Below are 109,910 nucleotides of genomic sequence, written 5' to 3'. Positions count from 1 at the left end.
TTCATACATAATAAGTGTCTACAAAATAGGTGGCTATTCAAGTTAGTAACTACTCTACTTAAGCCTTAAGAAAGCTAGTCTGTATATAACCAACGGACGAATTTACCATCTTCATCATAGAGTTTATGAGCTAATGCGTAAGGGCAATGTATCAAGAAATACCACCCTAGATAGTTATTTTTTTGATCCATTTGATGGATAGCAAAACTACCAATCCAAACTTGTTGTAGCTGTTCAATTTGTTCTTGTGGGCTTCCAAGCAGTAACTCTCCATCTCTAGATGGATCTTCACCATTCAAATTATGAAATAAGGAAATATCACCACTTTCTAACAGGATTTTTAGAACTTTGAAGAAGGATACATCTTGTCCATATTCGAGCTTAACCTTTGGATCTATTTCTTTAAGAAAGTTACCACACAAATAAAATAAATCATCTAAACCTTCCTTAAACTCATATTCATGAAAGGTTTTAAGGATTAACTCCAATTGCTTCATTAAAATGGATGCTCCAAAATATTTAAAAATTAAGAATTTCTAAAATTAACATAATACACGTTATACGAAATTCTATTTTTTATTTCATATAAATCATAAATTTATACCGATGTAAAAAGCCCAATCATCACCGATTGGGCTTTTTGAATGATTTATCACGTTCCACGATTAATGCTTAACCAATGTTCCACGTTTTTAATTAGGCATATTCAACAGTACGCTCAGCCATCAATAATGAAAAAACAAAAAATGTTTCTTGCATCACTCCGCAGCTTCATTGGTTACACGTAAAACCTCTTCCATCGTGGTTTTACCCGCCAAAACTTTACGCAGACCATCATCACGGATTGAACTCGCATCACGGCGCGCATAATTTTCCAATTCATATTCTGCAGCATTGCCATGAATTAAACGGCGCATTTGCTCATCTACAGGCACAATTTCATATATTGCGGTACGGCCAGAAAAACCAATATGTGAACAGTGATCACAGCCCTTTGGCTCAGGCAATTTCAAATCAGCTTCCTGACCCACCGTTTTAAATACTTCTTTTTCAAAAGCATCCGCTTCACGCCACGTATGACAATGCGGGCACAACGTCCGTACCAAACGCTGCGCGATTACCCCAATGAGCGAACTGGCTAAAAGGAAAGGCTCAATCCCCATATCTTTGAGACGGGTTACGGCGCCAATGGCAGTATTGGTATGCAGTGTCGACAGCACCAAATGACCTGTAAGCGAAGCTTGAACGGCAATTTCAGCCGTTTCCAAATCACGGATCTCCCCCACCATCACTACATCAGGGTCTTGGCGCAGCATCGCTTTTAATGCGCGGGCAAATGTCATATCTACTTTGGTATTGACTTGCGTTTGCCCAATGCCTTCCAATTGATATTCAATTGGGTCTTCGGCAGTCAAAATATTTTTAGAGCCGTCATTTAAATCAGAAAGCGCCGCATATAAGGTCGTAGTTTTACCTGAACCCGTTGGACCCGTCACCAAAATAATGCCGTGCGGACGGTGTACCAGCTGCGTTAAACGCGCATAGTCATTTTGCATTAAGCCCAAGTGGCTCATATTCAAACGCCCAGCCTGTTTATCTAACAGACGCATTACCACGCGCTCACCATAAGATGACGGCAAGGTCGATACACGGACATCCACTTCACGGCCGGCCAAGCGCAGTGAAATACGGCCATCTTGCGGAATACGTTTTTCTGCAATATCCAATTTTGCCATGACTTTAATACGCGAAACCAAAAGCGGTGCAAGTTCACGGCGCGGCTGCACAATTTCACGCAGCTGACCATCCACACGCAGGCGTACAGAAAGTTTCTTTTCAAACGATTCAATATGAATATCCGATGCGCTGACACGGATGGCTTCGGACAATAAGGCATTAATCAGACGCACAATAGGGGCATCATCTTCTTGATCCATCAAGTCTTCAGCTTCAGGGACTGAATCGGCAAGGCTGAGTAAATCAGGATGATCTTCCAAACCTGCCGCCACTTGCTGTGATTCGCCAGTATCGCCAGCAAAACTTGAACTGAGCAGCTGATTAAATTCTTGCTCTGTGCATAATTGGTATTGGGCCGAATGGCCTAAATAACGCCTTGCCTCCTGCAATGCCAGCAGCGGCGTGCTTTCACGGCGTACAATAAATGCCTGTTCACCCTCATAACGAAGTAAAACGCCATGACGCTTAGCAAAACTATATGGTATTTGTAATTGTTTAAGTACTTGCATCAATGTTTTTTATGATGAATAAAATTATTTTGAGTGTACTCTAAGCATATGACAGCGTGAAGTCTGTTTTTTCAGCTTTTATCGATATAGGAAATCAAACCATTGTCTTTAGTAAGTGATGTACTGGAAACAGAAACACCCAAAATGAAATGGTGGGGTGAACAGCACTTTGATTTGAACCGCCCAAAGTCGTGGCAGTTCGGCTCACTGCTGTTCCGCTTAAGCCGAGGCCTGCAAGAATGGCGTATGGAATACCACCGTCCTGCGGTGCAATATGACTATGAACAGCAGTGGCATGCCATTGATGATCCTGAGTTTTCATTTCCATCGCCTGTGCATATTGAACGCTATATGTTTAAAAACACACATGAAGACATTCAAATTATGCCGCGTTTAGCAGACCGCTCAGTGGTGATCCGCCCCGTTGACCCGATTTATATTCCGGCAGGACAGCGCGGTACACTGTATATCAGTACGCCTCTATGGGTCGCAGGCTTTGTCAGCGGTCAAAAAGAGCCGCTGTTTGATATACCGGTGATTCTGCCTAAAGATACTTGGTTTGGCCCAAACCACCGTACTGGCGAAATTTGTTATGCCACAGCAGTAGACGGCAGAACAGATTTGCATCAGCTCAAAATCCGCGCTTTTCGTGCTGTCACTCCTATTGAGTTTCATAACACCAGCCATGAACAGCTGCGCTTTGACCGTATGAATGTGCCCGTGCCCGCTTTGCCGTTATTTTATAGTGAAAGCACAGGCAGGCTCTGGACTTCACAAATTAAAGTGCTGCATGAAGGTATTGACCGCCCGCCGCGCATCCGTATTGAAAACCGGACACCGCCGCAAGCGGGTGAAGTCATCTATGTGCATCCGCCGCGTGTACCTGCAGGTGCATTATTTAATATGTTTGAATCACTGTTCTAAGGGGAAATAATGCCGAACAACAGTATTTCCGCAGAAGTGACCAACAGCCTGACAGGTATTTTTAAAAACATTAATACCGATAGGCTGACTGAAATCGCTGTTGCAATCATTTTAGCAATCATCGGCTTTTTAATTGCGCGCTTTATATCAAATGCCTTTATCCGCACCATCGGCTCACGCTTTAACGAGCATCAACGCTTGGTTTGGCGGCGGGGTATTTTTTATTTTATTTTCATGATTTTTGTCATGGCAAGCTTGAAAGAAGCAGGGTTTAAACTCAGCGTCTTTTTAGGCGCGGCAGGTATTTTAACCGTAGCGCTGGGCTTTGCATCTCAGACATCGGCATCCAACCTGATCAGCGGTATCTTCCTTATTGGCGAAGGTTCATTTGAAATCGGCGATACCATTCAAATCACCCTGATCCGCGGCCATACTATTGAAGGCGAAGTGATCTCGATTGACCTGCTTTCTGTTAAGCTGCTGACTCAAGATAATGTCTATGTGCGGCTGCCCAATGAACAGCTGATCCGGGCGCCCGTGCATAACCTGTCAAAATTTCCGATACGGCGTATTCCTATTACGCTGGCGATTAATTTTCATGAGGACATTATCAAAGTCCGTGAAGTGCTGCTGGATGTTGCGCAAAAATATCCATTGGTCTTAGCTGATCCTAAACCTGCAGTCACGGTAACGGCTTTCCGTGAATCATCCATTGAGCTGCTGTTTGCAGTTTGGTGCCAGCAGGAAAACTTCTTAAAAGTACGCGATGAAATGCAAGAACGTATTCGTAACGGTTTTGTCGATAATCAAATTGAAATTCCTGTACCGAAGATGGGCTTTGTAGACCGCCCTGCTCAATCGCCATTGCAAAATGAAGAGCTAGATCAGTATGCCAACGCGCAAGCGCTGAAACGTGAACCAAATTTAAAATAAAACGAGTGAATAACTTGCGCATAAAAAGCCCGCTTTATACAGCGGGCTTTTTTTTACTTGTCTAAGATGCCATCTTCACCTTCTGGCATAGGCGCAATATAAGCGATAACCAGCATGACAAAACCTGCACCCAAAAACGAAATCACTCGCGTGAGGGTCCCGATATGCGATAAATCAAACAGTATCAATTTCAAGGTCACTAAAACTAAAATACTGCCGCCAAAAATCCAGAGTGAACGCAAATGACGTTTGGCCGCCAAGAGCATGCAAACAAAAGCCAAGCTCACCCAAAGCAGCGTAAAGCTGAGCTGTACTGCAGCATTGTCCCAAATTTGCCATTCGTTATAAGGCGTTCCGAAATAAACATGCAGCGCCCGCAGTACAATGTAGCTGCTGAGCCACAACAGCCCCAGCACCATCAAAATCGCGCCCATACTGCGCTCAAGCCCAGCCTTCATCTGTACATTCAGCATCCAGATCAATCCAGCCAGCATGGCGATACTGACGGCATCAAATGGATTCAGCACAGGCAGCACATAGCCTATAAATGCCTGCTGGCTGAAAATTTGCGAACAGATGATCCATAGCAGCATCAGCACTAAAGTACTTCTGGCCTGCCACAGCATTTTCCAGCCGCTCTGCTCTGGCTGTTTATAGCACCAGTATGCAAACAGCAGCGGTAAGATTACTGTGCTGATATACGGCATTGACGCAATGAGCGTCGCACTGGCAATGGCTAAGCTGGACATAGCACCCAAGCTGACCCATTCTTTTTCCTCTTTGACACCCAGCACCGGCCTTAACCACAGCACAAACAGCATCAGACCTAAAATACCCATCCCGATTCGGTCCGACAAATGTATCCACTGAACTATGCCGTCACGGCTGAAATCCAGCAGCATATACAGCGCTGTGCCGTACAGCGGCAGCAAGCCAATCCATTTTGGCAGCAGCCATGACCATTCAGCTTTCCGAAAGATCAGCCACTCATTGCTCAACACATACAGCGCAGCAATGCAAAGTAAGCAATACATCACTTGGCTTTGACCGTCGATCACATCCAGCAGCTGCACAAACAGCACCATGGTCACTGTCAGCATTTGCAGACAGAAAAAAATAACTGCAGCGGCGCTCAGCTGCTGACGGAGCTGCGGACAGCTGTTTGCCAGCACTACTGTTGCTCCATAGCTGATGCACAGCACCCAATATACAGGGCTAGGAAATACATTCAGTATGCTGAAATAGTACAGTGCAGAACAGCCTGCCATGGTCAGCAGCCCCATGCCGACATAACGGCTAATGGCTGACCGCCTATATAAAGCATAGATAAAGATCACAGCGCCTTCCACTGCCCAGCCTGCCGCGCTCCATTCTTTTTGCAGCAAAATTGGCGGAATGAAAGCCATGAAAATCAGCATCAGGCTTAAGTAGCTTTGTGAAATTATGCCAATAGATTGATTGCGTTTTGACAGTCCATACAGCACTGCAAATAGCCCAGCAAAACTCAGGCTGAAAGCCGCTTGCCGTAACGATTCATCAAAATACATCCAATATAAAAATATATAACTGACAATCGGCGCACCAAAGATCAGCGCCACATCTAAAATTGGCTTGAGCTGAAAATGGCTGAGATTGTCTTTGGCTAGCAGCTGGCTGAAACGAAAACCCAGCCAAATAAAGATGGCTGCATGCGCATAGATCAGCAGCGTTAAAGCAGCGCGCTCTTCTTCACTGCCGCGGTAAACGGCGTATGAGCCGCCCGCCAGCACTGTCATTAAAAATGCAATTTGATTTAAGAATTTCCATGGCCGCAGTGTGCTCAGCACCGTAACAGCTGCATTCACCGCCAAATAATAGGCCATGAATTCAACAGCAGTCGCATTGCGTACAGGCAAGGTAAATGGCGCAATATAAGCGATGAACATCGCCATTAACGCCAGTTCTATACTTTGCTGTTTTAAGCTCAGCCAAATGGCCACCGCCAAAATTAAGCCAAAGCACAGACTTGCCGCAGCCAAGCTAGGCAGCACCTGATTGTAATAGGCAAAAAATAGTGTCAGCGACAGGCTAGCCAGCCCCAAGCCTTCAAGCGCCAATGCAAAACCGCGGTTTTTCTGCTGCAGTGAATAGCCCAGTACCGTCACCGCTATACTGACCGCAGCGACCAGCAGCAGCTTAAATACCAGACTGAGCTGCCAATGTTCAGTAGCAAAACGCAGCAGCAGCACAATCCCAATAACTAAAACTGCAATTGCAGCTTTGAGCACTGGATTACCTTTAAACAGCCACAGTTTCAGCTGATCGATTAACCCAATTTCTGCAGCCGGCTCTGCAGCAGTTACAGCGGCTATAGACTGATCTGTACGGGCCAACTCTGGCGCAGCATAGTGCTGCAGGTGATATTGCAAAGAAAATAACTGCCGCTCCAGCCTTTTCAGTCCGCGCAGAAAAAAGAAGATCCATGCACTCAGCCCTAAAGCAGTTAAAAAACCCACCCCGCCAATACTGCCGATTAATGCAATGATGGACGAAATATATAAAGGCGCTTTAGAACTCGGCTGCAGCTGGACACCTGCTTGCTGCGCGAGTAAATCTGCCGGTTTTTGCAAATCATCGACATAATGCATCACACTGATGGCAAATACTGCACCGCACAAATAACTGACAATTTTTAAATCTGTAAACCATAAGCCTGTGCCTGCAATAATCAGCGTCAGCAGCCACATCATTCGAATTTCATTCTGCCCTTTCAGCATACCTGCTTCGCTCTTTTCTTTTGAACTGATCATACCCCAGCTGACACTGCATAATCTTTATGTTTATCAGATATTCGGTAAGCTCCTGAAAACATCAAGCTTCAGCGCGGACTGAAAAAATCACGTACAATGAAAAGGTTTTTAGGATGAGGAAAGTTTCGATGCCGCCATTTGTCTTGGTCGATGGGTCTTATTTTTTATTTCGCGCGTTTCACGCAGTACCCCCTTTAACCACGTCAACAGGTCTGCACACCAATGCAGTCCGCGGTGCGATTTCGGCTATTCAAAAATTGATGCGCCGTATACAGCCGACGCATATGGCCGTGATTTTTGACACGCCAGAGCCGACTTTCCGTCATGAACTGTCACCCATTTATAAAGGTGACCGTCCGAGCATGCCAGCTGAACTGGCTGAACAAATTCCTTATCTGCATGCACTGATCCGCGCATTGGGTATTCCGCTGCACATGCTGCCGGGCGCTGAAGCCGATGACATCATTGGCACATTGGCAAAACGCGCTGAAGCTGCCGGTCATCAGGTGCTAATCTCGACCGGCGACAAAGACATGGCGCAGCTGGTCACAGACAAAGTAACACTGGAAGACAGCTTTAAAGAAAAGCCATTGGATGTTAACGGCGTCTTTGAAAAATTCGGCGTATGGCCAAATCAAATCATTGACTACCTGACCCTTATGGGCGATGCCTCCGACGGCATTATGGGGGTTCCGGGTGTCGGCGCAAAAACCGCGGCTAAACTGCTGACTGAATATGGCTCAATTGGCGGCATTTTAGAAAATGTCGATAAAATTAAAGGCAAAGTCGGTCAAAACATCAAAGACAGCGTAGAAGGCATTGCGCTGGATCACCAGCTGGCAAGTATCGTTTGCGACCTCGACATGGGCCTTGAATATGAAGACCTGAAACTGACTGATCCAAATGTCGAACAGCTGCGCAGCTTATATACAGAATTAGAATTCCGTAATCAGCTGCAGTCACTGGATCATCCAAATAATCCGAACAATGCTGTATACAAACAAAGTACTAAAGCTGCGGTTCAAGCGCCTGAAGCGGCGCCTGCCGGCATTGAAACAGAAGATCAGGCCACCCTTACCAGTACAGACGATGTTTTAGGTGAAGCGGCTTATCATACGGTACTGAACCAAGCAGACTGGGATGCTTTATTGAAGCGCCTGAATACAGAAAAACGTTTTGCATTTGATACAGAAACCACAAGTTTAGATTACCGCGTTGCGCAAATTGTCGGCTTCTCGGTTGCTTTTGATGGCAAAGATGCTTATTACGTACCTGTCGCACACGATTATGAAGGCGCACCGCAGCAGCTTGACCGTGACACGGTTCTAACCCAGATTAAACCGATTTTAGAAGATGCTTCCGTACAGAAGATTGGCCATCACCTCAAATATGATGCGCATGTGCTGGAAAATCACGGTATTGAACTGAAAGGCTGGTACTTTGACACCATGCTGGCGTCATATGTACTGAACTCTGTCGCCACCCGTCACGGCATGGACGATGTTGCACGTTTATATCTCAGCCATTTAACCACCACTTATGAACAAGTTGCGGGTAAAGGCGCGAAGCAAAAAACCTTCAATCAGATTGAACTTGAAACTGCCGCCCACTATGCGGCTGAAGATGCGCACGTCACTTACCGTCTATATGAAGTATTAGATGCAAAACTGCAAAAGCATCCTGAACTCATCAATATTCTGCACAATGTAGAAATGCCCGTGACGCGTGTACTGACCATGATGGAAGAAAACGGCATTGAGCTGAATTTAGAATTCCTTGATCAGTTAAGTGTTGAATTTGCAAACACCATGCAAGATTTGGAAAATCAAATTACCGAGCTTGCAGGACAGTCATTTAATGTCAGCTCACCGAAGCAAGTCGGTGAAATCCTATTTGAAAAATTAGGCTTAAAAGGCGGTAAGAAAACCTCGACGGGACAATACAGCACCAGCGAAAGCGTACTGGAAAAAATCGAGCATCCAATTACCGACTTGATTTTAGAATACCGCGGCCTGTCTAAGCTGAAAAGCACTTACACTGACGGCCTGCTGAAACAAGCCAACAATGATACGCACCGTGTACACACCAGCTACCATCAGGCGCTGACTGCAACTGGCCGCTTATCATCAACCGATCCGAACTTGCAAAACATACCTGTACGTGAAGATATTGGCCGTCAAATCCGTAAAGCCTTTGTTGCCCCTAAAGGCCGTGTGCTGCTGGCAGCCGATTACTCGCAAATTGAACTGCGTTTAATGGCGCATTTTTCACAAGACCATGCTTTGGCAGATGCCTTCAATAATGGTCAAGACGTACACCGCCGTACAGCTGCTGAAGTGCTTGGCATTCCATTAGATGACGTGACCAGCAATCAGCGCCGCCAAGCCAAAGCCGTTAACTTCGGCCTGCTTTACGGCATGTCTGAATTTGGTTTAACGCGTCAGCTGGGCTTCAGCCGTGAAGAGTCCCGCAGCTATATCGCGAAATATTTCCAGCGCTACCCTGGTGTTCTTGACTATATGGAACGTACCCGCCAAGTTGCCCGCGAACAAGGCTTTGTTGAAACCATTTTAGGCCGCCGTCTGTACACGCCAGATATCATGGCCAGCAATAAAATGGTTAAGCAAGGTGCAGAACGCGCTGCTATTAATGCGCCGCTGCAAGGCTCAGCTGCCGACATCATTAAAATGGCGATGATTGAAGTAGAAAAAATGCTGCCAAAAGATCAAGCCAAAATGCTTCTGCAAGTGCACGATGAATTGGTCTTTGAAGTCGATGAAGCGATTGCTGATGAATTAGCCGTGAAATTGGCCGAGGTGATGCAGTCTGTACTGAAAATCTCTGTTCCGCTGGTGGTTGAAGTCGGTAAAGGCTTGAACTGGGATGAAGCGCATTAAGAGCTTGCATCTAATAAGAGTGTTCCCTCTCCTTATAGGAGAGATTCTCTACCAAAATAAACACACACTGTGACAAATATTCAGCCATAAAAAAGGACTCAATCGAGTCCTTTTTATGGCTTTGAGCGTACTGAACTTATAAGCCAGTCAACAGCACAATCGCCACTTCTTTCATAATCATTTCGACAATAATTAACGCCAAAATAGCCATAATTGGAGAAAGATCAATCATGCCCATATTCGGCATAATACGGCGGAACGGCGCAAGCAAAGGCTCTGCCAGCTCTTGAACCACTTCGATATAAGGCGAACGTGACTGCGTAAACATCACTACCCAGCTCAAAATAATGGTCGCAAAAATTAAATAGCGGCAGAAACGGATCAAGTCCTGAATCATCGTCACAAACGTGATAATCAGCAGGTGTACTGGACTGCTGAGCGATGCGCCAGACAAATGCATTAAACCGAACATTTTTAAAATGTAGAGAATAATCAGCAGCACCAATGCAGCCGTATTTACTCTGCCCTTTCCAACTGTGGGAAAAATACGGCTGAACATATCAACAATTTTAGTGGCTTTTGCAGTCGACAATACAACTGGGTTGTATGGACTAACCGCTGCCAGCTGCATTAAAAATCTGAAAAATACGAGCAAAATTGCGACGTTAATGATAATGCCAAAAATTAGCGCAGAATTTGCACCCATACTTGAACGTTCCTAAATTAAATTACTTAATACTGTCACTGAGTTCTTGCGCTAACTGCTGGCTGCGTTTTTGCGCAGCAGCCAAAGCCGCTTGAATGTTTTGTGAAATATGCGCGTGATCAAAAACTTCAATCGCAGCCTGTGTCGTGCCATTTGGCGAAGTGACATTTTTACGCAGCTCACTTGGGCTATAAGGGCTGGTAATCGCCATTTGCGCAGCGCCAAGCGCCGTCTGCAAAGTTAAATCCATCGCCACTTTTTCATCTAAGCCCAGATTTTTACCCGCACGGATCATGCTTTCCATCATATAGAAGAAGTAAGCAGGGCCAGAACCGGATACAGCGGTCACAGCATCAATTTGCGACTCAGTGTTTACCCAAATCGTTAAGCCCGTAGAACCTAAAACTTGGCTTGCAAGCTCACGGTCTGCCGCCGCTACATCCGCATTTGCATACAAGCCATGCGCGCCGGTCTGCACCAATGCAGGTGTATTCGGCATCACGCGGACAATGCGGTTTGTCCCTAACAAGCCTGCAATGGTTTGAATTTCTGCGCCAGCCACAATTGAAATCACCAGTTTGTCATCCAGCAAACCTTTCAGCGGTTTTAATACTTGAGCCAAAACCTGCGGTTTTACAGCAAATAGAACGATGTCTGCATCACGGATCGCGGCCGCGTTATCATCCGTCACATTCACTTCTTTTTCGGCTAAAAGCTCACGGACTTTTTCCACAGGATCTGCAACAGTTACCCGTGTAGGCGGCAAGCCGCGAGTCACTAACCCGCCAATCAAAGCTTGCGCCATGTTGCCGCCGCCAATAAAAGTAATATTGCTGTTCAATACTGCGCTCATGATTCCAATCCGCTTGTGCTGTTTTTCACTGAAAAATTTAATGCTGGCTGCCAGCCTTGCGCCACACAATAGGGTGACTCAGCAAGCCAAAAGCCTTTAGGCGTAAAAACACCTAGCATAACATTATCTATGCTTAATATTTGAATTGTATGACGCTGCCAAGGAAAAATTTGTGCCTGCTGTATTGCTTTTTTTAGAGGCCAAGTTCCTACACGCCCATGCAAGTGAATTTTTTCACCGCCTCGCCGTGTACTTAACTTCAACTCTTTCTCCAGCAGCGTATAAGACAGTCCCATGCTGTCAGCCATTTGCTGAATAACAAAATCACCCGCTAAAAGATGCAATGTCTGATGCGACGCCAAATTCCGCAGCTGTATTTGATTTGCCTGTACAGTCTGCTGCGCCTGCAAATACTCCGCTTTTGGCAAACGGTGAAGCTGCTCAGCAAACCGTACATAATAGTTTCCATTCCAATGCAAGGCAGCCTGCGCATCTGCTTTGGCCTCTATGACTTCATGAACGATACGCTGCACCATGTCAAATGAAGGACGGTACTGACTCTGCCCTTTCATCCAGTGCGATAACAGCTGACGGCGTCTAGGCTGCGACAATTTAGCCAATTCATGCAGCTGAATACATTCAAATGTTCCACATGAAACCATGTCCTGCGCCAGCACATCAGATAAAATATCTTCAGCATCCTGCATGAGATAACTGGTGCGGCTGATTGCCTGCTGCATTTTAGGATAGCGCGACTGCAGTACTGGCCACAGCGTTTCTCTGCACCACGCCCGGTCATATTGGGTATCTTGATTGGTGGGATCTTCGATATTCTGGATATGCAAATCTGCCGCCCATTGGCAAATTTGTTCACGGCTGATATCTAACAGCGGACGCCAAATTGTGACATGCTCACGCTGATCGACCGCCTGCATGGCCGCTAAACCATGAATGCCAGCACCAGATAAAAGGCGCAATATGAGGGTTTCTGCCTGATCCTGCTGATGATGGGCCAATACAAGAACTTCATTGCCTGCTAAATGCTGCTGATAAGCCTGATACCGCGCATTGCGCGCCTGATCTTCTAAATTGCCTGCTGCAACATGGACTGGCTGAATAATGCATGGAATATTGCGCAGCTGGCACTGCTCTGAAACAAATGCCCCCCAAGCCGCGCTGCCCGCCTGAAGCTGATGATCAATATAAATTGCACGGATTTTTTCAGGACACAGCACAGACATTAAATGCAGCAGAAGCATGGAATCCATGCCGCCGCTGCATCCAATTAAAAATTGAGTCTGTGCTGAGAAAGACTGGAGCTGACTTAAGAAGCCAGTCCTAAATTGCTGCTGCCAAACTTCATTAAACGTTGATAACGCGCTTCGCATCGTTCATTTGCATCCAGTGAATGCAGTTCTTCCAGCGCTTCTTTCAGAACCGCTTTCAGATTTTGCATAACCTGCTCAGGCTGCAAGTGTGCGCCTTCGCCTTCATCTACCACATATTCCACAATACCAATTTGCTTCAGTTTTTCTGCAGTTAAAGCCAATGCCTCACTTGCCTGCTCCGCCTTTTCTGCTGTTTTCCATAAAATAGATGCACAGCCTTCTGGCGAAATCACTGAATAAATACTGTGAGACAGCATTGCTACACGGTCTGCCACACCAATGCCTAAAGCGCCGCCTGAACCGCCTTCACCCAATACCGTTGCAATAACAGGCACTTTTAGACTCGACATTTGCGCAAGGCTGGTCGCAATGGCTTCAGCTTGGCCGCGTTCTTCTGCGCCCACACCCGGGTATGCGCCCATAGTATCAATAAAAGTAAATACCGGCAGGCCAAAACGCTCAGCCATTGACATTAAACGCTGCGCTTTACGGTAGCCTTCCGGGTTACTCATACCGAAATTGTGTTGCAATTTCTCACGTGTACTGCGTCCGCGGTGCTGACCAATCACCATCACTGGCTGACCATCTAAACGCGCTAATCCGCCAAGCATTGCTCCATCATCACCAAATAAACGGTCACCGTGCAGTGCGTCAAATTCAGTAAAAATTTCACTTACATAATCCAAAAATTGCGGACGCTCAGGATGACGTGCAATTTGAACTGTTTTCCAAGCTTTTGATTGAGCTGCTTTATTTTTCATAGGTCGACCATTATCCCTAAATTAACCAGATCTGTTAATCGATAAATTGTTCCGACTGAATATTCAATTCAATATCCCAATGCTTAAACTGCGCCTGCTCATCATGCAGGTCAGCAACAAGCAATGGCCATTGTTTGGCATCACCAGAAACGCTTAGCTGCCATTGTTGCGCATTGAGTGCGGTCAATTCAATGGCAGGAAGCATCTCATCACTGCGGCTGTGATTCAGTAAAACGGCTAAACGCAGCAGCAGGCATAAATGCGCCAATTTACTGCCGCCGACCTTTGAAACATCTACACGGGTGTCACTGCGCAGCTTTCTGCGGTGATGGGCCACAAGATGCGATAAGTAGTTTTGATCAATTTGAGAAAAGCCCGGTATATCTGAATGCTGCAGCAAATAAGCGCCATGACGGTGATAGCCGCTATGGCTGATCGCTAAGCCGATTTCATGCAAATAAGCTGCGCGGCGCAGTAAATCACTGTCATCCATGCTTAAATCCAGCTTTTCAGCAACACCGTCAAACAGCTGCTGCGCTGTCGCAACAACACGTTCTGCCTGTTTTGCATCGGCATTATAACGGCCCATCAAGGCATGCACAGAACGGTCACGGATGTCTTCATGCTGGAAACGGCCCAGCAAATCGTACATCACGCCCTCTCGTAAAGCGCCATCCGAATATACTAACTTTTCCAGTTTCAGCACTTCAAAAACTGCAAATAAAATCGCAATACCAGCTGGCAAAACTGCTCGGCGGTCTTCTTTTAGACCATCAAATTCCATTTCAGAAACATGCTTATGCTTCAGCAATTTATCTTTGAGCTTTTCTAAGCCTTCACGGGTCAATTCTTCTTTGTCATTGCTCCAGCCCATATTCACTGTAATCTGGCGGCAAGCCTTAATCGTGCCGCTTGAGCCCACTACAGTATCCCAGCCTGCTTCTCTATAAGTATTCGCAATACCCGAAATTTCTTTACGGGCGGCATTCACCGCTTTATCAAAGCTTTTAAGATTAATTTCACCGTCTTGGAAATACGCCTTAGTAAAAGCAACACAGCCCATTTGTACAGATTCAGTATGGATGGGCTCAAAAGCTTCACCAATAATCAGTTCTGTTGAACCGCCGCCAATATCAATTACTAAGCGGCGTCCGCTGTTTTCCATGGTGTGTGACACACCTAAGTAGATCAGACGGGCTTCTTCACGGCCTGCAATAATCTCTATCGGCTTCGGTAAAATTTCTGCAGCTTTTTGTATAAATTCATGTCCATTTTTCGCTTGGCGCAAAGCATTGGTCGCTACAATACGTAAACGCTTCGGCTGTACAGAACCCAAACGTCCGACAAACCGCGCTAAACATGCCAAACCGCGCTGCTGCGCGGCTTCTGTCAAGTTTCGGTTTTCATCTAAACCTGCCGCCAGCTGTACTTTTTCTGACATTGAAGCAACTTTTTTAACTTCGCCATGATCCACACGCGCAATCGCCAAATGGAAGCTGTTTGAGCCCATATCAATAGCAGCAAGCAATTCTTCATCAATCAAAAAATCAGACATGATTTCAAATAAACCTATACAGAATTGTGCCTAGAGTAATTCACAACCATGCAATTTAAAAGCCATTTATATACATACGGCAAAAGTCATTTATTTTTCCGCCAAATGTGACAATTGCATGACACGATTAGCCCCATCGTGAGCGCCAATTGGACAAAAACGCAATATTCACCGAAAATTTGCCAAACCCTCTACATTGTTAAAGTTGGCTATGTAATACTAATAATTATAGAGTCACCTTTAAAAAATTATTCTGGAGCAAAATCCATGTCAGGCAATATCGTAAACACAACTGATGAAAACTTCGAAGCAGACGTACTGAACTCTGACGTACCTGTGCTTGTAGACTTTTGGGCTGGCTGGTGCGCACCATGTAAAGCAATTGCTCCTGTACTTGAAGTACTTTCAGCTGAATACGAAGGCAAAGTAAAAATCGTTAAAGTTGATGTCACTGCTTGTGAAGCGACTGCTGTGAACTACAACATCCGCAACATTCCTGCACTGTTAATGTTCAAAAATGGCGAAGTTGTAGGCACTCAAGTCGGCGCAGCGCCAAAATCTAAATTGGCTGCATTCATTGAAGAAAATATCTAAACTTTAAACGCAGCAGCGAAATTTAAAAAATACGCTATTTTGAATAGCGTATTTTTTTTGCTGATAAATTGACAAAAATCTGATTCTCTCTTATATTGCTTTCTCAAGAAATAAAAGGATTGAAATCCTCTCCGTTTCTTACAAGACACAACACATAAGATGCCGCTCGGCAACAGAAATTGTTTTTCACATTTCTCTTCTAACAATGAAATCAGACCACTGAATTGTGATTGTGCAAGTTCAATTGCTTTCGTTTTTATTGTATCCCTGCGGCCAAATGTTGCTCCCCTTCTAACCTGTACCTCAGAATTATAGATTCTATCTGACCACCTATGAATTTAACCGAACTCAAGAAAAAACCGATTGGCGAACTCATCAAGATTGCCGAGTTTATGGGCCTCGAAGGTATGGCCCGTAACCGTAAGCAAGACATTATTTTTGCCATCTTAAAGCGCCATGCAATGAACGGCGAAGAGATCTTTGGTGATGGCGTTTTGGAAATTTTGTCAGATGGCTTCGGTTTCTTACGCTCTGCAGCCGGCTCATATTTAGCAGGCCCTGACGACATCTATGTCAGCCCTTCTCAAATCCGCCGCTTCAACTTGCGTACAGGTGACACCATTACTGGCACAATCCGTCCGCCAAAAGAAGGTGAACGTTATTTTGCGCTATTAAAAGTCAATCAAATCAATTACGACACGCCTGAAAACTCACGCAATAAAATCTTGTTCGAAAACTTAACACCTCTATTCCCAACTGAACAGCTGGTGATGGAGTTAGGCAACGGCACAACTGAAGATTTAACTGCGCGTGTTGTAGACTTGGTTGCGCCAATTGGTAAAGGCCAGCGTTCAATTATCGTTGCGCCGCCAAAAGCAGGTAAAACCATGCTTTTGCAAAATATTGCGCAATCCATTGTCCGCAATAACCCAGAATGCTTCCTCATCGTGCTTCTTATTGACGAACGTCCTGAAGAGGTAACTGAGATGGAACGTACAGTACGCGGTGAAGTGATTGCGTCTACATTCGATGAATCGCCAGCCCGTCACGTCCAAGTTGCTGAAATGGTAATTGAAAAAGCAAAACGTTTGGTTGAACATAAAAAAGACGTGGTAATTCTGCTTGACTCGATTACACGTTTAGCCCGCGCTTACAATACCGTTGTGCCTTCTTCAGGCAAAGTGCTTACAGGCGGTGTCGATGCTCATGCGCTTGAACGTCCAAAACGCTTCTTCGGCGCTGCGCGTAACATTGAAGAAGGCGGCTCTTTGACCATTATTTCGACTGCCCTAATTGAAACAGGCAGCAAAATGGATGAAGTGATTTACGAAGAATTCAAAGGCACAGGCAACCAAGAAATCACGCTTGACCGCCGTATTGCTGAAAAACGCGTCTTCCCTGCAATGAACATTAAGAAATCTGGCACCCGCCGTGAAGAGCGCTTAATGTCTGAAGACAATTTGCGTAAAGTATGGATTCTGCGCAAACTGCTGCACACTCAAGATGAGCTTGCAGCAATGGAATTCTTGCTTGACCGCATGAAAGAAACCAAAACCAATGATGATTTCTTTGATCAAATGAAGCGTAAAGCGACCAACTGATTTTAAAGCAATAACAAAAAGGCCATCTATAACGATGGCCTTTTTGTTTTGGTTGACTTTGTTTACACAAATAAACATTTAGCCAAGCATTTTGTAAACTTATTTTCAAGTAAATGATTATAAATATTTTTTTACTAAAAACCCTATTGTTTTTAGGAGGTTATTAAGTATTTCTCCAATATATTTCTTTCTTATGATTGTTATTTTCTGTTAAAAAAAGCCATTTTTTAACCAATTATTCGTGTTTTTTCAGCATTAGACAGTAGCATTTCAAAATACTCAGTGATAGCATATTCGCATACCAGTTACACTGCTCTGCGTTGTTCATACCTAACAAAAATTAGGCGTAATAAAAGCAAATAACAGTGCTAACTAAGGTTTTTTTTAATCTCATATTTAGAGAGTGATGCCATGTTATTCAAAAAAATCGCTATTGCTGCTGCAGTTGCTACTACTCTAGCTTTCGTTGGCTGTGCTAAAAAAACTGAAGAAGCTCCTGCTGCTGCTGCTTCTGAAGCTGTAGCTGCTGCTTCTGAAGCTTCTGCTGCTGCTGACGCTGCTGCTGTTGAAGCTTCTGCTGCTGCTTCTGAAGCTGCTGTTGCTGCTTCTGAAGCTGCTGCTACTTCTGAAGCTGCTGCTTCTGAAGCTGCTGCTCAATAATCTAACCGATTATTTAGTACAGTACAAAAAGAGAGCCTTTGGCTCTCTTTTTTTATTGCCTAAAATTTAAGACCACCCTGCCGCACACAATTAACAATAACAATCTGACAGCCTTTACAGCCAAGTCCCACGATTCTATAGACAATAAAAAACCCACCTGCAGCAACACTGCAAATGGGCTTCCGTATTTAAATCAGCAGATTAGTCTTCAATCTGCTCATTACCCACACGCTGACGGAATTTTTGTCCTGCGCGGAAAGTAACAACACGGCGGGCAGAAATCGGAATCTCTTCACCCGTTTTAGGGTTACGGCCTGGACGCTGGCGTTTATCACGCAGCTCAAAGTTGCCGAAACCCGATAACTTAACCTGTTCCCCAGAGATCAGCGCTTGGCTAATCTCATCGAAGAATAATTCGACCATTTGTTTTGCTTCACGACGGTTTAAACTCGTGAGCTCACTTAAATGATCAGCCATTTCTGCTTTTGTTAATGCTGTCATGAAGCCCTCAATGTCGCCTGATAAGTGTTTTCCAACACTTGGAGAATGTTATCCATACCGGATTTGATTTCAGCATCTTCCAAGGTGCGCGCTGGATGCTGCCAAAGCAGTGCAAATGCCAATGAGCGTTTGCCTTCTTCTACACCTTGACCAGTGTACACATCAAACAACCAAGTTGAGTCTAGAAGCTCTCCACCCGTTTTTTCGATAAGCTGCTGAATTTCGCTAACATTAATCTTATCACTAATTAAAAGCGCAATATCACGTCTAACCGATGGAAAACGTGATAATTCTGTAAAATTAGATACATAAGTTTGCAAAACAGCCGATTGATCAAGCTCAGCGACCCAAGTCGTGCTCAAGTCAAGCTCATCTTCTAAAGATGGATGCAAACGGCCCATATAACCAATAGACTGGCCATTCAGTAAAATTTCAGCAGACTGGCCAGGGTGCAGCCAAACACGTTCAGAACGCACAAATTCAACGTTTAAACGCGCAGCAGCTAAAACTTGTTCTACATCGCCCTTGAAGTCAAAGAAATCAACTGGCGCAGCTTTGCCATGCCATGATTCAGCAGAGCGTGAACCTGTCGCAATCATGGCAAACGTAGGAATTTGTTTCAGATCATGAATAGAGGCAGCGTCTTGATAATCAAAACGTAAGCCTAATTCATAAAAACGTACACGGCTTTGCTGGCGGTTCACATTATATTGCACGCAAGGAATCAAGCTTGAAAGCAGTGTCGAACGCATGACTGCCAAATCACTAGAAATTGGATTCGCCAATGCAAGCGGGTTTACCGCTGGATTCAATTGTTTTTCAAGTTTCAAATCTGCAAAGCTGAAGCTGATGGCTTCTTGATAGCCTAGCGCAACAACTGTTTGACGCAATTGTGCAATTTCAAATTGATCTTGATATTTCGCAAGCTTAGCTTCAATTTTCGGCAAGCTGATTTGAATATTGTCGTAGCCGTGAATACGCGCTACTTCTTCAATCAAGTCTTGGTAAATTGCCATATCATAGCGGTGAGATGGCGGAACCACTGACCATTGACCTTCCGCTTTAACCGTTACATCACAGCCTAAACGTGTTAATGCATCTGCAATGAATGCACCGTCAACGCGATAGCCCAACAATTGATCAACTTGCGCTTGTTCCAGCTCAATTACTTCACGTGTCGGCAGCAAATCTGCCTGTTCAGCTACGGTAATCGGACCAAACTCACCGCCTGCAAGCTCAGCAATCAACTGAGAAGCACGGTGCATTGCAACCATTGGCAATTCAAAGTCGACACCGCGTTCATAACGCTGAGATGCATCCGTGTGCAAACCGAAACTGCGTGCACGGCCAGCAATTGCAAGCGGTGCAAAGAATGCTGATTCTAAGAAAATTTCTTTGGTTTCATCAGTAACAGATGAAGACAAGCCGCCCATGATGCCTGCAATTGCCAATGCTTTTTCATCATCAGCAATCACCATCACTTTTTCATTCAGTTCTATTTCTTGCTCATTCAGCAATACTAATTTTTCATTCGCAGCAGCCTGACGCACATGTACTGCACCTTGAACCTTTCCGCCATCAAAAGCATGCAAAGGCTGACCCAATTCCATCAATACATAGTTCGTGATGTCAACCAAGATACTGTGCTGACGAATGCCTGAACGAGCAAGTGCGCGCTCCATCCACTCAGGTGTAGGCGCTTTGGTATTGACATTCTTAATCACACGGCCTAGATAGCGCGGGCAGCCTTCGGTTGAAATAACAACTTTTTTCTCATCAGAAATTGTTGCTGCAACTTCCTTAACTTCTGGTGCAACCGCTGTCATTTGGTTGATTACAGCAACTTCACGCGCAATACCGCGGATACTGAAACAGTCACCGCGGTTTGGCGTGATGCTGATATCAAGCACGTTGTCATCAAGTTCTAGATATTCACGAATATCTACACCGACAGGAGCATCAGCAGGAAGCTCTAAAAGACCATCAATTTTGTCTTCTAAATCAATCTCTGAAGCACCGCAAAGCATACCTTGTGATTCAATACCGCGCAGCTTGCCTTTCTTAATTTTGAAATCACCCGGCAATACTGCACCGATGGTTGCAACAGGCGCTTTCATGCCTGCACGCACGTTTGGCGCACCGCATACGATTTGCAATGGCTCGCCTGAACCAATGTTTACCGTCGTAACACGTAAACGGTCTGCATCTGGATGCTGCTCTACAGTCAGAACTTCACCAACAACCACGCCAGTAAATGCTTTTGCCGCAGGAGACAAATCATCAATTTCTAAACCCAGCATGGTCAGCTGGTCAGATAAAGTATTGCTATCAATGGCCGGGTTAACCCATGTACGCAGCCAATTTTCGCTAATTTTCATACATTCAATTCCTTAATCTCCCCTAACCCCTCTTTAAAAAGAGGGGAAACACATCCACCTTAGATTTAGGCGGGAAAGCCCCCCTTTTACAAAGGGGGATTTAGGGGGATTTCAATAATATTCAAATAACTGTTTAAATTCGTTTAAGCAAATTGGCGTAAGAAACGCACATCATTTTGATAGAACATACGCAAGTCATTAATGCCATAACGCAGCATTGCAAAACGCTCTACACCTAAACCAAATGCAAAGCCTTTGTATTTGTCTGGATCAATACCCGCAGAACGAAGTACGTTTGGATGCACCATACCGCAGCCCAAAACTTCTAACCATTTGCCGCGCTCATCCATAATATCCACTTCAGCGCTTGGCTCTGTGAATGGGAAATAAGATGGGCGGAAACGCACTTTTAAATCTTTCTCAAAGAATTCATTTAAAAGATTGACAAGCAAGCCTTTTAACTCAGCAAAGCTTGTATTTTCAGCAACGTATAAACCTTCAATTTGGTGGAACATTGGTGAATGCGTTTGGTCTGAGTCACAGCGGTAAACTCGGCCAGGACAGACAATGCGGATTGGCGGCTGCTGTGTTTCCATAGTACGGATCTGCACACCCGAAGTGTGCGTACGAAGCAAATGATTCACATCAAAATAGAATGTGTCATGCATTGCACGTGCTGGGTGGTGACCCGGAATATTCAGCGCTTCAAAGTTGTGATAGTCATCTTCAACTTCTGGACCAGTTGCCACAGAGAAACCAGCTTTGGTAAAGAACTGGCAAATACGCTCTTGAACCTGAGTTACAGGGTGGATACTGCCCACTGCCTGACCGCGGCCCGGCAAAGTAATATCAATCGTTTCGCTAGCCAGTTTTTGTTCTAATGCAGCTTTGTGCAGTTCTGCCTGACGCTCAGTCAAAGCGCCTGTGATTGCTTCACGCACAGCATGAATTTGGGCGCCAAAAACTTTACGTTCTTCTGGGTCCATTTTACCCAGCGACTTCGATTGTTCCGCGAGCTGGCTTTTTTTACCCGTAAATTGCACTCGAACTTGATCAAGTGCAGCTAGGTCTTGAGCTGCTGCAATGGCAGCGAGCGCTTCAGTGGTCAGGGCTTCCAGTGACATAGTAACTCTCAAAGCAACAATTTAAAAATTTATAAAACCCCGTATTCTACCAGTTTTTAAGCAAAAGGATGAAGCGCATTCACTGCTAAAATTGCAATAGCATCCAGAATTAAAAAAAGTATAAGATAAGCGCATTATCAAAGAGATCACACAACAATGGCACTCGATCAAATTTGGAAACAGCAGCTGACTTTAGTCACTTATGGCAATGAATTTCTTGCACAGGATTTAAGCTTTCAGCGCTGGGTAAAACACGCCATTTTTGACCAGCATGCCTTTGCATTCCGTGATCTGCTCAGCCAGCATTTGCTTGCACAGCATTTTCAAATCTGGCTGGAAGGTTTAAAAAGACAAGGCGTGCAACGTATCAGCCTGCACAATTCCAGCATTTTAAATGAAGAACAAAACCCAAACAGCAATGTCGAATTGCTGCCTTATGCGCACTTTATTGTCAGCCATGAAGCCAACAAAAAACAGGCTTGGATTTTTGGCAAAGAATTGGCTGAGTGGTATAAGGCCGATAATGACTATGAAGCGCCAGCTGGCCAGCAGCTGAATTTGCGCCTTGAAACCTTATGGCGCTTTGAATTAAATTCAAAGCTAAGCAAACGCATTGAAGCTGATTTGCAGCAGCCGAATTGGGATGACATTCAGATTTATACAGACAACGAGCTCTTTGACAGCAAATTCGCTGCAGGTTTTGAAGAACCAGAAGATATCGGCATGCCTTATTATGGAAAAGCGCCTGATGCCAGCAGTTTAGATCTGCCTCAGCAGTCACTGCTTCCAACAGATTATGCTGCAGACTATGCGCATAAAACCTTCTATCGCCTAGATGCATTAAGCAGTTTTATTCAAGCCAAAATTCAGCACCCTTATAATGCTGAAGGTGAAGTGCTCAGCCCAGAAGAGCAGCTGAATATCCGCCATTTTTCGCAGAAAATTGATGAGCTGAGCGCCAAATTTATTGTCAAAGCAGCCAACCATTACAAAACAGCACGCCTAAGCGCAGCAATCGCGCCTTCACCTTTGGATAATGATGCACCTGCACAACAGGCAGCGAACAAAGCATATTCAAAACCGTCAGCAGACAGCAACAGTAAAACCGGCGTATTTGCGCTGATTATGGTGACCATTGTGATCTGTATTTGCGCTTATTATTTTGGCTTATAAATACTGCATTTTGTTATAAAAAAAGCATCCATAGGATGCTTTTTTTAGTTTTATTATGCGGTAATTAAATAATTAAAAGGCCGTATTTTCAGCTGTACTTTGTGTTCATTTGCATGCTGATTGATATAGTGATTCACCGAAACTACTTCTCCTTCCAGCTGAGCATCTGCACCGTACATAATTTTCACAGACTCGCCTTTACGCGGAATCATCTGCAGTTCAATTGTAATGCTGCCTTGCCCCATACCTGTAATTTCTGCCAACATATTTTTATCCTGATGTCTTGATTTTCTTATTATTAAGCAGGCAGATGAGCATAGATTAAAGCAGTTTTATGTAACTCTGGTTTTTCAGATAGTCTGGCGCATCGCTGCCGATACACATCAAATTTGCTCTAAAAATTGATTCACTTGCTTTTGACTGGTTAAACGAATCCATTTTAAATGCTGATACTCAGGCGCTGTCATCATCTCAAAATATTTTTGACGGTTTTTAGCATGTGTTTTCACCATCCACCAAATAATCGAATCTTGACCAAACATCTGTTTCAAACTTTCCTGATTATTTGAGCTTGGCCACAAATTCTGTTTGTGCCATGCCCGATGAAAAGCGCGCTTCACAGAACGGTAAAAATTGACCGGGAACGGTAAATCCAGCCAAATCACTGTATCAATTTCGGCCCACTTCACAGGAATACTCCGTGTGTAGTTGCCGTCAATAACATAACCATGTTGAGCTTGAGCAATTTCGGCTTCAATTTTGGCGAAAAAAATCTCATCAGGACATTCCTGCCAGTCATCCAGCCAAAATAAATTATCCAGCTCGATATAATGCAGCTCCAGCCTCTTTGCCAATGCTCTGGAAAAAGTGGATTTCCCAGTAGCGGAAGTGCCAACAACATTAATCTTATTCATCATAATCCAAATCCTCTTCATCTACATTGATAAAGTCAGGCAATGGCGTCACCTTAAATTGAACCGCTTGAATTTTTTTATGGCCCTGCAACTTCGCTTTTGCTATTCGATGCATACCATCCATGACACGCCCTTTCGCACATAAAATAACAGGATAACTTAAATCAGCGGCCTCTATCAGCTGAATATGTTCAATGATTTGCTGTGTTGTCGGGGATGAATCTGGAAACCAATAAGCTTCTTCCAGCTCTTGAATCTGATTTAACTCAAGCTCTTGAACGGGAAAATTTTGACTGAGCTGAACAAGATGATGTACATCCCAAATGTACGTGCCTTTTGCCGCCTGCCGAAAATGGTATTGTTTGCGCATAGCACTTTACCCAGAATTTGAGAACACGTTATCATAGACCTATAATTCTAAAAGTATTAAAAACAATGAAAGATAATTATTTTAATTTTATTATTGGGTTACAGCATAGTGCGCAACACTATTTCGATGAGAATAGCTTTTATTTCCATAACATCAGCCATGACTGGTGTAAGGTTGCTAATAATATTTTTATGGTTCGGGACTTTGAAACCAATGAATTAATTTACGATTCACCTGAGCATTTAATCACTGATTTATTGAGCCAAGGGATTCGAACGAGCCAACTCATCCCCTTTAGACAAATATTTTCTCATCTTTCGGCAGATTTTAAACAATATCATTTCGCGACTGATGATTATCCGCTCGCAGTTTTCTTAGGGCAAAATCATAGCTTTGCATTACTCAAAATAAATCACGAAAAAGTCAAGCCACTTTCTATCTCTTATGATCCACGCGATTTTAGTGGATTTCCATCAAGCCAAAACTATGATAAATACCTGCTTTTTACTTTGATTAAACTCGATCAGAAACAATTACAAACAATCACTCAATTTAATTTACCTTTAAATTGGCAAACTTATTATGAACAACTCTCATCAGAAGTCTTAAATCCCCCTTTCAACTTCAAAAAGGATTTAAGTCTTACACTGGTCAATAACCTATCACTGCACCATGATTCTTATGATTACGACTTTCTAAAACATCCCTCTACAGAGCTTAATCTGGCTTTTGCGCTCATCAATAAAATTGAAAGCACACAAGATGAAATCGACACTGAAATATCAAGATATCTACAAGACCGTTCATCCAATTCAAGTTATATCAACGAACATTATTCACAAATCAATGATTACCAAGATCTATTAAATGAAGCATTAGTAAAACTCATTTCTCACACTGCAAATGATTATGAAAATGCCTATATCGATGAGCAATTTAAACCCATTTCAAAATTAACGATTCAAAGTAAAGTGACTCAAGAAAATCTAAATAATGAAACCGAAAATCTAAATGATCGTAAAGAACAGACAATGTCGCCACTCCCATCATTTTTATACTTAATCGTTTTTTTAGCGATCACTATAGGCTTGCTTTATGGCGTATTTTGGCTGGTTTCACATTATGAATTCGCTAAATTTACAGTGATGGCAATTTTAATTTTATTTTTCCTTGCACTCTTTGCACGAAAATGAATTTCAAATAAAAAACTGACAATAAAAAAGACCGCTAAAAGCGGTCTTTTTTAAATCATCCAGAGATGATTAAGCAGCTAATGCGCCTTTAGCTTTTTCAGCTAAAGCAGCAAATGCAACTGCGTCATGCATAGCGATGTCAGCAAGTACGCGACGGTCGATGATCACTTGAGCTTTTTTCAAGCCAGAAATCATACGGCTGTAAGACAAACCGTTTTGACGAGCACCAGCGTTGATACGCGCAATCCATAGAGCACGGAATTGACGTTTCTTTTGACGACGGTCACGGTAAGCGTATTGACCTGCTTTGATTACCGCTTGGAACGCTACGCGATATACGCGTGAACGAGCGCCGTAGTAACCTTTAGCACGAGCAAGAATTTTTTTATGACGGCGATGAGCCTGTACACCACGTTTTACACGAGCCATTTATAATCTCCTTAGATGTATGGGCACATAGCACGAACAGCTGCAACGTCACTCACGTGAACCATTACACAGCCGCGCAATTGACGGATACGTTTAGCAGATTTTTTGGTCAAAATGTGGCGTTTGAACGCTTGTTTACGCTTGAAACCGTTTGCAGTCGCTTTGAAACGTTTAGCTGCACCACGGCGAGTTTTTAACTTAGCCATAACAACCTCTTTAAGCACCTGTTCGGCACGCTCGCACCATTGCGACAACGACCTGCAGGTAAGGGAGCGAATATTCTAAAGCATCTTTGATCAAAACAAAAGCGCCATTGGTAATTAAAATACGCTGCCAAAAGCTTTAGCCTTATTATCTATAAGGTTTGCAAGATGAAATGAATAAGCTGCCGCGCATAGCACCTCTATACTTTGAGCACTTTTGCACTCAGATTAGACCCATGACTCCCGCTATAGAGGCATTTACAGCCTTGCGCTACCGCGACTTCTCCATTGTTACGCTGAACCAGTTCTGCTTAACCTAGGCAATTTTAATTCAAGAAATTATCGTGGCTTATTCACTGTCTCAAATTACCAAAGATCCGCTGACACTCGGCTTAACCAGCCTTGCTGAAGCAATTCCATTTATTTGCCTATCGCTTTGGGGCGGCTATTTTGCAGACCGCTTTAATAAGCAAACCATTATGAAAATATGCTTATTTTTTGCGGTGCCTATGCCGCTGATTTTATGCTGGCTTTTTCACACTTACGGTCAGGCAAAAATTGATGTCAGCATACTCAGCTGGGTCAAAACCAAAGACTTATTTACGGTAGATATCAATAAAGGCGGAGAAAAATAAGCGCTATTTTAAATTTAGACTTGCCAGTATTTCCAATTCAGGAAATACTGCGCTTCAATATTGACCGATACTGCTCTTCGAGCACATACAGCCCTTAACTTATGAAAAAAATACTGTGCTTATCTGTTTTGATGAGCTTGCCGCTAAGCGCCGCTTACAGCGCTCCATCTAAAAAAGTTCATCAGCTGCCTGCGCAAACCATTGATGTTGTTCCTGCACATTTGACTACGCGCTTGCAATGGTCTGAATTTCCGCAGCCGAATTATTCAAAAGACGACTTAAAAGGCAAAAACCGCGCAGCAATTATCCGCGTATTTGCAGATGCAGAGGGTGAGGTTCAGGAAGCAACTGTAGAAGAAAGTACAGGTTTAAAAAACTTAGATCAGATCTTACTGCGCGCAGTAGAAAAAGCTGAGGTGAAACCGCATCTGCAAGACGGCAAAGCAGTCGCGCAAATTGGCTATCAGGCTTTTAATCTCAAACTCAGCAATGCAGAAAAAGCATGTGAATACAGCTTTGACTCAAAAATCTGGCAAGCGCAGCAGCAAGCTAAAAAAACGGCATTTAAGTATCAATCGCAGCCAGCCTTGGATTTAAACTCAGAACAGTTAAACGGTCATAACCGCCAAGTAAAATTCAGCTTTAAAGCGGATAAAAAAGGCAACGTTAAAAAAGTCAAAATTAAGCAAGGTTCAGGCATTTATGCACTGGATCAACATATCGTACAAAGCGTTATGGACAGTAAAATTTCGGTAAAACGCACAGCCAGCACCTTATGGATGTATAAAAAATCCAGCTTTAAAGATGAAATTCAATTTAAGTTAAATGCTTGCCAAAAGTAAGCGAAATAAAAAAGGCGAGCCATCATGGTTCGCCTTTTTATTGCCTGCTGTATCAAAAAATATGGATAAAAATTAGATATACACAGAGGTAGCGGCCAATTTTAGCCACAGAGACCAGCAGCAAAAAACGCCAAAATCTTTCTTTCAGCAGGCCAGCAATGAGCGTAATAGGATCGCCGATGATTGGTATCCAGCTCAGCAATAAAGACCAATAACCGTACTTTTGGTAAAACCCTTGCGCCTGCAGCATTTTAGCTTCTGAGACAGGAAACCATTTTTTGTTCTTATAATGTTCTATTTTCAGGCCCAGCCACCAGTTCACACATGAACCTAAAACATTTCCAATACTGGCCGCAGCAATCAGCGCCAATATGCTATAGCTGCTTTGCGAAAGCAGCCCCAGCAGCACCGCTTCCGACTGAAGCGGCAGCAGTGTAGCCGCGCCAAATGCAGATAAAAACAGTAAAAATAATGCCATGCCCATGATGCCTGCTCGGCCTGCTTAAAGACCCAGCTGTTTTTTCGTTTTACGGTATTCTAAAGTTGACCATACGGCCATCACCGCAATAACGAAGCCTCTAGACCAAGTATAACGCGATGAAACAGGCTGAATTGCTTCACGCAGCAGAGCTTGATCTGCAGTATGCATGCCATTTGCCAAATTTTGAATATGCACAGCTTCTGCAATAAACAGCATCAAACACAGCACAATGCCGGCAATAATCGCAAAATAAACCCGAGGATTGTTTTCCACAATGCGGGTCAAGTTTAAGAAAAATGCTTTCATAAATTTATCCAATAAAAAACCACCGCAGATTGGGTGGTTTTCATTTTTAGTTAGCTTCATCTTAACACAAAAGGCTTCGGCTGCAATTTAGACCCGAATGGCTAATGCCTTTTGCACCGCTGGACGTGCTGTTAAACGCTCAACATACTCTTTGACATAAGGGTAGTCTTCCAGCTGAATTTGCTGCCACTCATGCCGCAGTATCCATGGCAAAATAGCCATATCTGCAATGGAATATTCACCAGCCACATACTTTTGCCCGATCAGCTGCTTATTCAACACGCCGTACAAACGTTTGGTCTCGGCGACATAACGGTCAATAGCATAGGGAATTTTTTCCGCTGCAAAACGACCAAAATGATGATTCTGCCCGAGCATCGGTCCTAAACCGCCCATCTGCCACATCAGCCATTGCTCGACTTCAACGCGTTCAAACTCATTTTCAGGATAAAATAGCCCCGTTTTACGGCCTAAGTACTGCAAAATAGCGCCAGATTCGAAAATTGAAATCGCCTCACCGCGCGGGCCGTTCTGATCCACAATGGCTGGAATTTTATTGTTTGGGGATATTTTCAAAAAGTCTGGCTGAAACTGGTCATTTTCCAAAATATTAATCGGGAAAATCTGATATTCGAGCCCCATTTCCTCTAAAGCAATGGTAATTTTATGTCCATTGGGCGTTCCCCAATAATACAAATCTATCATGTAAAAATCCTGCTGCTTTTCTCGTTTTAGTTTACATTGTCGAGTTTTCATACTGTTTATAGCATGCTTTGAATGAAGAAACATTAAGTTGAACTGAAATTAGAATCTTAAAACAAGCACAGCAGACTTTACATTTATCAATCAATTATCAAATAAAGAGAATGAATTTTTTTAAATTTTTTCTTGAATTTTTTTAAGCGATACAGATATAAAAAGTACAGCAATAATTGGTTGATATTGCTGAGAATCCAACCAATGCCTACATGGGCGCAAAGGTTGCTTATTTATATCACTTTGCTGAATGTAGGAGGTTTTATCAATGAGTAATTTAAGCTTAACTCCATTATTCTGCCGCAGTATTGGCTTTGATCGTTTAAACGATTTATTTGATCATGCGCTGCTCAGTGAAACACAACATTACCCAGCATATAACATTGAAAAAACAGGTGATCATAATTACCGGATTATTGTTTCTGCAGCGGGTTTTAAGCAAGATGAATTAAGTATTCATTTAGAGAATCAAGTTCTGAGCATTTCTGGCAAGCATGCTGATCAGACCGAAGATGATACAGCCGAGTACTTGCATAAAGGCATTGCCCGCCGCTCATTTAAGCTTTCATTACGCTTAGATGAACATATTGAAGTCCAGCATGCTCATTTTGAAAATGGCTTGCTGACTATTCAGCTGCAGCGTATTGTCCCTGAAGAGAAAATGCCTCGCAAAATTCCAATTGGTCAGAAGCTATTAACAGATGAACATTCTATAAAATAATGAATCACTTAGAATAAAGCCACAGTTAAAAGCCCTTTGCTGATCAATGGCTTTTAACACAATGGGCATAAAAAAAGCACTGCATAGGCAGTGCTTTTTTTAAGATCAATGGATCATTACTTTTTCTTTTTAGGACCAAGCAACATACCCATTTGACGGCCTTCCATTTTCGGTGATTGCTCAACTACACCAATTTCAGCCACATCTGCTTCAACTTTTTGAAGTTGAGCCAAGCCAAGCTGCTGGTGCGCCATTTCACGGCCGCGGAAACGAAGGGTAATTTTTACCTTGTTGCCTTCTTCAAGGAACTTAGTGATTGCACGTAATTTTACGTTGTAATCACCAACATCAGTACCAGGGCGTAGCTTGATTTCTTTCACCTGTACTTGATGCTGTTTTTTCTTCGCTTCTTTCTGCTTTTGCTTTAGATCAAACAAATGCTTGTTGAAGTCCATGATTTTACAAACAGGCGGCTCAGCGTTTGCTACGATCTCAACAAGATCAAGCTCAACACTTTCAGCAGCGCGCAATGCGTCTGCCAAGCTAACAATACCTTTTTGCTCACCATTTTCGTCTACAAGACGGACTTCTTTTGCACGAATTTCATCATTCAAAGCAGGACGGTTTGATTTGCTACCGCCCTGTTGATTACGGTCAGGCTGTTTAATCGCTGTTACTCCACAATGTACCGGCCGCGTTCGGCAACGGCTGCTTTTACTAAGTCAACGAAAGCGTCGATTGACATAGTACCCAAATTTTTTCCTGAGCGGGTACGCACATTCACTGTACCTTCCTCAACTTCACGGTCACCAAGAACCAATAAGTAAGGAATACGCTCTAAAGTACGTTCACGAATCTTAAAGCCGATTTTCTCATTTCTCAAGTCTGAAATCGCGCGGATACCGCTTTCTTTAAGTTTAGCGACGACTGACTCACATGCTTCTGCCTGTGAATCGGTAATGTTCATCACACATGCTTGAATTGGAGACAGCCAAGGCGGCATGAAACCAGCATAGTGTTCAATAAGTATACCAATAAAACGTTCAAAACTGCCAAGAATTGCACGATGAAGCATGACGGGCTGATCGCGGTCATTGTCTTCAGTCACATATGAAGCATCAAGACGTTCTGGCAAGTTGAAGTCGCATTGAATTGTACCACACTGCCATACTCGACCTAAGCAGTCTTTCAAAGAGAATTCAATTTTTGGACCGTAGAATGCACCCTCACCCGGCTGCAGTTCCCATTCAAGACCAGCAGCATCTAAAGCATCGGCCAAAGATTTTTCTGCCATGTCCCAAAGTTTGTCATCACCCACACGTTTTTCTGGACGTGTCGACAATTTCATTTGCACTTCTTCAAAGCCAAAGTCTTTATACACATCTAAAGTCAGTTTAATAAAGTCTGCAACTTCAGTTCCAATCTGCTCTTTGGTACAGAAAATGTGCGCATCATCTTGGGTAAAGCCGCGTACACGCATAATGCCGTGCAATGAACCCGATGGTTCGTTACGGTGACATGAACCAAATTCAGCAAGACGTACCGGAAGATCACGATACGATTTTAAACCTTGGTTGAATACTTGCACGTGACATGGGCAGTTCATTGGCTTCACCGCATAGTTGCGGTTTTCAGAATGCGTTGTGAACATGTTGTCTGCATAGTTGGCAGCATGTCCAGATTTTTCCCAAAGCGTGAAATCCACTACTTGCGGGGTACGGATTTCTTCATAACCATTGTCTTGCTGCACTTTGCGCATGTATTGCTCAAGCACTTGGTAAATGGTCCAGCCGTTTGGATGCCAGAACACCATACCCGGCGCTTCTTCTTGCATATGGAACAAATCTAAAGCTTTACCGATTTTACGGTGGTCACGCTTTTCAGCTTCTTCAATACGTTTGATATACGCAGCTAGCTGTTTTTTGTCGGCCCAAGCTGTACCGTAAATACGCTGCAATTGTTCGTTTTTCGCATCACCGCGCCAGTAAGCGCCTGACATTTTAGTCAATTTAAATGCTTTTAAGAATTTTGTATTTGGTACGTGCGGACCACGGCACATATCCAAATAGTCTTGATGGTAGTACAAGCCCATTTGCGTTTCTTCAGGCATGTCTGCAATCAAGCGTAATTTGTAGTCTTCGCCGCGTGCTGTGAATTCTGCAATCACTTCGTCACGCGGGGTCATTTTTTTGATGACATCATAATCTTGATCGATGAGCTTTTTCATACGCTCTTCGATGGCAGCCATATCTTCAGGTGTAAATGGCTTCGCGCTGAAGATGTCGTAATAAAAACCATCTTCAATGACAGGGCCAATGACCATCTTTGCTTCAGGGAACAATTGCTTAACCGCATGCCCCACTAAGTGAGCACAAGAGTGACGAATAATTTCAACACCTTCGTCATCTTTAGGCGTGATAATTTGCAGGCTTGCATCTTCTGTAATTAAATCAGAAGCATCAACTAATTTACCGTTTACCTTTCCGGCAACAGTATTTTTAGCAAGACCAGGACCGATGCTCAGCGCAACGTCCATCACAGATACGGCTTGATCAAATTGTTTTTGATCGCCATTGGGCAAAGTGATAATTGGCATAAAAAATCCTTAAGGAGTGATGCCCCGTACAATGGAGCATGTCACCGCGAGATTATGATCGGGGCAAAACCCAAAAGATAAAAACGGTGGATAAATAAAAATCGCTTAGAATTTTACACAGGTCACACGTTTTAATAAACCTTTAATGCCTGCGAAGTTGATTTTTCTGTCTTCATTTACAAGACTGCCTGTCATTCGCCAAGATTTCAGCGGCAAAGCTCTATATGCTGTGCAAACAACAATACTGAATTTTGGCTTATGTATATCAAGCCTCATCTAACTTTATAAACGTTCATACCCACTGAAATCATCATGCAGGCAGGTATTATACAAGCTCATAAACTTCCCCCTTGCTCTTCTTTAGATCCGCTTAAACCCGCATATGCTTTAGCTGCCAATGTCGATCTTGTCGTATTGCGTCTTGAAGACGGCGAAACAGAACAAGTGATTGTTATGTATGGACGCTGTCAGCACCGCAGCGCACTGATGGCCGATGCGCATATTCTGGATGATAAAATTGGTCTGCGGCCTTCATGGCTCGCACTATATTTATAAAACAGGCATTAATCCGCGCTATATCAATAAAAATTTAAAGCATGGATTGAAGATAATTATGTCTGTGTTGATATCGAAGAAATTACAGCATGGGAAAGAAAAAACCCGCAGGAATATGACCGCAGCAGCTATCAAGGCTTATATGCTGACTCACAAAGCGCGCCAGAAGAACCGCACAACAAATTCATTTTAGAGCTTGCCCGCAATGGCCCGAGCACATTTGGCCATTGCGGCCCCACTGCTGCCATGGGTGCGCCTTTTGACAAATTGCCAAAAAGAGGGCGCAAACAGCGCTCTTTTTATTCTCGAAATGTCGGATAGGCCCTTAGCTGTCCTTTGTCATACAGCCAAAGCTGAGCAAATTGCGGAATGATAGACTCACTTTGGCTGGGCTGTATGAAAACATAATCATCTGCTGCAATACGGCTGTGCTTTGGCAGCTGCAGCATTTCCTGATTGGAACTGCGGCCATATAAAACATGCGGTTTAGCTCCTGCAGGATAGACACATACACCGCGCCAATAGCCGCCGTAAATAAAAACTGCTTTTTGCTGCATCAAAGGTGCAAGCCAATCCAGCTCAGGCAGCTGTACCTGTTCTATCACTTTTAAAACGGGAGCTGCAATCCATAAAGCAGACTGCTGATCAGCCAGACTGTCGATTGCAAAATCATGCGGCTTCAACAGCATTGAACCTAAGGTCAAATCATTGCATACCGTTTCATCCAAGTGTGCCAGCAATGTCGGACTGCCTGCGCCATTCAGTGTCAGCTCGTGCAAATCCATCTCAGGAAAAACATCCGCAACAGCTTGAATAAATTGCTGATAGCGCTGCTGAGACTGCTGATAAATTTTATCTGCGCAGAAGAACGGTTTCGGCATTTTTTGCACATGCGCATCATACCCCATCAAACCGCTTAGCTTAAACTGCTGCGGATGCAGCCGGATAAATGCTAATGCGGCCTTAAACGGATCTGCTTCTGCAAAACCTCCGCGGCGCATTCCAATATTAATTTCTAAATTGATCCGCAGCTGCAATTGATGCTGCTGCGCAAATGCCAAATATTGCTCAAGACGCGCTGTGCTATCAATTAACCATTGTACTTTCGGCACATATTGCAGCGCAGCTGCATCCAAAGACTTCAGCGCCTGTATGGGCATCGGCTTGCCAAATAAAATATCCGCCGCTGGAAAAAGCGCAAACACCTCCTGCAAATGCGGCATATGGAACAGCATAAAAGCCTGTGTATCTAAACCTTGCGCAGCACGATGCAATAACTCAGCACATGCCAATGATTTAACTGCTAAACGCGGCTTTAGACCTTTAGGCCAATGCTGTTTCAGCCAATCAAAATTCGCCTCAAACCGCTGCACATCTATCACCAGCTGCGGCATACCATTACCCTGCTGTTTCAGCGCTTGATTTAAATTCTGAAAATATGCTTCCTGCATGTTCAATCCACTTATTTTACTTTGAATAACCCTTCTAAATATGGGTTTAACCATTTATCTGCAGGGTCTAATTGCTGACGCAGCTGCATAAATTCATCCCATTTCGGATACAGCTCACGCAATTCAGCGGCCTGCAAAGAATGCAGTTTCCCCCAATGCGGACGTGCGCCATATTTCCAGAAAATAGGCTCTGCAAGATTAAATACCGTCCGATAATCCTGTTTATAAAACTGATGTACAGAAATAGAAACTGAATCCTGCTGATAAAACGGACTGAGCCAAATATCATCTCCTCGAACATATCTGAATTCGATTGGAAAAAACATCGGGACACGCGCTTTTTTTAAACAGTGCATTAACTCTTCCCAGCAGGCCAAACCCTGATTTATGGGCAGCTGATATTCCATTTCATTAAAACGGGTTTCACGCACAGCAGGAAAAATACGGCTGGACCAATCTACAGCTGCAGAAGGCTGAACAAATACGCTGACCAGTCTCTGCAGCCATGGATTTAACACTGGACATAAGCGGGTCAGTTCAGCGCAAAATTTCAATAAAACATCTTCATCCAGCCATGCTGCTGGCTTGGGCTGCATTGGCTCATCTGTTTCATCTAAAGTTTTTAAAATAACCTGCGGCGAATGTATAAACGACCAAAACTCAATATGCCGATGTTTCAATTTCCACTGATCCAGATGTTCTGTCAGCTCATCCATAGAACAAAGGCGGATATGTTCTTTTAAGCGGTACATCGGACGGCATTGCATTTTTATTTTTGTCATAATGCCCAGACTGCCCAAACTGATACGGCCTGCCTGATACAGCTCAGCATTTTGCTCAGCGTCACACCACACTGCATCTCCATCTGCAGTGACCAATTCAAAACCTGCCACATTGGCAGATAGGCAGCTTAAACCTGCACCTGTGCCATGAGTCCCTGTAGCAACAGCGCCAGCTAGACTTTGCTGATCAATATCACCTTGATTAATCAGCGCCTGATTAAAGGCAGAAAGCTTTTCACCTGCAGCGTACAGCCGAGTGCCTGCATAAATTGTACTTTGACACAGCGCAGCGTCATGTTCAGCAATGCCGCGAAAATGGTCTAAATTGATTAAAACATCATTGGTTTGAGCTAAAGCGCTGAAAGAATGCCCTGCCCCCGCTGTCCGTATTTTAGGATACATGCGTACTGCGGATTGCAGCGCATCTAAGCTGCTGGGCTGGATAATTTTAGGAGACGCCTTTTGTGAGCCTGACCAGTTCGACCAATGCTCATGCTGCAGGTTTATCATTGTTATTCCTTGGACAGACATTCATGCATGTTCTGGGCCTGTCCGCACTATTGTTATTGTTGTTGGGTTAGGCGAATTTCTTTCTTTTATGGCGCAGATCACATCCGCTGTCAATGCATGAAACGCAAACTAATTTATATTATATTGTAAAAAGTGTGATGATATTCCTCTTTATTGTTCTGTTGATCGGATTTATTTTTACTGTATTTCGATCCCCCGTTTTTTCATTTACAGCAAAAACTTATCCCAATAGCAGCCTCTCGGCCTCAGCTTTTGAAGCGTATTTTTTTATCAAGCATCGAAAATAAAATCTTCCGCTATTTTTCATCAAGAAATTCCCAGTGCATGAACTGGTATTTACCTTCAATCAGCAGCACAATGAGCATCTCATTTAGAGTAAATACTCGACTAAAGAATAAATGAAAATCTGCCTTATCCTGCTTATTGTATAAGCAGGAAATTATAATAAATACTCATGGAGTTTAGACATGGTCAGCCCGTATGATGAATTACCGCGCACACCTGCAAATTTTGTCGCTTTATCGCCACTGCGTTATTTAGAGCGTGCAGCCTATATCTATCCTGACCAAGATGCCATTATTCATGGTTCACGCCATATCAGCTGGCGTCAAACCTATCAGCGCTGCCGCCAGTTTGCGCATCAGCTGCAGCAGCTGGGCATCAAAAAAAATGACACCGTCTCTGTCCTGCTGCCGAATATCCCTGCAATGGTTGAAGCGCATTTTGCCGTACCCATGGCTGGTGCTGTCTTAAATACGCTCAATACCCGCTTAGATGCCAAAACCATTGCATTCATGCTGGAACATGCCGAAACAAAAGTACTGCTGGTTGACCCTGAGTTTACTGCTGTGGCGCAAGAGGCACTGGCGCTGATTGATCAAGAAATTTATATCATTGACGTTGCTGATGCTGAATATGACGGCGTGAGCGCCGCTATTGGCCAAATAGAGTACGAGGACTGGCTGGCGCAAGGCGATGATCAATTCGAATGGAGTCTCCCAGGAGATGAGTGGGACGCCATCAGCTTAAGCTATACCTCAGGCACTACAGGCAATCCCAAAGGCGTGGTCTATCATCACCGCGGCGCATACATTAATGCAGCCAGCAATATTATTGCCTGCGGCATGAAACCGCGCGCCATGTACTTATGGACACTGCCTTTATTTCACTGCAACGGCTGGTGTTTTGCATGGACGATGGCAGCCAATGGCGGCACCAATATCTGCTTGCGTAAAATCGACCCAGAACTGATTTTTAAATTGATCGCAGCGCATAAAGTCGATTATTTCTGCGGTGCGCCAATTGTGCTTTCTATGCTGATCAATACACCTGAAGAACAAAAAACACAGTTTGACCATCGTGTTGAAGTGATGGTTGCGGGCGCTGCGCCGCCAGCAGCTATTATTGAAGGCATGCGCAATATCGGCATCAATGTCACGCATGTCTACGGCTTAACAGAAACCTATGGCCCTTCTGCACTGTGCGCATCACAAGCCGGCTGGTCTGAGCTGTCAATTCAAGAACAAGCGCAGCTGCACTCCCGCCAAGGTGTGCCTTACCCGCTGCAAGACGGTATGAAAGTGCTGGACCCTGAAACTATGCTGCCAGTGAAAAATGATGGCCAAACCATGGGCGAAATCATGTTCCGCGGCAACATTGTGATGAAAGGCTACTTAAAAAATCCGGAAGCAACCGCAGAAGCCTTTGCTGGCGGCTGGTTCCATACTGGAGACTTAGCCGTCTGCCAGCCTGACGGCTATGCAAAAATTACCGACCGCTCTAAAGATGTAATCATTTCCGGCGGTGAAAATATTTCTTCACTTGAAGTAGAAGAAGTGCTTTACCAGCACCCAGCTGTCATGACTGCAGCTGTAGTCGCCAAGCCTGATCCGCGCTGGCAGGAAGTCCCTTGCGCATTTATTGAATTAAAAGCAGGCAAACAGGCCACACCAGAAGAAATTATTGAATTCTGCAAACAGCATCTTGCGCGCTTCAAAGTACCCAAGGATGTGGTCATTACTGAAATTCCTAAAACATCGACTGGCAAGCTGCAAAAGTTTGTATTGCGTGACTGGGCCAAAGAGCGTTCTGCTGGCGAATTCAGCTGAACCAGCGCTGTGCAGGCATAAAAAAACGGCTCATAAGAGCCGTTTTTTTATGCACAATCAATTGTCTGAAATCAGCGCAACCTGCTGTACATAGTTGAAAAGTTTCAGCTTAGATGCAGCGATTTCCTCTTCAGTCGCCTGTTTTGCAATATCACGGTGGATACGTAAAACCAGCTGGCGTAAAGTATGGCGTTCAGTTGCATTGTAGGTCTTGGTAAAATCATTGATGACAGGATCGCCATCTTTAATAATACGCTCTACCCAGCGATTCAGCTGTGCTGTTTTCTTTAAACCTTGCTTAGGTGTCAGATACGATAAGATCACGCTCTCATTTTCATTGCGAAGCAATTTGCCCACCCGCTGAAATTGGCGGCGGCGCGCTTCGTGTGAAGTAATGCTTTGCGCATCAAGCAAAGCATCGATCAAGCGTTCTTCCACTGGAAGATTTTTAATCTGCTTAGGACTCAAAGTTGCAAGCTGTTCACCTAAAGCAGCCATACGCTGTACGGCTTTCTTTTGTTCGGTCTTACTTGCACGTCCTTCTAGAGACTCAAAGTCTTCTTCAGTATAGCTGGATGGTCGGCGTGCCACGATTAATCTGCCTCGTAAAATTTTGCTGCGAATAATGCTTGAATCTCAGACAAAGCTTTTTCTTCATCTGCGCCATCAACCACTAGACGTAAAGTTGTGCCCTTGCCAGCACCGAGCATGAGCAAAGACATGATATTTTTTGCATCCACCAACTTATCACCCTTGCCAATCTGAATTGATGAGCGGAACTTCGTGGTGACTTCAATCAGTTTGCCGGATGCACGCGCATGTAAACCTAGTTTGTTAATTACGTCAACAGTTGTGTCTATCATGACCAGTGCTTCATTTCTCTGTGGAGGACTTGAACAGACCATTTTGCCTCAAGGGCCTTTTTTAGTCTATCTACAATATAAACAGATCTATGCTGACCGCCAGTACAGCCTATCGAAACCGTCATATAATGACGGTGCCCTTCAGCAAAAGCTGGCAGCCATTTCTCTAAAAAGCCGTAAATATCCTGAAACATTTCACTGGCTTGAGGTGTGCTTTCCAAAAATTTCTGCACAGGCACATCCAGCCCGGAATATTGTCTTAATTCTAAATCCCAATGCGGATTTGGCAAATGCCTGACATCAAAAACATAGTCTGCATCCAGCGGAATACCGTGCTTAAAACCAAAAGACTGTAAAATAACAATTAAGTTATCCGCCTGTCCTAGCTTTGAAAGCAGCACATGCTTCAAGTCATGCACACTTTTATCGGTCGTATCAATATGTACTGTTGCGCGCATTTGAATCGGCAGCAGCAAATTTTTTTCTTCCTGAATACACTCATTTAAGCTTTTAAAACGTGCAGATAAAGGATGCGGGCGGCGTGAAGCGCTAAACCGGGCTATCAATTCCTGATCACGGGTAGTCAGATAGATAATATCAACTGTACCGTGGCTCTGCAGCTGCTGGAATACTTGATCAAATTCCTGCAAATCAGCCCGGGTACTGCGGACATCTACCCCTAAAGCCAACAGCTCAAGATTATTTTCACGGTCCAGCTTTTCAACAATTTCAGGCAGCAGCGCGAGCGGCAAATTATCAATACAGTAATAACCTAAATCTTCAAGCACCTGCAATGCAGATGACTTGCCTGATCCTGACTGCCCTGTAACGATTAATATGCGTTTCATCGTATTTGCTGCCCTTTCATCTATTAAGACTCAGAAAATTTAATCTGCAAATTATCAATTAAGCGGGTTGCACCCAATTTTGCGGCAATGAACAGCACCGTATTTTGATTAAATACCTCTATCGGCTGCAGCTCAGGTGTGCGCGCTTCTACATAGTCCACAGCAAAACCTGCCTGCATCAGCGTATTTCGAATATTTGCCAATGCATCCGGCAGCGAGGCGCCAGCCTGCAGCGCCTGCTCTGCTGTTTTTAGGCTTTGATAAATAGTTGGCGCAATTGCACGGTTTTCTGCACTTAAGTAACCGTTGCGCGAGCTGAGGGCCAAACCATCTTCCGCACGCGCAATCGGCACGCCAATCACTTCCAGCGGAATATTCAAGTCACGGACAAACTGGCGGATAACTGCCAGCTGCTGATAATCTTTTTGACCAAAAAATGCAAAGTTTGGCTGCACAATATTGAACAGTTTTGTCACCACCACAGCAACACCGTCAAAATGGCCTGGGCGCTGCGCACCGCATAAGTCATTTGTAATACCGCCAACCGTAATATTGGTTAAACGCGGCTGATTGCCATACATTTGCTCTACAGAAGGGGCAAATACGATGTCGCAGCCAACATCTGCCAACAAATGCTGATCGTGCTCTAAAGTCCGCGGATAGCTGTCAAAATCTTCGTTCGGGCCAAATTGAATCGGGTTAACAAAAATACTGACCACAACCACATCACACAGCTTACGCGCTTCACGTACAAGGTTTAGATGACCTTCGTGCAAATTACCCATGGTCGGTACAAAACCAATGATCTTTCGGGCTGCGCGTGCTGGGTTAAGAGAAGCAGCCAAGCCTTGAATTGTGGTTTCAGTTTTCATATTTTTACAGCTCAATTTGGAAAGTTTGTTCTAGCGCAGGGAAAGATCCGTCCAGCACCGCAGCATGATAAGCTTTAAATGCATCGACAATTGCCGTTTCACCTGACTGTTCTTTCATAAAGTTGCGGACAAATTTAGCGACATGGCTAAAGTTTAAGCCCAGCATGTCCTGCTGCACCAAAACCTGTCCATCAGTATCTGCGCCAGCGCCAATGCCAATGACAGGGATTTGCGGGAACAGCTCACTGATTTCTTTGCCTACCTGTGCAGGAACACATTCCAGCAGCAGCAACGCTGCGCCAGCAGCAACCACCGCTTGACAGTCTGCAATCAGCTGATCTGCTGTTTCGCGGGTGCGCGCCTGCACTTTATAACCGCCAAACACATGTACAGATTGCGGTGTTAAACCTAAATGCACACAAACAGGAATACCGTTACGGGTAAGGACTTCAACGGTTTCCGACAGCCATGCGCCGCCTTCAAGTTTAACCATTTGCGCGCCAGCCTGCATAATGGTTTTAGAGTTTTGCAAAGCGTCATTCAGCGTTGCATAACTCATAAACGGCAAATCTGTCATGATAAATGCATGTGAATTGCCGCGGCGTACCGCTGCAGTATGGTAAGCCATATCTGTAACTTCAACCGGCAATGTCGAGTCATGCCCTTGAATGGTCATACCCAATGAGTCGCCAACTAAAATTGAATCAATTTTAGCGACTTCTAATGCTTTGGCCATACTTGAATCATAACAAGTCAGGCAAGAGAATTTTCGGCCTTCCGCTTTAAGTTTTTTTAAGTGGCTTAGACTGATCATCTAGACTTTCCTCTTATGGCTGTTATTCAAGCCATTAATTTTTAGATGTTTGCCCAGTTTCCTGCATTCAAAACCGAAAGGCTTGGCTGCTGCAGAATGGATAATTTTTTAATCTGCTGTCCATGCAGCTGCAAATCAGCATCGAGATCAAGCAATGGAATCAGAACAAAATCACGCTCCATGATACCCATATGCGGCACAGTTAAGCGTTCATTCTGTATCTGCTGCTGACCGTAAATCAGCAAATCTAAATCCAATGTACGCTCACCCCAGCGGCGAAGGCGTACACGGCCCGATTCCTGCTCAAAACGCTGCAGCTCATCCAGCAAAGCTAAAGGTTCTAAATCTGTTTCCAGCTGCACAGCCGCATTTAAATAGTTGGGCTGGTCTTGCGGCCCCATGGGCGGACTTTGATAAAGTTTAGAGACTTTCACAGCGCCAAGTAATGCCAATTTATGAACTGCTTCAGTCAAAATTTGCTGTGAATCGCCTAAATTGCTGCCAAGGCCGATATAAGTGATGACACTCATTGGGTTGGCCCAAAAATAACAGTGCTGAGATCACGCTTCACACGCTTGCGTTTTAAAATTGGATGATCTGCTGTAATTTCAGCATTGCCGCCTACGGCTGCCTGCACTTTAAAATCAGCCTGCTGTTTCATTTTACGGGCACGGCGGCTGCGCGGCTCTGGCTCATTGACCAAAGGCTCGATTTCTGACTGCTGCACATCATGCAGCGGCTTAATCTCTTCTTGAGCAGCGCCTTTACGGCGGCTTTTCGCACGCTGACGGTTATAGTCTGCAATTGTGCGTTCTTTTTCGTCAGCGCTAAGCGTTTGATATGATTCCCACCATACGCCCATACCGCCTGTACCTTTATCACCAGATTTTTCACGCAGCAGCAAAAAGTCAAAGCCCGCGCGGAAACGCGCATGGCCTGATAAGGCTTCAATTTGCTGCGGTTTCGGATTCAGCAAACGGGTTTGCATTTCCCACACTTCACGAATAAAGGTTTCAGCAAAGCGCGGAATGACGGTACGCGTCGCTTGGCGCTTCAACACATCTAAACCGGCCTGAGCACGCGCTTCTGCAGCCACGACACCTTTAGCCGCATAAAACTCACAGCGCTCTAAAAATGGCTTCCATAGCAATACCGCATAAAAGAATGCAGGATTGATGGTTTTACCGATAGAAATCCGCTGATCAGTATTTTTCGCAGCCCGTTCAATAAATGGCGTGATTTCAGGCTGAATATCAGCAAACAGCTGATGCCAAATATCAAACTCAATCAGCATTGGCATCACGCGGTTCAAATGCCCCATCGTGAACAGCTTTTGTGATTCATCATATAAACGGTGCGGAGAAACATCACGCAATAGCAATGCTGCTTCTGGCGTAAAGACGTCTAAAATACTTTCATCAATGCTGAAATTAAGCTTGGCTGCAAAACGCAAAGTCCGCAGCATGCGTACAGGGTCTTCTTCGAAACGCAGCATCGCATCGCCCAACAGGCGCAGACGTTTTTGCTTAATATCATCGTATGCATTGCAAAAGTCGAGTACAACACCTTGGCGCGGCTGGTAATACATCGCATTGATGGAAAAGTCGCGGCGGACAAAATCCTGCTCAATCGTACCCCAGTTATTGTCACGCAAAATCATGCCTGCAGCAGATGTCACCGCTTTTTTAGGAGGAGCGCGAAAGGTTGCAACTTCAATCAGTTCTCGGCCTGAATACACATGCGCAAGCTCAAAACGGCGTCCGATAATGCGGCAGCGCCGTCCGAAGACTTCTTTAATTTGTGAAGGCGTAGCATTCGTTACAGCATCAAAATCCTTTGGATTCAGACCCAACATCATGTCACGTACACCGCCGCCGACGATATAGGCTTCATAGCCTGCCTTAGTTAAGGCATCAATCACATCTAATATGGAAGAAGGTAATTGTGCGGTGGATAAACCGCATTTGGACGCGCGCAAAGTTTGCAAAAGACGCTGTCTCCTACGTCTGGACGTAAAATCTTAAGATGCGTTAATCATATCTCTAACACAATCAAAGGGCAATTTGATTCTGCCAATACGATTGCACAGCTTAAACAAGTTTTTATATCTTGGCGCAATTTATAATGCTAAACGCTGTTTATTTTTAGCAAATATTGCAGGACCTATACCCTTTACCTGCTGCAGCTCTTCAATACTTTTAAATTTTCCATTTTTGCTGCGGTAGTTCACAATTGCCTCCGCTTTTTTCTGTCCAATACCTTGCAATTCCTGCAATTGCTCAGCATTTGCCCTATTTAAACTAATCTTGCCAGCAGTACTTCCCGCTGTCAGTTCCGGTTTGGATAAATAATAATTTTTCTGATTCATAGGCGCTGCCGCCGGCGGTTTTAAACGCTGATCATGCGCCTGCTGTCTGGCTTCCCATTGACTGTATTCACTGCCTTCGGCCGGATTCAAATGCGTCCAAATCAATTGTATAGCGCATAAAAAAACGAGCCATATCAAAAGCTGTCTTTTATTCAAGCTGCGGTTTTTCATGATAATCCTGATGTTTTAAGTATTGTTTTGCCTGTTCCCAAAGCTGATCCATTTCAGCCAATGACAGATCTTCTATATTTTTATGCTGCGCAGACGCCTGCGCTTCAATAAAAGCAAAGCGTGAGCGGAATTTATATACCGTCCCCAAAAGCGCCTGCTCACTTGAAACCCCTATTTTACGGCCCACATTCACCAGTGAAAATAAGCAATCGCCAAATTCCCCCAGTATTTCATCGGAATCTTTTTTCGCTAAGGCCTCTTGGAACTCATCCAGCTCCTCTTCCAACTTAGCGTAAGCATCTTTTACAGTTTCAAAATCAAAGCCGATTTTCGCCGCATTTTTTTGAATGTCTTCCGCCTGATTCAAAGCAGGCCCATGTTTAATAGCATCTAAACGCGAAACAGGCTGGCCTGCTTTCTCTTGCGCTTTAATCTGCTGCCAAAGCACCGCTACATCTTCAGGACTCAGCGCATTAAATTGATCTGCTTGAAATACATGCGGATGTCGGCGGATCAGCTTATCTGAAATTGCCTGCACCACATCCTGAAAATCAAAGGCACCCTGTTCACTGTACATTTGCGACTGAAAGACGACCTGCAGCAGCAAATCGCCCAGTTCATTTTTTATCTCTTCGGTATTGCCTTCACGCACAGCTGCCTCAACCTCATACGCTTCCTCAATAGCATATTTAGTCAAGCTTTGCGGCGTCTGCTTTTGGTCCCAAGGACACTGTTCGCGCAGCGTACGCATAATTTCTAATAGCTGTTCCATGAAGCACCTCGGAATTTAGCTAAGAGTTCGTTTCTTAGCGAATTAAATTTGTTATGCTCAAAACCAATCAAGCAAGAACAATAAGGGATTAAAAAAATGCACAGTATCTTTATTAGCGGCGCAGCACAAGGAATTGGAGCAGCAACCGCTATATTCTTTTATCAGCAAGGCTTTAAAGTCGGCATCTATGATTTAAATGCGGTACAGGCGCAGAAGCTCGCACAGAAGCTTGGGCCAAATGCTAAAGCTGGCTTGCTGGATGTATGCAATGTGCAGCACTGGCAAAATGCCTTAGCTGAATTTACGGCATGGGCGGGTGAACTGAATATTCTAGTGAATAATGCAGGTATCTTATTTTCAGGCCCTTTTGAAGATACCCCGCTGGAAGCACACCACAAAACTATCGACATTAATGTCAAAGGCGTCATGAATGGCTGCCATGCAGCGCTGCCCTATTTGCGCCAAGCTTCTTATGCACGTGTAATCAATTTATCTTCTGCATCCGCCATTTATGGCCAGCCTGATCTTGCCAGCTATGCAGCATCTAAATTTGCTGTGCGCGGCCTGACAGAAGGTTTAGATATTGAATGGAAAAAATATGGTATCCGCGTTTTAGACATCATGCCTTTATTTGTGCAGACTGCCATGGTCAAAGGCATGAATGCCGCAAGTATTCACAATATGGGCGTAAATTTAAGCGCAGAAGATGTCGCAGCGCAGATTTATAAAACTGCATATGTCAAAGACAGCATCTTTGGCAGCACACACTATCCTGTCGGGCTAAAAACCAAAGTCATGATGACGCTTTCCAATGTCAGCCCACAGTTTGTGAACCGTCTGGGCAACTTATGGATCAGTAAACGCTGATACAGCTCAACGCCTGCATTTTTCAGTGCTGATACAGCTGAATGCGCGGCAGCTGAAAACCTTTGCAAGATTGATCTGCCCGCCATGCGACACTCAGCATGGCATGCGGCAGCGTATAATTTTGATAGGCAAATACGCCAATGGCCGGGTGACTGCACATGCCTCCATTCACATCGGGATAAACACGTGTATTCAGCTCATTTAAATTGATGCGGATGCCTAAACCTGATGCTTTTAACACAGCTTCCTTCACCGTCCAGACTTTAAACCAATATTCAGGATCACAGCCTGCCGCCAGCCAAGTTTCCAGCTCTTGTACATGAAATGCATGTTTTGCTAAAGCTTCGAAGCGCACTTTTCGGTCTAAGTCTTCTATATCCACCCCAAGATCTGCCGTTCTCTGGCTATGCGCCAATACATAATGCTGCTGGCTATGACTGTGATTAAAGTAAAATTGCGGATGGTCTTTTAAATAAGGTTTGCCAAACGCTGTTTTCGCAAAACTGCTATCTTGAATATCTGCTGCCAAGTAAGCAGACAATAGCTGATTACGGTGCTGTGCAATGGCCTGTTTTTGCATCTGAATGAATGCTTTGCGCTCCATTCCTGCATCCAGCTGAACTAAAGCATCAATTCTGCACACTTCTAAATGTATTTCAGCCATCAATCTTTCCCATCCTTTCACGCTTTACTATAAATGAAGATGCGCCAAAAACAAAAAAGCCTGCGATTGCAGGCTTTTAATATGTTAAAGAATAACGAATTAACGCTTAAACTTTTTCTCTGCTTTCTTAAATTTCTGAACATAACGGCGTTTACGCGCTGCTGTACGCTCATCAATTTGCGACTTACGGCCCTCAAACGGGTTTTCTGAGGTTTTAAATTCGATTTTTACTGGCGTACCTTCAAGTTTATATACTTTACGGAATACGTTTTCTAAGTAACGGCGATAATCCGCAGGCGTTTTATCTACTTTGTTACCGTGAATCACGATGGTCGGCGGGTTTTGGCCGCCAATATGCGCATAACGCATTTTGATTGCGCGGCCTTGAACTTTCGGCGGATGGTGAGCATCTGTTGCATCTTTCAAAATTTGCGTAATTTTTGCAGGAGACACTTTCAGACGTGATGATTCATACGCACGGTGAATAGACGGATATAAATCACCCACACCTGTACCATGCAAAGCAGAAATCAAGTGAATTTTTGCCCATGGAATAAAGTCAAAGCGGCGTTCCACATCTAACTTACATTGCTTGCGGTCATACTCAGTCATGTTGTCCCATTTGTTGATCGCGATCACAATGGCACGGCCAGCTTCAATCGCATAACCAATCAAATGCAAATCTTGTTCAACAATACCTTCACGGGCATCCACCACAACAACAATTACATTGGCATCTTTCATGGCCTGTAAAGTTTTCACGATTGAGAACTTCTCAATCATTTCATCTACTTTACCTTTACGGCGCACACCCGCAGTATCAATCAGGGTGTATTTACGGCCATCACGTTCATATGGAATGTAAATCGAGTCACGTGTTGTACCCGGCTGGTCAAATGCAACAACACGCTCTTCACCCAATAAGCGATTCACCAGTGTTGATTTACCCACGTTAGGACGGCCAATGATTGCAAGGCGTAAACCCGTGTCTTCATCGCGCTCTTCATCAGCTTCATCTTCAGGCACATCCACCAGCACTTCTTCAAGCATCTGCTGTACACCGCGGCCGTGGCTGGCAGCCACTTGCATCGGTTCACCCATACCCAATTTATAGAATTCGACAAGCGCGGCTTCCGCATGTACGCCATCTACTTTATTGGCAACAAGAAAAACTTTCTTACCTAAAGTACGCAGTTCACGCGCGATTTGCTCATCAGAAGCCAATAAGCCTGCGCGGGCATCCACCACAAAAATAATAATGTCAGCTTCATTGATCGCAGTTTTTGACTGTTCAGCCATGTACGAGTCAATGCCGCCTTCACTTTCACCAATACCGCCAGTATCGACAACAATAAACGATTTATTTTGATACGTTGCGTCACCGTACTTACGGTCACGAGTCAGACCTGCGAAGTCTGCTACAAGGGCATCACGGCTCTTGGTAATCTGGTTAAACAACGTTGATTTTCCGACGTTCGGACGACCAATGAGCGCAATTACGGGTTTCATAGATTAACCTTTATTCAAGATCAGCCAGCTAGGTCTGGTCTGAACATCAGAAAGTTTTGGAAGAGTTAGAATTGGATTAAAGCCCAAAATAAATAAAAACACGGGGCATTGAATGTTCAATTACCCCGCGTTAAAAATACGGTTGGCTTATTTTAGCATAAGCCGCAGAAAAATTAACGGTTCTGCCAGATGCTCATTGCACCCTTGCGTGTAGAGACAAATAATTGACTGTCAATTACACGCAAAGTACGCACATCACCGCTGGTTTTGGCACGGCCTACAATGGTTCCGCTGCTTGGATCAATCATGTGCAGAACGCCGCCCATATCACCCACAATCAGATTTTGGCCAAACATGACTGGATTACTGAGCTGACGGTTCAGCAGCTGATCATTTTCCCACAGTTTCTGGCCTGTCGTAATTTCATACGCAGTGATTTTACCGTCATTTTGCGCAACAAACACACCATTGCCAGCAACTTCAGGACGCTGTGTACTGCTCGCATCTTCACTCCAGATCACTTGCTGGCTTGCAAGATCCATTGCAGTCACCTGACCTTGAAAACTAGAAGTTACAAGGAACTGACCTGCGACTGAAGGCTCACCGTCAATATCAATCAAACGCTGAATATCAGAACGGCCATCGGATACAGCCATACGGCGCTGCATACGCGGCGCGCCAGTCAAAGCATCAATCGCATAAATATATGCATTCGCAGATGCAATCAGCACATTACGCTGATCTAAGGCCACTGGCGCCGCCTGACCGCGCAAGCTGAACTGAACATTCGGCAAGCTATATGTCCACGCCTGCTTGCCTGTTTCAGCTTCATGCGCAAACACTGTACCGTCATTCGCAACGGTAATCACACGGCCGGCATGAATCAGTGACGGCGCAAGCAAAGCGCCTGTCAGCTGTACTGACCATTTTTGCTCACCTGTCGCTTGATCTAATGCAAACAGCTGACCTTTTTGACTGCCCACAATCACCAAGCCATCTTTTGCCTCAACACCAGAACTTAAGCCCGATTTTGAAATTTTCTTTTGCCAAAGACGCTGCTTGCCTTGATACGCTTCAACTTCACCATTTGGGTTCACCACAAAAACGGTGCCGTTATCCGCATCTAAACGCAAACGCAGCGGATCAGCTTCGCTCGTAGAAGCAACGCTTTTAGAAAATACAGCGGTCAGGCTTTTTGCATTGACTAATTTAGGCAATGGGTTCGGTTTTACTTCCTCAACCTTTACCCCTTTATTTGCACAGCCTGCTAAAGCAAGTGTTAATACCGTCAGTGCGCACGCAAATTTATATTTTCTATTCATTCAGCTACTTCCACTTGTGTATCTAATATCGGACGTTCAATTTCAGGATCATCAACCAAAACGCCTACACTTTCGAGTTTAATTTGTAAAATTTGACGTTCTTCTTTACGTTCTGCCAACGCATCCCATGCACTTTGATATACTTTTTTCGCATTTTCAATATCATTTTTTGCAACATACACATCGCCGCGGGCTTCATCCGCTGTTGCTGCAAACGCAGGGTCTTTCACTGCCGACAATGTCTTTAACGCATCGTCATATTTCTTTTGCGCAAGCTGAGCATAAGCCAAACGCAGTTTTACAAGCTGCACCAAGCCCTGATCATCAACTTTTGAATTTTCTACTTTTTTCAGCGCTTTTTCAGCATTGGCATAATCCGACTTATCATAAGCCAATTTCGCCATCAGCAATTGCGCTTGAATTGCCTGCACAGAGTCAGGCGCTTCTTTCACAATTTTATCAGCCGACGCAGACAGCTGAGCAAAGGCATCGCCCTGCGCTGTCTGAGCATCGCCAATCAATTGCTGCACTCTAGCGGTTTCCACTTGAGACTCAGCCAGATTTTTCTTCTGCCAATATTCCCAGCCGAAAAAGGCAATCAACGCAATTAAAATCCCGCTAACAATGGCAGAGCCATACTTTTTAGTGAAAGATTTCAAACTATCAAGCTGTTCGTCATCACTTAATGCGCTCATGTGATTCCCTTTTCCTTATCTGTTATGACTTATTTTGAAGAAATTTTATCAATAATGAACGGCACAATGTCCGCCACTGCAACTTCAGTCTGCTCTGCTGTCGCCAGCTCTTTGACAGACAGCTGCTGTGCTTCCCACTCGCGCTCGCCGTAAATCAAAGCAAATACTGCACCTGCCTGATCCGCTTTTTTCATTTGCGATTTCATTGAGCCTTGTGAGCCTGTTTTTAAACGCAATGCGCTGCCCGCTGCTTCCAGCTGATCACGAATTTGCTCTGCCAGCACCAAAGCTTTACTTTGTGAAGCCGGCTCAGACACAAGGAACATTTCGCAGTCGCGTACAGGAGTATTGTCTTCAAGCTGTTCCAGCAGAAGAAGCAAACGCTCCATGCCCATTGCGAAACCAACGGCTGGAACAGACTGGTCTGCTTTGCCTTTCAGCTGTCCAACTAAACCGTCATAACGGCCGCCAGCGCATACAGTGCCTTGTGAACCTAAATGAGCGGTCGTCCACTCAAATACCGTTTTGTTGTAGTAGTCTAAACCGCGCACCAATTTTTGGTTAATCACAAAGCTGATGCCCGCATCTGTCAAATACTGCTGCAGCTGGGCAAAATGCGCTAATGTTTCTTCGCCCATAAAGTCATGCAATTTTGGCGCATTGACTAAAATAGACTGCGTTTTAGCATCTTTAGAATCTAGAATACGCAGCGGATTTGTCGTTAAACGGCGCTGTGAATCCTCATCCAAATCTGCTTTATGAACCTCTAAGAACTCCACCAAAGCAGCGCGGTAAGCAGCGCGCTCGTCAGACTCGCCTAATGTGTTCAGCTCCAGCTGCACTTTGTCTGCCACGCCCATGCGTTTCCACAAACGCGCAGTCATCAAAATCAGTTCCGCATCCTGATCAGGAGTAGATACGCCAAAAGTTTCTACACCAAACTGATGAAACTGGCGGTAACGGCCTTTCTGCGGCTTTTCATAGCGGAACATTGGACCAAGATACCAAACTTTCGGTGTCGCGCCGCGCAGCAAATTATGCTCAAGCATTGCGCGTACGCAGCCTGCTGTACCTTCAGGACGCAGCGTTAAAGACTCTGGCGGCTGGCCTTTGTCTAAAAACGTATACATCTCTTTTTCAACAATATCTGTTGCATCACCAATAGAACGCTTGAACAAGTTTGTTTGTTCAACGATCGGCAGGCGGATTTGCTGATAGCCATATGCATCCATCAATGCAGACAGGTGCTGTTCTAGACGTCTCCAAGCAGCTGTTTGCGTTGGCAGAATGTCATTAAAACCTTTGATTGCGGCAATTGAACTCATGATTTACTCAGAAAAACTTGTGCGAATAATCTCTTTAGCTTTAGCGTCATCAAGATCGCTAACACGTTGACGAACCATCGCTTCGATTTCGTCAACCAACTGATTTGTGTCAATTAAATGGCTCTTTTCACCATTACGATACACCAGTGAACGCGGACTTGCACCTACCACGCCAATATCGGCTTCTTTGGCTTCGCCCGGGCCATTCACCTTACAGCCAATGACAGATACATCCATTGGCGTACGGATATCTTCCAAACGCTCTTCCAAAGCCTGCATCACTGAAATCACGTTAAATTCCTGACGCGAACAGCTTGGGCAAGCAATGAAGTTAATGCCGTTAGAACGCAGGCTTAATGATTTTAAAATATCAAAGCCAATTTTCACTTCTTCTTCTGGTTCTGCAGCCAACGAAATACGCATGGTATCGCCAATGCCTTCCATCAGCAGGCCGCCCAAAGCAATGGCAGACTTCACAGAACCGGTACGGTAAATACCAGCTTCAGTCACACCTAAGTGCAGCGGATTATCAATTTGCTGAGACAGCAAACGGTAAGCATCCATGGTTAAAAAAACATTCGATGCTTTAACGGATACTTTAAACTCGTGAAAATCCAAACGGTCTAAAATATCAATATGGCGCATTGCCGATTCAAGCAATGCTTGGCCTGTCGGCTCACCGTATTTTTTTTGAATATCTTTTTCCAGTGAGCCAGCATTCACGCCAATACGCATGGAAATATCGTTATGGCGCGCAGCAGCCACCACCTCACGGATTTTTGCTTCTGAGCCGATGTTGCCCGGGTTAATACGTAAACAATCGGCACCAAGATCAGCAACACGCAGTGCGATCTTGTAGTCAAAATGAATGTCGGCAACCAATGGCACTTGTGAGCGCTTACGGATTTCGCCAAATGCTTCAGCAGCTTCCATCGTCGGCACCGAAACACGCATGATATCTGCGCCTGCATCTGCACAGCGCTGAATTTGCGCAACCGTTGCTTCTACATCACACGTTTCTGTATTGGTCATGCTTTGAATGCTGATTGGCGCATCACCGCCCACATACACCGAACCGACACGGATTTTGCGGGTTGGACGGCGTTTAATTGGATTTACAATCATTGTTCAAGTCTGCTCTGCTATGCCTTAACGCGATAAACGGAAATCTGCTTTACCGTTCACGGTATAAGGCGACAATGAAATATTTTCGCTATTTAAGCTCAGTGCTACTGCTTCAGCATCATCCAAACGAATTTGGAAAGGCGCCTCGCCATTTAAGCTTAAAGTTGTTGCCTGACGGCCTGTCGCCAGGACTTTGCCAGTCGAATCGACAATATGCACAGAAGTCGGACGATTGAAAGTCAAATCCAGCTGATCACCAGAAACAACCGAGGCATTGCCATCCATACTTAAGATTTGAACTTCCGCGCTCTCAGCTGCAGGTTCATCTGTATTTTTGCTGTCAGACATATTCTGTACGGCGGTCACAATCAAGCCCGCAACAATAAAAACAGCCAATGCAATCAAAGCGCGTTTTAACCATTTACGGTTACGGTCACGGTTTGAACCAGGCAATTTGCCCATAATTTTAATTGGCGAATTATTTAAAGCATGATTGGGCAATAAACCAGTATCATTGGCATAAATTTCATCAAAACGCTGAATGATATTGGTAGCATCCACTTTGAGAAATTTTGCATAGGTACGGTAATACCCTTTGATAAACGTTGCTTCAGGCAACGAGTTATAATCATCCTGTTCCAAGGCAGTCAGCGTTTTCACTGGAATATTTAATTCCTGAGCCACGTCTTCCAAATTCAACTTTTGGGTAATACGGACTTGACGCAAGTACTCACCTGGACGCTGAACATTTCCTAACGCATTTGGGGTAGCGCTCGAAGAACTCGATTGCGGTGAATTAGGATTTACTTCCATACGGCCTCAGTACTGTACTGTAATTGCAAATAACGTTGGTATTCAGGACTTTCTGGAAATAATGCACGCAATTGGTTAATTAATACCTGCATACCCAAATTATCTTGATTCGCACGCGCAATGCGGATACCAATCCAAAGCGCACGGGCGCTCTGATTATTTTGACCTACTGAACGGACAAATTGTTCATACAATCGTGCCGCTTCAGCAGTCTGCTGGTTCAAATAAAAAATTTCTGCCAACTCTAACATTGAAATGAATGAAGAACGATTGGCTTGCAAGGCTTGTTTGAATGTTTTTTCAGCATTCACTGTATCCCCCAATTTGAGGTAAATCTGCCCTGCATTTTCTAAAGCTTTTGAACGCTGATCATAACCCAATGCTGCACCGGCAATATTCAGCTGTTCAAGCGCGTCAGTATAGCGCCCAATTTGATACAAATACGTACCGTAGTTGTTACGAATTTGCGCATTTTTAGAATCGGACGCCAGCGCACGCTTAAAATAAGTATCCGCTTTTTCCATGTTGATGGCGCTGCCTTCCTGCTGCAGCAGCACCCCCATCATCATATTGGCTTGCGCATCACGGCTATTGGTTTGCAAAGCTTGATCAAGTTCACGCTTGGCAGCATCCAAATCACCCGTCTTCAAATACTCAACAGCCATTTGAGTGCGTACTTGTACCGCTTTTTTTGGATCTTTTTTTACAATATCACTGCTGGTGGACTGACACCCAGTCAATACACCCGCTGCAATCATCAAAGATGAAACTAAAGCAATTTTATACGTCGATCTGCTCAATTGGCTGCCTCATTATTATCCTTGTGAGCGCAGAATCTCATTTTGCGCTGCAACTTTCTTTTTCCATTGCTCCGCACGGCGTGTACGGTCAGCAACTTGCCCTACTAATTGTCCGCACGCAGCATCAATATCATCTCCGCGTGTCTGACGAATCGTACACACAAAACCGGCATCAGACAAAGTTTTTTGGAAAGAAATAATGCGGTTGCGGCTTGAACGGCCGTATGGCGCATGCGGAAATGGGTTGAATGGGATCAAATTGATTTTGCTAGGCAGGTTTTTCAGCAGCTTAATCATTTGCTGCGCATGCTCTGGCTGATCATTCACCCCATCCAGCATCACATACTCAATCGTCACGTGTTTACGCGAACTTTCATTGCCGTCTTTCGCAATATAGCGCTGGCAAGCAGCAATCAATTGTTCTAGCGGGTACTTTTTATTGATTGGCACAAGTTCGTTGCGCAGCTCATCATTTGGCGCATGCAGTGAAATCGCCAAAGCAACATCAATATCTTTCACCATCTGATCAATTTTAGGCACCACGCCTGACGTTGACAGCGTGACACGGCGCTTAGACATGCCATAAGCAAAGTCATCCAGCATGGTACGCATCGAGTTTAATACTGCATCATAGTTCAGCAGCGGTTCACCCATGCCCATCATCACTACGTTAGTCACCGAGCGCTCACGCTCAAGCACTGGCACCTCTTCCATATAAGAATAGTTTGCCATCCACAGCTGGCCAATAATTTCCGCTTGGCTTAAGTCACGCTGGAAACCTTGCTTGCCTGTCGAACAAAATGAACAGTCCAGCGCACAGCCTACTTGTGAAGAAATACACAAGGTGCGGCGCAAACCGCTGCGGTGTTCTGCTGGAATTAAAACCGTTTCTACCAGCGAGCCTTCACCGTCGCCCACACGGAATACCCATTTACGGGTACCGTCTTTCGAATAATTTTTATGCACCACTTCCGGCGCTTTAATTTCACAAATTTTTTCCAGCTTTTCACGCAATTTGCCTGAAATATTGGTCATTTCAGCAAAATCAGTCACAAAGAACTGGTGAATCCATTTCATCACCTGCCCAGCACGGAATTTCTTTTCGCCCATATCTTCGAAAAACTTTTCCATTTGCGGACGCGACATGCCAAGTAAATTCACTTTCTCGACAGTTTTAGCCTGTGCTGGAGCGGATGGAGTGTGTTGCTGCGGTTCAGAAACTGCTGATACAGCCACTGCTTCAGTACTCATGTGTAATTACCTAAACCATGTCTATTTGATGAAAGGAGAAGCTCAATAAACGAGCAAAGCTTTATTCAGAGAATAAAAAAACCAGATAAGTATAATAACACTTATCTGGTTTGAATACTTCGAATTAACGAGTACGCGGAGCAATCTCAGTTTGAGCGAAGAAGTAGTTAACTTCACGGTCAGCAGATGCTACAGAGTCAGAACCGTGAGCAGCGTTTTCGTCGATGCTTACAGCGAAGTCAGCGCGGATAGTGCCAGCAGCAGCTTCTTTCGGGTTAGTCGCGCCAAGGATGTCACGGTGAGCAAGAACTGCGTTTTCGCCTTCAAGAACAGAAACAACAACTGGACCAGAAGTCATGAATGCAACTAGGTCAGCAAAGAAACCGCGTTCTTTGTGTTCAGCGTAGAAGCCTTCAGCTTCAGCTTGAGTCAAGTGTTTCATTTTAGTTGCAACGATTTGAAGACCAGCTTTCTCAAAACGAGCAAAGATGTCGCCAATGTGGTTTTTAGCAACTGCGTCTGGTTTAACGATAGATAAAGTACGTTCGATAGCCATGATAGGCTCCTTAAGTCATAATGTTGACAGGAAAATTTGGCGCATTATACCGAATAATGCGCCATTTTCTGCTTTTCAGATGTAAAAAAATTGCTTTTTTCGATGAGCTCTCAGCTCGCCTCATCAATCCAAGCCATTTGAATCGCTTCCAGCAAACCTTCCGTTGACTTTTCAGGGTTGTCTGAAAAATCAGGCAAAGCGCAAACCCAAGCATGCAAATCAGTAAAACGGATCCACTGCGGATCTACATCTGGATGCGCTTCATAAAGCTCAATAGCGATATCAATGGTATCTGTCCAGCGTAAGCCCATGTGACTCTTCCTTAGATCCTATAAATGATGCTGTACTTTAACAAATTTCAAAAAATCTGCCTAAGCTTTCACTGCAGGCAAAATGTATTTTTTCTTGCATTGCATTTACAGCATGATATGCAGCAGCGGCGCACCCAAAATAATTGCGCTGGCGACTGCACCGCCAATCAGCGCGCCCACAGCCACATCACTTGGATAATGCAGGCCAAGCACCATGCGCGACAGCGCAACCAGCACCGTGAACGGCAGCATTAAAATCAGTAAAATCGGCTGCACCCAGCCAAGTACAGAGGTTGCCATCACCGCATGCAGCGTATGCCCAGACGGAAAGCTGAAATGATCCAGCGGCCGCTCACATAAACGCACCACTTGATGCACCTGATAAGGACGCGGACGTACTGTTTTGTGTTTCAGCAGCTTATAAATACCTGTACCAGTCAAACTGCTCAACACCACGTACAGCAGCTGCGCGCCATAGGCCAGCCCTTGCAGCATCCACACAGCGGCCAGCATCACATACCAAAATATTCCGTCTCCAAGACGGCTGATCATTTTAAAAAAATATGCCACCCGCTCTGAGTGGGAAAATGTGTTGAGATAAATACAGCCTTTTAAATCGAGATCAAGCATTCTTATTTTTGCATTTTTAAAATTCATTTTTCTCTCCTCAGGCGGTTTTAATCACCTCATACCAAACTTAATCACTGGCCTCACTTCCATTACTTTGCCCATATCAAAAACTACTCATTCACCACATTGGCCGCTGTATACAAAGCCTGCTCAAACTGCTGTACAGGATGCTGCCAGCCCGCCTGCTGTACAGCAGCAAAGGCTGTACGGCCCATCCGCTTCAATACGCTTCTCGGCGGCAGATGCAGCATATTGCGCTTAAAACCCGCAATATCTCCACGCTCACTCAGCCACCCTGACTGCTCATGGCGCACATGCTGCGCTGCACATGCATAACGGTAAGCCACAACTGGCAGCCCGCTGGCCATCGCCTCAAGCACAACATTGCCGAATGTCTCTACTTGACCTGCAAATACAAAAACATCTGCACTTGCATAGGCTTCTGCCAGCTGTCCGCCGCTTAAACTTCCGGTGAACACCACGGGATAGCCCTGACTGATACGCTGCAATTTTTCACGCTCTGGACCATCACCGACAATAACCAAACAGCGGTTTGCTTCTCCTGCCCGCGCCTGCGCAATAAAGGCATCCAAAATAACGTTGACTTCTTTTTCTGGCGACAGTCTGCCGACATACAGCAGCACTGTAGACTGCTCACCCGCCCCCCAGCGCTGCCGAAGCGCAGCGGAGGCATGCTTAGGATGAAAACGTTCAACATCTACACCGCGCCCGACCACCGCCATAGGACAATCCACACCCAATGCTTGCAAAGATTGTGCCGTACCTTGACTGGGCACACAGGTCAGCTGCGTACTGTTATGAAACCAGCAAAGATAGCGCTGTATAGGCTTAAGCAGAAATGCTAAATCAAAAAACCTGCTGAAATCCTGAAAAGCTGAATGAAAGCCGCTGGAAATGGGTATTTTTTTATTTTTAGCCGCCTGCAGCGCAGCCAGCCCTAAAGGTCCTTCGGTCACAATATGCACCACATCCGGCTCAAAATGCTCAATCGCATTAGATACTTTTAAAAACTGCGGCCAGCCAAATTTTAGACTTGGATAACGCGGAATAGACTGCGCCATAACGAGGCATTCCTGCTGCGGCTGAAAATCTGAACAGCGCCGCTGCTGCTGCGGGCGGATAAGTAAGATTTTATGCCCCTGCTGCTGCAATCCCCTGCAGAGCTGCAGCAAAGACAAAGCCACGCCATTAATTTCAGGAGGCCAAGTTTCTGTCACAATTGCTATTCTTAGGCGCGGCCTCACCAAATCATTCAGTTCACGCAATTCACGCTGAATATGCTGTACATTTTTATTTTTAAAGTAAAACCGCACGGTATCGGGCAAATGCTGCTTAAACAAGCCTGCCGCCATCTGATCTGACATGCGCCACCTATCTGTTATCTGTATTTTTTGTTTCAGTCTAGATCAGCTTGTTTGCATTTTAATGTGATTTCAATGACACTTTTTTGACAGCGCTCTTTATTGAAAAGAATGATTTTTCTTCCTGACCGTAACCCGTGTACAGCCCGGCTGTGACACCACTTCCAGTTCCGCTTTTATTTTTTTCAGCCTTGCGCTCATACTGCGCAAGCCCACACTCAACCCTGAATCATGCACCGCGGCAATATCAAAACCAACACCATTATCTTGCACAGAAATAGTCAGCTCTTCATTTTCTACCTTCATACAAACTTCAACAGAATTAGCATAGCTATGCTTCAAAACATTGGTCAAACTCTCTTCTAATACCCGCTGTAATGAAATACAGTCCGCAACAGCAATATTTCCTTGCCAGCTGTCAGGAATACACCAGCGCACTGCTATATCCAATTCATCAAAAAGCTGATTAAAACGATAACGGACTGGAGCCGCCCACAAAACTGGTGTATCCGGTACATTGGCATCCAGACTGGATCCGCTGTCTACAATCAGCCTCAAATCATCACGCAAATGTTTAAGCACCGATAAAAACTGTTTATTGCTTAAATCATTACGGCTTTGCTCGATTGAAGCCATTGACCTCACCAGCGAACTGCCCAATCCATCATGCAGGTCATGCGCCAGCTGAATTCGTTCTTGCAATTTAGCATTATTCAATTCCAGCTCATGACGCTGATTTAAACTTTCGCTCAACTCTGTACGCACCTGCTCTACAGTCCGCCCAAGCTTCGCATTAAAATGTTCCACACCCTTCATGCTGCGGGTTAAGCGCAAAGCAAAAATACTTGCCAAGATCACAGTTGTAAAAGGTGAGGCATAAACAAACAGTAAGCGGCCTTCTTGTTTATACAAACGAAAACAGTCATGCAGCGCCAGCGGCAAATATATAAAGAAAATCAGAACGGCTAAACAATACGCTTCTGGCTGTTTTGAGCGAAATGCAATGACAGGGTAAACAATGCAGTTCAATACATAAATGACAATGCCTGCAGCAAAACTGCTTTGCAAAACAGCATATGTATATTCAGCCGGCAGCACTGCAATCAACAGCACAAATGCAAAGAAAAGCCATGCCAAAAAACGCTCTGCCCAAAGCGCACTAAAGTTTGCAAAACGCCAATTATATAAACAGGTAATACAAATATAAGCTAAAAAACATAAACCTTGTATCCGTGCAAAATTGATGGTGTTTAGCGCAAAAAGCGGCTCAACTATCAAATTCATAGCGGTATACACAACCCATAGCAATGTTGCTAAAGCGTAGTAGCCAAATGCAGTTTCCTTACGCCTGAACAGCCAGACAAATGCGGCAATAACTCCTAAGGCAACCTCCAAACACAGCGTGTAAGTCTGCAAACCGCGCATTTCCAGCCAATAGCGCTCAAACTTCGCCATAGTAGATTCATAGTCAGCCAAGTGTACGAGACCAATTCCGGGATTAAGTTCAGAAACGCCTTCAACACGGATATACACCGTATTTTCACCTGACTTTAAAACACCTACCGGCAGCATCCACCGTCTTGGCATATTCCAGTTTCGCGACAGCGGCTCTTCAAGTGATTTGCTTTGCCACAGGAAATGATCATTGATATAAACCTGACCAGCCATATTGATAAAACTGATCGACAGCATCATGGGCTGATTTTGTTCCTGTTCGCAGGAAAACTGCCATGTCAGCTTATACCAAACGGTTCCGCTGAATTTCGGCCAGCGCTCATTCCAATAATCAGGCAGACGTTGAATCGTTTGCCACTGCGATGCTTCCGGACGGCTCTTCCCAGCCTCTCCCGCACCTTTTGCAGATTGAATGTGCTGAAGTTCAGCATGGCATTTGGCCGCGCTTTGTTGCGCATGCACTTCTGTTACGACAAACAGGGACAGCAATACCGCACAAAAACCAATAAAGAGTTTGTGTGCAGCTCCCTCATCAAAAAAACACAGCCGCGCAAAGTTACAGCATTTTCCGCAAACTGCAGTATGGCAAAGCGCCAAAAACATCACCTATTTTTTTAAAATTATAAAGCAGTTCAATCATATGCTGGTTTACATAAACAATACAATAACAAATTTTAATAATATTAATTCTCAAACGCACAAGATAATTACTATCGCAATCAATCAAATAAAAAATTTATATACAAATGTACTTTTTATTTTAAAGGTTCTGAATAAGCCATCAAAAACTATGGCTCCAAATACATTAAACCATCTCTAACCCGATAGAGCCGATTATTGCCAAAATCAATCTGCTGCTTATTGCCATGCAAACGCGGAAAGCCAACCAATGCATCCAGCTGGGCAGAACGCTGAAATTGCATTGTTTTAGGATTAAACATCCAATAAACAAAGCGCTTATCTTCTACTTTTTTAGCATCTGAAATATCAGACAGCACCAAATCGTAATAACCGTCGAAGTTGACATCCATATAACCGACACTGTTTGCAAATGCATTAAAACCTGTCAGGCTTTGTTTAATTTTACCTGTATTTTTATCAACCACATCGACCCGTTTCAACACCTTGCCATAAGGCTGCGCTGCCTCTTCAACACCATAAAATTTAAAAACAAAGACTGGCTTATCCACGGCTTTAAACGCAGGTTCAAAACGCACATTTTTCGCGCCGTCTGCATTCACCAGCACCGCATCGAATACACCGCTATTTGCATTTAAATAACCTTTTAGCTCAGATTGCTTACCCTCAGGCATATTCACTGATTTAAGCTCTAAAACATCACCTTTTTGCGCCCCTTTAAAGTCCATCTCCGTCTGATTCAGCTCATCATAAAGAGTTGCTTTAGGGTTCCACACACCAGCATATAAATCCAAAAAATAACGCTCTTCACTGGAGCGGAGCATGCGCTGCATAGACACACGGACATTGGTTAAAGGAGAGAGCTGCTGACCGTTACTCTCTAGAGCAGGAGCAGTTTCTGCGAAACTCAAGCCAGAGAAAAGAAGAAGTACAAAACTCGGGAGGATTTTATTATTCATAATGCAGCCACACAAAGAAATGACCTAACTGCAAATACACTAGCACATCTCAATTTCATTCAATGTATAGACTTTGCTTATCACTTTCACAAACTAAAGCTCAATTAATCTGTAAGCCATTGTTTTATCCCACCATATAAATTAACCTAAAAAACAATCAAATAATAAAAATAGAAATTTAATGAATTTGAAATCCGCCCCTGAACGTGAAATTTTGAGCTTTCAGCCACACATCTATAAAGTGACGAGCTGGGCAATTTTAGGAATGCTTGCAGTACATCTATTTTTCAATACACAACATTATCTTGCCAATCAACTGGAGGAAATCGAATATTTTGAACCCCTTTTTTTGTTTTATACTTTGTTGATCACACTTACGGTTCGCCTCAGTTTAAGCACTCACCGACTCACTCTCAAATTTGGTCCATTTTTTAGTTATGAAATACAACGTGATCAAATTGAAAAAATCACAATTACACCTAATCAAAGGCATTTATTAAAAGCAAAACACCCAATTTTATCGAAGAAGCTATTTAGTCGAAAACCTGAAATAGACTCCGCATTAGACTGGAAACTGCATGGGGATGTGCATTTTCAGTTACACACTCAAGTAACAATAACAAATCAGCTCAACAAAGCCCCGATGAAAAAGTTAGCTTTACAACAATTTTCCGCCGAACAAACCACTGATTTAATCAAACACATTAATCAAGACTGGGGACTCGAAACACCACTCAATACCAATACAGAAGAAACCCCAAATCCCGCTATTCATCAAGATATTGGTCAAACACCGCTCCACCTAGTCTTTGGAACACTTGCTTTAGGCAGTGTATTTTTCTTTATTCCCTTAGAGGCGATTCACTTTGGTGTGGAGTCTTATTTAGGGTTGATTCCTGCAGGATTACTTGCCTTTGCTTTGAGTTATGCTGTCATTCGCGCAGAGCAAAAGAGCCATCCTTTTGCATCAGCCCTCGTTTGCAGTTTTATATTGGGCACAACTTTGTATGCTGTCGGATTACAAGCCAATCGCTGGTATAGCGAACAAAACCCCCATCATTCTCAAATTTATTCGCTCAAACTCACAGCAACAGACAGCCGTTACCAAACGTGGCAACTCACACCTGAGCTTCAAGAAAAAACTAGGTTGAATGAAATTTATATCCATGAAAAATGGGCTGGATTTAATCATAGTTTAAAAATCGGGCAATCTTATCCTATTATTATCAATGAAGGATATTTTAAAGACTTTTGGATTCAAGATGACGCATTTAAACAACGAACATTGGCACAAGGATCTCAACTATGAGACTCCCCAATTCTAATTAATTAAGACATAAAAAGCTCCTGTTACAAACAAAGGCTTTTAAATTAGAACTTAGTTCTTTTCTTTGTCTACGATTCTGTTCGCTTGGATCCAAGGTACGCAAAAATAGAAAGCATGCTTGTCTATTTCTAAGGCACGAAACTTAGCCATTAAAAAACCCACTCAAAATGAGTGGGTTTCTTCAAATCATATGATTCGAGAAATTAGTTTTTCTCTTTATCAACGATTTTGTTCGCTTGAATCCAAGGCATCATCGCACGTAACTTGTTACCCGTTACTTCGATACCGTGAGCAGCATTTTGACGGCGGCGAGCAGTCATTGAAGGGTAGTTTAAAGCGCCTTCGTTGATGAACATTTTCGCGTATTCGCCAGATTGAATGCGTTTAAGCGCATTGCGCATCGCTTCACGAGACTGTTCGTTGATCACTTCAGTACCTGTTACATATTCGCCGTATTCAGCGTTGTTAGATACTGAGTAGTTCATGTCCGCGATACCGCCTTCGAACATTAAGTCAACGATCAATTTAAGTTCGTGCAGACATTCGAAGTAAGCCATTTCTGGAGCATAACCAGCTTCAACAAGCGTTTCAAAGCCCATTTTAACCAATTCAACAGCACCGCCGCAAAGAACTGCTTGCTCACCGAAAAGGTCAGTTTCAGTCTCTTCACGGAATGAAGTTTCGATGATACCTGTACGGCCGCCGCCTACGCCTGAAGCGTAAGAAAGAGCTAAGTTACGAGCGTTGCCAGAAGCATCTTGGTGGATTGCGATAAGATCTGGAACACCTGAACCGCGTTGGTATTCAGAACGCACTGTGTGACCAGGCGCTTTTGGAGCAACCATAATTACGTCAAGGTCAGCACGCGGAACAACTTGGTTATAAAGAACAGAGAAACCGTGAGCAAATGCTAAAGTCGCGCCTTCTTTGATGTTTGGTTCAATTACGTCGCGGTAAAGCTGAGATTGAAACTCATCTGGAGTTAAAATCATAACAACATCAGCTTGCGCTACAGCAGCAGGAACTTCAGCAACTTTAAGACCAGAGTTTTCAGCCTTTTTCCAAGAAGCAGAACCAGCACGTAAACCTACAGTTACGTCAACGCCAGAGTCTTTAAGGTTAAGCGCATGCGCATGGCCTTGTGAACCATAACCAATGATCGCTACTTTCTTAGATTGGATGATAGATAAGTCACAGTCTTTATCGTAAAAAATTTGCATTGCTGTCTCCGCTAAAATGCTTTTGTTTCCTTAACTCGGCACATTGATGTTTTTTATCTTCGCCGTGCTGAGCGCCTGCTTTTACAAGCAGGCATGTATGTTTAAAATTAGATTGTTAAAACTTTTTCGCCGCGCGCGATACCCGACACGCCCGAACGGACAACTTCAAGAATGGTATTTTCAGCCAAAGCATCAATAAAACCGTCAATCTTTTCAGTTGTGCCTGCAATTTGAATTGTGTACGTCGTCGGCGTTACATCAACCACTTGAGCACGGAAAATATCTGCTGTGCGTTTGATTTCAGCACGGGCCGAACCTAGCGCTTTTACTTTAATCAGCATCAGTTCACGCTCAATATGCGCGCCTTCAGACAGATCAACTACTTTTACAACTTCAACCAATTTGTTCAGCTGCTTCGTAATTTGCTCAATCTTGTGATCATCGCCATACGTGGTCAATGTCAGGCGTGAAAGCGTCGGATCTTCAGTCGGCGCTACATTTAAAGTCTCAATGTTATAATTACGCTGAGAAAATAAACCCACTAAACGTGAAAGCGCACCTGCTTCGTTTTCTACAAGTACAGAGATAATATGTCTCATGATGTGCGCTCCCCTTTGCCTAACCACATGTCTTTCATTGACTGGCCAGCAATTAACATTGGATAGACGTGTTCTGTACGGTCAACCATGACGTTGATGAATACACATTTATCATTAATCGCCATTGCTTCTGCAAGCTTAGATTCAAGCTCATCGGCATGATCAATTTGAATACCGACATGGCCATACGCTTCCATCAATTTAGGGAAGTCAGGCAGAGACTCTACATAAGAACTAGAGTGACGGCCTTCGTAGTTCATATCTTGCCACTGTTTAACCATACCTAGCGCACGGTTGTTCAAGCATAGAATTTTCACATTTAAGCCATATTGCTTACATGTAGAAAGTTCCTGGATACACATCTGAACGGATGCTTCACCTGTAATACAAACCACTTGCTGATCTGGGAATGCAAGTTTCGCAGCCATTGCATACGGCAAGCCCACACCCATGGTGCCCAAGCCGCCCGAGTTAATCCATTGACGCGGACGCGTATATTTGTAGTACAGCGCGCCAAACATTTGGTGCTGACCAACGTCAGAAGTAATAATTGCTTGGCTATTGGTAATTTTGTCCAATGCAGCAACAACCTGCTGAGGCTTCATTGTGCCGTCAGTCGGCGCAACGATTTTCAAGCCATGCGCATCGCGCCATGCATTGATTTGTTTCCACCAGTCCGCAATTGCTTCCGGATTTGGCTTAGAAACATTGAGCTGCTTCAACTGAGCCAGCATTTCCTGCAATACAGGTTCAACTGCACCTACAATTGGAATATGCGCCATAATGGTTTTTGAAATCGTCGCTGGGTCGATATCAATATGAATCACTTTGGCATTTGGACAGAACTTAGCTGGATTGTTTGTTACGCGGTCATCAAAACGCGCGCCAATCGCCAAGATCAGATCAGCATTTGCCATCGTCATGTTTGCTTCATAAGTACCATGCATACCCAGCATGCCCACAAACTGCGGGTCGTTGCCCGGGAATGCACCCAAGCCCATCAGCGTATTGGTTACTGGATAGCCAAGCAAATGCGCAAGTTCAGTCAATAGTGCAGAAGCATTACCTTGAACAACGCCGCCGCCTGTATAAATAATTGGACGTTTAGCGTTAATTAACTCTTCAATCGCTTTACGGATTTGACCCGAATGACCACGGTGAGGAGGCTGATAAGAACGCATCTTCACTTTTTCTGGGTATTCGTAAGCAAATTTTTCCGCAGGGTTCGTTGCGTCTTTTGGAATATCAACAACAACAGGACCTGGACGGCCACTTGAAGCAATATAAAACGCCTTCTTAATAATTGAAGGGATTTCGCTTGCATGACGCACTTGGAAGCTGTGTTTTACGATTGGGCGCGAAATACCGACCATATCCGTTTCTTGGAACGCATCCTCACCGATTAAATGGCTCGCAACCTGACCTGACAAAATCACCATTGGGATTGAGTCCATGTAGGCAGTTGCAATTGGAGTTACCGTATTTGTTGCGCCTGGACCTGATGTGACGAGAACAACACCAGTCTTACCTGTTACACGCGAGTAAGCATCTGCCATGTGGCCTGCAGCTTGTTCGTGGCGTACGAGGTAATGGTTAATTTTTTCTTGTTGAAATAGCGCATCGTAAATATGCAGTACTGCGCCGCCTGGGTATCCAAAAACATGTTCAACGCCTTCGTCCGCTAATGCGCGAACAAGCATTTCACCACCAGATAAAAGTTCCAACTTGATTCACCCTAATCTTTTTTCGCCGGCAAATGGGAGGCATCTGCGACGCTCATTCATTGATTGTCTGCACTGTTATAGCACACAAATTTCATAGTTTTCATAGCAATAAGAAAAAAATCTGACCTGCTTGCTGTTTGAGCAATATGGGGTCTAAAACATGTTGGGATAAACATATTTTGTTGGCTTTGTTCATCGTCTCGGCTAGAGAAGAAGTCCATTGCTAAAATGCACTTATTCGAAGGGTGATCGATCTAAGGCATATAAAACTAAAGACAGCATTTTTGTTGTTTCGACTACCAATGTCAAGTTTAAAAAATGGCTTTTTCTTGTTTATTCGCAGTCCGTTTACTTTTTAATCGCCGCGCTTTAGCTCTCAATTCCTTGCCCTACTGATTTTTATTAAATATTCCCAAAAAGCTATAAAAAACTTTTATATAACGGATAAATAATTTGAATACGAAATTTCTATTTTTTCCGCCTCCACTACAGCAAGTCTAAAAAACACATAGATTTCGGCATTTAAAATGCTGCTGAAATCAACAAAATTTGTATTTTTTTCACACTGATCATGATCAATGCGCCGCTTATCTGCTGCAGACTAAAAAAGCGTAGCGTCACAGTTAAAAATGCCGCAAACTTTCTTGATAATTTTCATCATCATGTTCCATTAAAACAATACAGGATGCGCTTCCATTATGAAAAACACAGCAATTAAATGCGTCATTGCAGTACTGGGCACTGCTTTTCTTGCAGCTGCGCCAAGCAGCTTTGCACAGCAATATTACAAATGGGTCGACTCAAAAGGTTCTACGCATTACACAGCAGCACCGCCGCCAGCCTCTGCAAAAAAGAAAGGTAAAATTGAAACCTATGGCTGGAAAAATAGCGGCCCAGCCAAAAGCAGCAATCCGGAAAATAAACCTGACGCTGAAACACCGCAAACAGCAGCACAAAATACGCCTGCCCCATCACAGCCTGCAAATAAAACGGCTGCCGAACAAGCAGCTGAAGCGGCTGAAACAGAAAAATAAAGCCAGTCTGCATATCAGCAATACTGCAAGCCAACGGCTTAAAAGTTCCGCCGCAGCAATTCAGCAGTTTTTTCATGCTTTACACCCCGCGCAAAATTCACTTTTAGGTGTATTTTGCGCTATGCTGTAACACACAATTTTTTATCGTCTTTTATATATACGTTTATGACTACTCACATTGACCCAGAATATCAAGCGAGCGCGATTGAACCAAACGTTCAGCAAGCTTGGGAAACCAATAAATCATTTAAAGTTGCCGATACTGTAGAAGGTCCACGTCGTTATATCCTCTCGATGTTCCCTTATCCAAGCGGTCGACTGCATATGGGTCATGTGCGTAATTACACAATCGGCGATGTCATCAGCCGTTTCCACCGCCTCAAAGGTGAAACTGTACTGCAGCCAATGGGCTGGGATGCTTTCGGTTTACCTGCTGAAAATGCGGCGATTGCCCATCAGGTTGCGCCTGCAAAATGGACATTTGAAAATATCGCTTACATGCGCGATCAATTAAAAAAACTTGGGCTTTCCGTAGATTGGGACCGTGAGTTTGCCACCTGTACCCCTGAATATTATCGCTGGGAACAATGGCTATTTGTTCAGCTTTATAAGAAAGGCTTGATTTACCGTAAACTTTCGACAGTGAACTGGGATCCAGTCGATCAAACGGTATTGGCGAATGAACAGGTTGAAAATGGCCGCGGCTGGCGTTCAGGCGCATTGGTTGAAAAACGTGATATTCCAATGTATTACTTCCGCATCACCGATTATGCGCAAGAGCTATTAGACGATTTAGATACACTTAAAGACGGCTGGCCGCAGCAAGTTTTGACCATGCAGCGCAACTGGATTGGCCGTTCACAAGGGATGGAAATTACCTTCCCTTCAGCAAATCCTGAAGTTTATGCAGATAGCTTAACTGTTTACACAACACGTGCCGATACTTTAATGGGTGTGACTTATGTTGCAGTTGCAGCAGAGCATCCTATGGCTTTGAAAGCTGCTGAAACAAACCCTGAATTGGCTGCATTTATTGAAGAATGCCGTATGGGCTCAGTGGCTGAAGCTGACCTTGCTACTGCTGAAAAGAAAGGTATGGCAACAGGTTTATCTGTTAAACATCCAATCACAGGTGAAGAAGTGCCTGTATGGATTGCGAACTATGTCTTGATGTCTTACGGTTCAGGCGCTGTGATGGCTGTGCCTGCACATGATGAGCGTGACTTTGAGTTTGCGAATAAGTTTGGCTTAAACCTGAAACAAGTGATTGATGCTAAAGGCGCTGAAGATGCAGATTTTTCTGCAACTGAATGGCAGGAATGGTACGGCTCTAAAGAAGGTAAATTGGTTAATTCAGGTGAATTTGACGGTTTAGGCTTCCAAGCAGCTTATGATGCTTTCCTTGCAAAATTAGAACCGCAGTCTTTGGCAAATACTAAAGTTCAATTCCGCTTACGCGACTGGGGCGTATCCCGTCAGCGTTACTGGGGCTGTCCAATCCCAATGATCAACTGCGTCAAGTGCGGTCAAGTGCCAGTACCGGAAGATCAGCTTCCTGTGGTGCTTCCAACTGATGTTGTACCAGACGGCTCAGGCAACCCACTCAATAAAATGCCTGAATTCTACCAAACTGCGTGCCCAACATGCGGCGGTGAAGCCCGCCGTGAAACCGACACATTAGATACTTTTGTAGAGTCGTCTTGGTACTATGCGCGTTATGCATCTCCAGACTTTACAGGCGGTATTGTAGATCCAGCAGCAGGCCAAACTTGGCTGCCTGTCAATCAATACATCGGCGGTGTTGAACATGCGATTCTGCATCTGCTTTATGCTCGTTTCTTCCATAAATTGATGCGTGATGAAGGTGTGGTACAAGGCAATGAACCTTTCACCAACCTTTTAACTCAAGGCATGGTGCTTGCAGACACTTACTACCGTGAATCTGAGTCAGGTAAGAAAACATGGTTCAACCCAGCGGATATTGACCTAGAGCGTGATGAAAAAGGCCGTATTCTCTCTGCAAAATACCAAGGCGACGGTCAGGAAGTGATTGTTGGCGGTCAAGAGAAAATGTCAAAATCGAAAAACAACGGTATTGACCCGCAATCGATTGTTGAACAATACGGCGCAGATACTGCACGTGTCTTTATGATGTTTGCAGCGCCGCCTGATCAATCTCTAGAATGGTCAGATGCAGGTGTTGAAGGCGCGAACCGTTTCTTGAAACGTGTATGGCGTTTAACTGCTGGCTTCCTTGAAAAAGGCAATGCCGCAGCTGCAATTGATACAGCAAACCTGTCTAAAGATGCACAAGACTTACGCCGCAAAACGCATGAAACCATCCAGAAAGTGGGTGATGACATTGAGCGCCGTCATGCATTCAACACCGCAATTGCTGCGATGATGGAATTGCTGAATGCAAATAACAAGTTTGAAGCAAAAGATGATAATGATATTGCGGTTGCCCGTGAATCAATCATCACGCTGTTAACTTTACTTGCACCATTTGCACCGCACTTAAGCCAAACTTTACTGGCCGAATTTGGTGTTGATTTAACAACTGTTTTATTCCCTGCAGTTGACGAGTCTGCGTTGGCACGCAATACACAAACGATTGTGGTTCAGGTAAACGGTAAGCTTCGCGGCAAATTAGAAGTTGCTGTTGATGCATCTAAAGATGACATTTTGGCTCAAGCGAAAGCTTTGCCTGAAGTACAGCAGTTCCTGACTGGCCCAACCAAGAAAGAAATTGTAGTACCGAATAAGTTAGTGAATTTGGTGGTTTAATCCTTAAAGCCCCTTCTCCCTCAGGGATGAGGAATATATTCCGCAAGGGGATGAGGGTAATTAATAACACTCACCTCTCCCCTTGCGAAACAGTGTTTCTCATCTCCTAACAGGAGAGGGAAATTTGAGGAATAAACAATTCCCAAACAAAGCCCGTTGCCAGCCAGCGAGCTTTGACTTTACAATCCTACAGAATTTATATAAATCGCGTTTGATAACGTCAGAGGACACCGTATGCATTTGGTTCAACGTGTTGCTGCAATTGTATTAACTTTGGGTCTAAGTGCTGGTCTCACTGGCTGCGGCTTTTATTTAAAAGGCACCAATCCGAATGTTGCACCGGTAACTTATGCCAATATGAGTTTAGTCCTGCCTCAAAATACTGAAAACTTAGAAGAAAAACTAAAAATCTACCTTGGCGCCGCTGGTGTGACCATCAGTAATGATGCAAATAGTTATGTGCTGCGCGTATTGGATTACACACCGCGCCGTTTAGAGCTGAATGGCAAACTGGTAGAGACATTGCTGCGCCTCAATGTGACTTTCCGTATTGAAGATGCGCAAGGCAACCCCGTAACTGAACCGCGCACACTTATGGCAACACGCAGTTATCAATATGATGTTGCAACAGTAAACACCGATGACCAAGAGCAAAAATATTTAAACAATGTCATTGTAGATGACATTGCACAGCAGATTGCCCGCCAAATCTCTTCAAACCGCTTACCGCCTGCCGTACAAAAAACGCAAGCGCCTGTGGCATTAACAGCGCCAGTCCCTGCTGCGGAATAATATCAACTTATGAAGCTCGATTACCTGCAAGCCCTTAAACGCGTAGATGAAGCCCGCGGCGCATGGGTCTTGCATGGTCAAGAACCATTATTGGAACAAAATCTGGTTGATGCATTTCGCGCAAGCTGGCAAAAACAGGAAATTGAACGTCAGCGTTATGACATCAGTTCAGCCAGTGACTGGAAAACTGTATTTAATGCTTTAAACAGCTTATCGCTATTTTCCAGCCAGCTGGCGATTGAAGTGCACGGCAACATCAAACCTGATGCCAATGGCCTCAAAGAGCTGAAAAGCTATTTGCAGCATAATGAACAGAACTTGCTGCTGATTGTTATGCCAAAACAAGATGCCGGCAGTTTAAAAACAGCATTCTTCCAAGTGATGGATGCAAACGGCGTAAGTGTTGCACTGACCGCAAGCTATGCCAAAGACCGTCAGCAAATTTTGATGGCAGAAGCGCAGAAACTGGGGATACAGCTGGCTAATGATGCATGGAAATGGTTAGAACAGCACCATGAGCACAACCTGCTGGCAGCGAAAAATAGTTTAATGCGCGTCAGCGATACCTTTTCAGAAGTAGATGTCATTCAAATTGATCATCTGTACTCGTGCCTGCAGGATCAATCGCGCTATACCGCTTACGATTTAAATGATGCAATGCTGCAAGGCAACTTGGCGCAGTCGATCAAAATTTTTCAATATCTGCTTGCTTCAGGTGAACCCGCTTCTCTTATTTTATGGAGCGTCAGCAAAGACATGCGCTTATTGATGGCGCTGTTTGAACAGCCGCAAAATGCATTGCAGCTGGGTATCTGGAAAACTAAAATCAGCCTTTATCAGCAAGCTTTAAGACGGCTGAACCCAAATGCCTTCTTGAGCTGGCCTGCACTGCTGCTGCGGATCGATGCGTCTATTAAAGGTTTAGGGCATGAAAATGCAGAGCATTTGATTATGCAGGCCATTGCACAAATGTGCGGTAAACGTTTATTTCCGCCTGCATAAGCTTAACTAAAGAAACGGGCAAACCAGCTTTTACCTTTTTTTTGCTCCTGCGCACGCAAATAATGCAGCATATTGTCACGGACAGAGTCCACATAGTCTTGGTCATCATGCTGAATATGATTAATGAGCCATTTAGACAATAAGCGGTACAAATCCTGCTCCACAGAAACGCCTTGTTCAAATTTAACCCGATATTCATTGAGACGTTTAACAAAATGCTCATGAATCCCGCGGTGTGACGGCAGATATTGATAATGCACTTGTTCTAATAAGTTCTCTTCGAAGCTAAAGTGTGATTGCGTATAATCAATCAGATCATCCAGCACTTCTTTAATTTTATCGCGCTCACCGCTCACGCGAATTTTTTCCAGCGCATTAATATAATCTAAAATTTGGCGATGCTGATTATCAATGACATCAATACCAATATTGTAGTCTTCATTCCATTCCATTTAGAATCCCCTGTCCTATTCCCAGCTTCAATTATGCTGTGCCCTCATGGCACATTCACTTTTTTATTAAATCCATAAAGTTATTATGGCTTTCGATCTTAGCTATTTTTTTCGTACAAATCTAGAGGAAAACCGCATGCTTATTGAATAAATTAACTAAAACCTCAAAATTAGTTATTTTCAATATAAATCAGTTATATAAATAAAAAGAAATCAAGCAGGCATCATATTTTCTAATTTAAGATCAGATCTGCCTGGCACGGTATGAAATGTGCTTTCGGCTTTGGCTTATATTGCATAGCCGCATATTGACACACCCTTAAAAAAGAATAATTATCATTATTAAATAGTTAGAAAATTCACGATTTATCCTAAATTTCCCTCTATAATTTTATGAATCTTTGATTTGAATGACTGACTATGCCAAAAATAAAACCAGCGAAATTAATTGTCGTTGTCATCTGTGCACTCGCCCTTGCTGTCACAGCTTGGTATTTTTTAAAGCCAAAACAAGAACTCCCGCAGTACATTACGGCAGAAGTCAGCCGCGGTGATTTAGAAAACTCCGTTTTGGCAACAGGCGTGCTTGAAGCCACCAAAATGGTCAGCGTTGGCGCACAGGTTTCAGGTCAAGTCAAAAAAATGTATGTTCAGCTCGGTGATCAAGTCAAACAAGGCGATTTGATTGCCCAAATTGATTCTGTCCGTCAGGAAAATGACCTAAAAACAGCTGAAGCCAGCATTAAAAACCAAGAAGCCCAATTGACGGTTAAATATGCAAATCTAGCAAAAGTAGAAGCCGAATTTAAACGTCAGCAAGCGATGTATGCGCAAGATGCAACTTCACGTGCTGAATTAGAATCTGCACAGGCAAGCTATAAAACCGCTCAGGCAGATATTCAAGCCATCAATGCGCAAATTGAACAGTCACGTTTAACCTTAGCCACAACCAAAGAAGATTTGGGCTATACGCGCATTGTTGCGCCTATGGACGGCACGATCGTGGCGATTGTGACGGAAGAAGGTCAGACCGTGAACGCCAACCAAAGTGCGCCAACCATTGTCAAACTGGCGAAACTGGACACCATGACCATTAAGGCTGAAATTTCTGAGGCGGATGTCATGAAAGTCGAAAAAGGTCAGCGTGTGTATTTCACAACGCTTGGCGACAGTGAAACCAAACACTATGCAACCCTGCGCCAAGTCGAGCCTGCACCATCTTCAATTAACAATGAAAGCAGCAACAGCTCAACCTCATCGTCCAGCACAGCCGTTTACTACAATGCTTTATTTGATGTGCCCAATGAAGACGGCAAACTGCGTATTGATATGACAGCGCAGGTTTATATTATTTTAGATGAAGCGCGTAATGTGCTGACTGTGCCTGCCGCCGCTATTCAAGCGTCAAACCGTCCGCGTAAAGCGCGCACAAATGCAGACAGCGCAGAAACATCTGCGAAAACAGAGGCTAAAGAAAACCGCCCTAAACGTCTGGAGCTAAGTAACAATGAAAAAGCGCTGGTACAGCAAGGCAAAGCTTCTGTCGCTATGGTGCGTGTGGTGCAGGCAGACGGTACTGCAAAACCGCAGCCTGTTTTAGTCGGTTTAAATAACCGCGTCACGGCGCAAGTCATCCGCGGCCTGAAACAAGGTGATCAAGTGGTGATTGCCGATGGTTCAGATACATCAAATGATGGAGCTAAACGCAGCAACCGCGCTGGCGGCCCAATGAGAATGTAATCATGAGTCAGCAAACAGCACCTCTGCTCGAGGTTCAAAATCTGACCCGCGAATTCCCTGCTGGCGAAAGCACGGTTCAGATTTTAAAAGGCATCGATTTAAAGATTTATCCAGGTGAGCTGGTGGCGATTGTCGGCCAGTCCGGTTCGGGTAAATCTACGCTGATGAATATTTTAGGCTGCCTTGATCAGCCCACTGAGGGCAGCTACAAGGTCAAGGGGCGCGAAACCCGCGAACTCGAAGCCGATGAATTGGCGCAGCTGCGCCGTGAATACTTCGGTTTTATTTTCCAGCGCTATCATTTGCTAGGCGATTTAAACGCTGCAGGCAACGTCGAAGTCCCCGCTATTTATGCAGGTGTAGATACAGAAGAACGCCAGCAGCGCGCCAAGCAGCTGCTGGCAGATTTAGGCCTCGCTGAAAAAACTCAAAACCGCCCAAGCCAGCTGTCTGGCGGCCAGCAGCAGCGCGTATCTATTGCACGCGCACTGATGAACGGCGGCGATGTGATTTTAGCCGATGAACCCACAGGCGCCTTGGACAAAAACAGCGGCATTGAAGTAATGCGTATTTTGCGTGAGCTGAATGCCAAGGGCCATACCATTATTTTGGTCACGCATGATCATAATGTGGCAAAGAATGCTTCACGAATTATTGAAATCAGTGACGGCAACATTATTTCAGATTTGCCGAATGTGCCTGAAACAGATGAAGCGCCGCTGGAAAAACAGCAGCTGCAGCCTGCGATAAAAAAGCGCACTTCTGCATGGCGTTCGGTGTTTGACCGTTTAGGTGAAGCCTTCCGTATGGCGCTGCTGGCCATGAATGCCCACCGCATGCGCACCTTCCTGACCATGCTGGGCATTATCATCGGCATTGCATCCGTGGTATCTGTCGTCGCGCTCGGCAACGGATCTCAAAAGCAGATTTTAGAAAATATCAGCAGCCTCGGCACCAATACCATTACGGTATATCAAGGCCGCGGTTTTGGCGACAACTCGCGCTCTTCTCAAGTCAAAACCCTGATTCCTGCGGATGCTACGGCTCTTTCTGAGCAGCCCTATGTCGATGGTGTCAGTCCTTCGGTCAATACTTCTGTAACAGCCCGATTTAAAGATACAGAAGCCTCTGCCACGGTAAATGGCGTAAGTGAAGACTTCTTTTATGTCCGCGGCATGAATTTCGCTTCTGGCCAGCCTTTTGATAAAGAAAGCGTGACCGAACAGACTCAGGACGTTGTCATTGACAGCAACACGCAAAAAACCTTCTTTGCTGACGGTACAAATCCAGTCGGTCAAGTGATTTTATTGGGCAGCGTGCCTAGCCGAATTATTGGCGTCATTGAAGAACAAAAAAGCATGATGGGCAATTCAGACAGCCTGAATGTGTATCTGCCCTATTCCACGGTCATGAGCCGCATGCTGGGCCAGTCCAATGTGCGCAGCATCATTGTGCGGGTGAAAGATGAATATCCAAGCGCTGCTGCGGAAAATGCCATTTTAAATCTGCTGGTGCAGCGTCATGGCGCACAGGATGTCTTTACCCAAAACTCAGACAGCATCCGTGAAACCATTCAGCAAACCACACAGACCATGACTTTACTGGTATCCGCCATTGCCGTGATTTCCCTTGTGGTTGGCGGTATCGGCGTGATGAATATTATGCTGGTGTCTGTGACTGAACGTACCCAAGAGATTGGTGTGCGCATGGCAGTTGGCGCGCGTCAAAGCGACATCTTGCAGCAGTTCCTGATTGAAGCTGTGCTGGTGTGCATCTTGGGCGGTATTTTAGGCGTTCTGCTGTCCTTGGGTATTGGACAACTCATAAGTCATTTTGCTGGCGGCACATTCCAAATGGCCTACTCCACCACTTCCATCGTGGCTGCATTCATTTGTTCAAGCCTGATCGGTATTGTGTTTGGTTTCATTCCAGCACGTAATGCTGCCCGCTTAAATCCTGTTGATGCCCTGTCCAGAGAATAAGGAACATTTTATGCAAATGAATTTAACCCAGCTTGCAGGCGCCCTGATTCTCGGCGGGAGTCTGACGGGCTGCGCAGCGATGGTGAAATCGCCATACGAACAGCCCGCGGTAAATATGCCTGCCAGCTTTCAAAATAGCAAAGCCATGAGTCAGCAGATACATGCCGATGCTTCTGCAGATCAATGGTGGATGCTATTTAATGATGCCCAGCTGAATCAGCTAGTGAATCAAGTCTTAAATGCCAACACGGATTTGGCTGTTGCAGGGATCAATTTGCAGCAAGCGCGCATACAGGCGAAACAGAGCCAAAGCCAGCAAAGCATCCGCATTGGCACAGCAGGCGCATCTGTTGGACATCGCTTTAGTTTAGATGGCGATGGCGACTCCTCAAACGGCATTTCACTGAACTACCCTGGCCTCAGCTATGAGCTGGATTTGTTTGGCAAGCTGGCAAATCAAACTGAAGCTTCGCGCTGGGAAGCATTGGCCACTGAACAAGACTTGCAGGCAACTGCGCAAAGTTTGATTGCCACGACTGCCAATCTGTATTGGCAATTGGGCTATTTAAATGAACGCTTTGCGGTAGCACAGCAAAATTTAGCCAGCACACAAAAGACTTATGATTTGGTCAAGGTTCAATATAAAGCTGGCGCTGTGTCAGGTTTAGATTTAACCTCCGCCGAACAATCAGTACAAAGCCAAAAAGCGACTTTAAGTCAAATTGAGCAGCAGAAGGTCGAGACGCGTACTGCATTGGCCATTTTACTGCAGCGTCCTGTGCAGCAGCTAAACATTGCAGAACCTGCGCGTTTACCGCGTACTGCCCTGCCAAATATTGCGGCGGGCCTGCCTGCGGATCTGCTGTCGCGCCGTCCAGACTTAAAAGCGTCAGAATTACGTTTGCGTAAAGCCTTAGCTAATAAAGATGCCAATAAAGCCAGTTATTACCCTTCAATCAGCTTAACTGGCAGTTTAACAACTGGCGGCAGCAGTACATCATTGACTGAGGTTTTATCTAATCCTGCAGCCATTTTAGGCGCGGGTTTGTCTTTGCCATTTTTACAATGGAATGACATGAAACGTGATTTAAAGGTCAATGAACTGGAATATGAAAAGTCGATTATTCAGTACCGTCAGACTTTATATGCAGCCTTTGCTGATGTAGAAAATGCGCTGTCTGCGCGCAATGAACTGGACAAGCAGGTCCAGCTTCAAGAGCGTAATGTGCAGCTTGCAGAAAAGACTGAACGTTTGACTGAAGTGCGTTACCGTAATGGCGCGGTCGCCCTGAAAAACTTGATTGATGCGCAGAAGACGACTCGTGATGCACGCTTGTCTTTGGTGCAAACCAAGCAGAGTCAATACAATACTTATGTGACTTTGATGCAAGCTTTGGGTGGCAGTCCGATTAAGCAATTGCCATGATATAAAAAAGCCCTTTCGGGCTTTTTTATTCTTAAAAGAAATTCCAAAACTTCAAGTAATTGTCAAACCCGCGACCTCGCGTTTGCGCGATAAGCTCAACAAAAGAAGTAAAGCACAATAACCCTATGTAGGCACATAAAATACAAATTAAATAGTGAGTGAATCCAAATTTATTTGAATTCAAACTAATACCTTCAACCTGATTAGCACCACGATCATCTAATTTAAAAAAATAATTTCTATTAAATAAATGAATAAATAAGTTTCCCAACAATGAAATAATATAATAAAAGAGAAAAAAAGATCGGGCATAGTCAATAATTTTATTCCTTTTTAAACTTCCAACCTCATCAATCACATATTGATATTTAGAATCAGAATTATTTTCTTTAAAAATATAATCATTATCAAAAAATGTATACCAAGATTTTTTAAAAATACCAAAAACTTTTGAATAATAATTTTTTTTCTTAATATTCTTATATTCCTCACCTTCCATGTAATTCACTACAAACTGCCAACAAGATGAAAACTTCAATAGATCTTTTTCATCACTGACGTTCCTAACAAAATAAAATGGTTGCTCAATATTTTCTTTAAACTTAAATTTAATTTCATGATATTCGATATCTGACTTTATATTTATTTTTTCTACAGCCACAATTAAATCATCCCAATCAACAACAAACTCTTGATCATCAATTTTTGGGAAATATACTTTTTTTAAAGTTCGATTAAATCTAATGGGAAATTGACGAAATGAAATGAAATTTTTAAAACCTGAAAACCATATAATAAATACCCACCCCCCAATAAGAATAAACACTGAAACAATCAGCATAAAAAAACCATCTTCTAGAAAATTAATAAACAAATCTGGCACTACATAAGTTAAAGGCATTAAAATAAAAAATGAACAAATTAAACCAATCCCTACGATTCCACCTCTCCCATAAAAACTTTTATCATAAAACTCAACGTAATCGTTATTTAGATCACGAATATAACCATAATCAATAGGCTCTGCCTTAGGTAAGTTTTCAATTAAATATGACTTCGATTGATCTTTATTTTGAGTCTTTGGATATTTGACTGTCACACCGTAGAGTTTATGATAGAGCATAATATTCCTATTGAGCGATTGCTTTTAGTGAAATGTCAAATTGGGATTTCAGCTGATCTAAAGTTTTATATCTATCATTTTTCAAGGTTCCAAATGCACTTCTTTCCACCCAATCTTGAAGTGCATTATCTTTATATTTAGCTATCATAATTGATAATCCTATCATCACACCTGCAATAATTAATCCATAAACTCCAAAAATTGTTAATCCTCTTAGTAGCGCAACACCTAACCCTATTCCTAGAACTCCATTTAGAAATTGCATATTCATTAATGTACGATTGCCTTCTGCACGAGAATTCGCAGAGTCTAATAAATCCATGATACCAACTGCAAAAGAAGCTGCTCCACCTAAAAGTCTAGCGGTTAGGTTAAGTGACGTTTTCATAAATCCAGCTTGTTTTTTCAAAGCATCGCCAAATTGAGCAAATGAAGCAATTGCCGCCATAGCACCAGCATAAGCTCTAAAACTATTATTCTGAGCATCATGCGCCATCACTTCATCACCATATGCATCGTCCCATAATTTTACGAAGACCCATGTTTGGAATGCGCCAACTATTAAGGAACTTCCTGCTAAAAACATTTTAGTTACATGGGGTGCAGATCTATTCAAAGTTTCTTGAACTGACGTTTTTACTCTATCACGCCATTGCAGATCAAAGTCACTCGTAACAGCATTTTTAAGATCTATGTTATCTACTGTCACCGCTTTTAAAGCTTGCTCAAAACTATCAACATTCTTAAAAACTCCTTTTACAATTACCAGGTTTCTTTTCACTACATGTTTTTTCAAATTTGTTTTTGTTGCCAAATCCCAAATATGCTGATCAATCATGAATTTTAAATTTCTTGGATCTGTTTTAATACTCTGCGCTAATGTAGGATTCTCTCTTGCTGCTGCTAAAATCATCTCTTTTCTTAGCACTGAAGCCAATTTACTTGTTCTAATGTTATTTGTAATAAATGGTTCAAATTTCACTCTGTAGAGTCCAGCATAACTGATCGCGGCTAAACCTGTATTTAATCCATTTAATATACCTTGAGCTAACATGATATATAAGGATCCAAAAACGACTGCAAATCCACTTCCTAGTTTATCTACATGACCTTCTACAGTATTTTGAAATGCGCCTGAAAAACTCCCCCAAAGCCCATCCCAAGGTATATCTCTAAACTTATTTTCAACATCTGGTTTTAATTTTTTAAATGAATCTCTAACCTTTGCCTTTAATACATCCTGATTCAATACAAAAACATTTAGCATATAGTTTTTTGAAGAGAATTCATTGTAACTCATCATCTTTAACAATTTATTTTGAATATTATCAAGTACCCCCATACTGCCTAACATCAAAATAATTTCTTTACCATAAGCTATACCACTATTCATATCAGATGAATCAAACTGATTAGAAAAATATGCCACTACTCTATTACAATCCAACCATTTTTCATAAATTTTTGACAATGGAAAAACATTATTATCATGTAGTTTCTTTTTTTCATCAGTAAATTTTTTTAGCCATTCCTTTCTTTCTGAATGATTAATTTTGCTATGATATTTTTTCCATTCTTCTTCTATCTTTTTTCTCAAATCTTGATGTTTGCTAATTTCAAAATCATAGTCACTTTTTTTCCATACATCACCAGATTTTAGAACTAAATCTGCAGCGCGAGATCTTTGAGTCTCTTTATCTCTAACCTCACCAAACTTGTAATTTAATACAAGCCCTTCTCTTACACCTTCTTCTAAAGCTACTAAAGTCTGATGGGTATATGTTTGCTTTTCATATCCTTTAATAGAATTAGCAGTTACATATTTTTTCTCAACAGCAGTCTCAATTTCTGCCATTAGCATGATTGGATCATGTAATCCAACCAATAATCCTTTGCCTTTATTTAGGCTCTCTGCTGTATTTAATAAATTCTTTTTAAATCTACTTATTACCTCATCTTGTATTTCCATTATTTTGTTAATTGGAACATATTCCAAACCTGTAGCAGAGCCAATTGATAGCATAGTCATATGACTACGAAACTTTGGATCTTTTATATGATTATCGATTATTTTTTTTGTCCACTTATGTGCACTAAAACATATCCAAACATTTCGTTTAGAATTAGCTTGAGGCAACGTAATCAACATACCATTTAGCACTCGATTACCATCAGTAGAGCAAATTTTGCAAATTGTATTATTAGTCGATGATAACTGGCTAACTTTTAATGTGTTTGTTTCACCATGTCTGCTATAACAGGTTAATTCCTTAGGTTTTAATTCATCATAAACATATATATATCCTAAATTTCTTAGACTTTTTAATTCATATGAACCCTGATTAGATAGATCAGGATAATTAGCAGGCTTCGCTATAATTAACTTCCTATTTATTGATGAATTATATCCAATTCTAGTTAAATATATAGGTAAACCTTTCTTGTTACATGTTTTACAATTTGTGTTATCTGGTAATTTAGACATTGAATTCACCATATACTTTCTTAATTATAAGATTTATTTCTTGGATAGAATTTTCTACTTTGTACTTATTAATCTCATATCTAATTTTTCTATTTATTAATTCAATATCATTAATGGTGATTTTCGAATTTATTTCTTTTGAAAGATCTAATTTATACCAATCACCATTTACAGATAAATCCCAACTATCAATAAAATCTGAAAGACTAATAAATTTTGGATAAATTATTGCCAAGTGCATAGCAACTCTTGGATCATAAACTCTAAAAATTTTTTTCTTATTAAATGATATAATAGAGTTAAGAAATAAAGAAAAATCATCAAAATTTAATTTTGTTTCGATCAAATTTTGAAATAAATAAATTTTATCAAAATTTGATTCATATGAATTGGTAGTAATAAATGAAATCTCATCCCAAATTATTTTTTTCTTAGCCAAATCAATCTTATTCAAATCAATTAACAAAGGACAAATATTCTTGTTTTTAAATACATTTAAACCTATAAAATGATACACCAATTTAAATTCATCAAAAAGTTTGTATAGTTCTGGCCAAAAACCTGCTTCCAAAATTGCATAATTAATTTTATTAAAATAATTTAAATCCAAAGTAATTTTACTTATTGTATTAATTGAGTTCAATTTCTGCACTTCCACTGTCTGATGCATCTAATGCTTTATATTCACACATAAGACTCGGTAAACTTAATTTTATATTATTGCTTAGCTCGGGTCCCACAAACTGATGCTGCCCCGCCTTCGCCTCAAACTTTCCACTCGTAGTCGGAAAAACACCCGATCCATTAATTGAGATCTGCGAACCGCCTGCAGTTAAATTAATCTCTTTCGGGCTGGTAATATAAATCGTATCTTCTGTTGAAATAATTTGAATACCTTTGCGTGCAATTATATCTGCACCATCGCCCTGAGCCTGAATCTCAACCTTTCCTTTACCTGCAAAAGCGCGTAGACCTTCTTGCGCTGCAAATAAGCTAATCTTCTTACTTACATGTGCAATTAAACTCTTTTGCGTACTTAGGTTAATGCTGTCGCTCGCACTTTGGCTGATCTGCCCATCTGCAGAAATATGAATATCTTCATTTGTACTCAAAGCGATAGAGTTGGGTGAAGCTAAGACCATTACAGCTGTTTTAAAGGCATCAGCCTGTTTCGGATCGGTTTTACTTAAACTATCAATAAAACCCTTAATATTATCCAACACTTCTAATGGATCAGTTTGCTGATTCTTAGCCACCTCACTGAGCGCTTTACTACTGTTTAAACTTCCTTCCAATTGCTGTTTTGCTTCTTGAGCATCCAAGTGCATGCCTGAGGCTTGCCCTTGTGAATGCGTACTAAGTAATAAACCCTGCCCCGCTCGAACTGCGCCCCATTGATCTGTCCGCAGCTCAAAACCCTCACCTCGATCTGCACTGCTTTCTTTATCTTTAGGATGACTGAGCTTGCCTAAATTCAGCTGCGCTGCGCCATGACTGCTTTGCAGCTGTGTTGATATTTGGCCTGTGGTGTCATCAAAGTGTAATTGACCAAATCCCTCGCCCGCCACTTCTTTGGAACGAATTCCCGCGATTTTTTTGGTATCTGGCAATTGTCCTTTATTGTCAAATTTAGCGGGACTGCGCTCCCCTTCGTGGATTCGTCCCACCACAAATGGCCGGTCGATATTGCCGTCAAAGAAATCGACTACAACAATTTCATCTATGCGCGGTAAGAAGCGTGCGCCATATCCTTCGCCCGCCCAAGGCGTCAGTACATCCACCCAAGCCGAGTCTGTATCGGTATCATTGCTGCCTGCGCCACCATCATGGCTGTGGTCATCGCTGCGGGTAAACAGGAAGCGGACTTTAATGCGTCCCCACTCATCGACATGAATTTCCTCACCTGCTGGGCCCACCACTTTTGCACGCTGTGCATATGTATTTGGACGGTGCTGCAGCGGCTGATATTCAGGCACAATATTGATATTGCGGCGCTGCAAGGTCAGACGGTTGGCTTGACGCTCATCGTCATCATTTAGCGCTTTCATCGGCCACTGACTTTGCTGAATCAGCTGATTCACCTGCGCATTTAAATCTTTCGGCAGATTGTTCTGGTTATAGAAGGTTTTGCCGATAATCAAAAATTCTTTGTCGGCGCCGCTGTGCAAATCTATTTCAGGATGTTCTTTCAGCTCAAACCAATAACCGACATGGGTATCACGCACTGTACTTTGCGCAATGAACTGCTTCGACTGCAGCGCATGATATTGTGTCAGCTGCTCATTCAGCCGTTCTATCTGTGAACTTCCCGAAGCTGTCGCGCCATCCTCTCCATTTAAATCCTGCATCCATGCTGGACTGCTGTGCCATGCTTGCTCTAAAGCTAAACTGGCATTGCTTTGGTTTTGGCTATGCAGATGTTTCGCCTGCACAGAACCTGCGCCTTCCTCTTGGCTCAGGCTGTCAGACTGCCAGCGTTGTACATGCACAGCTGTCGGCTGCAGGCTGCGCTGCGCAATAAAACTGGTAATGCTGTCCTGTTTTTCTGTGGCGCTGCTGCGGTGAAAACGGATCGCACAGCGGCTAAGCGCGCTGAACTGGCTGCTGTCATCAATCAAACGCAGTTTTTGCGGCTGAATACTCTCCGATACATGCATGACTGTATTTTGCGCTTCATCAATCAGCCAATTGATGCCTTCACTGCGCAACAGGCGGGTTAAAAATTCATAATCGCTTTCGTTCGACTGCATTATAAACGGACGCACATCATAGCTGCGCTGGATGCCTGAAATATCCAGACTTAAGGCTGCCGCAAACAGCGGACTTTTTTGCTGCCATTCTTTAAACAGCAGCTGCACAACGTCTGGCACTGTCTTATTCATAAAGACGCGGCTGTTACGGCGCTGATGCCAAAGTGAGGCCGCATCCTGCAATCGCAGTTTATATACGGTCAATGAACCGTCACTTTGCCCTTGCACTGCTTCGGTAATAATGCCGCTGCTGCGTACTAGCTGGCCTTGATCTGTGACCTGATCTACTGCAGCTTGTGCGCCAATAAAGTTTTTTAATGGAATGCAGGCATCTGCGGACAGACAAATCAGCTCTGCGCTCAGGCCTTCATTTAAAGTGTGGGCGCCGTCAATGCGCTGTAAAAAAACTTGGCTGGTTAAAGCTGGATTAGAAAATTGAATATGCACGGCACGTTTTTGCGGGCTCAAGCCTAATTTTTCTAATGCAGCAAAAAGATTGCTTTGCATAATTATTGTCTATTGTTAAATTGAGTTTTATTTTAATTGGGCGATATTTAAGCAAAAGCGCCACAAACTTCCAAGCTTTAAATTGTTTTATTTATGACTTTAATGTGAAAAACTGACGTTTTAGTCGCAAAATTGAAACAATTGAGTATTTAAAGAAAACTCAATATATTGGATCTATCCATAAAAAAGCGCGCCTTAAACTGGACGCGCTGCATTGATCTGCTCCGTAAATTTCATGCTGCACAGCAGATAAAACTCGCTGTTCAAGCTATTTAAACATGCAGATAATCTTCCACATTTTTCAGTAAACGACGTGATTCGGCATGCTGCATGCGGCTGCCTTTTTCTAGCCATGTTTTCGCTGTGCTGACATTGCGTTCCACACCTTGACCATATAAATACATACGGCCCAAGTTGGCATAAGCATCAGGATTTGCCCCAGCTGCTGCCTGCTGATAATAGCTTAAAGCTAAAACCATATCGGCCTCCGCTGCCGTGCCGTGTTCATAGCATTCAGCCAGTAAATTCTGCGCAGCTGGATTGCTTAAGGCAGCTTGCTGTAAATATTGCAAAGCTTGTATCTGTTGCTCAGGCTGTTTCAGCAAAGCTTGGGCCAATTGCAGCTGCGCTTCTGCATGTCCAGCATCAGCCGCCTGCTGCAAATACTCCCATGCCTGTTCAAGATCAAGCTCCGTTTGACTTGTTTCACCCGCATATAAACGATACAGCGCCCAAAGCGCTTGGTTTGAACCCTGCTGTGCCGCCTGCTTAAAAAAGGCGATCGCTTTTTCTTTTTTCGGCAGCGGATAAATATCCATAAGATAAAACAAGCCGATTACATAATATAAATCAGCGCTGCTGCTGACCTTATATTTCCAGCCCTGCTGTGCAGCAGCCTGTATCAGCTTCTGCGCCTGACTCGTATCTTGCGCCGTGCCAACGCCATAAAGGTGACATAAAGCCAGTCCCATTTGACTGACATAGCTGGATTCTTTCTGCTCCGCTTGGCTATATAATTCAAACGCCTTTTCTTGCGGTGCATCAACCAAATACTGCTCAAAGTGCAGGCCAGCTAAAGCACAAAGCGCATCGCAGCTGCCCAGCTGCCCAGCTTCCATCCAATAACGGTAAGCCATGGTTTCATTTTGATCTGCATGCCAGCCATGAAAGTATGCATGCCCCAGCAGCGCTTTCGCTTTCGGGTCTTGCTGCTCTCTGGATTTTGTCATCAAATCAGACAGTACGCGCTGGCGCTGATCTGTATCATATTGCCCCATCAGTACAGCTTGCTGATACAGCGGCATCAGCTGCTGTGCGCCCAGCATGATGCTGGTTTTCAAATACTGCAGTGCAAACTGGCTGTTTTGCGCCACAAATGTACCGAACTGATAGAACTCATACAGCTGCTGGTTAGCCGGCAAGCTGCGCTGCTCAGCAGCCTGAAATAAGGCATCCAGACCCTCACTGATTTGCGGCGGGTCTGCCTGAAATAAAGCATGCTGCGCCAGCTGAGACAATGAACCAGCATGGCCATTTTCTGCATTGCGTTTCAACAGGCTCAGCTGCTGCTGTTCAGTCTGATCAGATGTCAATGTATTCAGCCTATACTGAGCATCAACATGTCCCAGCGCTGCCGCATGGCTTAGCCAATAACGCGCTTTTTCAGTATCGTTCAGCTCATCCTGATGCAGAACACCCAGCTGAAAAGCAGCTTCGTCGCCGCCTAAGCGGAACGCTTTTTCCAGCAGCCCCATTGCCTGCTGCTGATTTTTTTCACGCCCCTGACCATGCCACAGCATCAGCCCCATTTGCGTCAGCGCCTGCGGCAGCTCATGCTGCTTATTCAGATCTTCATAAATTTGATAAGCGCGCTGAAAATTGTCTTGACCTGCTTCACGGACTAAGCGGGCAGCATAATTCAGACGCGCATCAATATTATCCAGCCACAAGTCATGCTGAACCATATTCGCTTGATCACGCGTGACAGGATCAGGACGTTTCCACATCCAAAAAGCCAGCCCCATCCCCCCAACAATCATCAGCAGTAAAAACCACATAGCGCCCCCATACGAAAATTTTTTATAATCTGCAGCCAGCAGCCTATTGATTATTCGCAGCTGCCAACACAATCAACGCTTTTACCAATATAACGATTTTAAATCCAGCGATCAAAAAAAGCACCGTAAACGGCGCCTTTGTTTTCTATAAAAATGCTTCATACATCAAAGTTTAATACGTTTTGCATCCAACTTTTTCAGTACTTCAGCTACAGCAACCATCGCAAAACTGGAAGTCACAACAACCGCTGAGCCATATCCCCCGCAGCGTAAACCTGCACTCGGACAGACATCGGCGCTGGAAAATGGATTATCAATTGAATACACGCAAGTAATGCCAAATTTATCTTTCGGCTTTTTACAAATTCCTTTGCTGCGCAGCTGAGTACGCAATTTTGCCAGCATCGGGTCCTGTTCTGTCTTTGACAAATCTGCCACACGAATTTTAAGCGGATCTAATTTCCCGCCAGCACCGCCAGAGACAATCAATGGAATTTTATTAAAACGGCAATGCAGCATCAGCGCCAATTTCGCTTTGACATCATCAATGCAATCTAAAATTAGATCTGGATTGCCCGCTAAAACCTCTTTGACATTTTCTGGCGTCAGATAATCATCAATTAAATTAACTTTGATTCTTGGATTAATTAAACGGCAGCGTTCCGCCATGACTTCAATTTTTTCATGGCCTAAGGTTGAACTCATGGCTGGCAGCTGACGGTTAATATTCGATGCCGCCACCACATCCATATCGACCAAAGTCAGCTCACCGATACCCGTACGCGCTAAAGCTTCAACCGCCCACGAACCGACACCGCCAATACCAATCACCATGACATGACTTTTTTCATAGTGTGCAAAACTGTCATCACCATAAATTTTAGCCACACCGGCAAAACGGCGGTCATATTCATCATCTTGAAGCAAGTCAATCATGTGGTCTCAAAAGCTGTAAAAATCTGGCGCCATTTTAGCAAATTCAACATGTATTTACTGCGGGAAAATACTGTGCAATAAATAAACGAAAATCTAAAAGCTTGAATATCGCCTCAAGGAAACATCATGCTTTTTACGCTGCTGCTTGCGCTGAATATGCTCTGTGTTGCCGGCTATATTGCCTATTTATATTTACGCAAAACAAAACGGCTGTATTTAAGCATTGCCATCCGTGTTCTGTTTATCAGCCTCTTCATCATGACTGCCATGGGACTGCATAAAACAGATTGGGAGTTTTTGCTGATGCTTTGCATTTGGGTGCTGTTCGAAGCTGTCAATATGAAATATCGCGTCTAAAGCCATAATCACAACCATGCAGAACGTTTTAGTTTAAGCACAAAAAAGAGGCCGCAGCCTCTTTCATTTTTAGTCTTTATTCATAATAAAGAAATATTCACGGTAGTATTTTAACTCTGCGATAGAATCACGGATGTCGTCCATCGCCAAATGCGAAGCATTTTTCTTTAAGCCGCCCATAATCTCTGGACGCCAGCGTTTCGCCAGTTCTTTCACAGATGATACATCCAAGTTGCGGTAATGGAAGAACTGTTCAAGCTCAGGCATTAAACGGTGCAAGAAACGGCGGTCTTGGCAGATTGAGTTGCCGCACATTGGCGATGATTTCGGGCTAACCCATTTTTTCAGGAACTCCAACGTCTGCTGTTCAGCATCTAAAGCTGTCAATTTGCTGCGGCGCACACGTTCAATTAAACCTGACTGCCCATGCTGACGCGTATTCCATTCATCCATCGCATTTAATACCAGCGCAGACTGGTGCACAGCAAGTACGGGGCCTTCTGCCAGAATATTTAAATTATCATCCGTCACAATTGTCGCGATTTCAATAATTTGGTCATTATCTGTATCTAGACCTGTCATTTCCAGATCAATCCAAATCAGGCGGGTATCAGGTGTGCTGCTCATAAATGTGCAATCTTATTAGGCTTAAAAACGGCTATAGTAGCAAATTTATAGGCCCCGCGCTGTAATTAGGCCCCGCTTCATGCTATTTTTGCGGTCTAGTTTCCATGGTTTTTTTAGGATACGAATGGCTCTAATCCGCAAGCGCCGCCTGACCGAACAGCAGCAGCGCCGCATTCAAAAACAGCATCAATCCCGTCAAGAAGAAGTTGATACCACCAATGATCTTGAAGGACTGGTGGTACAGCATTATGGCCGCCAGCTGGAAGTGCAGGCGCTGAATCAGCCTGCTGAACACCCGAAAAAACCTGATGTTGCAGAAGGTGAGCCCGAGCCATTTTGGAAGCCGATTGAGCTGGGCAGTGTTTGGCGCTGCCATACCCGCACTAACCTTGAAGCGCTGGTAACAGGTGACCGTGTCAAATGGCAAGCTGACCCAAACACAGGCCTTGGCATTATTACTGCCATTCATCCGCGCCAATCGTTATTGACCCGCCCAGACCGCTATCACAAAGTTAAACCTGTGGCAGCCAATGTCAGCTTGATTGTCGTAGTATTTTCCGCATTTCCTGAAGTTGCGCCCAGCCTGATCGACCGCTATTTGGTGGCCTGTGAAGACGCAGGCATTCCTGCCCTGCTGGTCCTCAACAAAATGGATTTGGTCAAAGAAAACGATCCTATTTTAGATTTGGTACAAGAGTACAAAAATCTGGGCTATGAAGTGCTGATGACGCAATCCACAGGTGATGTGTCTGAGCTGGCTGCCCGCCTTTCAGGCGAAACAGTTGCTTTTGTCGGCCAGTCTGGCGTGGGCAAAAGCTCACTGATCAATACGATTGTTCCTGACGCGGCGCAAAAGACCAATGTCATTTCAGAAAATTCAGCGCTCGGTCAGCATACCACGACATCCACCCGCTTAATTTCCTTTGGTGAAGGCGCTGCCTTAATTGATTCACCGGGGATTCGTGAATTTGGCCTGTGGCATTTGGATTTAGATAAAGTGCAGCACGGTTTTCCAGAAATTGAAAACCGCCTAGGCTACTGCCAATTCCGCAACTGTACGCATAAGCACGAAAAAAAATGCGCACTGCGGCTGGCGGCTGAGGCAGGCGATATTCTGCCGCGCCGTTTAGAAAGCTTTTTACGCTTAATTGATGAAATCACGGAAGCACAGCAAAAAAATTAGTTTTTATTCTGCTGCTGCCCTTGAAGCGGTGATTTTGATCACCATATTTATGAGCTATACTCTTGGCAATTTTTGAATTGTAATTTAGGTGACGTGTGGAACGCTGGTTCGAGTTTATGGGGAATCACCCCTTCTTATTTGGAACACTTGCAGTATTAGTTGTATTGTTCTTTATTCTTGAAGGCCAACGTAATGGCCGCAAAATCTCGCCGCAGTCTTTGGGTATTTTAGTAAAAGCTAAAAATGCCATGCTGATTGATTTGCGTGACAGCAAAGACTTCCGTGAAGGCCATATCAGCGGCAGCCGCAATATTCCGTACAGCCAAATTACAAAACATCTTGAAGAATTGAAAACATCTGACCGTCCATTGGTCTTTGTATGCAATCTTGGTCAAGTTGCAGGCTCTGCGCTGCAGCAGGTTGGCCATGCCGATGCATACCGTTTAGACGGCGGCATCAGCAACTGGAAAGCACAAGGCCTACCTTTAGTTAAAGCTAAATAAAAGCTTAAGGAGATTTCAAATGGCTGAAGTAACAATTTACTCAACGACCGTTTGCCCATACTGCACTCGTGCAAAGCAACTCCTTCAACGTAAAGGTGTTGACTATAAAGAAATTAATTTATCAAATGAAGCGCCTGAAGTACGCGTGGAATTGATGCAGCGCACCAATCACCGCACTGTGCCGCAAATTTTTATTGGCGATCAGTTCATCGGCGGCTTTGACCAGCTGTATGCTTTAGAGCGCGATGGCAAGCTCGACGAATTATTGGCTTAATTGCCTCTATAACATCACATCTTCATATTAAGGATTAAAGAATGAGTGAAGAACAACAAGCTCAACCGCAATTAGCATTAGAGCGTATTTATACTAAAGATATTTCTTTTGAAGTACCTGGGGCACAAGTTTTCACAAAAGAATGGCAGCCTGAACTGAATATCAACTTATCTTCTTCTGCAGAAAAAGTTGATCCGACACACTTTGAAGTTTCTTTAAAAGTTGTCGTTCAAGCAAACAACGGCGGCGAAACAGCATTTATCGTTGACGTCACTCAGTCTGGTATTTTCCTGATTGATGCTGTTGAAGAAGAGCGTCTTCCGTACATCCTTGGCGCTTACTGCCCGAACATTCTTTTCCCATTCCTGCGTGAAGCTGTGAATGATATGGTTACGAAAGGCAGCTTCCCGCAGCTTCTTCTGACACCAATCAACTTCGATGCAGAATTCGAAGCAAATATGCAGCGTGCTCAAGCCGCTGCTGCTGAAGGCCAAGCTTAATCGCAAAGCCTCAGATATAAAAAAGACCGCATTTGCGGTCTTTTTTATTGGCTACTTCTTCCCTCTCCTCTCAGGAGAGGGTCAGGGAGAGGTGATTTTGCAAATCCATATTTACAGCCCCTCACCCTAGCCCTCTCCCACAGGGAGAGAGAACTGAAAGCGAATTACTCAGCATCCAGCATTAAATCAGCGCTCATACCTACAGTATTGAAACCGGCATCTACATACATGATTTCACCTGTAATGCCGTTTGCCCAAGGTGAGCATAGGAATAATGCTGCATTACCAACTTCTTCAATGGTAACGTTGCGTTTTAACGGCGCAACTTTTTCATTCAAGTCGAGCATTTTACGGAACGATTTAATACCTGAAGCTGCAAGGGTACGGATTGGGCCAGCTGAGATTGCATTTACACGGATGCCTTCAGCACCCAAGCTAGATGCCAAATAACGAACGCCCGCTTCTAATGATGCTTTAGCCATACCCATTACGTTGTAGTTTGGCATTACACGTTCAGAACCTTGGTACGTCAGCGTTAACAAGCAGCCTTGACGGACTTGCAGCAAAGGCTTCGCTGCGCGCGCCATTGCAATAAAGCTGTACGCGCTGATGTCATGCGCAATGTTAAAGCCTTCACGGTCAGTCACATCAGTAAAATCGCCATCCAGCGTGTGCGCTGGCGCAAAACCAATTGAATGCACCACACCGTCTAAACCGTCCCAATGTTTTGCAAGTTCTGCAAACGTATTGTCAATTTCAGCATCAACTGCAACATCACATGGAAAAACTAAAGTCGAACCGAATTGTTCTGCAAAATCATCAACGCGTTTTTTTAATTTTTCATTTGGGTAGGTAAATGCCAGTTCAGCACCTTCACGGTGCAGCGCTTGAGCAATACCGAATGCAATTGACAGTTTGCTGGCAATGCCCGCGATTAGAAAGCGTTTACCCGCCAATAGTCCTTGTGCCATGTGGTTCTCACTTAAAAAAATTTAACTGCATAATGCCAAGTCTCAGGCATTTAAGAAATTGCATAATGCGCCTTTTTTTATAAAGTGCAATATGGCCAAAATCATTTCTAAAGATCACTGCATTCAATTTAAATGCAGCGCCTGCATCGTATTCAGCCACAGCTGCTTCGCTAAATCAGCTTCATAACAGTCTAAACTTGCAGCAAGACCTTGCAGTACGTAAGGTAAATTCACTGGTGTATTGCGTGTCCTTGCGCCCTGTTCCTGCTGACAGCAAAGCGGTGTCATATCAGGACAGTCTGTTTCCAGAACCAAATGTTCTGCGCCAATAGCCTGCACAACAGCATGCAATTTTTTTGCATTCAGATTGGTGATCTGCCCTGTCACACCAATCTTAAAACCCAATTTCACAAAAGCTTTCGCCTCTTCCACTCCGCCGCTGAAAGCATGGGCAACACCGCCCTGTTTAAACTTTTGTTTTTTCAACATTTGCAATGTTTCTGCATGCGATTTTCGGATGTGCAGTAAAATCGGCAGCTGATGCTGCTGCGCCAGCTCAATTTGCTCATCAAACAGCTGCTGCTGACGGGCAAAAACAGCGGGAACTTTATGCTGCGGCAAAAAAGTATCTAAGCCAATTTCACCAATTGCCGCACATTTTTGCGTTTGAATAATTTTTTCTAAATCATGCAAATGTGAATCAGCATGCTGCTCGATATAAAAAGGATGCAAGCCAGGCGCTAAATAGCTTTGCGGCGCTTGCGGCAGATCATTCAGCCAATGATGTGTCTGAACTAAATCAGCAAAGCGTTCCTGTACAAAACCAATCAATACCAAACCCGCAACACCAGCCTGATAAGCCGCCTGCGCCAGCGCCGCCCGGTCAGCGTCGAAATCAGGCACATCAAAGTGGGTATGGGTATCAAAAAGCTTTATCATCTTATTGCGCTGCTGCTTTGGCTTCAGACGCTGGCGCCTCTGCTTTGACAGGCAAATACTGCGGCTTCAGTATGCCTTCCAGCTCTGCATATGGAATGGTCAAACGCGGCAAACCTACAACATAAGGCCCAATTTCATATTCTGCATACTGTAAAATCAGACCGTCTTTACCCAGAAAATAATTGTCCGTCAGCTGAAATTTCCACGCTTGTTCATACTCTTCAATACTGTCTGCAAGCTTCGCTTCTGTCACCCATGCTTTGAAGACTGCATGGGCTTGCTTTTCTAAAGCTGCTTTTTTATTTGGCTGAAGCAAATCATCCAATTTAATCAGCTGTTTGGCTTTCAGATCAAAATTATAATATTGCTGCGCAGATGAGCCATGTGCGCCGCCCAAATAACTGCTGCTGTTCAGCACGACTGTCGCCAGCGGTTTTTCTGCATTTAAAATTTTAGGTTTAACCATGATGCTGATTTGCTGTGCTGAATTCAGCTCTTTCAACTCTTTATCTAAACTCATAAATGCGGCAACAAAAGACTGGCTTTGCTTTTCCATCTTCAGTTTAGGCGTTTCCACTTGCGCCAAGGCAGGCTTCACTTCTGAACTAGCTGCAGCATCACTTGCCGCGTTCTCTGCTTTTTCATCAACAGGTTCAACTGAAAGTATTTCACTCAGCAGCTGCACTATTTTCTGATCAATAAAATCATCAATAAAACGCTGATTACTGTTCAAACGTTCAATTAAAAGTTCTGGACAGCTGTTGCCGCTGCAATCTGGCAATTTCAAATCCAGCTGTTCAGAATCGCCTATTAATTTTTGGCTCAAATCCTGTACTTCTGTTGTCGGTTTTTCCGGCTCAGGCTTCGGCTCTTCTTTTTTCGGCTGGCACGCAGTCAGCATCACCGCCGATGCCAAAATTGTCATTACCCATATATTCTTATGCTTTAACATAAATTCTACCTATTCGCAGCCACTGCTCACCGTTATGAGCACACAGTTCATTTCACACTCACTACTGTCTCAAGCAAAACGATCAATTCATGACTTGAGCTGAGCATAAAAATTAAAATTAAAATTAAAACATAAGCTGATATACATCAGCTTTCAAGACTTGCTGTGTTTGTTCTTTGCTTAAGTAAATATCTAATTGTTGACCATTTTTAACAATTTCATTTGAACGGTAATGCAGGCCTATGCCCTCTTGGTCAAAAAACCAGTCCGCTTGTCCCCAATAAAGCTTTTTTGGCGCGGCTTGACGTACAGCCTGTTCCTGCTCTTCAAGCCATTGGGCATAAAATTGCTGCACCCATTTGTCCATCATGACTTGCTGCTTCGGCTCTACAGCATCCAGCACTTTCATATTTTTTTGCGCACGGCGGTCTGCCACAAAAAAATAGTAACGTTCTTTTATTTTCATAGCCTCTTGTGAGGCATCTACCCCAAGCTGCAGCAGCACATATTGATTGCGCTGATACGGAATACGTGAATACATCGACAGCTCATAAGGTTTATTGGCCTTAAACTCTTCCTGCCATGCATCTGATTTTTTCACATAAGCATTTACAGCCTGCTGCAGACTCATATTTTGCTTCAGGCCAATCTGATCCTGTATCACCAAAGCCTGACTGCGCTCAACCCATGCATTTAACCATGCATCTTTGGTAATAATGGTCTGCACATCTACATTCAGACAGTTTTTATGCTCACAAAATGGCAAAGCCACTTTAGCAGACTGTTCTTGAATATTTAAATATGGCAATACATCTGCCATTTCAGTTTTAGGCTGAAATACATTATGCGGCGCTGACTGTTTTGCATCTACGTCTTGTTTTGATGCCTGATCATCGCAGGCACTCAGCATTAGACCAAGCAAAACAATAAAAGCTGTACGCTGAATGAGATACATAACCTAAAAAACCGAATAAAGTTACGATAAATTTAACACAAAAGAAAACAGCTTCATGCGAAGCTGTTTTGGATTCCTGTACAGGATGTGATGCAGATCTAGAACTTAGTGTTCACGCGTATTGCGGAATACGATGTCTGGATAGCGTTCTTGCATTAATTGCAAATTCACACGGCTTGGCGCCAAATAAGTTAAGTGGCCGCCGCCGTCTACAGACAGCTGATCATGCGCTTTTTTCTTAAACTCATTGAACTTTTTCTCATCATCACAAGATACCCAGCGCACTGTATTAATGCTGACTGGCTCATAAATACAGTCCACTTTGTATTCTTCTTTCAAACGGTAAGCAACAACTTCAAACTGAAGCACACCCACAGCGCCCACAATAAGGTCATTATTATGCTGCGGCATAAAGACCTGTGTTGCGCCTTCTTCCGAAAGCTCTTTTAAACCTTTTTGCAGCTGCTTAGATTTGAGCGGATCCTTCAAACGCACGCGGCGGAACATTTCTGGCGCGAAGTGAGGAATACCGGTAAATTGCAGCTTTTCACCAGAAGTGAATGTATCGCCAATTTGAATTGTGCCGTGGTTATGCAAACCAATGATGTCGCCAGGCCAAGCTTCTTCTAAGTGCTGACGGTCACCAGCCAAGAACGTTAAGGCATCACTGATACGTACATCCTTATCCAGACGTACATGTTTCATTTTCAAGCCTTTTTCATATTTGCCTGAACAAATGCGCATGAACGCAATACGGTCACGGTGTTTCGGATCCATATTGGCTTGAATTTTAAATACAAAGCCTGTGAAACCTTCTTCAGTCGCTTCTACATGGCGGTCTTTAGTCGGATGAGCTTTAGGCTCAGGCGCATAGTTGCTGAAAGCATCCAGCACATGATCTACACCAAAGTTGCCTAATGCAGTACCAAACAGTACTGGCGTTTGGCGGCCAGAGAGAAACTCTTCGCGGTCTAAAGGCTCATTCGCCATTTGAACCAATTCTAAAGACTCTTCAAATGCCGCCCAAGCCAGCTCACCTACTTTTTCACGCAAGTCTGGATAGTCATAACCATCACGTATTTCAATGTCTGTAATCGTTGAGCCAAAACCAGCTTTATAGACATAAAATTTTTCTTCGATCAGGTTAAATACACCGGCAAAGTCACGGCCTGTGCCCAAAGGCCATGTAATTGGAACGCATTTAATTTTTAAAACGTTTTCAATTTCGTCTAACAGCTCTAATGGCTCACGGATTTCACGGTCCATTTTATTGACAAAAGAAATAATTGGCGTGTCGCGCATACGGCACACGTCCATCAATTTGATGGTACGGTCTTCGACACCTTTTGCACCGTCAATCACCATCAACGCCGAGTCAACGGCCGTTAAAGTACGGTAGGTATCTTCCGAGAAGTCTTCATGTCCGGGTGTGTCCAGAAGATTAATCATCTTGTCTTTAAACGGAAACTGCATCACTGACGTGGTAATCGAGATACCGCGTTCTTTTTCCATTTCCATCCAGTCAGATGTTGCAGCACGGTCAGACTTACGGCTTTTTACCATACCTGCAACCTGAATCGCCTGCCCCCATAACAGCAGTTTTTCTGTCATGGTGGTTTTACCCGCATCGGGGTGGGAAATAATCGCAAAGGTCCTGCGCGCTGCTACTTCTCTAGCTAATTGATCTTTAAACATAAGGGAAATCTTCAATATGTACACAGTTTTGTACACACGTATAAATGTGCAGCAAGCCAGTGAAGTGATAACTTAAAATTGGCGCAATTGTAGCAGATTTAGAATAATTTTTAATAACACACTTTTAGACTCTCATTTTATAAACAGCTTTTCGGCTTTGCTGTTATGAATGCAAAACAATCCTAGACGCAATAATAAATCTGCGGCGTCTCTAAAGCGGATCTCAGCCTTTACGTATTTTTTTAGAACTAATGATTAAACAAAAAACACAGCCTGAGCTGCGTTTTTATCTTTAATATACTTCGTGCAGATCCAATAGATCAGACAAACTCCCGCGCCTCTAAGCGATTTAAATCGACTGGCAAACCCAGTAAATATCCCTGCATTTGCTGACAGCCTAAACGCGTTAAAATTTCAGCTTGCAGCGGTGTTTCAATTCCTTCTGCAGTAACGACCAAACCAAGCTTGACAGCCAAATGAATAATGCTTTCCAAAATCATTTCTTCTTTAGAGTTTGGCGCTAAATCATGAATAAAACCTTTATCAATTTTCAGTTCATCGACAGGCAAATTTTTCAAATACAAAAAGCTCGAATGCCCTGTGCCAAAGTCATCGATCGCCAGTTTAATCCCCATCTTTCTCAGCCGTTCAAATGTACGGATACTGACATCAATATGATGCATTGCTGTAGATTCTGTAATCTCAATCATCAAATTGCTTGGATTGATGCGGTAACGCTCAAACAAATTTTCCAAATTTGAAAACAAATGTTTATGTTCAAATTGAATAGCAGAAAGATTTACCGCTATAGGCAAAAACTGATCATTTTCACTGTCTTCCCAAAGCTGAATTTGCTTACAGGCCTGCTCCAGCGCCCAATAGCCCATCGGAATAATCAGCCCCGTTTTCTCTGCACCGCCAATAAACATATTTGGCGTCAGCATGCCTAAGCTCGGGTGCTTCCAGCGGATCAGCGCCTCAACACCGCACATGCTGTAATCATTTGCTTTAAATTTTGGCTGATAAAACAGAATAAACTGCTGCTCTTCGACTGCTTTATATAAGTCATTAATCAGCTTCGTTTGACTCTTCGCCTCATGCTGATCAACGGTATAGCTGAACATCGAGAAGGTATTGCGTCCCTGATATTTAGAGGTCAGCATGGCTGCATCTGCATTGATCAATAAATCCTGCAGGTTATTGCCATGTTCTGGAAACATGGCAATGCCAATACTGCCAGATAAATTAATTTCTTTGCCTGCAATATAAAAGCACTCTTGAATCAGTTCAAGAATACGCTGCGCCGTCTGGTTAGCCTGATCGGAAGTGGCTTTTTCAATCACCATTAAAAACTCATCACCGCCGATACGCAGCAGACGAGAACGCTCATTCAGCAAACGGTGAATGCGGTTTGCCAGCTGAATCAGCAGCTGATCTCCCACATGATGTCCAAAGACATCATTAACTGCTTTAAAGCGGTCTAAATCGATATATAAAAAAGCAATTTTTTCACTTGAACCGCGATGCTCGGTAAACAGCAAATGTGCATATTCAGCAAGATATAAGCGGTTTGGCAGTTTTGTTAAATTATCTTGCACTGCCTGATTTGCCAGTTCTTTATTGGCCTTAGACAGCTGTTTATTGCGCTCTTCAAGGCGCTGCTCCAGCATTGCAACACTGAAGGCCGCCACAAAAATCAGGGAAGTAATAAATAAAATCGTAAATAGGATTAAATCATGACTGGCTTGCTTCTGCAGCAACAGCCTTTCTGTATCTACAGGGAAATAGCTTGTCGCCGCCATGCCGGTATAATGCATACTGACTATTGTAATGGTTAAAATAGCAGCAACCGCCAGCTTGACAAATACACTGCGGTGACCGACATACTTATTTTTAAAGGCCAGCCAAAAAGTTAAACCTGAGCCGCAAATAGCAATGATAATTGAACAAACCACAATGAGCGGATCATAATAGGCTTCGTAATTTTGCATCTTTAAAGCCAGCATGCCAGTATAATGCATGCCTGAGATCCCCAGCCCCATCAGGACTGCGCCCAAAACTAAACGGGCAAAAGGCAATGTCGGGCGGGTAGTCAGCCAAATTGCAAACGTTGAAGCGACAAAAGCAATGCCATACGATGTAAGCGTTAAACCCGTTTCAAATTCAAAATCTGAAGGCATAGCGCTGGCTTGCATGCCAACAAAATGCATACACCAAATTGCAGCGCCAAGCACTGCGCCGCTAGCCACCAAAATTATTTTTTCATATTTTGGTTTCGTACGGCGAAATAGCAGCTGCTCTAACGAAATTGCAAAATAGCAGGCCAGTAAGGCCACCCCTACAGAGCCTAACACCAGACTATAATCATAATGTATATGAGTCATATGAAGCTTTCCGCACCAGCTCTGATTGTTATTCTGAAAATTTTAAAAAACGGCAAGCTTCTTTTGTACCAATGTATAAAAAAGCCTCAAAAGAATGCCGACAAAACAAGTAATTGTTTTAGAATCCACCACTCTGCGATTAAGGTCAAGTGCTAATTCCGAGTTTCAATACATCTTATCGAATTTTGCAAATCTAGTTATGAATTGCATCACTCAACTTGAATAAGCTGCTAATTTATACCGAAATACTTGAAATTTCCAATAAAAAGACCAGCAAGCGGGCTTACTGGTCTTTGTACAAATTCAGCTTTGTATTTTTTATGAGACTGGCTTCACTTTCTTTTGCAAATCCGCATAATCTATCAGCACATTTGCCGCCTCTTTCACAAAGGCTTCTTCTTCAGGCAATGCTGGACGCTGCGCCGCTTTCATTTTTGCACGGGACTCGACCAAAGCATCTAAAGAAGCTTGATAGCTTTCCCAGTTGACATATGGCTTAAGGCCTGTCACTTTGCGGCGATAGTTATCTGCCTCTAGTGTTTTTTGCTCAAGCTCCAGCAATTCAGCCTTGCGTTTTTGCAAATCCAGCACTAAACGCTTTTGATCATCGGTTTTTTTCGCCAATGCAGTGCGCTGTTCAAGATACTTAAACTGCGGGTCTAAACTGACACGGGTCTGTGAAGATTTAACTAAATCAGGCACATAGTTTTTAATTGAACCTTCTCGTTTAAATGGCGCAGTTGGAATGGTATCCCACTGCAGCGCATTTTTAGATTTACGCTCACCAAACTCATCATTATAAATATCAACCAGCTGAACATCTGGAATCACGCCTTTATTTTGCGTACTGCCGCCAGTGACACGGTAGAACTTACGCTGAGTCAATGTCGCTTGACCATAGGCCAAAGAATCCAGCTGCACTTGCGCTGTCCCCTTACCCGTGGTTGTACTGCCAATCACGACACCGCGCTCATAATCCTGAATTGCCGCAGAGTAAATTTCACTGGCTGATGCTGATGCCAAATTAATTAATACTGCTAATGGCCCAGCATAGGTCTGCGCACCGCCGTCATCATCTTCAAAAACGCTGACATTGCCATTGCCGTCTCGAATCTGCACGACTGGACCAGACTTAATGACCTGCCCCAGCATACGCGCTACCTCTTCCAGCGAACCTCCCGGATTATTGCGCAAATCAATAATTACGCCCGCTACATTCTGATCACTCAGCGCTTTCAGTGCTTTATTGGTATCTTCAGATACAGAGCGGTATTCCGTACCTGCGCGGCGGGCACGGTAATTTAAATAAAATGACGGAATTTCAATGACGCCAAATTTATGCTTTTTGCCGTCACGCTCAATTTCAACTGTACGTGAACGTACACCAGCATCTTCTTCTTGAATCACATCACGGGTAATACTGACATTACGCGCCTGACTCATTGAGGCGCCTGCGCCTAACAAGCGGATCGTGACTTTAGTGCCGCGTTTGCCGCGGATTAAACCGACGATTTCATTGCTCGGCCAGCCAATAACATCCACCATTTTCTCGCCGTCTTGCGCAACACCAATAATGCGGTCGCCAGATTTCACTTGACCCGACTTGCTGGCAGGCCCTCCCTCTACAATCGTTTCAATCTTGGTATAGTCTTCGTTGCCGCGTTCAGGACGGATAGAAACCCCAATGCCTTCCAGCTGCAGCGTCGTCTGGCGGTTCAATTCCATCGCATCTACAGGCGGGAAATAATTGCTGTGCGGATCGTAGGTCAGCATCATGGCATTCAGCGTTTTATCCAGCACATCATCGCTTTTTAAGCGGCTAACGCGTTCAAGCTGGCGGGTAAAGCGTTTGGTCAGCGTTTGGACTGGGGTGAGATCTTCAGGGCCTGTCAAATCCTGACCATTCGCCAGCTCAGGATTGTCTTTTAACGCTTTTTGCTTCGCCTGCTCTTCTTCCTTGCTGATCGTTAAGTTGATCAGCTGAGAAACCAGCATTTTATTCCAATGTTCACGCTGTTCAGCTTCAGTTTTAAAGAACGGCGCTTTTTCACGATCCGTTTCAATATAATTATTTGGCTGATTTAAATTTTGCGGCTTTTTCAGTTCAGCCAAGATGTAGCTGTAAAACTGTTTCAGTCTAGCGCGGTACTGTGCATGAATTTCATATGGCCCGCTTAAATTGCCTGCTTTCAAATTTGCGCCAAAATTTGCGCCAAAACGTTTTTTATAATCTTCAATTTCTGAAGCTAAAAATAGAGTATGCTCTGGATCTAAACTATCCAAGTAAAAATCAAGAATACGGTTTGATGTATTGGCATCCAAACGCATATTCAAATAATGCTGACGGTCAACCAACGTTGCCAGCTGACGCGAAACTAAGGCTTGCTCTTGCGTAGGCTGTATAGCGCCTGCTGGAGCTGGTGTATTTTCCGCCGCAATTGCATCACTCACAACATGCGTAAAGAAGAAACCGCCTGTTGCAACGGCAACGGCGCAAGCTATTGTCTGAAGTTTCATAAATATGTCGTACTTCCTTGGTATCCAAACCAAATTGCGGTGTCATTTTTCGATGAGAATTAAATATTTTCAAAATCTTAAATGACTTAATCTGTTTATGTCGTGTAGTTTTATCATAATCTGTGCTGACAAAGTGTAGCAAAACATTGCAGAATTCAGGTATTGTTTTTCCCTAAAAACTCAAACACGGATCCCCAAATATGATTGGCGCATTGATGCTCGATATTGCAGGCACAGAACTTACTCAAGAAGATATTGAACTATTAAAGTCTCCGCAAGTCGGCGGCATGATTTTATTTGGCCGCAATATTGAATCAGCAAAGCAAGTTCGCGCCCTGACTGACCATATGCGCCGTATCCGTCCCGACATTTTAATTGCTGTAGACCAAGAAGGCGGCCGTGTACAGCGTCTGAAAAATGGCTTTACTTTACTCCCGGCTATGGGCAAGTTTGGCGACTTATACTTAACTGAACCTGAAAAAGCGCTGGAATTAGCTGAACAGTGCGGCTGGCTGATGGCAGCTGAAGTTTTGGCTGTCGGCATTGATTTCAGCTTTGCGCCAGTGCTGGATTTAAATGACATCAGCGATGTGATTGGCGACCGCAGCTTTGCAAAAAATATGCAAGACATCGTGCCGCTGGCAAGCGCATTTTTAAAAGGCATGAAACGTGCCGGCATGGCCTCAACAGGCAAACACTTCCCAGGCCACGGTTCAGTCAAAGCAGACTCGCACGTAGCTGCTGCCATTGACTCACGCAGTTATCAAGAAATTTACCAAAAAGACATGCAAAGTTTCATTCAGCTGCAAGACCAGCTGGATGCGCTGATGCCTGCTCATGTCATTTATGAAAATGTGGACCCGAACCCTGCAGGTTTCTCAAAATACTGGATTCAAAACATCTTGCGCCAAGAACTGAAGTTTGACGGCGTACTGTTTTCAGATGACCTCAGCATGCAGGCTGCCTGTGTCGCTGGCGGTGCAGATGCACGTATTCAAGCAGCGCTAAGCGCGGGCTGTGATATGGGGCTGGTCTGCAATAGCCGCGAATCGGCCTGCATTGCTTTAGCCGGTATTGAAAATCTGCCTTTGCCTAATCAAGAACGTTTAGAACGCATGCGCGGTAAAATCCCAAATATCATCATTGGTGAATATCTAGATTTAGGTTCAGAGTGGGCAGCCATACGTGACCGCATCACGGCATTTCGCAATACAGGCCTTGCTTAAGCACGCGGGCTAAAAATGAATTGACTGAATAAAAAAGGAACAGGACAAACTGTTCCTTTTTTATTATGATAATTTCCTGCAACCGCTGTACTGTATAAAGATTAAAACTAAAATAATATCTAAGGCTTAACATACATGACTCAAGACTTATCCGAACACCGCCACATTTCCTTTACCGCGCACTACACAGGCTACATTTGGTACAGCATGGGAATATCTAACCCTGTATTTGCCACATCAAAAGGCAAGTTTTTAGCCAAGTTAGTACACCCGCTGGAGTCATGGGCCGAAAAACATGTCGGCGGCAGCATGCGCACAACACTTAAACAGCGCCACACCCTAATTGACCGCCAGCTCAGCCAATTAATTCAACTGCATCCCAATCTGCAAATTTTAGAAATAGCCTGCGGCCTGTCGCCGCGCAGCTGGAACTTCCGTCAGAAATACAGCCAAATTGATTATCGTGAACTCGATTTGCCAGATATGGCAAAAATTAAAACCGAAGCGCTGCAAAAGCTCGATCAAACAGCGCCTGAGGTCCTCACAGCCGACATTTTCAGTCAAGACTTTGAACAGATCTTTCAAGTCTTTGATCCAAAACGTCCTCTCGTTATTATCAGTGAAGGCTTAATCAATTATTTTGACAAAACCCTGCTGAACCGCTTACTGCAAGGCATCACCGAATATGGGCAAGACTTTGAACAGCTGCATTACCTGACCGATATTTATCCTGAACCAGTCAAAAACCGTCTGGCTAATTTTATTTGGACCAGCAGCAAATTACTGAAATTTATGTCGCGCAGCGCCTTTAGCTTTCACTTTATCAGCCCGCTGGAAATACAGACTTTTTTTAGCAATGCCGGTTTTAACCAAATCGACGTGCTGCAGCCGCTGAATCATTTGCCGCAAGCCGAGCAAGGCAATAAGCACAGTAATGTCATTCCCTTTCAAAATCCTGATGAGCATGGCGGCGATCTGGTCTGGGTCATTCATGCATCGACAAAAAAACAGCGCTCATAGCGCTGTTTTTCTTTATCTGAAGCACTTTTAAACCGCTTCCTGAATATGCATTAATTCATGCTGATGCTGTACAAACTGCAATAAACGTTCAGCAACATCAAAACTGCCGTGTTTAAACAACGCGCGGATCTGAGAGTCTGCTGTTTCAAAAATTAGACATTCTATGACAAACGCGCCGTTTTCATCTTCTAAATGCAGCGCCAAATCACGCGGCATATCCGAAGCCTGGCCTGCCTGAGCCGCATCTTCCATTTGCAGCAATATGCCAAAATAATTGACATCAATGATTTCTGTACTGAATTTGACTGCTGAATGGCGGTGTGTCAGCTGAGTAAATGGCTGCTGTACTGTAACGCGCGCTTCAGCGCGGCGGTCGATCTTCAGCATTTGCTCACGTGTCATTGGAATAATGCCTTCGGCATTTTGAATGGATTCACCGCGTAAATAAGTCGCAAATAAATTCATGGTTTCTTTACGGCGCTGCAGCTGCGGCACATGGTCAGCATTGGCGATCATGGCAAACTGCATGTTAGGGCACTGCAAAGCAAAGCTGGCATTTTCATACGGCAACGTAAAGCTGTCGTATTGTCCACAGGCAACCAGCACATCACATTCAGGAATAGGCACATCGGTCAAACGGAGCAGGCGGCTGCAGTTAATTTCATAACGCTCCTGCTCGGTTGCCGTAAACTCTGCCATCTGGCGGAAGAACAGCCGCTTGGCCGTTGGCGACATGCGGGTCAGATCCATCTTCGCATGGTTCACTAAATATAAAATCACCGCTTGGCCAAATTCATCCATACGCTGTTCTTTCATCAAGTGCAAAGACTCTTCTAACAGCATGCGCCAGCTTTTGCGGGTTTTCTGCATGACACCCATTAAAATCATGCGGTCGATCAGTTCTGGACGCTGATGCGCCAGACAAGAGGCCACAACTGAACCCAATGACATGCCGAGCACAGCAACTTTAGGTAAATCAACAATATCCAGCCACGTCCCCAGCATGCCGGCTAAATCTTCCAGTTCCAGCGTTCCAGCCGATAAACCTGTATCTACATTGGTAATTTGCTGATTTGCGCCCATAGACGGCAAATCAATCAGCACAATCGGGCCTGCGTCAAACAGCTGTTCAACACAATATTTATAAGAGTTAAAATTTTGAAATGCACCGCCAATAATCACCATTGGCGTCATATGCAGCGTATCGGGACGCGCAATTGCCATATATTCAATTTTCCAGCCATCAATCCACGTCGTGCGTGCGGGCTGCTTGAAACTATTGCGGTCGTATAAATCGAAAAAGCCGTAATGGGTACTTGCCTGTACCTCAGGGTCCATCGGGATAATGGAATTCATATTCCTGTCCTCCATCCTTGCCTTATTTTTATATTCTGCAAGAAATCTGTAAGAGCGCTCTTGCTGCAAGCGTCCTGCTCATATTGATAATTGTATGACTTCACTGTCGTTTAGGGTTCATTCTATACAGGAGATGATTTTACAAGCAACTGCTTCTTGCGCCACTCATCTGTTTTAGCATCCAAAATAATTTCAAAATGTGAAAACCTCAGCCAATTCACGATTAAATACCGCTCTAATACTTCATTGTGCGGTTATAGGCTGTTAATATCGAATTGAAATTTCTAAGTGATCACAGCGCTATGCAAGAGTCTATTGAACAATATATGCAAACAGTAGGACAGCAGGCCCGCCAAGCATCCCGCGTGCTTTCAAGTGCCTCTACTGAAACAAAAAATCATGCTTTATCTGCTATTTATACGGCTTTAAACAATAGTGAAGCGGCAATTTTAGCTGCCAATAAAAAAGATATGGATAAAGCTCACAGCAGCAATTTGGACAGTGCCCTGCTTGATCGCTTAGAACTGACTCCCGCACGTTTTAAAGGCATGCTTGACGGCTTAAAAGATGTGATTGGACTGAAAGACCCCATCGGCGAAATTACAGATATGGCCTACCGCCCTTCAGGCATCCAGCTGGGTAAAATGCGTGTGCCGTTAGGCGTCGTCGGCATGATTTATGAGTCCCGTCCAAACGTGACGCTTGAAGCAGCCTCTTTAGCGCTGAAATCAGGCAATGCCATTATTTTACGCGGCGGCTCAGAAGCGCTTGAATCGAACCAAGCAATTGCGGCTGCCGTACAGCATGGCTTGAAAACTTCAGGTTTGCCTGAAACGTGTGTGCAAGTGATTAATACACCTGACCGCGCTGCCGTCGGCCAGCTGATTACCATGTCTGAATATGTAGACGTGATTGTGCCTCGCGGCGGCAAAGGCTTGATTGAACGGATCAGCAATGATGCGCGTGTGCCTGTCATTAAGCATTTAGACGGCAACTGCCATGTGTATGTCGAAGCGCAAGCAGATTTGCAAAAAGCCCTGCCAATTGCATTAAATGCGAAAACTCACCGTTACGGCGTATGCAATGCGATGGAAACATTGCTTGTTGATGAAAAAGTTGCAGATGAATTTTTACCGCGCATTGCTGAATTATATGCACAAAAGCAAGTTGAACTTCGCGGCTGTAAAGATGTTCAGCGCATTTTAGGCAGTGATGTAAAAACGGCATCTGAAGAAGACTGGTATGAAGAATATCTTGGCCCAATCTTGGCGGTGAAAGTTGTCTCTGGCATGGATGAAGCGATTGATCACATCAATAAATACGGCTCACATCATACAGATGCAATTATCACTGAAAACTTCAGCCTAGCGCGTCAATTCTTAGCGCGTGTAGATTCAAGTTCAGTGATGATTAATGCCTCTACCCGTTTTGCCGACGGCTTTGAATATGGCCTTGGAGCTGAAATCGGCATTTCAACCGACAAAATTCATGCCCGCGGCCCTGTAGGACTTGAAGGTTTAACGTCTCAAAAATGGGTTGTATTCGGTGACGGTCAAATCCGCCAATAAATCCAAATCGAAATAAAAGCTGCGCTTTTTAAAGAAAAGGCGCAGCTTTTTTTATTGCAATTTGAAAAACTAGACTCATCGTTCACATAATGAAATAAAAACCTTATGCCGCATCGTGCAAAAGTTTCTAAAAATTGGATTTTGGCATGCAAATATTTGAGAAAAATTAGAATAGTACAATTAACGCATTATTTTGCAGCAATATAGAGGATTACAGCGCTGTAATCGCATGTTATGTTCTGGGGATATGCCTTAAATCGTATAAATTTTGATGATTATTTTATTAATAAATGAAAACTATGAACTGATAAATTTTAATTATTATTATGATTAGGGTCGATAGTGCTTAAGTCTAATCTCCTAAAGTCTATCTAGGACGATAAAAAAACCCATGATAAAACATCATCACAGATCTAAATTGCATCAATCAATACAACTGCTATTAGATCAATATTATGGATAAGTATTTCAATTAGAATTCGGGTATTTAAACGTGTCTACATCAGTATTAGTAATTAACTGCGGATCTTCTTCTATCAAATATGCGTTAGTTTCTGAGCGCCGTGAAGATCGTATTTTTGGTCTGGCCGAGAACCTTGGTTCTGCTGATGCGCGTATTAAAGGGGTCACTACAGGCGGTGCTGCTCTTGAGCTATCCATCCCGCATGCTGGCCATGAAAAAGCCCTAGAAACTATTTTAGAGCGTTTGGCTCACCATAATCCTCAAGCGATTGGCCACCGTGTCGTTCACGGCGGCACATTAACCAAAGCTGAGCTATTAACACCAGAAATTATTGAACGTATTCGTGAGGCAACGCCGCTTGCTCCATTGCATAACCCTGCTCACTTAGTGGGTATCGAAGCAACTATGCGTTTGTTCCCAGAGCTGCCGCAAGTTGCTGTATTTGACACAGCATTCCATCAAACTATGCCGTCTCACGCATATCGTTATGCATTGCCAAAATTTTTGTACACACAGCATAACGTGCGCCGTTATGGCTTCCACGGTACAAGCCATGCGTATGTATCTGAGCGCGGCTCAATGCTTGCAGGCAGCTTTAAACAAGGCGGCTGGTTAACTGCTCACTTAGGCAATGGCAGCTCGACTTGCGCAATTTGGAATGGCCAATCTGTAGATACGTCAATGGGCCTTACACCGCTTGAAGGTGTGGTAATGGGAACCCGCAGCGGTGATGTAGACCCAAGTATTCACAGCTTCCTTGCAAGCAACTTAGGCTGGGATATTTACAAAATCGACAAAATGCTGAACAGCCAATCAGGCCTGCTTGGTTTGTCTGATCTTTCCAATGACATGCGTACTTTGATTGAAGCATCTGAACAAGGCAACGAAGATGCCGCACTTGCTATTGAAGTATTCTGCTACCGTTTAGCAAAATCTTTGGCTGGCCTCAGCTGCGGTCTACCGCGTATTGACGGCCTATTCTTCACAGGCGGTATTGGTGAAAACTCTGCCTACATTCGTGAAAAAACAGTTGCTTACTTACCGCACTTTGGTTTCAACCTCAGTAAAGAATTAAATGACAACTTAAAACGCGGTACTGAAGGCCGTATTGACCATGGTACTGGCCCGCAAATTTGGGTTGTTCCAACCGATGAAGAAGGCCGTATTGCTAAAGAAACTGAGCATGTTGTAGACGAGGTAACGGCGTCTGCTGTAAAAAAGCCTGAGGCAGAAGCTGCGATTGCATAAGCAATCGCATTAGCCCCTTCGCATTCAATATTAATTTTTAGCTTTAATTTAGACACCGTATGAAAACAATTTTACTCGTACCAACTGGGGAAGGTGTAGGTTTAACATCTGCATGCTTAGGTTTAATTTATGCTTTAGAATGCCAAGGGGTCAAAGCTGGCTTTCTAAAACCATTTTCACAAGAAAATGTCGTTGATACCGTTGACCGTACAACGGCACTTTATCGCCATTTATTTAATAATGAAACGGTAGAACCGGTTCACCATACCACCATCGCGAAGCAGCTCAGCCATGATGAGAGCGATGAGCTGCTTGAAGAAGCCGTTCGTTTACACCGCGAAATTGCAAAAAAACATGATCTGATTATTGTTGAAGGTTTGGTTCCGAACAGTCGTGATAACTTTGCCTCAGAACTCAACTCAACTTTAGCAAAAGCGCTCGATGCCAAAGTCATCATTGTCAGTACAGCGGATATTCAAAATCCAACGAAAACTGCAGAAAAAATTGACAGCTCTCTACGCCAATTCGGTGGTGCAGCATCTGAACGCACTGCGGGCGTCTTGTTTATGCGCACACGCGGCTTGCCAGAAGAGTCTGCGCAAATTCCTGTCACACTTGATCCAAATCTGCGCTTAATCAGCGATACCAATAAATTTGTTGCCGAATTACAAAAAAGCAATCCTCAAGTCGGTTCTGCACAACTGCCAGTCATTGGCCTCGTTCCATTTAGCAATACGCTCAGCGTGCCGCGTATGTCTGACTTAGCTGTGCATATTCAAGCGGAATGGATCAACCAAGGCGATGCTGCTCATCGCCGTGTACTGCATAGCAGCTTAGTTGCATCTAATATTGAACATGAACTTCACAAATTTGTGGCAGGCGAACTGATTATCAGCGCCTCTGACCGTATTGATGTATTGCTGGCGTCTAGCCTTGCAAGCAGCAATGGCATTCCACTTGCAGGATTGGTATTGACGGAACATCACCAACCAAACCCTCAAGTTTTAGATTTCTGCCAAGCAGCGATTAAGCAAGGCTTGCCAATTTTACATACGCCTTTAAGCACTTTTGAAACTGCACAGCAGCTCTCAAACTTAGGCAACGAAATTCCTGTGGATGACGTAGAACGCGCAGAACAAGTGACCCGCTTTGTTTCCAGCCATATCAATACCGATTGGATTACTGAAGTATTGAATGGTTCGTATCAGCCTCGCTTATCCCCTTCTGCTTTCCGTCATGAACTCGTTCAAAAATCCATTGCTGCAAAAAAACGGATTGTTCTGCCTGAAGGCGATGAACCGCGTACGATTCAAGCTGCAGCAATCTGTCAATCACGCGGTATTGCACACTGTATTTTATTGGCCAAACCTGAAATAGTCATTGACGTTGCAAAAGCGCGCAATATCGAGCTTCCGCATGATTTAGAAATCATCGATCCTGATATGATTCGTGAAAACTACGTGCCTAAAATGGTTGAGCTGCGTAAAGGAAAGCTCAATGATTTACAAGCGCGTGAACAGCTGCAAGATACTGTGGTTTTAGGCACTATGATGCTGGCGCTTGATCAAGTTGACGGCTTAGTTTCTGGTGCTGTGCATACCACCGCAAATACAGTGCGCCCTGCATTCCAGCTGATTAAAACGGCTCCAGATTATTCACTGGTGTCTTCTGTATTCTTTATGCTGCTGCCAGATGAAGTCTATGTCTATGGCGACTGCGCAATTAATCCAGATCCAAATGCAGAACAGCTGGCAGAAATTGCAATTCAATCTGCGGATTCAGCAAAAGCTTTTGGTATTGACCCGCGCATTGCCATGATTTCCTATTCAACAGGGACTTCTGGCGCTGGCGCAGATGTAGAAAAAGTAGCTGAGGCGACCCGCATTGCTCAAGAACGCCGTCCAGATTTACTCATCGATGGCCCATTGCAATATGATGCCGCATCTGTTGAAAGTGTTGGCCGTTCGAAAGCGCCAGATTCTAAAGTGGCTGGCCGTGCCAATGTATTCATTTTCCCAGATTTGAATACAGGTAACACAACCTATAAAGCAGTACAGCGTTCTGCAGATGTAGTCAGCGTAGGTCCAATGCTGCAAGGATTGAATAAACCTGTGAATGACTTGTCACGCGGGGCATTGGTGGATGATATTGTATTTACGATTGCCTTGACAGCTATTCAGTCTGAACAGCAAACTGCTCAATAAGCCTTAAATCTGAATTTTCCAAACCACCTGATTGAGAAATTGGGTGGTTTTTTTATGT

At 43.9% G+C, this 109,910-nt stretch carries 97 protein-coding genes and 1 pseudogene; 32 read left to right on the top strand and 66 right to left on the bottom strand.

Annotated elements, in window-relative coordinates:
- Window positions 1-74: 74 nt before the first annotated feature.
- Complete coding sequence (locus tag D7V32_RS04035) at window positions 75-497, bottom strand: hypothetical protein (protein WP_117008105.1); 423 nt, start codon at window positions 495-497, stop codon at window positions 75-77.
- Window positions 498-758: 261 nt separating this feature from the next.
- Window positions 759-2,246, bottom strand: coding sequence for a type II secretion system ATPase GspE (gene gspE / locus D7V32_RS04030; RefSeq protein WP_120401631.1), 1,488 nt, complete (start codon window positions 2,244-2,246; stop codon window positions 759-761).
- Window positions 2,247-2,390: 144 nt separating this feature from the next.
- On the opposite strand from gspE, the gene D7V32_RS04025 reads away from it, so the two are divergent.
- Window positions 2,391-3,170 (top strand): hypothetical protein, encoded by a 780-nt coding sequence (locus tag D7V32_RS04025; RefSeq protein WP_171407571.1) that lies wholly within the window; start codon window positions 2,391-2,393, stop codon window positions 3,168-3,170.
- Window positions 3,171-3,179: 9 nt separating this feature from the next.
- A complete protein-coding gene (locus D7V32_RS04020; protein ID WP_120401629.1) occupies window positions 3,180-4,103 on the top strand; it encodes a mechanosensitive ion channel family protein in 924 nt (307 codons plus the stop codon).
- A gap of 53 nt (window positions 4,104-4,156) precedes the next feature.
- Here D7V32_RS04020 and D7V32_RS04015 read toward each other — a convergent pair whose 3' ends face one another.
- A complete protein-coding gene (locus D7V32_RS04015) occupies window positions 4,157-6,859 on the bottom strand; it encodes a DUF2339 domain-containing protein (protein WP_120401636.1) in 2,703 nt (900 codons plus the stop codon).
- A gap of 161 nt (window positions 6,860-7,020) precedes the next feature.
- Here D7V32_RS04015 and polA point away from each other — a divergent pair, with 161 nt between their 5' ends.
- Window positions 7,021-9,789 (top strand): DNA polymerase I, encoded by a 2,769-nt coding sequence (gene polA, locus D7V32_RS04010; RefSeq protein WP_120401628.1) that lies wholly within the window; start codon window positions 7,021-7,023, stop codon window positions 9,787-9,789.
- A 136-nt stretch (window positions 9,790-9,925) separates the two neighbouring features.
- Here polA and D7V32_RS04005 read toward each other — a convergent pair whose 3' ends face one another.
- From D7V32_RS04005 to ppx, 5 genes are read right to left on the bottom strand one after another with little or no spacing between them, the layout of a single operon-like run.
- Entirely contained in the window at window positions 9,926-10,495 is a 570-nt protein-coding gene (locus D7V32_RS04005) for a YggT family protein (RefSeq protein ID WP_120401627.1), read from the bottom strand.
- A 22-nt stretch (window positions 10,496-10,517) separates the two neighbouring features.
- On the bottom strand, window positions 10,518-11,348 hold the full coding sequence (gene proC / locus D7V32_RS04000; RefSeq protein ID WP_120401626.1) for a pyrroline-5-carboxylate reductase: 831 nt from the start codon (window positions 11,346-11,348) through the stop codon (window positions 10,518-10,520).
- A complete protein-coding gene (tilS, locus tag D7V32_RS03995; protein WP_120401625.1) occupies window positions 11,345-12,736 on the bottom strand; it encodes a tRNA lysidine(34) synthetase TilS in 1,392 nt (463 codons plus the stop codon). Before tilS ends, proC begins: the two co-directional genes overlap by 4 nt.
- Complete coding sequence (locus D7V32_RS03990) at window positions 12,673-13,497, bottom strand: acetyl-CoA carboxylase carboxyltransferase subunit alpha (RefSeq protein WP_120401624.1); 825 nt, start codon at window positions 13,495-13,497, stop codon at window positions 12,673-12,675. Before D7V32_RS03990 ends, tilS begins: the two co-directional genes overlap by 64 nt.
- A 34-nt stretch (window positions 13,498-13,531) precedes the next feature.
- Complete coding sequence (ppx, locus tag D7V32_RS03985) at window positions 13,532-15,052, bottom strand: exopolyphosphatase (RefSeq protein ID WP_120401623.1); 1,521 nt, start codon at window positions 15,050-15,052, stop codon at window positions 13,532-13,534.
- Between the two features lie 267 nt (window positions 15,053-15,319).
- Here ppx and trxA point away from each other — a divergent pair, with 267 nt between their 5' ends.
- The 3 genes from trxA to D7V32_RS03970 all read left to right on the top strand — a co-directional run bounded on the left by trxA (window position 15,320) and on the right by D7V32_RS03970 (window position 17,907).
- Complete coding sequence (trxA, locus tag D7V32_RS03980) at window positions 15,320-15,646, top strand: thioredoxin (protein WP_120401622.1); 327 nt, start codon at window positions 15,320-15,322, stop codon at window positions 15,644-15,646.
- Window positions 15,647-15,978: 332 nt separating this feature from the next.
- Complete coding sequence (gene rho / locus D7V32_RS03975) at window positions 15,979-17,247, top strand: transcription termination factor Rho (RefSeq protein WP_116761404.1); 1,269 nt, start codon at window positions 15,979-15,981, stop codon at window positions 17,245-17,247.
- Window positions 17,248-17,658: 411 nt separating this feature from the next.
- Window positions 17,659-17,907 (top strand): hypothetical protein, encoded by a 249-nt coding sequence (locus tag D7V32_RS03970; protein WP_120401621.1) that lies wholly within the window; start codon window positions 17,659-17,661, stop codon window positions 17,905-17,907.
- Window positions 17,908-18,108: 201 nt separating this feature from the next.
- On the opposite strand, the gene D7V32_RS03965 is transcribed toward D7V32_RS03970, so the two are convergent.
- From D7V32_RS03965 to pheS, 3 genes are all read right to left on the bottom strand, one after another.
- A complete protein-coding gene (locus D7V32_RS03965; RefSeq protein ID WP_120401620.1) occupies window positions 18,109-18,408 on the bottom strand; it encodes an integration host factor subunit alpha in 300 nt (99 codons plus the stop codon).
- Window positions 18,405-20,786 carry a phenylalanine--tRNA ligase subunit beta gene (gene pheT, locus D7V32_RS03960; RefSeq protein ID WP_120401619.1) on the bottom strand — a complete coding sequence of 794 codons (2,382 nt, stop codon included), beginning with the start codon at window positions 20,784-20,786 and terminating at the stop codon, window positions 18,405-18,407. The genes D7V32_RS03965 and pheT overlap by 4 nt, the downstream gene beginning before the upstream one ends.
- A gap of 143 nt (window positions 20,787-20,929) precedes the next feature.
- On the bottom strand, window positions 20,930-21,910 hold the full coding sequence (gene pheS / locus D7V32_RS03955) for a phenylalanine--tRNA ligase subunit alpha (protein ID WP_120401618.1): 981 nt from the start codon (window positions 21,908-21,910) through the stop codon (window positions 20,930-20,932).
- 156 nt (window positions 21,911-22,066) lie between these two features.
- On the opposite strand from pheS, the gene D7V32_RS03950 reads away from it, so the two are divergent.
- Window positions 22,067-23,083: a hypothetical protein gene (locus D7V32_RS03950; RefSeq protein WP_120401617.1), complete on the top strand. Its 1,017-nt coding sequence runs from the start codon at window positions 22,067-22,069 to the stop codon at window positions 23,081-23,083.
- Window positions 23,084-23,136: 53 nt separating this feature from the next.
- Here D7V32_RS03950 and D7V32_RS03945 read toward each other — a convergent pair whose 3' ends face one another.
- The 3 genes from D7V32_RS03945 to D7V32_RS03935 all read right to left on the bottom strand — a co-directional run bounded on the left by D7V32_RS03945 (window position 23,137) and on the right by D7V32_RS03935 (window position 24,367).
- Window positions 23,137-23,349: a hypothetical protein gene (locus D7V32_RS03945; RefSeq protein WP_120401616.1), complete on the bottom strand. Its 213-nt coding sequence runs from the start codon at window positions 23,347-23,349 to the stop codon at window positions 23,137-23,139.
- Window positions 23,350-23,466: 117 nt separating this feature from the next.
- Window positions 23,467-23,997 (bottom strand): P-loop NTPase family protein, encoded by a 531-nt coding sequence (locus D7V32_RS03940; protein ID WP_120401635.1) that lies wholly within the window; start codon window positions 23,995-23,997, stop codon window positions 23,467-23,469.
- Entirely contained in the window at window positions 23,990-24,367 is a 378-nt protein-coding gene (locus tag D7V32_RS03935) for a hypothetical protein (protein WP_120401615.1), read from the bottom strand. The genes D7V32_RS03940 and D7V32_RS03935 overlap by 8 nt, the downstream gene beginning before the upstream one ends.
- A gap of 65 nt (window positions 24,368-24,432) precedes the next feature.
- Here D7V32_RS03935 and D7V32_RS03930 point away from each other — a divergent pair, with 65 nt between their 5' ends.
- On the top strand, window positions 24,433-25,560 hold the full coding sequence (locus tag D7V32_RS03930; protein ID WP_120401614.1) for a hypothetical protein: 1,128 nt from the start codon (window positions 24,433-24,435) through the stop codon (window positions 25,558-25,560).
- A gap of 69 nt (window positions 25,561-25,629) precedes the next feature.
- On the opposite strand, the gene rplT is transcribed toward D7V32_RS03930, so the two are convergent.
- Together rplT and rpmI are read right to left on the bottom strand one after the other, a co-directional pair.
- Window positions 25,630-25,989, bottom strand: a complete 360-nt coding sequence (gene rplT / locus D7V32_RS03925; RefSeq protein WP_120401613.1) for a 50S ribosomal protein L20 — start codon at window positions 25,987-25,989, stop codon at window positions 25,630-25,632.
- Between the two features lie 11 nt (window positions 25,990-26,000).
- Window positions 26,001-26,195, bottom strand: coding sequence for a 50S ribosomal protein L35 (rpmI, locus tag D7V32_RS03920; RefSeq protein WP_004975152.1), 195 nt, complete (start codon window positions 26,193-26,195; stop codon window positions 26,001-26,003).
- Between the two features lie 233 nt (window positions 26,196-26,428).
- Here rpmI and D7V32_RS03915 point away from each other — a divergent pair.
- Both D7V32_RS03915 and D7V32_RS03910 read left to right on the top strand, forming a co-directional pair.
- Window positions 26,429-26,773, top strand: a pseudogene (locus D7V32_RS03915) (MFS transporter); the annotation flags it as partial.
- Between the two features lie 155 nt (window positions 26,774-26,928).
- Window positions 26,929-27,669, top strand: a complete 741-nt coding sequence (locus D7V32_RS03910; protein ID WP_120401612.1) for an energy transducer TonB — start codon at window positions 26,929-26,931, stop codon at window positions 27,667-27,669.
- A 52-nt stretch (window positions 27,670-27,721) separates the two neighbouring features.
- On the opposite strand, the gene D7V32_RS03905 is transcribed toward D7V32_RS03910, so the two are convergent.
- The 3 genes from D7V32_RS03905 to D7V32_RS03895 all read right to left on the bottom strand — a co-directional run bounded on the left by D7V32_RS03905 (window position 27,722) and on the right by D7V32_RS03895 (window position 29,161).
- A complete protein-coding gene (locus D7V32_RS03905; protein ID WP_120401634.1) occupies window positions 27,722-28,147 on the bottom strand; it encodes a YqaA family protein in 426 nt (141 codons plus the stop codon).
- 24 nt (window positions 28,148-28,171) lie between these two features.
- Entirely contained in the window at window positions 28,172-28,456 is a 285-nt protein-coding gene (locus D7V32_RS03900; protein WP_120401633.1) for a hypothetical protein, read from the bottom strand.
- Between the two features lie 87 nt (window positions 28,457-28,543).
- Window positions 28,544-29,161, bottom strand: a complete 618-nt coding sequence (locus D7V32_RS03895; RefSeq protein ID WP_120401611.1) for a glutathione S-transferase N-terminal domain-containing protein — start codon at window positions 29,159-29,161, stop codon at window positions 28,544-28,546.
- A 319-nt stretch (window positions 29,162-29,480) separates the two neighbouring features.
- On the opposite strand from D7V32_RS03895, the gene D7V32_RS03890 reads away from it, so the two are divergent.
- Entirely contained in the window at window positions 29,481-29,933 is a 453-nt protein-coding gene (locus tag D7V32_RS03890; RefSeq protein WP_120401610.1) for an Hsp20 family protein, read from the top strand.
- 116 nt (window positions 29,934-30,049) lie between these two features.
- On the opposite strand, the gene infC is transcribed toward D7V32_RS03890, so the two are convergent.
- Both infC and thrS read right to left on the bottom strand, forming a co-directional pair.
- The gene (infC, locus tag D7V32_RS03885; RefSeq protein ID WP_120401609.1) at window positions 30,050-30,601 is read right to left on the bottom strand and encodes a translation initiation factor IF-3; all 552 of its coding nucleotides are present in this window, start codon (window positions 30,599-30,601) and stop codon (window positions 30,050-30,052) included.
- A 5-nt stretch (window positions 30,602-30,606) separates the two neighbouring features.
- Entirely contained in the window at window positions 30,607-32,529 is a 1,923-nt protein-coding gene (gene thrS, locus D7V32_RS03880) for a threonine--tRNA ligase (RefSeq protein WP_120401608.1), read from the bottom strand.
- 312 nt (window positions 32,530-32,841) lie between these two features.
- On the opposite strand from thrS, the gene D7V32_RS03875 reads away from it, so the two are divergent.
- Window positions 32,842-33,084, top strand: coding sequence for a Rieske (2Fe-2S) protein (locus tag D7V32_RS03875; protein WP_120401607.1), 243 nt, complete (start codon window positions 32,842-32,844; stop codon window positions 33,082-33,084).
- 299 nt (window positions 33,085-33,383) lie between these two features.
- Here D7V32_RS03875 and D7V32_RS03870 read toward each other — a convergent pair whose 3' ends face one another.
- Complete coding sequence (locus D7V32_RS03870; protein WP_120401606.1) at window positions 33,384-34,535, bottom strand: alanine racemase; 1,152 nt, start codon at window positions 34,533-34,535, stop codon at window positions 33,384-33,386.
- 11 nt (window positions 34,536-34,546) lie between these two features.
- The gene (locus tag D7V32_RS03865; protein ID WP_120401605.1) at window positions 34,547-35,827 is read right to left on the bottom strand and encodes a D-arabinono-1,4-lactone oxidase; all 1,281 of its coding nucleotides are present in this window, start codon (window positions 35,825-35,827) and stop codon (window positions 34,547-34,549) included.
- A gap of 488 nt (window positions 35,828-36,315) precedes the next feature.
- On the opposite strand from D7V32_RS03865, the gene D7V32_RS03860 reads away from it, so the two are divergent.
- The gene (locus tag D7V32_RS03860; RefSeq protein ID WP_120401604.1) at window positions 36,316-37,956 is read left to right on the top strand and encodes an acyl-CoA synthetase; all 1,641 of its coding nucleotides are present in this window, start codon (window positions 36,316-36,318) and stop codon (window positions 37,954-37,956) included.
- 57 nt (window positions 37,957-38,013) lie between these two features.
- Here D7V32_RS03860 and yjgA read toward each other — a convergent pair whose 3' ends face one another.
- The 9 genes from yjgA to mazG all read right to left on the bottom strand — a co-directional run bounded on the left by yjgA (window position 38,014) and on the right by mazG (window position 44,664).
- A complete protein-coding gene (gene yjgA / locus D7V32_RS03855; RefSeq protein ID WP_120401603.1) occupies window positions 38,014-38,547 on the bottom strand; it encodes a ribosome biogenesis factor YjgA in 534 nt (177 codons plus the stop codon).
- Between the two features lie 2 nt (window positions 38,548-38,549).
- Window positions 38,550-38,819: an HPr family phosphocarrier protein gene (locus D7V32_RS03850; RefSeq protein ID WP_120401602.1), complete on the bottom strand. Its 270-nt coding sequence runs from the start codon at window positions 38,817-38,819 to the stop codon at window positions 38,550-38,552.
- A complete protein-coding gene (gene rapZ, locus D7V32_RS03845) occupies window positions 38,816-39,667 on the bottom strand; it encodes an RNase adapter RapZ (RefSeq protein ID WP_120401601.1) in 852 nt (283 codons plus the stop codon). Before rapZ ends, D7V32_RS03850 begins: the two co-directional genes overlap by 4 nt.
- A gap of 23 nt (window positions 39,668-39,690) precedes the next feature.
- Window positions 39,691-40,539 carry a pantoate--beta-alanine ligase gene (gene panC / locus D7V32_RS03840; protein ID WP_120401600.1) on the bottom strand — a complete coding sequence of 283 codons (849 nt, stop codon included), beginning with the start codon at window positions 40,537-40,539 and terminating at the stop codon, window positions 39,691-39,693.
- Window positions 40,540-40,543: 4 nt separating this feature from the next.
- The gene (gene panB / locus D7V32_RS03835; RefSeq protein ID WP_120401599.1) at window positions 40,544-41,353 is read right to left on the bottom strand and encodes a 3-methyl-2-oxobutanoate hydroxymethyltransferase; all 810 of its coding nucleotides are present in this window, start codon (window positions 41,351-41,353) and stop codon (window positions 40,544-40,546) included.
- Between the two features lie 41 nt (window positions 41,354-41,394).
- Entirely contained in the window at window positions 41,395-41,883 is a 489-nt protein-coding gene (gene folK, locus D7V32_RS03830; RefSeq protein WP_120401598.1) for a 2-amino-4-hydroxy-6-hydroxymethyldihydropteridine diphosphokinase, read from the bottom strand.
- Window positions 41,880-43,340 (bottom strand): polynucleotide adenylyltransferase PcnB, encoded by a 1,461-nt coding sequence (gene pcnB / locus D7V32_RS03825; protein WP_120401597.1) that lies wholly within the window; start codon window positions 43,338-43,340, stop codon window positions 41,880-41,882. Before pcnB ends, folK begins: the two co-directional genes overlap by 4 nt.
- Window positions 43,341-43,472: 132 nt before the next feature.
- Entirely contained in the window at window positions 43,473-43,892 is a 420-nt protein-coding gene (locus D7V32_RS03820) for a ComEA family DNA-binding protein (RefSeq protein ID WP_120401596.1), read from the bottom strand.
- On the bottom strand, window positions 43,870-44,664 hold the full coding sequence (gene mazG / locus D7V32_RS03815; RefSeq protein WP_120401595.1) for a nucleoside triphosphate pyrophosphohydrolase: 795 nt from the start codon (window positions 44,662-44,664) through the stop codon (window positions 43,870-43,872). Before mazG ends, D7V32_RS03820 begins: the two co-directional genes overlap by 23 nt.
- Before the next feature lie 96 nt (window positions 44,665-44,760).
- Here mazG and D7V32_RS03810 point away from each other — a divergent pair, with 96 nt between their 5' ends.
- Entirely contained in the window at window positions 44,761-45,531 is a 771-nt protein-coding gene (locus D7V32_RS03810) for an SDR family oxidoreductase (RefSeq protein ID WP_120401594.1), read from the top strand.
- Window positions 45,532-45,553: 22 nt separating this feature from the next.
- On the opposite strand, the gene D7V32_RS03805 is transcribed toward D7V32_RS03810, so the two are convergent.
- The 15 genes from D7V32_RS03805 to D7V32_RS03735 all read right to left on the bottom strand — a co-directional run bounded on the left by D7V32_RS03805 (window position 45,554) and on the right by D7V32_RS03735 (window position 60,967).
- Window positions 45,554-46,195 (bottom strand): 4'-phosphopantetheinyl transferase family protein, encoded by a 642-nt coding sequence (locus tag D7V32_RS03805; protein WP_120401593.1) that lies wholly within the window; start codon window positions 46,193-46,195, stop codon window positions 45,554-45,556.
- Between the two features lie 99 nt (window positions 46,196-46,294).
- Entirely contained in the window at window positions 46,295-47,704 is a 1,410-nt protein-coding gene (der, locus tag D7V32_RS03800; protein WP_120401592.1) for a ribosome biogenesis GTPase Der, read from the bottom strand.
- 173 nt (window positions 47,705-47,877) lie between these two features.
- Window positions 47,878-49,026, bottom strand: coding sequence for an outer membrane protein assembly factor BamB (gene bamB / locus D7V32_RS03795; RefSeq protein WP_120401591.1), 1,149 nt, complete (start codon window positions 49,024-49,026; stop codon window positions 47,878-47,880).
- A complete protein-coding gene (locus D7V32_RS03790) occupies window positions 49,023-49,721 on the bottom strand; it encodes a YfgM family protein (protein WP_120401590.1) in 699 nt (232 codons plus the stop codon). The genes bamB and D7V32_RS03790 overlap by 4 nt, the downstream gene beginning before the upstream one ends.
- Window positions 49,722-49,750: 29 nt before the next feature.
- Window positions 49,751-51,046 carry a histidine--tRNA ligase gene (gene hisS / locus D7V32_RS03785; RefSeq protein ID WP_120401589.1) on the bottom strand — a complete coding sequence of 432 codons (1,296 nt, stop codon included), beginning with the start codon at window positions 51,044-51,046 and terminating at the stop codon, window positions 49,751-49,753.
- A 3-nt stretch (window positions 51,047-51,049) separates the two neighbouring features.
- Complete coding sequence (gene ispG, locus D7V32_RS03780; RefSeq protein WP_120401588.1) at window positions 51,050-52,171, bottom strand: flavodoxin-dependent (E)-4-hydroxy-3-methylbut-2-enyl-diphosphate synthase; 1,122 nt, start codon at window positions 52,169-52,171, stop codon at window positions 51,050-51,052.
- 24 nt (window positions 52,172-52,195) lie between these two features.
- Window positions 52,196-52,984, bottom strand: coding sequence for a helix-turn-helix domain-containing protein (locus D7V32_RS03775; protein ID WP_120401587.1), 789 nt, complete (start codon window positions 52,982-52,984; stop codon window positions 52,196-52,198).
- Window positions 52,975-53,742, bottom strand: a complete 768-nt coding sequence (pilW, locus tag D7V32_RS03770) for a type IV pilus biogenesis/stability protein PilW (protein WP_407641530.1) — start codon at window positions 53,740-53,742, stop codon at window positions 52,975-52,977. Before pilW ends, D7V32_RS03775 begins: the two co-directional genes overlap by 10 nt.
- 57 nt (window positions 53,743-53,799) lie before the next feature.
- The gene (rlmN, locus tag D7V32_RS03765; protein WP_120401585.1) at window positions 53,800-55,035 is read right to left on the bottom strand and encodes a 23S rRNA (adenine(2503)-C(2))-methyltransferase RlmN; all 1,236 of its coding nucleotides are present in this window, start codon (window positions 55,033-55,035) and stop codon (window positions 53,800-53,802) included.
- A gap of 124 nt (window positions 55,036-55,159) precedes the next feature.
- Window positions 55,160-55,591, bottom strand: a complete 432-nt coding sequence (ndk, locus tag D7V32_RS03760; protein ID WP_120401584.1) for a nucleoside-diphosphate kinase — start codon at window positions 55,589-55,591, stop codon at window positions 55,160-55,162.
- Between the two features lie 110 nt (window positions 55,592-55,701).
- Window positions 55,702-55,902 carry a Fe-S cluster assembly protein IscX gene (iscX, locus tag D7V32_RS03755; protein ID WP_120401583.1) on the bottom strand — a complete coding sequence of 67 codons (201 nt, stop codon included), beginning with the start codon at window positions 55,900-55,902 and terminating at the stop codon, window positions 55,702-55,704.
- Between the two features lie 105 nt (window positions 55,903-56,007).
- Window positions 56,008-56,559 (bottom strand): phosphatase PAP2 family protein, encoded by a 552-nt coding sequence (locus D7V32_RS03750; protein ID WP_120401582.1) that lies wholly within the window; start codon window positions 56,557-56,559, stop codon window positions 56,008-56,010.
- Between the two features lie 83 nt (window positions 56,560-56,642).
- On the bottom strand, window positions 56,643-57,917 hold the full coding sequence (locus D7V32_RS03745; protein ID WP_120401581.1) for a glycosyltransferase family 4 protein: 1,275 nt from the start codon (window positions 57,915-57,917) through the stop codon (window positions 56,643-56,645).
- A gap of 96 nt (window positions 57,918-58,013) precedes the next feature.
- Window positions 58,014-59,966, bottom strand: coding sequence for a sensor histidine kinase (locus D7V32_RS03740; RefSeq protein ID WP_171407569.1), 1,953 nt, complete (start codon window positions 59,964-59,966; stop codon window positions 58,014-58,016).
- A gap of 191 nt (window positions 59,967-60,157) precedes the next feature.
- Complete coding sequence (locus tag D7V32_RS03735) at window positions 60,158-60,967, bottom strand: XAC2610-related protein (protein ID WP_120401579.1); 810 nt, start codon at window positions 60,965-60,967, stop codon at window positions 60,158-60,160.
- Window positions 60,968-61,148: 181 nt separating this feature from the next.
- Here D7V32_RS03735 and D7V32_RS03730 point away from each other — a divergent pair, with 181 nt between their 5' ends.
- Window positions 61,149-62,276, top strand: a complete 1,128-nt coding sequence (locus D7V32_RS03730) for a hypothetical protein (protein WP_120401578.1) — start codon at window positions 61,149-61,151, stop codon at window positions 62,274-62,276.
- A gap of 221 nt (window positions 62,277-62,497) precedes the next feature.
- On the opposite strand, the gene ilvC is transcribed toward D7V32_RS03730, so the two are convergent.
- The 3 genes from ilvC to D7V32_RS03715 all read right to left on the bottom strand — a co-directional run bounded on the left by ilvC (window position 62,498) and on the right by D7V32_RS03715 (window position 65,837).
- On the bottom strand, window positions 62,498-63,514 hold the full coding sequence (gene ilvC, locus D7V32_RS03725) for a ketol-acid reductoisomerase (RefSeq protein ID WP_120401577.1): 1,017 nt from the start codon (window positions 63,512-63,514) through the stop codon (window positions 62,498-62,500).
- A 107-nt stretch (window positions 63,515-63,621) separates the two neighbouring features.
- Window positions 63,622-64,113 (bottom strand): acetolactate synthase small subunit, encoded by a 492-nt coding sequence (gene ilvN, locus D7V32_RS03720; RefSeq protein WP_120365147.1) that lies wholly within the window; start codon window positions 64,111-64,113, stop codon window positions 63,622-63,624.
- The gene (locus tag D7V32_RS03715; protein ID WP_120401576.1) at window positions 64,110-65,837 is read right to left on the bottom strand and encodes an acetolactate synthase 3 large subunit; all 1,728 of its coding nucleotides are present in this window, start codon (window positions 65,835-65,837) and stop codon (window positions 64,110-64,112) included. The genes ilvN and D7V32_RS03715 overlap by 4 nt, the downstream gene beginning before the upstream one ends.
- Window positions 65,838-66,535: 698 nt before the next feature.
- Between D7V32_RS03715 and D7V32_RS03710 the strand changes: the two genes are divergently transcribed.
- The 4 genes from D7V32_RS03710 (at window position 66,536) to holA (ending at window position 71,452) form a co-directional block, all read left to right on the top strand.
- Entirely contained in the window at window positions 66,536-66,871 is a 336-nt protein-coding gene (locus D7V32_RS03710; protein ID WP_120401575.1) for a DUF4124 domain-containing protein, read from the top strand.
- Between the two features lie 165 nt (window positions 66,872-67,036).
- Complete coding sequence (leuS, locus tag D7V32_RS03705; RefSeq protein ID WP_120401632.1) at window positions 67,037-69,658, top strand: leucine--tRNA ligase; 2,622 nt, start codon at window positions 67,037-67,039, stop codon at window positions 69,656-69,658.
- A 234-nt stretch (window positions 69,659-69,892) separates the two neighbouring features.
- Window positions 69,893-70,450: an LPS-assembly lipoprotein LptE gene (locus D7V32_RS03700; protein WP_120401574.1), complete on the top strand. Its 558-nt coding sequence runs from the start codon at window positions 69,893-69,895 to the stop codon at window positions 70,448-70,450.
- Window positions 70,451-70,459: 9 nt separating this feature from the next.
- Entirely contained in the window at window positions 70,460-71,452 is a 993-nt protein-coding gene (holA, locus tag D7V32_RS03695; RefSeq protein WP_120401573.1) for a DNA polymerase III subunit delta, read from the top strand.
- Between the two features lie 2 nt (window positions 71,453-71,454).
- On the opposite strand, the gene D7V32_RS03690 is transcribed toward holA, so the two are convergent.
- Window positions 71,455-71,904 (bottom strand): bacteriohemerythrin, encoded by a 450-nt coding sequence (locus D7V32_RS03690; RefSeq protein ID WP_120401572.1) that lies wholly within the window; start codon window positions 71,902-71,904, stop codon window positions 71,455-71,457.
- Between the two features lie 420 nt (window positions 71,905-72,324).
- Here D7V32_RS03690 and D7V32_RS03685 point away from each other — a divergent pair, with 420 nt between their 5' ends.
- Genes D7V32_RS03685 through D7V32_RS03675 form a run of 3 tightly spaced genes read left to right on the top strand, consistent with a single transcriptional unit; the run spans window position 72,325 to window position 77,052 of the window.
- Window positions 72,325-73,644, top strand: coding sequence for a MacA family efflux pump subunit (locus D7V32_RS03685; protein ID WP_120401571.1), 1,320 nt, complete (start codon window positions 72,325-72,327; stop codon window positions 73,642-73,644).
- A 2-nt stretch (window positions 73,645-73,646) separates the two neighbouring features.
- Window positions 73,647-75,626: a MacB family efflux pump subunit gene (locus D7V32_RS03680; RefSeq protein WP_120401570.1), complete on the top strand. Its 1,980-nt coding sequence runs from the start codon at window positions 73,647-73,649 to the stop codon at window positions 75,624-75,626.
- A 10-nt stretch (window positions 75,627-75,636) separates the two neighbouring features.
- Window positions 75,637-77,052 (top strand): efflux transporter outer membrane subunit, encoded by a 1,416-nt coding sequence (locus D7V32_RS03675; protein ID WP_120401569.1) that lies wholly within the window; start codon window positions 75,637-75,639, stop codon window positions 77,050-77,052.
- Between the two features lie 31 nt (window positions 77,053-77,083).
- Here the strand turns inward: D7V32_RS03675 and D7V32_RS03670 are convergent, their stop codons facing one another.
- From D7V32_RS03670 to D7V32_RS03645, 6 genes are all read right to left on the bottom strand, one after another.
- Window positions 77,084-78,175: a hypothetical protein gene (locus D7V32_RS03670; RefSeq protein WP_120401568.1), complete on the bottom strand. Its 1,092-nt coding sequence runs from the start codon at window positions 78,173-78,175 to the stop codon at window positions 77,084-77,086.
- Window positions 78,176-78,182: 7 nt separating this feature from the next.
- A complete protein-coding gene (locus D7V32_RS03665; RefSeq protein ID WP_120401567.1) occupies window positions 78,183-80,660 on the bottom strand; it encodes a T6SS effector BTH_I2691 family protein in 2,478 nt (825 codons plus the stop codon).
- Window positions 80,653-81,303: a hypothetical protein gene (locus D7V32_RS03660; RefSeq protein WP_147394208.1), complete on the bottom strand. Its 651-nt coding sequence runs from the start codon at window positions 81,301-81,303 to the stop codon at window positions 80,653-80,655. Before D7V32_RS03660 ends, D7V32_RS03665 begins: the two co-directional genes overlap by 8 nt.
- Entirely contained in the window at window positions 81,290-83,917 is a 2,628-nt protein-coding gene (locus D7V32_RS03655) for a type VI secretion system Vgr family protein (protein ID WP_171407568.1), read from the bottom strand. Before D7V32_RS03655 ends, D7V32_RS03660 begins: the two co-directional genes overlap by 14 nt.
- A 272-nt stretch (window positions 83,918-84,189) precedes the next feature.
- Window positions 84,190-85,974: a tetratricopeptide repeat protein gene (locus D7V32_RS03650; RefSeq protein ID WP_120401564.1), complete on the bottom strand. Its 1,785-nt coding sequence runs from the start codon at window positions 85,972-85,974 to the stop codon at window positions 84,190-84,192.
- Window positions 85,975-86,139: 165 nt separating this feature from the next.
- Window positions 86,140-86,910, bottom strand: a complete 771-nt coding sequence (locus D7V32_RS03645) for a tRNA threonylcarbamoyladenosine dehydratase (RefSeq protein WP_120401563.1) — start codon at window positions 86,908-86,910, stop codon at window positions 86,140-86,142.
- A 126-nt stretch (window positions 86,911-87,036) separates the two neighbouring features.
- Between D7V32_RS03645 and D7V32_RS03640 the strand changes: the two genes are divergently transcribed.
- Window positions 87,037-87,267 (top strand): hypothetical protein, encoded by a 231-nt coding sequence (locus tag D7V32_RS03640; RefSeq protein WP_120401562.1) that lies wholly within the window; start codon window positions 87,037-87,039, stop codon window positions 87,265-87,267.
- A gap of 69 nt (window positions 87,268-87,336) precedes the next feature.
- Here the strand turns inward: D7V32_RS03640 and orn are convergent, their stop codons facing one another.
- The gene (gene orn, locus D7V32_RS03635; RefSeq protein ID WP_120401561.1) at window positions 87,337-87,894 is read right to left on the bottom strand and encodes an oligoribonuclease; all 558 of its coding nucleotides are present in this window, start codon (window positions 87,892-87,894) and stop codon (window positions 87,337-87,339) included.
- A gap of 124 nt (window positions 87,895-88,018) precedes the next feature.
- On the opposite strand from orn, the gene rsgA reads away from it, so the two are divergent.
- From rsgA to secB, 4 genes are all read left to right on the top strand, one after another.
- Complete coding sequence (gene rsgA, locus D7V32_RS03630) at window positions 88,019-89,077, top strand: small ribosomal subunit biogenesis GTPase RsgA (RefSeq protein ID WP_120401560.1); 1,059 nt, start codon at window positions 88,019-88,021, stop codon at window positions 89,075-89,077.
- 95 nt (window positions 89,078-89,172) lie between these two features.
- Window positions 89,173-89,580: a rhodanese-like domain-containing protein gene (locus tag D7V32_RS03625; protein ID WP_120401559.1), complete on the top strand. Its 408-nt coding sequence runs from the start codon at window positions 89,173-89,175 to the stop codon at window positions 89,578-89,580.
- Window positions 89,581-89,599: 19 nt separating this feature from the next.
- A complete protein-coding gene (grxC, locus tag D7V32_RS03620) occupies window positions 89,600-89,854 on the top strand; it encodes a glutaredoxin 3 (RefSeq protein WP_120401558.1) in 255 nt (84 codons plus the stop codon).
- Window positions 89,855-89,895: 41 nt separating this feature from the next.
- Complete coding sequence (gene secB, locus D7V32_RS03615; protein WP_120401557.1) at window positions 89,896-90,354, top strand: protein-export chaperone SecB; 459 nt, start codon at window positions 89,896-89,898, stop codon at window positions 90,352-90,354.
- A gap of 164 nt (window positions 90,355-90,518) precedes the next feature.
- On the opposite strand, the gene D7V32_RS03610 is transcribed toward secB, so the two are convergent.
- The 7 genes from D7V32_RS03610 to D7V32_RS03580 all read right to left on the bottom strand — a co-directional run bounded on the left by D7V32_RS03610 (window position 90,519) and on the right by D7V32_RS03580 (window position 100,767).
- Entirely contained in the window at window positions 90,519-91,325 is an 807-nt protein-coding gene (locus D7V32_RS03610) for an enoyl-ACP reductase FabI (RefSeq protein WP_120401556.1), read from the bottom strand.
- A gap of 123 nt (window positions 91,326-91,448) precedes the next feature.
- On the bottom strand, window positions 91,449-92,264 hold the full coding sequence (locus D7V32_RS03605; RefSeq protein ID WP_120401555.1) for a TatD family hydrolase: 816 nt from the start codon (window positions 92,262-92,264) through the stop codon (window positions 91,449-91,451).
- Window position 92,265: 1 nt separating this feature from the next.
- Window positions 92,266-93,216: an RsiV family protein gene (locus D7V32_RS03600; protein ID WP_120401554.1), complete on the bottom strand. Its 951-nt coding sequence runs from the start codon at window positions 93,214-93,216 to the stop codon at window positions 92,266-92,268.
- 124 nt (window positions 93,217-93,340) lie between these two features.
- The gene (locus tag D7V32_RS03595) at window positions 93,341-94,171 is read right to left on the bottom strand and encodes a hypothetical protein (protein ID WP_120401553.1); all 831 of its coding nucleotides are present in this window, start codon (window positions 94,169-94,171) and stop codon (window positions 93,341-93,343) included.
- A 105-nt stretch (window positions 94,172-94,276) separates the two neighbouring features.
- Complete coding sequence (locus D7V32_RS03590; RefSeq protein WP_120401552.1) at window positions 94,277-95,866, bottom strand: peptide chain release factor 3; 1,590 nt, start codon at window positions 95,864-95,866, stop codon at window positions 94,277-94,279.
- Between the two features lie 320 nt (window positions 95,867-96,186).
- Entirely contained in the window at window positions 96,187-98,250 is a 2,064-nt protein-coding gene (locus D7V32_RS03585; RefSeq protein ID WP_120401551.1) for a bifunctional diguanylate cyclase/phosphodiesterase, read from the bottom strand.
- 318 nt (window positions 98,251-98,568) lie between these two features.
- Window positions 98,569-100,767, bottom strand: a complete 2,199-nt coding sequence (locus D7V32_RS03580; RefSeq protein ID WP_120401550.1) for a carboxy terminal-processing peptidase — start codon at window positions 100,765-100,767, stop codon at window positions 98,569-98,571.
- 200 nt (window positions 100,768-100,967) lie between these two features.
- Between D7V32_RS03580 and nagZ the strand changes: the two genes are divergently transcribed.
- Both nagZ and D7V32_RS03570 read left to right on the top strand, forming a co-directional pair.
- Entirely contained in the window at window positions 100,968-101,993 is a 1,026-nt protein-coding gene (gene nagZ, locus D7V32_RS03575) for a beta-N-acetylhexosaminidase (RefSeq protein ID WP_120401549.1), read from the top strand.
- Between the two features lie 135 nt (window positions 101,994-102,128).
- Window positions 102,129-103,013, top strand: coding sequence for a class I SAM-dependent methyltransferase (locus D7V32_RS03570; protein WP_120401548.1), 885 nt, complete (start codon window positions 102,129-102,131; stop codon window positions 103,011-103,013).
- Window positions 103,014-103,040: 27 nt separating this feature from the next.
- Here the strand turns inward: D7V32_RS03570 and D7V32_RS03565 are convergent, their stop codons facing one another.
- Complete coding sequence (locus tag D7V32_RS03565) at window positions 103,041-104,369, bottom strand: alpha/beta fold hydrolase (protein WP_120401547.1); 1,329 nt, start codon at window positions 104,367-104,369, stop codon at window positions 103,041-103,043.
- A gap of 302 nt (window positions 104,370-104,671) precedes the next feature.
- On the opposite strand from D7V32_RS03565, the gene D7V32_RS03560 reads away from it, so the two are divergent.
- The 3 genes from D7V32_RS03560 to pta all read left to right on the top strand — a co-directional run bounded on the left by D7V32_RS03560 (window position 104,672) and on the right by pta (window position 109,852).
- Window positions 104,672-105,937, top strand: a complete 1,266-nt coding sequence (locus D7V32_RS03560) for a glutamate-5-semialdehyde dehydrogenase (protein ID WP_120401546.1) — start codon at window positions 104,672-104,674, stop codon at window positions 105,935-105,937.
- Window positions 105,938-106,430: 493 nt separating this feature from the next.
- Window positions 106,431-107,648, top strand: a complete 1,218-nt coding sequence (locus tag D7V32_RS03555) for an acetate/propionate family kinase (protein WP_120401545.1) — start codon at window positions 106,431-106,433, stop codon at window positions 107,646-107,648.
- 59 nt (window positions 107,649-107,707) lie between these two features.
- Window positions 107,708-109,852 (top strand): phosphate acetyltransferase, encoded by a 2,145-nt coding sequence (gene pta, locus D7V32_RS03550; RefSeq protein ID WP_120401544.1) that lies wholly within the window; start codon window positions 107,708-107,710, stop codon window positions 109,850-109,852.
- The last annotated feature ends 58 nt before the right edge of the window (window positions 109,853-109,910 follow it).

The sequence above is a fragment of the Acinetobacter tianfuensis genome, assembly GCF_003611465.1.
Classification (GTDB): Bacteria; Pseudomonadota; Gammaproteobacteria; order Pseudomonadales; family Moraxellaceae; genus Acinetobacter; species Acinetobacter tianfuensis.
This window is presented reverse-complemented; position numbering and strand designations above follow the sequence as displayed.

Excerpts from the sequence above, each read along its gene's own strand:
- panB (WP_120401599.1), bottom strand. The coding sequence starts at position 41,353 with ATGATCAGTCTAAGCCACTTAAAAAAACTTAAAGCGGAAGGCCGAAAA.
- D7V32_RS03935 (WP_120401615.1), bottom strand. The coding sequence starts at position 24,367 with ATGCGCAAACAATACCATTTTCGGCAGGCGGCAAAAGGCACGTACATT.
- D7V32_RS03900 (WP_120401633.1), bottom strand. The coding sequence starts at position 28,456 with ATGAAAGCATTTTTCTTAAACTTGACCCGCATTGTGGAAAACAATCCT.
- D7V32_RS03930 (WP_120401614.1), top strand. The coding sequence starts at position 24,433 with ATGAAAGATAATTATTTTAATTTTATTATTGGGTTACAGCATAGTGCG.
- nagZ (WP_120401549.1), top strand. The coding sequence starts at position 100,968 with ATGATTGGCGCATTGATGCTCGATATTGCAGGCACAGAACTTACTCAA.
- D7V32_RS03970 (WP_120401621.1), top strand. The coding sequence starts at position 17,659 with ATGTTATTCAAAAAAATCGCTATTGCTGCTGCAGTTGCTACTACTCTA.
- tilS (WP_120401625.1), bottom strand. The coding sequence starts at position 12,736 with ATGCGAAGCGCGTTATCAACGTTTAATGAAGTTTGGCAGCAGCAATTT.
- bamB (WP_120401591.1), bottom strand. The coding sequence starts at position 49,026 with ATGAATAGAAAATATAAATTTGCGTGCGCACTGACGGTATTAACACTT.
- D7V32_RS03610 (WP_120401556.1), bottom strand. The coding sequence starts at position 91,325 with ATGGCACAAGGACTATTGGCGGGTAAACGCTTTCTAATCGCGGGCATT.
- D7V32_RS03640 (WP_120401562.1), top strand. The coding sequence starts at position 87,037 with ATGCTTTTTACGCTGCTGCTTGCGCTGAATATGCTCTGTGTTGCCGGC.
- D7V32_RS03860 (WP_120401604.1), top strand. The coding sequence starts at position 36,316 with ATGGTCAGCCCGTATGATGAATTACCGCGCACACCTGCAAATTTTGTC.
- D7V32_RS03685 (WP_120401571.1), top strand. The coding sequence starts at position 72,325 with ATGCCAAAAATAAAACCAGCGAAATTAATTGTCGTTGTCATCTGTGCA.
- D7V32_RS03730 (WP_120401578.1), top strand. The coding sequence starts at position 61,149 with ATGAATTTGAAATCCGCCCCTGAACGTGAAATTTTGAGCTTTCAGCCA.
- D7V32_RS03595 (WP_120401553.1), bottom strand. The coding sequence starts at position 94,171 with ATGTATCTCATTCAGCGTACAGCTTTTATTGTTTTGCTTGGTCTAATG.
- rho (WP_116761404.1), top strand. The coding sequence starts at position 15,979 with ATGAATTTAACCGAACTCAAGAAAAAACCGATTGGCGAACTCATCAAG.
- D7V32_RS03690 (WP_120401572.1), bottom strand. The coding sequence starts at position 71,904 with ATGGAATGGAATGAAGACTACAATATTGGTATTGATGTCATTGATAAT.
- D7V32_RS04025 (WP_171407571.1), top strand. The coding sequence starts at position 2,391 with ATGAAATGGTGGGGTGAACAGCACTTTGATTTGAACCGCCCAAAGTCG.
- D7V32_RS03895 (WP_120401611.1), bottom strand. The coding sequence starts at position 29,161 with ATGATAGATTTGTATTATTGGGGAACGCCCAATGGACATAAAATTACC.
- D7V32_RS03945 (WP_120401616.1), bottom strand. The coding sequence starts at position 23,349 with ATGTTGGCAGAAATTACAGGTATGGGGCAAGGCAGCATTACAATTGAA.
- orn (WP_120401561.1), bottom strand. The coding sequence starts at position 87,894 with ATGAGCAGCACACCTGATACCCGCCTGATTTGGATTGATCTGGAAATG.
- D7V32_RS03750 (WP_120401582.1), bottom strand. The coding sequence starts at position 56,559 with ATGAATTTTAAAAATGCAAAAATAAGAATGCTTGATCTCGATTTAAAA.
- rapZ (WP_120401601.1), bottom strand. The coding sequence starts at position 39,667 with ATGAAACGCATATTAATCGTTACAGGGCAGTCAGGATCAGGCAAGTCA.
- D7V32_RS04020 (WP_120401629.1), top strand. The coding sequence starts at position 3,180 with ATGCCGAACAACAGTATTTCCGCAGAAGTGACCAACAGCCTGACAGGT.
- D7V32_RS03940 (WP_120401635.1), bottom strand. The coding sequence starts at position 23,997 with ATGAATAAGATTAATGTTGTTGGCACTTCCGCTACTGGGAAATCCACT.
- D7V32_RS03890 (WP_120401610.1), top strand. The coding sequence starts at position 29,481 with ATGAGTAATTTAAGCTTAACTCCATTATTCTGCCGCAGTATTGGCTTT.
- mazG (WP_120401595.1), bottom strand. The coding sequence starts at position 44,664 with ATGGAACAGCTATTAGAAATTATGCGTACGCTGCGCGAACAGTGTCCT.
- polA (WP_120401628.1), top strand. The coding sequence starts at position 7,021 with ATGCCGCCATTTGTCTTGGTCGATGGGTCTTATTTTTTATTTCGCGCG.
- ppx (WP_120401623.1), bottom strand. The coding sequence starts at position 15,052 with ATGTCTGATTTTTTGATTGATGAAGAATTGCTTGCTGCTATTGATATG.
- D7V32_RS03680 (WP_120401570.1), top strand. The coding sequence starts at position 73,647 with ATGAGTCAGCAAACAGCACCTCTGCTCGAGGTTCAAAATCTGACCCGC.
- D7V32_RS03580 (WP_120401550.1), bottom strand. The coding sequence starts at position 100,767 with ATGAAACTTCAGACAATAGCTTGCGCCGTTGCCGTTGCAACAGGCGGT.
- proC (WP_120401626.1), bottom strand. The coding sequence starts at position 11,348 with ATGAGCGCAGTATTGAACAGCAATATTACTTTTATTGGCGGCGGCAAC.
- grxC (WP_120401558.1), top strand. The coding sequence starts at position 89,600 with ATGGCTGAAGTAACAATTTACTCAACGACCGTTTGCCCATACTGCACT.
- D7V32_RS03735 (WP_120401579.1), bottom strand. The coding sequence starts at position 60,967 with ATGAATAATAAAATCCTCCCGAGTTTTGTACTTCTTCTTTTCTCTGGC.
- D7V32_RS04005 (WP_120401627.1), bottom strand. The coding sequence starts at position 10,495 with ATGGGTGCAAATTCTGCGCTAATTTTTGGCATTATCATTAACGTCGCA.
- D7V32_RS03870 (WP_120401606.1), bottom strand. The coding sequence starts at position 34,535 with ATGCAGGAAGCATATTTTCAGAATTTAAATCAAGCGCTGAAACAGCAG.
- folK (WP_120401598.1), bottom strand. The coding sequence starts at position 41,883 with ATGAGTGTCATCACTTATATCGGCCTTGGCAGCAATTTAGGCGATTCA.
- D7V32_RS03990 (WP_120401624.1), bottom strand. The coding sequence starts at position 13,497 with ATGAAAAATAAAGCAGCTCAATCAAAAGCTTGGAAAACAGTTCAAATT.
- D7V32_RS03700 (WP_120401574.1), top strand. The coding sequence starts at position 69,893 with ATGCATTTGGTTCAACGTGTTGCTGCAATTGTATTAACTTTGGGTCTA.
- D7V32_RS03805 (WP_120401593.1), bottom strand. The coding sequence starts at position 46,195 with ATGGCTGAAATACATTTAGAAGTGTGCAGAATTGATGCTTTAGTTCAG.
- D7V32_RS04015 (WP_120401636.1), bottom strand. The coding sequence starts at position 6,859 with ATGCTGAAAGGGCAGAATGAAATTCGAATGATGTGGCTGCTGACGCTG.
- D7V32_RS03675 (WP_120401569.1), top strand. The coding sequence starts at position 75,637 with ATGCAAATGAATTTAACCCAGCTTGCAGGCGCCCTGATTCTCGGCGGG.
- D7V32_RS03665 (WP_120401567.1), bottom strand. The coding sequence starts at position 80,660 with ATGTCTAAATTACCAGATAACACAAATTGTAAAACATGTAACAAGAAA.
- D7V32_RS03670 (WP_120401568.1), bottom strand. The coding sequence starts at position 78,175 with ATGCTCTATCATAAACTCTACGGTGTGACAGTCAAATATCCAAAGACT.
- pheT (WP_120401619.1), bottom strand. The coding sequence starts at position 20,786 with ATGAAAATTAGCGAAAATTGGCTGCGTACATGGGTTAACCCGGCCATT.
- pilW (WP_407641530.1), bottom strand. The coding sequence starts at position 53,742 with ATGATTGCAGCGGGTGTATTGACTGGGTGTCAGTCCACCAGCAGTGAT.
- D7V32_RS03745 (WP_120401581.1), bottom strand. The coding sequence starts at position 57,917 with ATGTCAGATCAGATGGCGGCAGGCTTGTTTAAGCAGCATTTGCCCGAT.
- panC (WP_120401600.1), bottom strand. The coding sequence starts at position 40,539 with ATGAAAACTGAAACCACAATTCAAGGCTTGGCTGCTTCTCTTAACCCA.
- D7V32_RS03600 (WP_120401554.1), bottom strand. The coding sequence starts at position 93,216 with ATGTTAAAGCATAAGAATATATGGGTAATGACAATTTTGGCATCGGCG.
- D7V32_RS03905 (WP_120401634.1), bottom strand. The coding sequence starts at position 28,147 with ATGGCATTATTTTTACTGTTTTTATCTGCATTTGGCGCGGCTACACTG.
- D7V32_RS03790 (WP_120401590.1), bottom strand. The coding sequence starts at position 49,721 with ATGAGCGCATTAAGTGATGACGAACAGCTTGATAGTTTGAAATCTTTC.
- D7V32_RS03645 (WP_120401563.1), bottom strand. The coding sequence starts at position 86,910 with ATGATTGACTTGCTTCAAGATGATGAATATGACCGCCGTTTTGCCGGT.
- ispG (WP_120401588.1), bottom strand. The coding sequence starts at position 52,171 with ATGATTGTAAATCCAATTAAACGCCGTCCAACCCGCAAAATCCGTGTC.
- iscX (WP_120401583.1), bottom strand. The coding sequence starts at position 55,902 with ATGGGCTTACGCTGGACAGATACCATTGATATCGCTATTGAGCTTTAT.
- D7V32_RS03710 (WP_120401575.1), top strand. The coding sequence starts at position 66,536 with ATGAAAAACACAGCAATTAAATGCGTCATTGCAGTACTGGGCACTGCT.
- rlmN (WP_120401585.1), bottom strand. The coding sequence starts at position 55,035 with ATGAGTACTGAAGCAGTGGCTGTATCAGCAGTTTCTGAACCGCAGCAA.
- ndk (WP_120401584.1), bottom strand. The coding sequence starts at position 55,591 with ATGGCTATCGAACGTACTTTATCTATCGTTAAACCAGACGCAGTTGCT.
- rplT (WP_120401613.1), bottom strand. The coding sequence starts at position 25,989 with ATGGCTCGTGTAAAACGTGGTGTACAGGCTCATCGCCGTCATAAAAAA.
- rpmI (WP_004975152.1), bottom strand. The coding sequence starts at position 26,195 with ATGGCTAAGTTAAAAACTCGCCGTGGTGCAGCTAAACGTTTCAAAGCG.
- der (WP_120401592.1), bottom strand. The coding sequence starts at position 47,704 with ATGAAACCCGTAATTGCGCTCATTGGTCGTCCGAACGTCGGAAAATCA.
- D7V32_RS03820 (WP_120401596.1), bottom strand. The coding sequence starts at position 43,892 with ATGAAAAACCGCAGCTTGAATAAAAGACAGCTTTTGATATGGCTCGTT.
- D7V32_RS04035 (WP_117008105.1), bottom strand. The coding sequence starts at position 497 with ATGAAGCAATTGGAGTTAATCCTTAAAACCTTTCATGAATATGAGTTT.
- D7V32_RS03655 (WP_171407568.1), bottom strand. The coding sequence starts at position 83,917 with ATGCAAAGCAATCTTTTTGCTGCATTAGAAAAATTAGGCTTGAGCCCG.
- D7V32_RS03650 (WP_120401564.1), bottom strand. The coding sequence starts at position 85,974 with ATGTGGTTTTTACTGCTGATGATTGTTGGGGGGATGGGGCTGGCTTTT.
- D7V32_RS03590 (WP_120401552.1), bottom strand. The coding sequence starts at position 95,866 with ATGTTTAAAGATCAATTAGCTAGAGAAGTAGCAGCGCGCAGGACCTTT.
- D7V32_RS03585 (WP_120401551.1), bottom strand. The coding sequence starts at position 98,250 with ATGACTCATATACATTATGATTATAGTCTGGTGTTAGGCTCTGTAGGG.
- gspE (WP_120401631.1), bottom strand. The coding sequence starts at position 2,246 with ATGCAAGTACTTAAACAATTACAAATACCATATAGTTTTGCTAAGCGT.
- D7V32_RS03950 (WP_120401617.1), top strand. The coding sequence starts at position 22,067 with ATGGCACTCGATCAAATTTGGAAACAGCAGCTGACTTTAGTCACTTAT.
- D7V32_RS03875 (WP_120401607.1), top strand. The coding sequence starts at position 32,842 with ATGCAGGCAGGTATTATACAAGCTCATAAACTTCCCCCTTGCTCTTCT.
- hisS (WP_120401589.1), bottom strand. The coding sequence starts at position 51,046 with ATGAGTTCAATTGCCGCAATCAAAGGTTTTAATGACATTCTGCCAACG.
- trxA (WP_120401622.1), top strand. The coding sequence starts at position 15,320 with ATGTCAGGCAATATCGTAAACACAACTGATGAAAACTTCGAAGCAGAC.
- D7V32_RS03570 (WP_120401548.1), top strand. The coding sequence starts at position 102,129 with ATGACTCAAGACTTATCCGAACACCGCCACATTTCCTTTACCGCGCAC.
- rsgA (WP_120401560.1), top strand. The coding sequence starts at position 88,019 with ATGGCTCTAATCCGCAAGCGCCGCCTGACCGAACAGCAGCAGCGCCGC.
- ilvN (WP_120365147.1), bottom strand. The coding sequence starts at position 64,113 with ATGAGACATATTATCTCTGTACTTGTAGAAAACGAAGCAGGTGCGCTT.
- D7V32_RS03865 (WP_120401605.1), bottom strand. The coding sequence starts at position 35,827 with ATGATAAACCTGCAGCATGAGCATTGGTCGAACTGGTCAGGCTCACAA.
- secB (WP_120401557.1), top strand. The coding sequence starts at position 89,896 with ATGAGTGAAGAACAACAAGCTCAACCGCAATTAGCATTAGAGCGTATT.
- leuS (WP_120401632.1), top strand. The coding sequence starts at position 67,037 with ATGACTACTCACATTGACCCAGAATATCAAGCGAGCGCGATTGAACCA.
- pheS (WP_120401618.1), bottom strand. The coding sequence starts at position 21,910 with ATGTCACTGGAAGCCCTGACCACTGAAGCGCTCGCTGCCATTGCAGCA.
- D7V32_RS03810 (WP_120401594.1), top strand. The coding sequence starts at position 44,761 with ATGCACAGTATCTTTATTAGCGGCGCAGCACAAGGAATTGGAGCAGCA.
- D7V32_RS03560 (WP_120401546.1), top strand. The coding sequence starts at position 104,672 with ATGCAAGAGTCTATTGAACAATATATGCAAACAGTAGGACAGCAGGCC.
- thrS (WP_120401608.1), bottom strand. The coding sequence starts at position 32,529 with ATGCCAATTATCACTTTGCCCAATGGCGATCAAAAACAATTTGATCAA.
- D7V32_RS03850 (WP_120401602.1), bottom strand. The coding sequence starts at position 38,819 with ATGATAGACACAACTGTTGACGTAATTAACAAACTAGGTTTACATGCG.
- pta (WP_120401544.1), top strand. The coding sequence starts at position 107,708 with ATGAAAACAATTTTACTCGTACCAACTGGGGAAGGTGTAGGTTTAACA.
- D7V32_RS03605 (WP_120401555.1), bottom strand. The coding sequence starts at position 92,264 with ATGATAAAGCTTTTTGATACCCATACCCACTTTGATGTGCCTGATTTC.
- D7V32_RS03965 (WP_120401620.1), bottom strand. The coding sequence starts at position 18,408 with ATGACAGCATTAACAAAAGCAGAAATGGCTGATCATTTAAGTGAGCTC.
- D7V32_RS03910 (WP_120401612.1), top strand. The coding sequence starts at position 26,929 with ATGAAAAAAATACTGTGCTTATCTGTTTTGATGAGCTTGCCGCTAAGC.
- ilvC (WP_120401577.1), bottom strand. The coding sequence starts at position 63,514 with ATGCAAATTTTTTACGATAAAGACTGTGACTTATCTATCATCCAATCT.
- D7V32_RS03565 (WP_120401547.1), bottom strand. The coding sequence starts at position 104,369 with ATGAATTCCATTATCCCGATGGACCCTGAGGTACAGGCAAGTACCCAT.
- holA (WP_120401573.1), top strand. The coding sequence starts at position 70,460 with ATGAAGCTCGATTACCTGCAAGCCCTTAAACGCGTAGATGAAGCCCGC.
- D7V32_RS03775 (WP_120401587.1), bottom strand. The coding sequence starts at position 52,984 with ATGGAAGTAAATCCTAATTCACCGCAATCGAGTTCTTCGAGCGCTACC.